70 protein-coding genes, 1 tRNA gene and 2 pseudogenes are annotated in these 81109 nt (G+C 67.2%); 43 read left to right on the top strand and 30 right to left on the bottom strand.

What is annotated here, in order from left to right; genetic code table 11:
* Positions 1 to 37 precede the first annotated feature (37 nt).
* Both U5805_RS23465 and U5805_RS23470 read right to left on the bottom strand, forming a co-directional pair.
* Positions 38 to 114, bottom strand: a tRNA-Met gene (locus tag U5805_RS23465).
* A gap of 148 nt (positions 115 to 262) precedes the next feature.
* Positions 263 to 1921, bottom strand: coding sequence for an MFS transporter (locus U5805_RS23470; protein WP_322105900.1), 1659 nt, complete (start codon positions 1919 to 1921; stop codon positions 263 to 265).
* Here U5805_RS23470 and U5805_RS23475 point away from each other — a divergent pair.
* A complete protein-coding gene (locus U5805_RS23475; protein WP_322105970.1) occupies positions 1839 to 2363 on the top strand; it encodes a hypothetical protein in 525 nt (174 codons plus the stop codon). The genes U5805_RS23470 and U5805_RS23475 overlap by 83 nt on opposite strands.
* Here U5805_RS23475 and U5805_RS23480 read toward each other — a convergent pair.
* Both U5805_RS23480 and U5805_RS23485 read right to left on the bottom strand, forming a co-directional pair.
* The gene (locus tag U5805_RS23480; protein ID WP_322105901.1) at positions 2297 to 3931 is read right to left on the bottom strand and encodes a sensor histidine kinase; all 1635 of its coding nucleotides are present in this window, start codon (positions 3929 to 3931) and stop codon (positions 2297 to 2299) included. The genes U5805_RS23475 and U5805_RS23480 overlap by 67 nt on opposite strands.
* A gap of 11 nt (positions 3932 to 3942) precedes the next feature.
* A complete protein-coding gene (locus U5805_RS23485) occupies positions 3943 to 4731 on the bottom strand; it encodes a response regulator transcription factor (RefSeq protein ID WP_322105902.1) in 789 nt (262 codons plus the stop codon).
* A 221-nt stretch (positions 4732 to 4952) separates the two neighbouring features.
* Between U5805_RS23485 and recA the strand changes: the two genes are divergently transcribed.
* The 8 genes from recA to U5805_RS23525 all read left to right on the top strand — a co-directional run bounded on the left by recA (position 4953) and on the right by U5805_RS23525 (position 13981).
* Positions 4953 to 6032 (top strand): recombinase RecA, encoded by a 1080-nt coding sequence (gene recA, locus U5805_RS23490; protein ID WP_322105903.1) that lies wholly within the window; start codon positions 4953 to 4955, stop codon positions 6030 to 6032.
* Positions 6033 to 6235: 203 nt separating this feature from the next.
* A complete protein-coding gene (gene recX, locus U5805_RS23495; RefSeq protein WP_322105904.1) occupies positions 6236 to 7180 on the top strand; it encodes a recombination regulator RecX in 945 nt (314 codons plus the stop codon).
* 152 nt (positions 7181 to 7332) lie between these two features.
* Positions 7333 to 8028, top strand: coding sequence for a DUF2889 domain-containing protein (locus tag U5805_RS23500; protein ID WP_322105905.1), 696 nt, complete (start codon positions 7333 to 7335; stop codon positions 8026 to 8028).
* 51 nt (positions 8029 to 8079) lie between these two features.
* Positions 8080 to 9246, top strand: a complete 1167-nt coding sequence (gene sucC / locus U5805_RS23505) for an ADP-forming succinate--CoA ligase subunit beta (RefSeq protein ID WP_322105906.1) — start codon at positions 8080 to 8082, stop codon at positions 9244 to 9246.
* Positions 9247 to 9341: 95 nt separating this feature from the next.
* A complete protein-coding gene (sucD, locus tag U5805_RS23510; RefSeq protein ID WP_322105907.1) occupies positions 9342 to 10223 on the top strand; it encodes a succinate--CoA ligase subunit alpha in 882 nt (293 codons plus the stop codon).
* Positions 10224 to 10401: 178 nt separating this feature from the next.
* On the top strand, positions 10402 to 11118 hold the full coding sequence (locus U5805_RS23515; protein WP_322105908.1) for a TerC family protein: 717 nt from the start codon (positions 10402 to 10404) through the stop codon (positions 11116 to 11118).
* A 203-nt stretch (positions 11119 to 11321) separates the two neighbouring features.
* Positions 11322 to 11930 carry a pilin gene (locus U5805_RS23520; RefSeq protein ID WP_322105968.1) on the top strand — a complete coding sequence of 203 codons (609 nt, stop codon included), beginning with the start codon at positions 11322 to 11324 and terminating at the stop codon, positions 11928 to 11930.
* Positions 11931 to 12175: 245 nt separating this feature from the next.
* Complete coding sequence (locus tag U5805_RS23525) at positions 12176 to 13981, top strand: PglL family O-oligosaccharyltransferase (RefSeq protein WP_322105909.1); 1806 nt, start codon at positions 12176 to 12178, stop codon at positions 13979 to 13981.
* Between the two features lie 116 nt (positions 13982 to 14097).
* Here the strand turns inward: U5805_RS23525 and moaC are convergent, their stop codons facing one another.
* Entirely contained in the window at positions 14098 to 14574 is a 477-nt protein-coding gene (gene moaC / locus U5805_RS23530; RefSeq protein WP_322105910.1) for a cyclic pyranopterin monophosphate synthase MoaC, read from the bottom strand.
* 129 nt (positions 14575 to 14703) lie between these two features.
* Positions 14704 to 14898, bottom strand: a pseudogene (locus U5805_RS23535) (hypothetical protein); the annotation flags it as partial.
* On the opposite strand from U5805_RS23535, the gene U5805_RS23540 reads away from it, so the two are divergent.
* Complete coding sequence (locus U5805_RS23540; RefSeq protein WP_415914650.1) at positions 14816 to 16648, top strand: M48 family metalloprotease; 1833 nt, start codon at positions 14816 to 14818, stop codon at positions 16646 to 16648. The pseudogene U5805_RS23535 and the gene U5805_RS23540 overlap by 83 nt on opposite strands.
* 15 nt (positions 16649 to 16663) lie before the next feature.
* On the opposite strand, the gene U5805_RS23545 is transcribed toward U5805_RS23540, so the two are convergent.
* The 6 genes from U5805_RS23545 to U5805_RS23570 form a co-directional block, all read right to left on the bottom strand.
* Complete coding sequence (locus U5805_RS23545; RefSeq protein ID WP_322105913.1) at positions 16664 to 17278, bottom strand: DUF2946 family protein; 615 nt, start codon at positions 17276 to 17278, stop codon at positions 16664 to 16666.
* Positions 17271 to 18359: a YheT family hydrolase gene (locus U5805_RS23550; protein WP_322105914.1), complete on the bottom strand. Its 1089-nt coding sequence runs from the start codon at positions 18357 to 18359 to the stop codon at positions 17271 to 17273. Before U5805_RS23550 ends, U5805_RS23545 begins: the two co-directional genes overlap by 8 nt.
* Before the next feature lie 19 nt (positions 18360 to 18378).
* On the bottom strand, positions 18379 to 18825 hold the full coding sequence (locus U5805_RS23555) for a nuclear transport factor 2 family protein (protein ID WP_322105915.1): 447 nt from the start codon (positions 18823 to 18825) through the stop codon (positions 18379 to 18381).
* Between the two features lie 382 nt (positions 18826 to 19207).
* On the bottom strand, positions 19208 to 20233 hold the full coding sequence (waaF, locus tag U5805_RS23560; protein ID WP_322105916.1) for a lipopolysaccharide heptosyltransferase II: 1026 nt from the start codon (positions 20231 to 20233) through the stop codon (positions 19208 to 19210).
* A gap of 352 nt (positions 20234 to 20585) precedes the next feature.
* The gene (locus U5805_RS23565; protein ID WP_322105917.1) at positions 20586 to 20780 is read right to left on the bottom strand and encodes a zinc-finger domain-containing protein; all 195 of its coding nucleotides are present in this window, start codon (positions 20778 to 20780) and stop codon (positions 20586 to 20588) included.
* Between the two features lie 62 nt (positions 20781 to 20842).
* Positions 20843 to 21763 carry a branched-chain amino acid transaminase gene (locus U5805_RS23570; RefSeq protein ID WP_322105918.1) on the bottom strand — a complete coding sequence of 307 codons (921 nt, stop codon included), beginning with the start codon at positions 21761 to 21763 and terminating at the stop codon, positions 20843 to 20845.
* Positions 21764 to 22292: 529 nt separating this feature from the next.
* Between U5805_RS23570 and U5805_RS23575 the strand changes: the two genes are divergently transcribed.
* From U5805_RS23575 to U5805_RS23605, 7 genes are all read left to right on the top strand, one after another.
* The gene (locus U5805_RS23575; RefSeq protein ID WP_322105919.1) at positions 22293 to 23492 is read left to right on the top strand and encodes a phosphoglycerate kinase; all 1200 of its coding nucleotides are present in this window, start codon (positions 22293 to 22295) and stop codon (positions 23490 to 23492) included.
* Between the two features lie 420 nt (positions 23493 to 23912).
* Complete coding sequence (gene pyk / locus U5805_RS23580; RefSeq protein WP_322105920.1) at positions 23913 to 25349, top strand: pyruvate kinase; 1437 nt, start codon at positions 23913 to 23915, stop codon at positions 25347 to 25349.
* A 451-nt stretch (positions 25350 to 25800) separates the two neighbouring features.
* Entirely contained in the window at positions 25801 to 26865 is a 1065-nt protein-coding gene (gene fba, locus U5805_RS23585) for a class II fructose-bisphosphate aldolase (protein ID WP_322105921.1), read from the top strand.
* Between the two features lie 219 nt (positions 26866 to 27084).
* Complete coding sequence (locus U5805_RS23590; RefSeq protein ID WP_322105922.1) at positions 27085 to 27975, top strand: phosphoribosylaminoimidazolesuccinocarboxamide synthase; 891 nt, start codon at positions 27085 to 27087, stop codon at positions 27973 to 27975.
* A 30-nt stretch (positions 27976 to 28005) separates the two neighbouring features.
* The gene (purE, locus tag U5805_RS23595) at positions 28006 to 28524 is read left to right on the top strand and encodes a 5-(carboxyamino)imidazole ribonucleotide mutase (RefSeq protein WP_322105923.1); all 519 of its coding nucleotides are present in this window, start codon (positions 28006 to 28008) and stop codon (positions 28522 to 28524) included.
* 213 nt (positions 28525 to 28737) lie between these two features.
* Positions 28738 to 29967 (top strand): 5-(carboxyamino)imidazole ribonucleotide synthase, encoded by a 1230-nt coding sequence (locus U5805_RS23600; RefSeq protein WP_322105924.1) that lies wholly within the window; start codon positions 28738 to 28740, stop codon positions 29965 to 29967.
* Positions 29968 to 29980: 13 nt separating this feature from the next.
* Positions 29981 to 31048 carry an L-threonylcarbamoyladenylate synthase gene (locus tag U5805_RS23605; RefSeq protein WP_322105925.1) on the top strand — a complete coding sequence of 356 codons (1068 nt, stop codon included), beginning with the start codon at positions 29981 to 29983 and terminating at the stop codon, positions 31046 to 31048.
* 138 nt (positions 31049 to 31186) lie between these two features.
* Here the strand turns inward: U5805_RS23605 and U5805_RS23610 are convergent, their stop codons facing one another.
* The 3 genes from U5805_RS23610 to dacB all read right to left on the bottom strand — a co-directional run bounded on the left by U5805_RS23610 (position 31187) and on the right by dacB (position 35787).
* On the bottom strand, positions 31187 to 32572 hold the full coding sequence (locus tag U5805_RS23610) for an SGNH/GDSL hydrolase family protein (protein WP_322105926.1): 1386 nt from the start codon (positions 32570 to 32572) through the stop codon (positions 31187 to 31189).
* A 196-nt stretch (positions 32573 to 32768) separates the two neighbouring features.
* Complete coding sequence (locus U5805_RS23615) at positions 32769 to 33800, bottom strand: sterol desaturase family protein (protein WP_322105927.1); 1032 nt, start codon at positions 33798 to 33800, stop codon at positions 32769 to 32771.
* Between the two features lie 280 nt (positions 33801 to 34080).
* Entirely contained in the window at positions 34081 to 35787 is a 1707-nt protein-coding gene (dacB, locus tag U5805_RS23620; protein ID WP_322105928.1) for a D-alanyl-D-alanine carboxypeptidase/D-alanyl-D-alanine-endopeptidase, read from the bottom strand.
* A 446-nt stretch (positions 35788 to 36233) separates the two neighbouring features.
* Here dacB and U5805_RS23625 point away from each other — a divergent pair, with 446 nt between their 5' ends.
* The 7 genes from U5805_RS23625 to U5805_RS23655 all read left to right on the top strand — a co-directional run bounded on the left by U5805_RS23625 (position 36234) and on the right by U5805_RS23655 (position 42920).
* The gene (locus U5805_RS23625; RefSeq protein ID WP_322105929.1) at positions 36234 to 36896 is read left to right on the top strand and encodes a response regulator; all 663 of its coding nucleotides are present in this window, start codon (positions 36234 to 36236) and stop codon (positions 36894 to 36896) included.
* Positions 36897 to 36933: 37 nt separating this feature from the next.
* Entirely contained in the window at positions 36934 to 38235 is a 1302-nt protein-coding gene (locus tag U5805_RS23630; protein ID WP_322105930.1) for an ATP-binding protein, read from the top strand.
* Positions 38236 to 38493: 258 nt separating this feature from the next.
* Entirely contained in the window at positions 38494 to 39990 is a 1497-nt protein-coding gene (locus U5805_RS23635) for a DegQ family serine endoprotease (RefSeq protein ID WP_322105931.1), read from the top strand.
* Positions 39991 to 40161: 171 nt separating this feature from the next.
* Positions 40162 to 40713, top strand: a complete 552-nt coding sequence (locus tag U5805_RS23640; protein ID WP_415914651.1) for a carboxypeptidase-like regulatory domain-containing protein — start codon at positions 40162 to 40164, stop codon at positions 40711 to 40713.
* 306 nt (positions 40714 to 41019) lie between these two features.
* Complete coding sequence (locus U5805_RS23645; protein WP_322105932.1) at positions 41020 to 41385, top strand: DUF427 domain-containing protein; 366 nt, start codon at positions 41020 to 41022, stop codon at positions 41383 to 41385.
* Between the two features lie 28 nt (positions 41386 to 41413).
* A complete protein-coding gene (locus tag U5805_RS23650; protein WP_322105933.1) occupies positions 41414 to 42145 on the top strand; it encodes a CoxG family protein in 732 nt (243 codons plus the stop codon).
* 151 nt (positions 42146 to 42296) lie between these two features.
* On the top strand, positions 42297 to 42920 hold the full coding sequence (locus U5805_RS23655) for a cysteine hydrolase family protein (protein WP_322105934.1): 624 nt from the start codon (positions 42297 to 42299) through the stop codon (positions 42918 to 42920).
* A gap of 268 nt (positions 42921 to 43188) precedes the next feature.
* Here U5805_RS23655 and U5805_RS23660 read toward each other — a convergent pair whose 3' ends face one another.
* The gene (locus U5805_RS23660) at positions 43189 to 43848 is read right to left on the bottom strand and encodes a TetR family transcriptional regulator (RefSeq protein WP_322105935.1); all 660 of its coding nucleotides are present in this window, start codon (positions 43846 to 43848) and stop codon (positions 43189 to 43191) included.
* 438 nt (positions 43849 to 44286) lie between these two features.
* Between U5805_RS23660 and U5805_RS23665 the strand changes: the two genes are divergently transcribed.
* The 3 genes from U5805_RS23665 to U5805_RS23675 are packed head-to-tail and all read left to right on the top strand — an operon-like array spanning position 44287 to position 50410.
* Positions 44287 to 45561 carry an efflux RND transporter periplasmic adaptor subunit gene (locus U5805_RS23665; protein ID WP_322105936.1) on the top strand — a complete coding sequence of 425 codons (1275 nt, stop codon included), beginning with the start codon at positions 44287 to 44289 and terminating at the stop codon, positions 45559 to 45561.
* A gap of 15 nt (positions 45562 to 45576) precedes the next feature.
* Entirely contained in the window at positions 45577 to 48831 is a 3255-nt protein-coding gene (locus U5805_RS23670) for an efflux RND transporter permease subunit (protein ID WP_322105937.1), read from the top strand.
* A 1-nt stretch (position 48832) separates the two neighbouring features.
* Complete coding sequence (locus U5805_RS23675) at positions 48833 to 50410, top strand: efflux transporter outer membrane subunit (protein WP_322105938.1); 1578 nt, start codon at positions 48833 to 48835, stop codon at positions 50408 to 50410.
* Between the two features lie 238 nt (positions 50411 to 50648).
* Here U5805_RS23675 and U5805_RS23680 read toward each other — a convergent pair whose 3' ends face one another.
* Positions 50649 to 52091, bottom strand: a complete 1443-nt coding sequence (locus U5805_RS23680; RefSeq protein WP_322105939.1) for a nucleobase:cation symporter-2 family protein — start codon at positions 52089 to 52091, stop codon at positions 50649 to 50651.
* Between the two features lie 83 nt (positions 52092 to 52174).
* On the opposite strand from U5805_RS23680, the gene U5805_RS23685 reads away from it, so the two are divergent.
* From U5805_RS23685 to fghA, 4 genes are all read left to right on the top strand, one after another.
* The gene (locus U5805_RS23685; RefSeq protein WP_322105940.1) at positions 52175 to 52474 is read left to right on the top strand and encodes a hypothetical protein; all 300 of its coding nucleotides are present in this window, start codon (positions 52175 to 52177) and stop codon (positions 52472 to 52474) included.
* Positions 52471 to 52923, top strand: a complete 453-nt coding sequence (locus U5805_RS23690) for a hypothetical protein (RefSeq protein WP_322105941.1) — start codon at positions 52471 to 52473, stop codon at positions 52921 to 52923. The genes U5805_RS23685 and U5805_RS23690 overlap by 4 nt, the downstream gene beginning before the upstream one ends.
* Positions 52920 to 54458 carry a xylulokinase gene (locus tag U5805_RS23695; RefSeq protein ID WP_322105942.1) on the top strand — a complete coding sequence of 513 codons (1539 nt, stop codon included), beginning with the start codon at positions 52920 to 52922 and terminating at the stop codon, positions 54456 to 54458. Before U5805_RS23690 ends, U5805_RS23695 begins: the two co-directional genes overlap by 4 nt.
* A 186-nt stretch (positions 54459 to 54644) precedes the next feature.
* The gene (gene fghA, locus U5805_RS23700) at positions 54645 to 55511 is read left to right on the top strand and encodes an S-formylglutathione hydrolase (RefSeq protein WP_322105943.1); all 867 of its coding nucleotides are present in this window, start codon (positions 54645 to 54647) and stop codon (positions 55509 to 55511) included.
* A gap of 110 nt (positions 55512 to 55621) precedes the next feature.
* Here fghA and U5805_RS23705 read toward each other — a convergent pair whose 3' ends face one another.
* The 3 genes from U5805_RS23705 to U5805_RS23715 all read right to left on the bottom strand — a co-directional run bounded on the left by U5805_RS23705 (position 55622) and on the right by U5805_RS23715 (position 58397).
* A complete protein-coding gene (locus U5805_RS23705) occupies positions 55622 to 56410 on the bottom strand; it encodes a metal ABC transporter permease (protein ID WP_322105944.1) in 789 nt (262 codons plus the stop codon).
* The gene (locus tag U5805_RS23710) at positions 56403 to 57368 is read right to left on the bottom strand and encodes an ABC transporter ATP-binding protein (RefSeq protein ID WP_322105945.1); all 966 of its coding nucleotides are present in this window, start codon (positions 57366 to 57368) and stop codon (positions 56403 to 56405) included. The genes U5805_RS23705 and U5805_RS23710 overlap by 8 nt, the downstream gene beginning before the upstream one ends.
* A gap of 90 nt (positions 57369 to 57458) precedes the next feature.
* Entirely contained in the window at positions 57459 to 58397 is a 939-nt protein-coding gene (locus U5805_RS23715; RefSeq protein WP_415914652.1) for a metal ABC transporter solute-binding protein, read from the bottom strand.
* A 350-nt stretch (positions 58398 to 58747) separates the two neighbouring features.
* On the opposite strand from U5805_RS23715, the gene U5805_RS23720 reads away from it, so the two are divergent.
* The 6 genes and pseudogenes from U5805_RS23720 (at position 58748) to U5805_RS23745 (ending at position 64845) form a co-directional block, all read left to right on the top strand.
* On the top strand, positions 58748 to 59548 hold the full coding sequence (locus tag U5805_RS23720; RefSeq protein WP_322105947.1) for an L-iditol 2-dehydrogenase: 801 nt from the start codon (positions 58748 to 58750) through the stop codon (positions 59546 to 59548).
* A 94-nt stretch (positions 59549 to 59642) separates the two neighbouring features.
* Positions 59643 to 60977, top strand: a complete 1335-nt coding sequence (locus U5805_RS23725) for a sugar ABC transporter substrate-binding protein (RefSeq protein WP_322105948.1) — start codon at positions 59643 to 59645, stop codon at positions 60975 to 60977.
* A gap of 184 nt (positions 60978 to 61161) precedes the next feature.
* Positions 61162 to 62076 (top strand): carbohydrate ABC transporter permease, encoded by a 915-nt coding sequence (locus U5805_RS23730; protein WP_415914653.1) that lies wholly within the window; start codon positions 61162 to 61164, stop codon positions 62074 to 62076.
* Between the two features lie 80 nt (positions 62077 to 62156).
* Positions 62157 to 62951, top strand: a pseudogene (locus U5805_RS23735) (carbohydrate ABC transporter permease); the annotation flags it as partial.
* Positions 62951 to 63667 carry an HAD family phosphatase gene (locus U5805_RS23740; protein WP_322105950.1) on the top strand — a complete coding sequence of 239 codons (717 nt, stop codon included), beginning with the start codon at positions 62951 to 62953 and terminating at the stop codon, positions 63665 to 63667. The pseudogene U5805_RS23735 and the gene U5805_RS23740, both read left to right, overlap by 1 nt.
* A 74-nt stretch (positions 63668 to 63741) precedes the next feature.
* A complete protein-coding gene (locus U5805_RS23745; protein WP_322105951.1) occupies positions 63742 to 64845 on the top strand; it encodes a sn-glycerol-3-phosphate ABC transporter ATP-binding protein UgpC in 1104 nt (367 codons plus the stop codon).
* 172 nt (positions 64846 to 65017) lie between these two features.
* Here the strand turns inward: U5805_RS23745 and U5805_RS23750 are convergent, their stop codons facing one another.
* The 5 genes from U5805_RS23750 to mutL all read right to left on the bottom strand — a co-directional run bounded on the left by U5805_RS23750 (position 65018) and on the right by mutL (position 72761).
* Positions 65018 to 65965 (bottom strand): sugar-binding transcriptional regulator, encoded by a 948-nt coding sequence (locus U5805_RS23750; protein ID WP_322105952.1) that lies wholly within the window; start codon positions 65963 to 65965, stop codon positions 65018 to 65020.
* An 80-nt stretch (positions 65966 to 66045) separates the two neighbouring features.
* On the bottom strand, positions 66046 to 67527 hold the full coding sequence (gene xylB / locus U5805_RS23755; RefSeq protein WP_322105953.1) for a xylulokinase: 1482 nt from the start codon (positions 67525 to 67527) through the stop codon (positions 66046 to 66048).
* A 135-nt stretch (positions 67528 to 67662) separates the two neighbouring features.
* A complete protein-coding gene (gene dalD, locus U5805_RS23760; RefSeq protein ID WP_322105954.1) occupies positions 67663 to 69069 on the bottom strand; it encodes a D-arabinitol 4-dehydrogenase in 1407 nt (468 codons plus the stop codon).
* Between the two features lie 522 nt (positions 69070 to 69591).
* Positions 69592 to 70587, bottom strand: coding sequence for a tRNA (adenosine(37)-N6)-dimethylallyltransferase MiaA (gene miaA / locus U5805_RS23765; protein WP_322105955.1), 996 nt, complete (start codon positions 70585 to 70587; stop codon positions 69592 to 69594).
* Positions 70584 to 72761 (bottom strand): DNA mismatch repair endonuclease MutL, encoded by a 2178-nt coding sequence (gene mutL / locus U5805_RS23770; RefSeq protein ID WP_322105956.1) that lies wholly within the window; start codon positions 72759 to 72761, stop codon positions 70584 to 70586. Before mutL ends, miaA begins: the two co-directional genes overlap by 4 nt.
* A gap of 243 nt (positions 72762 to 73004) precedes the next feature.
* Between mutL and U5805_RS23775 the strand changes: the two genes are divergently transcribed.
* Complete coding sequence (locus U5805_RS23775) at positions 73005 to 73688, top strand: DedA family protein (RefSeq protein WP_322105957.1); 684 nt, start codon at positions 73005 to 73007, stop codon at positions 73686 to 73688.
* 194 nt (positions 73689 to 73882) lie between these two features.
* Here the strand turns inward: U5805_RS23775 and U5805_RS23780 are convergent, their stop codons facing one another.
* Positions 73883 to 74698, bottom strand: a complete 816-nt coding sequence (locus U5805_RS23780; protein ID WP_322105958.1) for a mechanosensitive ion channel family protein — start codon at positions 74696 to 74698, stop codon at positions 73883 to 73885.
* A gap of 409 nt (positions 74699 to 75107) precedes the next feature.
* Between U5805_RS23780 and U5805_RS23785 the strand changes: the two genes are divergently transcribed.
* Positions 75108 to 75788: a ParB-like protein gene (locus tag U5805_RS23785; protein WP_322105959.1), complete on the top strand. Its 681-nt coding sequence runs from the start codon at positions 75108 to 75110 to the stop codon at positions 75786 to 75788.
* Positions 75789 to 75810: 22 nt separating this feature from the next.
* Here U5805_RS23785 and U5805_RS23790 read toward each other — a convergent pair whose 3' ends face one another.
* Positions 75811 to 76251: a hypothetical protein gene (locus U5805_RS23790; RefSeq protein ID WP_322105960.1), complete on the bottom strand. Its 441-nt coding sequence runs from the start codon at positions 76249 to 76251 to the stop codon at positions 75811 to 75813.
* Between the two features lie 203 nt (positions 76252 to 76454).
* On the bottom strand, positions 76455 to 77399 hold the full coding sequence (locus U5805_RS23795) for a LysR family transcriptional regulator (RefSeq protein WP_322105961.1): 945 nt from the start codon (positions 77397 to 77399) through the stop codon (positions 76455 to 76457).
* Between the two features lie 106 nt (positions 77400 to 77505).
* Between U5805_RS23795 and U5805_RS23800 the strand changes: the two genes are divergently transcribed.
* From U5805_RS23800 to U5805_RS23815, 4 genes are all read left to right on the top strand, one after another.
* Complete coding sequence (locus U5805_RS23800) at positions 77506 to 78069, top strand: cytochrome b (RefSeq protein WP_322105962.1); 564 nt, start codon at positions 77506 to 77508, stop codon at positions 78067 to 78069.
* 94 nt (positions 78070 to 78163) lie between these two features.
* Positions 78164 to 78736, top strand: a complete 573-nt coding sequence (locus U5805_RS23805; RefSeq protein ID WP_322105963.1) for a YceI family protein — start codon at positions 78164 to 78166, stop codon at positions 78734 to 78736.
* 80 nt (positions 78737 to 78816) lie between these two features.
* Positions 78817 to 79398 carry a YceI family protein gene (locus U5805_RS23810; RefSeq protein ID WP_322105964.1) on the top strand — a complete coding sequence of 194 codons (582 nt, stop codon included), beginning with the start codon at positions 78817 to 78819 and terminating at the stop codon, positions 79396 to 79398.
* A 223-nt stretch (positions 79399 to 79621) separates the two neighbouring features.
* Entirely contained in the window at positions 79622 to 80425 is an 804-nt protein-coding gene (locus tag U5805_RS23815; protein ID WP_322105965.1) for a hypothetical protein, read from the top strand.
* Positions 80426 to 80453: 28 nt separating this feature from the next.
* Here U5805_RS23815 and U5805_RS23820 read toward each other — a convergent pair whose 3' ends face one another.
* Together U5805_RS23820 and U5805_RS23825 are read right to left on the bottom strand one after the other, a co-directional pair.
* Positions 80454 to 80909 carry a BspC domain-containing protein gene (locus tag U5805_RS23820; RefSeq protein ID WP_322105966.1) on the bottom strand — a complete coding sequence of 152 codons (456 nt, stop codon included), beginning with the start codon at positions 80907 to 80909 and terminating at the stop codon, positions 80454 to 80456.
* Positions 80906 to 81109, bottom strand: a 204-nt coding sequence (locus tag U5805_RS23825) for a hypothetical protein (protein ID WP_322105967.1), incomplete at its 5' end; no start/stop codon positions are given. The genes U5805_RS23820 and U5805_RS23825, both read right to left, overlap by 4 nt.

Genomic DNA, 81109 nt, shown 5'->3' on the forward strand with positions numbered 1-81109 from the left:
GCCGCTGTTCTTTCGAACAGCGGCTTTTTCTTGAAGCTGGTGGCGAATCAGGGATTCGAACCCCGGACCTGCGGATTATGATTCCGTCGCTCTAACCGACTGAGCTAATTCGCCGAAGAAGGAAATTATGCCGATACTCACCGCGCCTGTCAACACCCGCTTCCATCTTTTTTAGATGCGCGCCCGGATCGGCGAAGCGGGCGGACGAACAGGCGCTTGGCCCAGCTTGCACCGGCGCGTACCCGTGCTTGGCCCGGCGCGCTCAGTCCTGCGAGTAAATATCGGAGTCCTTCGTCTCCTTCACGAACAGCATGCCGATCACGAAGGTGGCGAGCGCGATCACGATCGGATACCACAGCCCCGAGTAGATGTCGCCGCGCGCCGCCACGATCGCGAAAGCGGTCGCGGGCAGGAAGCCGCCGAACCATCCGTTGCCGATGTGATACGGCAGCGACATCGACGTATAGCGGATACGCGTCGGGAACATTTCCACCAGCATCGCCGCGATCGGCCCGTACACCATCGTCACGAAAATCACGAGAATCGCGAGGATCACGATCGTCATCGGCCAGTTGAGCTGCGCCGGATCGGCCTTGAGCGGATAGCCCGCGTTCTTCAGCGCGCCCGAGAGCGTCTCGTCGAACGCCGCGCCCGCTTCCTTCGCACCCGGCGCCTTGCCGTTATACGTGTCGATGGTCGTATCGCCCACCTTGATCTGCGCGAGCGTGCCGGCCGGCGCGGCCACGTTCTCGTAGTTCAGGCCCGCCTTCGAAAGCGCGCTCTTGGCGATGTCGCACGAACTCGTGAACTTCGAGGTGCCCACCGGGTTGAACTGGAACGAGCATTCGTCCGGGTTCGCGATCACGACGATCGGCGCGCGCGCCGTGGCCGCTTCGAGCGCCGGATTCGCGTAGTGCGTGAGCGCCTTGAACAGCGGGAAGTAGGCGAGCGCCGCGATCAGGCAGCCGGCCATGATGATCGGCTTGCGGCCGATCTTGTCCGAGAGCGAGCCCCAGAACAGGAAGAACGGCGTGCCGATCAGGAGCGCGACCGCGATCAGGATGTTGGCGCTCGCGCCGTCCACCTTGAGCGTCTGCGTGAGGAAGAACAGCGTGTAGAACTGGCCCGTGTACCAGACCACGGCCTGGCCCGCCGTCAGGCCGACCAGCGCGAGAATCACGACCTTGAGGTTCTTCCACTGGCCGAACGCCTCGGAAAGCGGCGCCTTCGACACCTTGCCCTCCGCCTTGATGCGCTTGAACGCCGGCGATTCGTCGAGTTGCAGGCGAATCCACACCGAAACCGCGAGCAGCAGGATCGACGCGATGAACGGAATGCGCCAGGCCCATGCGCCGAACTGCTCCTCGCCGACGAAGGTGCGAACGCCGAGAATCACGAGCAGCGAGAGGAACAGGCCGAGCGTGGCCGTCGTTTGAATCCACGCGGTATAGAAGCCGCGGCGTCCGGGCGGCGCGTGTTCGGCGACGTAGGTGGCCGCGCCGCCGTACTCGCCGCCCAGCGCGAGCCCTTGCAGCAGGCGCATGCAGATGAAGATCACGGGCGAAGCGATGCCGATGGACGCGTAGCCCGGCAGGAAGCCCACCACGAACGTCGAAAGACCCATGATCACGATCGTCATCAGGAACGTGTGCTTGCGGCCGACGAGGTCGCCCAGGCGCCCGAACACGATCGCGCCGAACGGGCGCACCGCGAAGCCGGCCGCGAAGCCGAGCAGCGTGAAGATGAAGCCCGCCGTGGGATTCACGCCCGAAAAGAAGCTCTTGCTGATGAAGGCCGCGAGCGAACCGGCCAGATAGAAGTCGTACCATTCGAACACCGTGCCGAGCGACGACGCGAAGATCACGCGTTTTTCGTCGCTCGTCATCGGCGCATGCGAAACTCGTCCGCCAACGGTTGCCATAGTTGTCTCCAGTATTGATATGCGTGTGGTCCGCGCCACGCCGCGGCGGCGGGCGGTCCTGCAACGCATTATTGAAATGGAAACTTACGGGCTTCTGACGGGGAAGGCGGTTTTAGGAGCACCGGCTGGAGATTTGAGAATTCGCGCTACGTCTGCTAAATGGTCGATATGTTTTTATATCGTCGCGCAAGTTTCCGCTAAATTTCTGCGCGATGTTGGCTTGGAGCGCGGCGCTAAGGGAAAGTCCCATCCCGCTTTTCTGACCCGCGCCGTCAGTTTCACGACGGAATCGGCAAGACAGCACCGCAAGACAACGCCGCGAGACAACGCCGCCAGCCGCGCCGCAAGGCGCCGCTGCGAAACCCGCTTCATGAATCAGGCGCGCGGGCGCAGCCGCAGCGTCACGCGCACGAGCGTGCCCGCGAGGCGCGGCGTCGCTTGATAAACGTGATCGTCGATCGCGAGCGTGCCGCCATGCATGGTGGCAATCTCGCGCACGATCGCGAGACCGAGACCGCTGCCTTCGCCGTCGCGCCCGAGAATGCGGTAAAAGCGCTCCAGCACGCGCTCGCGCTCGGCGGCCGGAATGCCGATGCCGGTGTCCTCCACCTCCAGATGCACCGCGCCGGCGGCCGGCTCCGGCAGCACGCGCACGGTAATGCGCCCGCCCGCGGGCGTGTAGCGAATCGCATTGTCGATCAGATTCGAGAGCATCTCGCGCAGCATCACGGGATTGCCGTCCACTTCGATGGCGCGCTCGCCGGTTTCGCCGCCGGCACTTTCCGGTCCCTCGTAGCCGAGATCCATGCGCTTGGCGAGCGCGGGCTGCACCCAGTCGCGCACGGCGTGACGCGCGACATCGGCGAGATCGACCGGCGTGAAGATTTGCCCCGACATGCGGTTTTCCGCGCGCGCGAGCGCGAGCAGTTGCGTGACGAGCCGCGCCGCGTGCTCGCTGCTGGTCGCGATCTGCTCGAGCGAGCGGTGTACCTCGGCGGGCGCGTCCTGGCGCAGCGCCAGTTCGGCCTGCGTGCGCAGGCCCGCGAGCGGCGTTTTCATCTGATGCGCGGCATCGGCGATAAAGCGCTTTTGCAGCTCCATGTTCTGTTCGAGCCGCGTGAGCAGGTCGTTGAACGACGTGACGAGCGGCTCGATCTCGGGCGGCGCGCGGCGCGCTTCGAGCGGCGAAAGATCGTCGGGGCGGCGCGTGCGCATGTTCGACTGCAATGCGTGCAGCGGCGCGAGGCCGCGCGACAACCCGAACCAGACGAGCAGGATCGCGAGCGGCAAGATCACGAACTGCGGCAGGATCACGCCCTTGATGATGTCGTTGGCGAGCTGGCGGCGCTTGTCGAGCGTCTCGGCGACCTGCACGAGCACGGGCTGCGCGCCGGCCGGCAGCGGCGCGGAATCGAACGTCGCGACAGTCGTATAGGCCACGCGGATGTCGATGCCGTGCAGCGTGTCGTCGCGAAACTCGACGAGGCCGGGCGGCGGGCGGTCGTCGTCGCGCGGCAGCGGCATGTCGCGGTCGCCTCCCACGAGTTCGCCGCGCGTGCCGAGCACCTGGTAATAAACGCTGTCGACGTTGTCGGCGCGCAGGAAGTCGCGCGTGGAGGCGGGCAGCGTGAGTTCGGCCACGCCGTTGACGGGATGGATCTGGCGTGCGAGCACGTAGGCGTCGGTTTCGAGCGCGCGGTCGAACGGGCCGTTGGCGATCGACTTCGCGACGAGGTACGTGACGGCGATGCTCATCGGCCAGAGCAGCAGCAGCGGCGCGAGCATCCAGTCGAGGATTTCGCCGAACAGCGAGCGCGGGCGCGCCTCGGCGACGGCTTCGCTCTCGTCCGGCGGCGCAAACGGATTGGCGTAGCGGGCGTCGCGCGCTTCGTCGTCGAGCGCGTGGGCGGAATCGGCGGAATCGGCAGGATCGGCAGGATCGGCGCGGCCTCGCGGGTCCGAAGCGCCGGTGCGGCGGCCGGCGAGCGCGGCGAAGGGACGCCCGGCCATCGTCGCCTCCGCTACTTGTAATAGTGGCTGGCGGGCATGCCAGGCGGCGCGCTTTGGCCTGGGCTTTGGCCGCTGCCCTGGCCTGCCGCGGCGGCGTCGTTCGGGCCGCCGTTCGCCGCGCCCGGCGCTTCCTTCGCTTCTTTTTCGAGGCAATAGCCGAGCCCGCGCACGGTCACGATGCGCACGCCGCCGGTTTCGAGCTTCTTGCGCAGCCGGTGTACGTAGACTTCGATCGCGTTGTTGCTGACTTCCTCGCCCCATTCGCAGAGGTGATCGACGAGCTGCTCCTTCGAGACGAGGCGCCCGAGCCGTTGCAGCAGCACTTCGAGCACGCCCAGCTCGCGCGCGGAAAGGTCGAGCACCTGATCGTGGATGCGCGCGACGCGCCCCACCTGGTCGAACGCGAGCGCGCCGTGGCGCACGACCGTCGGGCCGCCGCCCGCGCCGCGCCGCGTGAGCGCGCGCACCCGCGCTTCGAGTTCGTTGAGCGCGAACGGCTTGGCCATGTAGTCGTCGGCGCCGAGGTCGAGGCCCTTCACGCGTTCGTCGACGCTGTCGGCGGCGGTGAGGATCAGCACGGGCAGGTTGGAATTGCGCGCGCGCAAGCGGCGCAGCACTTCGAGGCCCGTCATTTTCGGCAGGCCGAGATCGAGGATCAGCAGGTCGAACGACTGCATCGACAAGGCCGTATCGGCGTCCACGCCGCTGCGCACGTGATCAACGGCATAGCCCGATTGGCGGAGTGATCGGACGAGACCGTCCGCGAGTATGCTGTCGTCTTCGGCAATGAGGATTCGCATGATGCGCCAGCGTGGCTTCCGGACCTGAACGGTCTCGCAGCGCCCGCGCCGTGACTCCTTCGGCCGGCGCGCGGCGGTCTCCCGAAATTCGAGGTTGTGACAAGCCAGAAAGACTTGCCAAAACCACTGTTTTTTTATACAGTGTCTGCGTTCATGCGTGTTCGCCCAACGAGGCCCGCGCATCGTCACGAGACGCCGTTCATCATAGCAAAGGACGATTCATGGAAGATAGCAAGAAAGGCTCGGCTGGGCTGACTGCTGAAAAGAGCAAGGCGCTGGCCGCCGCGCTCGCGCAGATCGAAAAGCAGTTCGGCAAAGGGTCGATCATGCGACTCGGCGACGGCGACGCGGTCGAAGACATCCAGGTGGTTTCCACGGGCTCGCTCGGCCTCGACATCGCGCTCGGCGTCGGCGGCCTGCCGCGCGGCCGCGTGGTCGAGATCTACGGGCCGGAATCGTCGGGCAAGACCACGCTCACGCTCCAGGTGATCGCCGAACTGCAAAAGATCGGCGGCACGGCGGCGTTCATCGACGCGGAACACGCGCTCGACGTGCAATACGCCTCCAAGCTCGGCGTGAACGTGCCCGAACTGCTCATCTCGCAGCCGGACACGGGCGAGCAGGCGCTCGAAATTGCCGACGCGCTGGTGCGCTCCGGCTCGATCGACATGATCGTGATCGACTCGGTCGCGGCGCTCGTGCCGAAGGCCGAAATCGAAGGCGAAATGGGCGACTCGCTGCCCGGCTTGCAGGCGCGTCTGATGTCGCAGGCGCTGCGCAAGCTCACCGGCACGATCAAGAAGACGAACTGCATGGTGATCTTCATCAACCAGATTCGCATGAAGATCGGCGTGATGTTCGGCAACCCGGAAACCACCACGGGCGGCAACGCGCTCAAGTTCTACGCGTCGGTGCGTCTGGACATTCGCCGTATTGGCTCGATCAAGAAGAACGACGAAGTCATCGGCAGCGAAACGCGCGTGAAGGTCGTGAAGAATAAGGTTTCGCCGCCGTTCCGCGAAGCCGTGTTCGACATCCTTTATGGTGAAGGCATTTCGCGTCAGGGCGAAGTCATCGACCTGGGCGTGCAGGCCAAGATCGTCGACAAGGCAGGTGCGTGGTACAGCTATAACGGCGAACGCATCGGCCAGGGCAAGGACAACGCGCGCGAATTCCTGCGCGAGAATCCCGACATCGCCCGCGAGATCGAAAACCGCATTCGCGAATCGCTTGGCGTGAGCGCCATGGCCGAAGGCGTGAAAAATACCGGCGAAGTCGAAGTCGCGGACGAAGGGGAATAAGCCCGGCGGTCGCAAGTTACGGGCATAAGTGACAAGGCAAGCCGATGCGCAAGGGCGGGTCTGCTTCGGTGCCGCCATCGGCGGCGCCTTCCACGTCTCCCACGTCTCCCACGTGTTCCTCCACGTCTGTGCCAGGCGAACAGGACGAATTGCGTGCGTCGACTGGCTCCGGCGCACCGCGTGCCGTGTCGCCTCGCTCTAGCTTGCGGCGTACTCAGCAAAGCCGCGAAGCCCGTTCGGGCGGTCGCGGCTTTGCGCATTCCGGGCCGGGCGATTCGCTTTCGGCCGATTACGCGGGGCACGCCGATTCGGCTCCGGCCGATCTCAGCGAAGACGGCGGCGTGGTGTTCGAAGTGCCGTTCGAAGCGTTCTTCGGCGCGGGCGATGAAAGCGGCGAAAGCCGTGAGAGTGGCGAAAGCAACGGAAGCGATGAATACGGCGAAAGCCGCGAAAGCGCCTCCGTGTACGAGGCTAACGCTGCTGCGTCGGCGTCGGAAAAGCGCTCGCGCCGCACATCGTCGTCGTTCAACGCCTTGCGCCGTGCTGCGCCGCAAGCGTATATCGCGAACGACGCGGAGCCCGACGTGGCACCCAGCGCGTCCGCCACTCCTCAAGCCGACCGTTATGAACGCAGCTCGGCCACACGCGCCGCTCGCCAGAGCGCGCGCGAGGCATCGGCTTCCACGCGGCAGCGCCCCGAGCGTTCCCTGAAAGGCCGCGCGCTCGGCTATCTCTCGCGGCGCGAATACAGCCGCGCGGAACTCTCGCGCAAGCTCATGCCCTACGTCGAAGACGCCGACGCGCTCGAAGTCATGCTCGACTCGCTCGAACGCGACGGCTGGCTTTCCGACGCGCGTTTCGCCGAAAGCATCGTTCACCGGCGCGCGGCGCGCGTGGGCGCGGGGCGCATCGTCAGCGAACTCAAGCGGCATGCGGTCGGCGAATCGCTGATCGCGGATGTGAGCACGCAATTGCGCGAAACCGAACTCGTGCGCGCCCGCGCCGTCTGGCGCAAGAAATACGGCGAACTGCCCGAAACGTCGGCCGAGCGCGCGCGCCAGGCGCGCTTTCTCGCGGCGCGCGGCTTTTCCATGTCCATCATCGGCAAGATTCTCAAAGGTATCGACGAAGACTGGCCTGGCGAATAACGCGATAGGCTCGGTGGAGCGGTGCGCCCCAGTGCGCAAGCATCGCCGAAGTCGCCGCTCGCCGGTCCCGGCGCCCGCTGTGTGTCCGCGGCTGTCTCGAATACCCGGTATGTTAAAATCAAGCGGTTTTCCAATCCGGTCTTACCTTTAGCATGCCGCTTTCCCCGCCCGTGCCCCGCCAGTTGCGCCATCAGCGCGCTATCCGGGCGGTCGCTTACGAGCGCGAAGACGGCCTGTGGGACATCGACGCGTGCCTGACCGACCACAAGCCACGCGACGTGCCGCTCGCCTCCGGTGTCCGGCCCAACGGTCTGCCGATCCATGAACTCTGGCTGCGTATTACGATCGATCGCAAACTCAACGTCGTCGACGCCGAAGCGTCGTCCGGCTGGGTGCCCTACGACGGTCAGTGCCAGAACGCTCATCCCGCCTATCGGGCCCTCATTGGGCTCAATCTCCTCCAGAATTTCCGCCGCGAAGCGGGCCGGTTGCTCGCCGGCACGGCCGGCTGCACGCATCTCACAGAAATGTTGGGCGTGTTGCCGACGGTCGCGATCCAGGCATTCGTCGGAGCGGTGTGGGATACATCGGATGACGCGTCGGGCGAAGCGCCCGGACCGGAACTCGGCAAGACCGCCGGCAGCCATGAAGCCGCCGGCGAAAAACCGCCTTTTCAGCTCGGCCGCTGCCATGCGCTGCGGTTCGACGGCGAAGCGGTCAAGCAGTTTTATCCGCGCTGGTATGGCCATGCGCCGCGTTCGAAAGAGCGTGGCGCGGACGTCGCCGGCGTGCGCGACAATCCCGGTTCGAGCCACGAGGGCTCGGCCGGCGCCGTCGCGCATGAATAACAACAGCGGAAACGAAGTTCACTCCAACTCTCAGACTGAAGGGAATCACGCATGAAGATTCACGAGTACCAGGGTAAGGAAATCCTGCGGAAATTCGGAGTCGCGGTACCGCGCGGCACGCCGGTGTTTTCGGTGGATGACGCGGTCAAGGCCGCTGAAGAGCTGGGCGGTCCGGTGTGGGTCGTGAAGGCCCAGATCCACGCGGGCGGTCGCGGCAAGGGCGGCGGCGTGAAGGTCGCGAAGACGCTGGATCAGGTCCGCGAATACGCCGGCCAGATCCTCGGCATGCAGCTCGTCACGCACCAGACCGGACCGGAAGGCCAGAAGGTCAACCGTCTGCTGATCGAAGAAGGCGCCGACATCAAGCAGGAACTGTATGTCAGCCTCGTCGTCGATCGCGTGACGCAGAAGATCGTTCTGATGGGTTCGAGCGAAGGCGGCATGGACATCGAAGAAGTCGCCGAAAAGCATCCGGAGCTGATCCACAAGGTCGTCGTCGACCCGAACACCGGTCTGCTCGACGCCCAGGCCGACGACCTCGCCGCGAAGATCGGCGTGCCGGCCGGTTCGATTGCGCAAGCGCGCGAAATCCTGAAGGGTCTCTACAAGGCTTTCTGGGAAACCGACGCGTCGCTGGCCGAAATCAACCCGCTGAACGTCTCGAGCAACGGCACCGTGACCGCGCTCGACGCCAAGTTCAACTTCGACTCGAACGCGCTGTTCCGCCACCCGGAAATCGTCGCGTACCGCGATCTGGACGAAGAAGATCCGGCTGAAATCGAAGCCTCGAAGTTCGACCTCGCGTACATCTCGCTCGACGGCAACATCGGCTGCCTCGTGAACGGCGCGGGTCTGGCCATGGCGACGATGGACACCATCAAGCTGTTCGGCGGCGAGCCGGCGAACTTCCTGGACGTGGGCGGCGGCGCGACGACCGAGAAGGTCACCGAAGCGTTCAAGCTCATGCTCAAGAACCCGGGCCTGAAGGCGATCCTCGTGAACATCTTCGGCGGCATCATGCGCTGCGACGTGATCGCGGAAGGCGTGATCGCGGCTTCGAAGGCCGTTGACCTGAAGGTGCCGCTCGTCGTGCGCATGAAGGGCACGAACGAGGACCTCGGCAAGAAGATGCTGGCCGATTCGGGCCTGCCGATCATCTCGGCGGACAGCATGGAAGAGGCCGCGCAGAAGGTTGTCGCGGCTGCCGAAGGCAAGTAATTCTCACCGGATACGAATGGCGCGGTGCCGGCGCGCAAGGCCGCTGAACACGCGGCCGACGCGACGCGCGGCGCCAGGCAAACAGAGGTCAATACATGTCGATTCTGATCAACAAAGACACCAAGGTCATCACGCAGGGCATCACCGGCAAGACCGGTCAGTTCCACACCCGCGCCTGCCGTGAGTATGCGAACGGCCGCGAAGCATTCGTCGCCGGCGTGAACCCGAAGAAGGCCGGCGAGGACTTCGAAGGCATTCCCATTTACGCGAACGTGCGTGAAGCCAAGGAAGCCACCGGCGCGACCGTTTCGGTCATCTACGTGCCGCCCGCGGGCGCCGCTGCCGCGATCTGGGAAGCGGTCGAAGCCGACCTCGATCTCGCGATCTGCATCACGGAAGGCATTCCGGTTCGCGACATGATCGAAGTAAAGGACCGTATGCGCCGCGAAGGCCGCAAGACGCTGCTCCTCGGCCCGAACTGCCCCGGCACGATCACGCCGGACGAGCTGAAGATCGGCATCATGCCGGGTCACATTCACAAGAAGGGCCGCATCGGCGTCGTGTCGCGTTCGGGCACGCTCACGTACGAAGCGGTCGGCCAACTGACGGCGCTCGGCCTCGGCCAGTCGTCGGCGGTCGGTATCGGCGGCGACCCGATCAACGGTCTGAAGCACATCGACGTCATGAAGATGTTCAACGACGATCCCGACACGGACGCCGTGATCATGATCGGCGAAATCGGCGGCCCGGACGAAGCCACGGCAGCCGAATGGATCAAGGGCAACATGAAGAAGCCGGTCGTCGGCTTCATCGCGGGCGTCACGGCGCCTCCGGGCAAGCGCATGGGCCACGCCGGCGCGCTGATCTCGGGCGGTGCGGACACGGCCGAAGCGAAGCTGGAAATCATGGACGCGTGCGGCATCAAGGTCACGCGCAACCCGTCGGAAATGGGCCGCCTGCTGAAGTCGATCCTGTAAATCCGCGTAAAACGCCGGGTTCCGCGTCACGCGCGCGGAGCCGGTGTTTTTGGTATGCTTGCGAAATCCTTTCACAAGGTTCCGCAAGTTACCGCAAAAGCGAGGGAGCCAGTCATGGCTGCCTCGCTTTTTTATTTGCCGACCGCATCACGCCACGCTCCGCCGCGTCCACGCCTTCATGCTCGAGTTTTTCGCCACGCTCCACTGGGGCGCCGTTCTCCAGATCATCGTCTTCGACATCCTGCTAGGCGGCGACAACGCCGTGGTGATCGCGCTCGCCTGCCGCGACCTGCCCGCGCAGCAGCGCACGCGCGGCATCGTCTGGGGCACCGTGGGCGCGATCGCGCTGCGCGTGATGCTGATCGCGTTCGCCGTGGTGCTGCTCAACGTGCCGCTGCTCAAGTTCGCCGGCGGCGTGCTGCTGCTCTGGATCGGCGTGCGCCTGCTCGCGCCCGCGCACGACGAGCATGCGAACGTGAAGCCTTCCGACAAGCTGCTCACGGCGATCAAGACGATCATCGTCGCCGATGCGGTGATGAGCCTCGACAACGTGGTGGCCATTGCGGGCGCGGCCGAAACCGCCGACCCGCAGCACCGCATCGCGCTCGTGATCTTCGGGCTGATGGTGAGCATTCCGCTGATCGTTTGGGGCAGCCAGCTCGTGCTGCGCCTGCTGGACCGCTATCCGCTGATCGTCACGCTGGGCGCGGCGCTGCTCGGCTGGATCGCGGGCGGCCTGATCGTCAACGATCCGGCGGGCGACCGCTGGCCGGTGCTCGACACGCCGGTGGCCGAATACGGCATGCATGCCGCGGGCGCGCTGTTCGTGGTCGCGCTCGGCCTGCTGCTCAAACGGCGCAACGAGCAACGCGCGCAAGCGCGAACAAGCGAATGACGCCGTTGTGCTGACGGCGTGATTCCTACGCCGTTCGGATGACTGCCCGCTCCGAAACGCCGTCGATACGATCAAAACGCCTGTTCACGCGTGTGAGCAGGCGTTTCTCGTTTCAGGAGCCTTCGATGATCGTATCTGCTTTTGCTTCCCGTGCTTTTGCCTCGGGATTGGCCGCGTGCGGCGGCCCGAGCGCCGCGCGCGCAATGTATGCCACCTCGCGCCGTGCGCGCTTTTCGCGTTTCGTGCGGTTGTCCCGGGCCGCGCGGTTTGCCCGGTTCGCGCAGTTCGCGCATCTGGCCGTGCGCGGTTTCACGCTGATCGAGCTGATGATCGTGCTTGCGATCGTCGGCGTGATTGCCGCTTACGCGATTCCCGCCTATCAGGACTATCTCGCGCGCAGCCGCGTGGGCGAGGGCTTGTCGCTCGCGGCGTCGGCGCGGCTTGCCGTGGCCGAGAACGCCGCGAGCGGCAACGCGTTCGGCGCGGGCTACACGGTGCCGCCCGGCACGCGCAACGTGCAGTCCGTGAGCGTTGACGACACCACCGGCCAGATCACCGTGGCCTTCACCGCGCGCGTCGCGCCCGAAGGCAGCAACACGCTCGTGCTTGTGCCTTCGGTGCCCGACAACGCCGATGCGCCCACCGCGCGCGTCGCGCTCACGCAAGGCAGCGTGCAGGGCGGCACGCTCACCTGGGAGTGCTTTGCGGGCGGCAAGACGGCTTCCTCGCTGGGCGCGCCCGGCGCGGGACCGTCGCCGACCGATGGCGCGACCTTGCCCGCCAATCTCGCGCCGCCCGAGTGCCGCGCATGACGCGGCGTGGATACGCGTCAAAGCGGCATGAGCCGGGTTGCGCCCGTTCGAGGCTGCTTTTTCGGGCCGCTTTTTAGGCTATTTGGGGCGGTTCGACGTTGACGAAGGCGCGCCGTCGGCATCGGTTCGATGAAGGCGGCGCGCTCGCTAAACGCGCGGGTCGGCAGGTCGTGTGGGGCCGCAACCCGCACAGCGACGGAAAAGTTTTGTATAGTGCGCCGGTTGCCGACGCCCCCGCCTGACTCATGCCTTCCAACTTTGCGCGTTATCTTACGTTCGTCTTGCTTTGCCTCGCGTTGACGCTGCCGTATGCCGTCGTCAACCACACGTATCCGATTCCCACGTTCTATGCGGAATTCGTCGCCCTGACGCTTTATGTGCTGCTCGGCGCCGCGGTGTTGCTGCTCGTGCGCTCCGAGCGCGCGGCGGACGCCTTCGGCTCGCCCGCGGTGGCGCTCGTGCCGCTCGCGTTCGGCCTGCTGCTGATCGTGCAGACCTTCGCGCTGCCGCTCGCGCAACCGTCGATGAACTGGCTCGGCGCGGGTTATCTGCTCGCCGCGTTCATGGTCACGCACGCGGGCTACGGCATCGCGCGCGCGCGGCTCATGCAAAGCGCGCTCGTGTGGGGCGCATTCGCCTTGCAGATCGGCGGGCTCTTTGCCGTGTTCTGCCAGGTGATCCAGTTGCTGCATCTGGAGACGAAGGTCACGCCGCTCGTCGTCGCGTACAACGTGACCGTCGACCGCCGTCCGTTCGGCAACATGGCGCAGGCGAATCACCTTGCCACCTACATCGCGTTCGCCATGGCGGGCGCGATGTATCTCGTGCAGACGCGCCGCTTGCCCGTGCTCGTGTGGGCGGTGCTGTCGGCCATCTATGCGGGCGGCCTCGCGCTCACGGTCTCGCGCGGGCCTTGGCTGCAAATGGGCGTGATCTTCGTCGCGGGTCTGTGGATCGCACTGATCGGCTGCCGAAGCGAGAACGGCGAGCGCGCCGAAGGCGCAGCGGCCCGCGCGCGCGCGTGGATCGTGCCGGTCGCGCTCGTCGTGGTTTTCTTTGCGATGAACGCGTTCGTGCGCTGGGCCAACGTCCACTATCAGCTCGATCTCGCGCAGTCGGCGGCGGAACGCTTCCAGGACAAGAGCCAGATCGCGCCGCGCCTCGCGCTGTGGCGCTACGGGTTCGCGATGTTCAAAGCGCATCCGCTGCTGGGCGTGGGTTGGGGCGACTTCCCGGTGCATCAGTTCGAACTCGTGCGAACGCTCGGCGCCGTCGAAATCGCCAACAATTCGCACGACATCTTTCTCGATCTGCTCGCGAAAACCGGCTTGATCGGCTGCGCGATCGTCGTGTTCGGGCTCGTGGCGTGGCTCGTGCGCGTCGTGCGCGCCCAGCACACGGCCGAGCGGGTGTTCGGCGTGATGCTGATCGGCGTGCTGGTCATGCACGCGCTCGTCGAATATCCGCAGCAGTACATGTTCTTCCTGCTGCCCGCGATGTTCGTGTTCGGGCTGCTCGAAACAAAACCGCTGCGCGCCGTCGCGCCGCGCGTATCGTTCGGCGTGTACGCGGCGATCGTGCTTGCCGGGATCGTCTCGCTGTATCCGGTGCTGCGCGATTACAACCGTTCCGAGGTGCTGTACTACGGCGCGCATCCGGCGCAGCAATACGCTGACGATCCTTCGCATCTTTTCACCGCGTGGGGCGATTACGGCATGGCCACGCTGATGCCGATGAACGCCGCGAGCCTCTCCACGAAGCTCTATGCGCATCGGCGCGCCATCGCGTTGCTGCCGGGCGAGACGGTGCTGCGCCGTTACGCCGTGCTTCAGGCGCTCAACGGCGACACGTCGGCGGCCGCCGACACCGTCGAGCGACTGCATATCTTCGCGACGGAACTGCACGACTGGCCCGCGCAGCTAGGCGCGCTGTACGGATTGCTCGACGCGCAGCCCACGCTCAGGGGTTTCAAGGCCGATTTGATGAAGCGCTACGGCGCCGCGCCGAAGTCGGCCGACGATGACGATGACGACGACGATTCGGACGATTGACCGAACCGACAGGCGATAAACGATAAACGATAGACGATAGGCGATAGGCGATAGACGAGAAAAAGGCGGGCCGTGGCGCCCGCCTGTGCGCTAAAGCCGAGGCGTGCCGGCGGCGCTCAGCTCGCCACCCAGTCCCCCGACTTTCCGCCATGCTTCTCCATCACCTTCACATCGGTGATGGTCATCCCGCGATCCACCGCCTTGCACATGTCGTAGACGGTCAGCAGGCCGACTTGCACGGCGGTCAGCGCTTCCATTTCCACGCCGGTGCGGCCGAACGTTTCCACCTGCGCCGTGCAGTGGACGCCCGGCAACGCTTCGTCGAGTTCGAAATCGACCTTCACGCGCGTGATGGCGAGCGGGTGGCACAGCGGAATCAGGTCCGAGGTACGTTTCGCGCCCTGGATCGCGGCGATGCGCGCGACGCCGATCACGTCGCCTTTTTTCGCGTGGCCGCCGCGGATCAGCGCGAACGTCTCGGGCAGCATGCGGATCGTGCCGCGCGCGACGGCAATGCGCCGGGTCTCGGCCTTGCCGCCGACGTCGACCATATGGGCGTCGCCGGCAGCGTCAAAGTGCGTGAGTTCTGGCATGGTGAGGCTCGCTGGATAAGGCGCCTATCTTAGCAGCGCCGCGCGCGCCGGTTTCGCGGCGGACGGCCACCGGGCTAAAATCCGTCGAATCGGCGCGTGCGAATCGAACCCTTTCGAGCCTCGGCGGGTTCAGGCGTTTTCGCGCGCCGCGCCCGTGTCCCGCTTTTCCGATCCCGACCCGATCCCGACATCGATGCGTCCGAAACGGCTGCTTGCTGCCTGGTTGTGTGCGTCGCTCGCGGTGCCGCCGCAAGCGTACGCGCAGGCGTCCGACGCAAGCGCCCCGACGAACGCCCCGACAAGCGCCCCGACGAACGCCCCGACGAACGCCCCGACAAGCGCCCCGACAAGCGCCCCGACAAGCGCCCCGACAAGCGCCACCGTGCTGAACCTCGGCGCGGCCGCGCCCGGAAACCGTTCCACCGGCGCTCCGTCCACGAACGCCGCGCTCGCCGCGAATGCGCCCGCGCTGGTCAGCGGCCCGCTCGACGACGCGGCCGATCCCGTCGTCCCGGCCTCGATTGCGCAAGGCGTGTTCGGCACCTACGGCGGCGCGCAAAGCCGCTTTTCCGGGCGTGCCGGCGCGATGGACGACGCCGGCGCCCGCACGCCTTCCTGGGTTCCGCAATTGCCCGATCTCGGCGACGGCTCGGGCGGCTCGCTCACGCCGCAGGCCGAGCGCCGCATCGGCGAGCGGGTGATGCGCGAGATTCGCCGCGATCCCGATTATGTCGACGACTGGCTCGTGCGCGATTACCTCAATGCGGTCGCGTCGCGGCTCGCCGCCGCCGCGAGCGCCCGGTTCATCGGCGGTTATCGGCCCGACTTCGACATCTTCGTGATGCGCGACGGCCAGATCAACGCGTTCTCGCTGCCGGGCGGCTTCATCGGCGTGAACACGGGGCTGATCGCCGCCACGCAAACCGAATCCGAGCTGGCTTCCGTGCTCGGCCACGAGATGGGCCACGTATTGCAGCGGCACATCGCGCGCATGCTCGCGCAGAACGAGCGCGACGGTTACGCGGCGCTCGTGGGCGTGCTGTTCGGCATTCTCGCGGGCGTGCTCGCGCACAGCGGCGACCTCGGCAGCGCGATCGCGGTCGGCAGCCAGGCGTATGCGATCGACAGCCAGTTGCGCTTTTCGCGCGCCGCCGAGCACGAAGCCGATCGCATCGGGTTTCAGTTGCTCGCGGGCGCGGGCTACGATCCGTGGGGCATGGTGGCGTTCTTCGAGCGGCTCGAGCGCGCGTCGATGGGCGACGCCGGCGTGCCGGCCTATGCGCGCACGCATCCGCTAACGGGCGAGCGCATCGCCGACATGCAGGACCGCGCGCGCCGCGCCGCTTATCGTCAGCCGCGCCAGGCGCCCGAATTCGGTTTCGTGCGCGCGCGCGTGCGCGTGCTGCAAGACCGCTCGCGCTTCGAATACGTCGACGAAATCGCGCGTCTGCGCTCCGAAATCGACGATCGCACCGCGCTCAACGTGGCCGCGAACTGGTACGGCATCGCCGTCGCGCAAACGCTGATCGAGCAATACGACGACGCGCGCACGTCGCTCGCCGCGGCGCGCGCGGCGTTCGCGCAATTCGAGGCCGCCGACGGCAGCAAGACGCGCAATTCGCCGAGCCTCGACGTGCTGCCGGCCGAGATCGCGCGTCGCGCGGGCCGCACCGACGAAGCCGTGCGGCTCGCGCAGGCCGCGCGCAAGGCGTGGCCCGCGTCGCACGCGGCCGCCGACACGTTGCTGCAAGCGCTGCTCGCGGCGCGCCGCTTCAATGAAGCGCAGGCGCTCGCGCGCGCCGAAACCGAGGCCGAGCCGCGCCAGGGCGCGTGGTGGTTCTATCTCGCGCAGGCGAGCCAGGGTCTGGGCGACACGCTCACGCAGCATCGCGCGCTCGCGGAAAAGCTCGCGCTGGACGGCGCGTGGCCTTCGGCGATCCGGCAACTGAAGGAAGCGCGCGACATGAAGTCGGTGGGCTACTACGATCTTTCGACGATCGACGCGCGTCTGCACGACTTCGAGTCTCGCTACAAGGAGGAACGCGAGGACGAGAAGGACCAGAACCGCGGCTGAGCGCGGCGTGCGGCGTCAGCCGCGTTGCGGCGCGGGCGATCCGGCGCGCTCGTCGGCGCGATGTTCCGCGTTGGCCGGGCTTGCCACGAAGTGAAAACGCGCGGGCACGTCGGCGCGAAGAATCGGCTGCAACGGCAACGCGACGCCGGCGCGCCAGTGGAACGTGCCGCTTTGCGCGTCGTCGCCGAGAGTCGCGTGTTCGGCGAAAAGATCGAGGTCGTGATCGTGCAGCAGCGCGACGCCGCGCGGACCGCGATCGGCGAACAGGATGCTGCCCGCTTCGTCCAGCCACGCCGCCGCCGGTTCGAACGTCGCGCCCGCCTGGTCGGTCAGCGCGAGCGTGCCGTCCGGCGCGGCCGCGAGGCGCACGATCCACGGCGTGTATTCGAGTTCCACGTACACGCGCTGCGGCCCGTTCTGGAAATACCACTGGCCGTGCTCGTCGCGTTCGTAATTGCGGTTGATGAAGCCGAGCAGCGCGTCGTGGCGAATCGGCGTGCCGGGCGCGTTCTGCGCCTGGGCGGCTTCGTCGCGCATGCGCCAGTTGCCGCGCGCGTCGAGCAGCAGCCAGCCCGTGCAATGCGGGACGTTGGGCCAGCGCGCGAGCGCCTGTTTAACGATGTCATCCATGAGAAGCGAAGGGCGAAATTGACTGCGACAGATACCCGAATACGCGCTCCGCGAGCCAGTGGCTGCGCCCCGGAAACGGTCCCGTCATGAAGCCGACATGACCGCCGTGCTCGGGCTGATCGAGTTCGACGGCGCGGCTCACTTCGTGGCGCGCGGGCAGCGCGTGGTCGGGCAGGAACGGATCGTTGCGCGCGTTGAGCACGAGCGTGGGCACGACGATCTCGCCGAGCAGCGGGCGGATCGTCGCCTGGGTCCAGTAATCGTGCGCGTTGCGAAAGCCGTGCAGCGGCGCGGTGACCACGTTGTCGAATTCGAACATCGTGCGGCTCGCGAGCACCGCGCGCGCGTCGAAGAGTCCCGGATACTGCTCGAGCTTCTGGAGCGCCTTGACCTTGAGCGTCTTGAGAAAGCTGCGCGTGTAGATCATGCCGAAGCCGCGCCCGAGCATTTCGCCGCCCGCATGCACGTCGAGCGGCGCCGAGATCGCGGCGGCGGCGGTGACGATCGAGGCGTCCTCGCGGCGCTGCGCGAGCCAATGCAGCAGCACGTTGCCGCCGAGCGAGACGCCCGCGACCACGAGCGGCCCGGCATGGCGCGCGGCGAGGCGGCGCAGCACCCAGTCGACTTCGGCGGAATCGGCGAGATGGTAGAAGCGCGGCAGCAGGTTCAGCGGCCCGCTGCAACTGCGAAAGTGCGGGATCACGGCGTGCCAGCCGCGCGCGTGCGCGGCGGCCGCGAAGGCGCGCGCGTAATGCGAGCCCGAGCCGCCTTCGAGACCGTGGAACAGCACGAAAAGCGGCGCCGTGGGGCCGGCGTTCATGCCGTCCACCCAGTCCACTTCGATGAAATCGCCGTCGGGCGTGTCCCAGCGCTCGCGCCGGTAGGCGGGCAGCGCAAGGCGCGAGAACAGCGCGGGGACGATGGTCTGGACGTGCGAGCCGGGCAGCCAGAACGGCGCGCGATAGCTCGAGCCGACAAAGCCCGAAGCGCCGGCTTTGCCCGACGCCGCCGAGGCGCCGCAGAGCCCGCCCGCGACGTGAATCACCTCGTTGTGTTCGCGGGTGTCGTCGGTCGTGCTCATGACTGCCTCCGTGCTCTCGTCAGTGCAGCGCGCCCTGGCCGTGACGCAGCTTCGCGGAGAACTGCGTCGCCGCCTCGTCGGGCATGCGGCTCGCGTGAATGTGCGCGATGCGCCATTCGCCGCGTTCGTGAACCATCACATAGGTCGTGAAGACCATCGCCGGGATGGCTGCCGGGTCGACCGGGCGGTGCGCCTCCACGATCGCGTAGACCACCGTGCCGAGACTGTCGTACACGCGGATGTCGAGCGGCTCGATCGACACGGGCGCCGCTTCGAGCTGCGCGGCGAGCCCCGCGCGAATGTTCGACAGGCCGTGCAGATGCGAGCCGTCCGCGCTGATGCAGCTCACGAACTCTTCATCGATCCACAGACCCATCAAGCTGTCGATGTTGACTTCCGCGACAGCCTGGTAGTACGCGTTGAGAGTGTCCGCGGCAGCTTCGAAGATGTGGGCAAAACGTGGCATGGCTCGTTGGTCTGATGCGTCCAGTGTCGTGGCGGATGCGGCCGGTGGCGGCTGGGCGCGGGTTGGCGATTCGTCGGTCGCGGCGCTCGCGGTTTCACGAGCTCGATGATCGGTTCGGCGGCTGCCGCGAGCATGCCGGCGCCGCGAGGCACGACTGTGACGGCAACACCGTCACGCGAAGGCTTCGAGGCACGCGGCCGGCGGTGCGGGCCGCGGCTTTCGCCACGATCTTCACCGCGCCGTCAGGATCGCTGTTCGCCTATTTGGCGCGCGGCCCAGGCACGCTGTCCGTGGCATGGCGCACATCCGCGCTGCGTTGTGCCGCGTTGTGCGTTTTGCGCGACGGCGTGGCAGCGCCGCGGCATGCGCCGGACTTCGCGCGTCAGCGCTGGCCGAGCAGCATGCCGCGCAAGTCGCCGAAAACCTGCTCCGGGCTTAGTTCGCGCAGGCAGTTGTGATGCCCGAGCGGACATTCGCGCGCAAAGCAGGGACTGCACTCGAGATGGAGCCATTGTACCTTTGCAAGCTCCGACAAGGGCGGCGTGTGGCGCGGATCAGTCGAACCGTAGAGCGCGACGAGCGGCCGGCGCAGTGCGGCCGCCACGTGCATCAAGCCCGAATCGTTGGTGACCACGGCGTTCGCGCGCGAGATCAGCGCGCACGCCTCGCCGAGCGCCGTCTGGCCGCACAGGTTGCGCACGTTCGAGGCGCGATCGGCGATCGCCTGCGCGAGCGGCGCGTCCTTGGGCGAACCGAGCGCGACGATCTGCGTGTACGGAAACGACTGGCCGACCATCTTCGCGAGCGCCGCGAAATGCTCGGGCGGCCAGCGCTTGGACGGCCCGTATTCGGCGCCGGGGCAGAACACTAGCAGCGGCACGCGCGTGTCCAGATTGAAGCGCGCCGAAACCCGCGACGCCTCGTTCGGGTCCGATTCGAGGCGCGGCATCGGCAGGTCGTCGGGCACCGTGGCGCCGGGCGCCCACGCGAGCGCGGCGTAGTGCTTCACCATCGGCGGACGCTCGTCTTTCGGCGGATTCGCGTGGCGCACGTTGAGCAGCCCGAAGCGATTTTCGCCCGTATAGCCGATGCGCAACGGAATGTTGGCGAGCCACGGGATCAGCGCGGACTTGAGCGAATTCGGCAGCACGTAGGCGGCGTCGTAGCGCTCGCTGCGCAAATCGCCCGCGAGCTGCCAGCGGCGCAGCAGTTGCAGCTTGCCGTGCGCGAGGTCGGTGGCGTAGACGTCGCGAATCTCGGGCATGCGCTCGAGCACGGGCGCGACCCAGGTGGGTGCGAGCGCATCGATTTCGATACGCGGATGCAGTTTCACGAGCCGCGAGAAAAGCGGCTGCGCCATCAGTGCGTCACCGATCCAGTTCGGTGCGATTACCAGCGCGCGGCGCATCGGGAGTCAGGGTCCGGGGTGGTCGAGGTTGCGCGCGGCCGGTGAGCGTGAGCCCAGCTTGAACCCTCTGCGGGGCTTCGGAACGCGCGAAACGCGGTGTTGGAAAAGGGCCGAAACAAAGCGTCGGGCCGGGGCGTGACGATAAACCAGGCGACATCGGGGCCACAGGCCGGGTGAGCCGGACCCGCCGCGCGCGCCTCGACGGCAGCGCCATGCGGCGGGCGACCGGCGCGGGCGACCGGCGAGGGCGACCGGGGCGCGTGACCGCGAGGGCGACAGGCGAGAACCGGCAGGGCAGCCGGGGGCGACGCGCTTTTGGCGCACGTGCGCCGCGCCCGCGCCCCGCGCGGCCTCAATGACCGTGTACGACCTCGCCCGCGCGCAGCGTGTAGCGCGTGCTGCAATACGGGCATTTGGCTTCGCCGTGCGTCACGTCGAGAAACACGCGCGGATGATTGCTCCAGCGCGGCATCGACGGGTTCGGGCAGTAAGCGGGCAGATCCTTGGCCGAAAGTTCGACCAGCGGCATTTCCTTGATTTCGCTCATGAGGACGATTCTCTGTATGGCTGTGAGGGCGGCGGGGCCGGGCGTGCGCGAACGTCGCGCGCTCAGACCTTCGCGAGCCAGTGCGCGTATTTGTCGTTCTTGCCCGCGACCACGTCGAAGAACGCCGATTGCAGCTTCTCCGTGATCGGGCCGCGCGCGCCGCTGCCGATCGTGCGATTGTCCAGTTCGCGGATCGGCGTGACTTCGGCGGCGGTGCCGGTGAAGAACGCTTCGTCGCAGGTGTAGACCTCGTCGCGCGTGATGCGTTTCTCGATCACGGGAATGCCCATGTCGCGCGCGAGCGTGATGACCGTGTCGCGCGTGATGCCGTCGAGGCACGAGGCGAGGTCCGGCGTATAGATCTTGCCGTTGTTCACGAGGAAGAAGTTTTCGCCCGAGCCTTCGGAAACGTAGCCGTCCACGTCGAGCAGCAGCGCTTCGTCGTAGCCGTCGGCCACCGCTTCCTGATTCGCGAGGATCGAGTTCACGTACCAGCCGGAAGCCTTCGCGCGCACCATCGACACGTTCACGTGATGGCGCGTGAACGACGACGTCTTCACGCGGATGCCCTTGGCGAGACCGTCTTCGCCCAGATACGCGCCCCACGGCCACGCGGCGATGGCCACGTGAATGGTGTTGCCCTTGGCCGACACGCCGAGCTTTTCCGAGCCGACCCAGATGATCGGGCGGATGTAGCACGATTCGAGCTGGTTCGCGCGCACGACTTCGAGCTGGGCGTCGGCGAGCGTTTTCGCGTCGAACGGCACGTCCATCTGGAATATCTTGGCCGAATTGAGCAGACGCTTGGTGTGCTCGGCGAGACGGAAGATGGCGGTGCCGTTGGTCGTCTTGTAGGCGCGCACGCCTTCGAAAACGCCCATGCCGTAGTGCAGCGTGTGGGTCAGCACGTGGATGTTGGCGTCGCGCCACTCGACGAGCTTGCCGTCCATCCAGATCTTGCCGTCGCGGTCGGCCATTGACATACGATTCTCCAGGCGAGTTGCGGAATACGGTGTGAGGACGCCGAGGCGCGGCACGCGGGCCACGGCTGGCAAAGACGGCTATTTTAGCGTCATTTGCCGCTCGATCGTGCATCCGCCGCGCGCCCGCGTGCCGTTGCGGGCGCTTGCAGCGGGCTTTTGCGGGGAATTTGCAACAGCCTGCGCCGGCCGGCAGCGGCGCGACCGCCCCGCGCGGCGCGCTCCCGCATGTTGCGCTGCAACACGGCCGCGGCGCGAGCAGGGCGGAACGCAGGCCGGCTCGCCCGGCGCCTCCCAAATACGGGACATTCGCCAGGCACATCTCAGATCGTCCTGGCTATCGGCTAAAATACCGGTCTCGCAATTCGATGCCGGCGCGCGCCAGCGACGGGCAGCGACCCGGAACCGCGCTTCGAGACACCGCGCTCCGGCTCCCGCGCCGTGCCGTTGAGCCGTCTTGCCGTGCAGGCCGCGCCCGCGCGGCGTCCGCATCGCCTTGCCACCGCCTTCCCACCATCAAGATGACATGCCCATGAACAAGGTTCTGCGTCTTTCCGATCTGATCTCCGAAGGCAAGCTCAAGGGCAAGCGCGTGTTTATCCGCGCCGACCTGAACGTGCCGCAGGACGACCACGGCAACATCACCGAAGACACCCGCGTGCGCGCTTCCGTGCCGGCCATCAAGGCCGCGCTGGATGCGGGCGCGGCCGTCATGGTCACCTCGCACCTGGGCCGCCCGACCGAAGGCGAGTTCAAGCCCGAAGACTCGCTCGCGCCGGTCGCGAAGCGTCTGGCCGAACTGCTCGGCCGCGACGTGCCGCTCGTCGCGAACTGGGTGGAGAACGGCGTGAACGTGGAGCCGGGCAACGTCGTGCTGCTCGAAAACTGCCGCGTGAACAAGGGCGAAAAGAAGAATTCGGACGAGCTTTCGCAGAAGATGGCGAAGCTTTGCGACATCTACGTCAACGACGCGTTCGGCACCGCGCACCGCGCCGAAGCCACGACCTACGGCATCGCGAAGTACGCGCCCGTTGCCTGCGCGGGCCCGCTGCTGGCCGCCGAACTGGACGCGCTCGGCAAGGCGCTCGGCGCGCCCAAGCGCCCGCTCGTGGCGATCGTCGCGGGTTCGAAGGTGTCGACCAAGCTCACGATCCTCAAGTCGCTCGCCGAGAAGGTGGACCAGTTGATCGTCGGCGGCGGCATTGCCAATACGTTCATGCTCGCGGCCGGCATGAAGATCGGAAAGTCGCTCGCGGAAGCCGATCTCGTGGACGAAGCGAAGGCGATCATCGAAGCGGCGCGCGCGCGCGGCGCTTCCGTGCCGATCCCGACCGACGTGGTCACGGCGAAGGAATTCTCGCCCACGGCCAAGGCCGAAACGAAGAACGTGGCCGACGTCGCCGACGACGACATGATTCTCGACATCGGCCCGGTCACGGCCAACGCGCTCGCCGCGCAGCTCGCGCAGGCGGGCACGGTCGTGTGGAACGGCCCGGTCGGCGTGTTCGAATTCGACCAGTTCGGCAACGGCACGAAGACGCTCGCGAGCGCCATCGCCAATTCGGGTGCGTTCTCGATCGCGGGCGGCGGCGACACGCTCGCGGCCATCGCCAAGTACAACATCCACGACAAGGTGAGCTACATCTCGACCGGCGGCGGCGCGTTCCTCGAGTTCCTCGAAGGCAAGAAGCTGCCGGCCGTGGAAGTGCTCGAAACGCGGGCGGCCGGTTAAGTGGCCCCGCGCGCCCCGGCCGCCAAGGCGGCGAAGCTGACGAACCGGGCAACGAATCGGGCAGCGAATCGTGCAACCCCGGCGGCGAAACCCGCGGGCGCCGCGCCTCCCCGAGCCGGCAGCCCCGCCGCCCGGCCCTCGGCAACGGCGGCGCGCGAGCAGCACGGCGAAGGCGTCGATGCCGTCACATCGGCGCCGCGCGAAACCCTGGAAGCCGGGCGCACGGCCGCGCCCGCATCGCCGCCCCGTAGCGCGAGCGCATCGAATATCAGCAACGCCGCGCCTTTCGCGGCGCCCTCCAAGAAAGCGACGCCGGGCACAACCGGTGCGCGCCCTGGCATGGCCGCAGCCGCGGTCCAGCCAGCCAGCTCTTCTCGCAGCAACGGTTATCCCAGCGATTCTTTCCAGACGAGGAGACTCATGCATCGCGCCACCAAGATTGTCGCCACCATCGGCCCGGCTTCCAGTTCGCCGGACGTCCTGCAGAACATGATCCGCGCGGGACTGGACGTGGTGCGCCTCAACTTTTCGCACGGCACCGCCGACGACCACCGTCAGCGCGCGGAAACCGTGCGGGAGTGCGCCCGTCAGGCCGGTCGCCAGGTCGCGCTCATGGCCGACCTGCAAGGCCCGAAAATCCGCGTCGGCAAATTCGAGAACGGCAAGGTCGCGCTCGAGCCGGGCCAGCCGTTCATCCTCGACGCCGCTTGCGAGCTGGGCAACGAGGAACGTGTCGGCCTCGACTACAAGGATCTGCCGCGCGACCTGAAGCCCGGCGACGTGCTGCTGCTCAACGACGGCCTGATCGTGCTGGACGTCGCGCGCGTGATCGGCAGCGAGATTCACACGGTCGTGCGCGTGGGCGGTGACCTGTCGAACAACAAGGGCATCAATCGCCAGGGCGGCGGCCTCACCGCGCCGGCGCTCACGGCGAAGGACATGGAGGACATCCGCACGGCGATGTCGCTCGGCGCGGACTTCGTGGCCGTATCGTTCCCGAAGAACGCCACCGACATGGAAATGGCGCGCCAGCTCGCCAACATCGCGGGCGCGCCCTACGGTATCAAGCCGAAGATGATCGCGAAGATCGAGCGCGCCGAGGCCATTCCGGCGTTGCAGGAAATTCTCGATTCGTCGGACGGCATCATGGTCGCGCGCGGCGACCTGGCCGTGGAAGTGGGCAACGCGGCCGTGCCGGCGCTACAAAAGCGCATGATCCGCATGGCGCGCGAGTCGAACAAGCTCGTCATCACGGCCACGCAGATGATGGAGTCGATGATCCACGCGCCGGTGCCCACGCGCGCCGAGGTGTCGGACGTCGCCAACGCCGTGCTCGACGGCACCGACGCGGTGATGCTTTCGGCCGAATCGGCGGCGGGCAAGTACCCGGTGCAGACGATCGAGGCGATGGCCGCGATCTGTCTCGAAGCCGAAAAGTCCGAGCAAAGCGAGCTGGACAAGGATTTCCTCGACCGCACGTTCACGCGCATCGACCAGTCGATCGCCATGGGCGCGCTGTTCACGGCATTCCATCTGGGCGCGAAAGCGATCGTGGCGCTCACCGAGTCGGGCTCGACGGCGCTCTGGATGTCGCGTCACTGGACCCATGTGCCGATCTTCGCGCTCACGCCGCGCGAAGGCAGCGAGCGGGCAATGTCGCTCTATCGCAACGTCACGCCGCTGCACCTCGACACGAGTTCGGACCGCGACACCGCGCTCCAGCAAGCCGTGGAAGTGGTGGTGAGCAAGGGTTACGCGGCGCGCGGCGACATGATCGTGCTGACCGTGGGCGAGCCCATGGGCCAGCCCGGCGGCACCAACACGCTCAAGATCGTGCGCGTGGGCGACGTGTTGTAAGCCCAGGCCGTCTTTCCCGCGCCGGCCCCGTCGTCTCTCGAGCCTTTCGAGTCTTTCGAGTCTTTGAGACGAACCGGGCCGGCGCGCGGCATCTGCTCCAGCTTCGCCGGTCCAACGCACCGGCGGAGATCCTCGCTGGTATCACATTGGTATCTAATTGGCTTCCGATACGTGCTAGTTGAGCCCGTTTTCGCCGCTGATAGCATGCCGATGCGGGGGCCTGCGTGCGCGCACTGTCAATCGGTTTTGCGTTTTTTCGCACTTTTGACGTTCCGACACGCCAATTTCATGCCAGTTACGCGATTGGGGCCGGGGAACGCCCGCGCTTCGCGATAAAATCGCGCCATTGAGCCCGCGACGAGCGGCGGGCGGCGGCTGCCAGGCCGCCTCGACCGGTTGCACAAGACAGCCGGCGGCACGAAGCATTTCGTTTCAAATCAAAGGAGTAACAATGCCTCTCGTTTCAATGCGTCAACTGCTCGACCATGCGGCTGAACACGGTTACGGCTTGCCGGCGTTCAACGTGAACAATCTGGAACAGGTTCAGGCGATCATGGAAGCGGCCAGCCAGGTCGGTTCGCCGGTCATCATGCAGGCTTCGGCCGGTGCGCGTAAATATGCGGGCGAAGCCTTCCTGCGTCATCTGATCGAAGCGGCAGTGGAAGCGTATCCGCATATTCCCGTCGTGATGCACCAGGATCACGGCCAGTCGCCGGCGGTGTGCATGGCCGCGATTCGCAGCGGTTTCACCAGCGTCATGATGGACGGCTCGCTCGAAGCCGACGGCAAGACGGTCGCTTCGTACGACTACAACGTGGCGGTCTCGAAGCAGGTGGTGGACTTCTCGCATTCGATCGGCGTGACGGTCGAAGCGGAACTGGGCGTGCTCGGTTCGCTGGAAACGATGAAGGGCGACAAGGAAGACGGTCACGGCGCCGAAGGCACGATGACGCGCGAGCAGCTTCTGACCGACCCGGAGCAGGCCGCCGACTTCGTGAAGGCCACGCAATGCGACGCGCTCGCGATCGCCATCGGCACCTCGCACGGCGCCTACAAGTTCTCGAAGAAGCCCACGGGCGACATTCTCTCCATCGCCCGCATCAAGGAAATCCACGCGCGCATTCCGAACACGCACCTCGTGATGCACGGTTCGTCGTCGGTGCCGCAGGAATTGCTTGCCGAAATTCGCGAATTCGGCGGCGACATGAAGGAAACCTACGGCGTGCCCGTGGAGGAAATCCAGGAAGGCATCCGTCACGGCGTGCGCAAGATCAATATCGACACCGATCTGCGCCTCGCGATCACCGGCGCGATCCGTCGCTATATGTACGAAAATCCGTCGAAGTTCGACCCGCGCGACTACCTGAAGCCGGCCCGCGAAGCCGCGAAAAAGGTCTGCGTCGACCGCTTCGTCGCGTTCGGCTGCGAAGGCCAGGCCGGCAAGATCAAGCCCGTCGCGCTCGACAAGATCGCGGAGAAGTACAAGTCGGGCGAACTCGCGCAGATCGTTCGCTGACCGGCGTGACGTAGGCGGGCGTTTGCGCGCTCCGCCTACGCAAATGCAGGAAAACGTCGCCGTTTCCGCCAGTTTTGGGGAAACGGCGATGAGCTTTTTGGCCTGTTTTGGTTTACCCTCGCAATACTTTCCGGGTTCGGGCCGTCCCAGAGCGGCGTTTTGCCTTCGGATCTGGTCCGTTTCGATAGTTCTCGATTGTCCTTTTAGCGAATCACGACGATGTCTACCCTCTACGAATCCACGCTCCGCTCGCTGCCGCTGCTCGGCCGCGGCAAGGTCCGCGACAACTACGCCGTGGGCGACGACAAGCTGCTGATCGTCACCACCGACCGTCTGTCGGCGTTCGACGTCATCATGGGCGAGCCGATTCCGCGCAAGGGCGAGGTGCTCAACCAGATGGCCGACTTCTGGTTCGAAAAGCTCAAGCACGTCGTGCCGAACCACCTCACGGGCGTCGCGCCCGAAACCGTGGTGGCCGCCGACGAAGCCGAACAGGTGAAGGGCCGCGCCGTGGTGGTGAAGCGCCTCGAGCCGATCCTCGTCGAAGCCGTGGTGCGCGGCTATCTGGCCGGCAGCGGCTGGAAGGACTATCAGGCGACGGGCGCCGTGTGCGGTGTGCAACTGCCGCCGGGCCTGCAAAACGCGCAAAAGCTGCCCGAGCCGATCTTCACGCCCGCCGCGAAGGCCGAAATGGGCCATCACGACGAGAACATCACGTACGACGAGATGGAGCGCCGCATCGGCACCGAACTCTCTCGCACGATCAAGGAAATCTCGATCAAGCTGTACAAGGAAGCCGCCGACTACGCGGCCACGCGCGGCATCATCATCGCCGATACGAAATTCGAATTCGGTCTCGACAACCACGGCAAGCTCTACCTGATGGACGAGGCGCTCACCGCCGATTCGTCGCGTTTCTGGCCCGCCGACCAGTACGCGGTGGGTTCGAACCCGCCGTCGTTCGACAAGCAGTTCGTGCGCGACTGGCTCGAAACCCAGGACTGGAAGAAGGAGCCGCCCGCGCCGAAGCTGCCGGAGGACGTGATCGCCAGAACGTCGGCGAAGTATCAGGAGGCGCTCGAGCGCCTCACGGGCCAGAAGCTGGCTTAATTCAGCGTAAAGAAGGACGAAGGAAGCACAATGAGCGAAGTTCAGACGGCCCATCAGCATGCGGCGCCGCTCGTCGGCGTTTTGATGGGCTCCAGCTCCGACTGGGACACGATGAAGAACGCGGTCGCGATCCTCCAGGAGTTCGGCGTGGCGTACGAGGCGCGCGTGGTGTCGGCGCACCGCATGCCCGACGAGATGTTCGAGTACGCCGAAAAGGCGCGCGAGCGCGGCCTGCGCGCGATCATCGCGGGCGCGGGCGGCGCGGCGCATCTGCCCGGCATGTTGGCGGCCAAGACCACGGTGCCCGTGCTGGGCGTGCCGGTGGCGAGCAAGTATCTGAAGGGCGTCGACTCGCTTCATTCGATCGTGCAAATGCCCAAGGGCGTGCCGGTCGCGACCTTCGCCATTGGCGAGGCGGGCGCGGCGAATGCGGCGCTTTTTGCGATTTCGATCCTCTCGACAACCGACGCCGGGTACGCGAATAAGCTGGCTTCGTTCCGCGTGCGCCAGAACGAAGCGGCGCACGCGATGTCGCTGCCCGCGCTTTGAGCGGCAGGCACTGGCGCCGTCGAGCGTAGACTCAGAGCAGTTTGGGCGCGCGTTAAATTGCGTTCGAGTGAATTTAGGCGATGAAGGCGGCCGATGCCGCCACAAAGCTTCACCGTCCCGGCATGGCCGCCTGCGGCCGCCGCGACGTTAAACCTCGGCCTGGTCCGCGCGACGTTCCCCACACGCCGCGGCCAGCCGCGACCGACCACGAAGATGACTCCTGACAATTCTCCGGTTTCACCCATCCTGCCCGGCGCCTGGCTGGGCATGGTGGGTGGCGGCCAGCTCGGCCGCATGTTCTGCTTCGCCGCCCAGGCGATGGGCTATCGCGTCGCGGTGCTCGATCCCGACGCCGCGAGCCCCGCGGGCACCGTCGCCGATCGCCATATTCACGCCGCCTACGACGACGAAGCCGCGCTCACCGAACTCGCGCGCCTGTGCGCCGCGATCTCGACGGAATTCGAGAACGTGCCCGCCGGGAGCCTCGACACGCTCGCCAAAACCACGTTCGTGAGCCCCGCCGGCCGCTGCGTGGCGGTCGCGCAGGACCGCATCGCCGAAAAGCGCTTCATCGCCGCGTCGGGCGTGCCGGTCGCGCCGCACGTGGTGATCGAGTCGTCGGAGGCGCTGGCCGCCATCGACGATAAAACGCTCGCCGACGTGCTGCCCGGCATTCTCAAGACCGCGCGCATGGGTTACGACGGCAAGGGCCAGGTGCGCGTGAGCAGCGCCGACGAAGTGCGCGCCGCGCACGCGACGCTCGCCGGCGTGCCGTGCGTGCTGGAAAAGCGCCTGCCGCTGAAGTTCGAAGTGAGCGCGCTGATCGCGCGCGGCGCGAACGGCGCGGCCGTGGTCTATCCGCTCGCGCAGAACACGCACCGCAACGGCGTGCTTTCGCACACGATCGTTCCCGCGCCCGACGCGAGCGAGGCGCTGGTGGCGCAGGCCCAGCAGGCCGCGCTGCAAATTGCCGCGAAGCTCGGCTATGTGGGCGTCTTGTGCGTCGAATTCTTCATTCTGGAAGACGGCTCGCTCGTGGCCAACGAAATGGCGCCGCGCCCGCACAACTCCGGCCACTACACGACCGACGCGTGCGCCACGAGCCAGTTCGAGCAGCAGGTGCGCGCGATGACGGGCATGCCGCTCGGCGACACGCGCCAGCATTCGCCCGCGGTGATGCTCAATATTCTCGGCGACGTGTGGTTCCCGGCCGGCGCGGGCGAGGCGAAGGCGCCGCAAGGCCCGGTGTCGAACGCCGCCGCCGTGACGCCGCCGTGGGATCAGGTCGCGGCGATGCCGGCTGCGCGACTGCATCTGTACGGCAAGGAAGAGGCGCGTCCGGGCCGCAAGATGGGCCACGTGAATTTCACCGCGCCGACGCTCGACGAAGCGCGCACGGCCGCGCGCGACTGCGCGCGACTGCTGCATATCGCGACGAGCTGAGTTGAGCCGCATCATGTCCGACCCGCACCACGCTTCACGCCCCGCGCACGCCACGGCGCATCTGACCGACGCCGACATCGAGCAAGCGGCCGCGCTGCTCGACGCCGGCGAGCTGGTCGCGTTCCCGACCGAGACCGTCTACGGCCTGGGCGGCGACGCGGCCAGCCCGGAAGCGGTCGCGCGCATCTACGCGGCGAAAGGGCGCCCGGCCAATCATCCGGTGATCGTGCATCTGCCGCCGGGCGGCGATCCGCAATACTGGGCCGCCGAATGGCCCGAAGCGGCGCAAAAGCTCGTCGCGGCGTTCTGGCCCGGCCCGCTCACGCTGATCGTCAAGCGTCACGCGCGCATTCCCGACGCCGTGAGCGGCGGCCAGGATTCGGTGGGCTTGCGCTGCCCGTCGCATCCGGTCGCGCAGAAGCTGCTCGCGGCATTTTCGGCGCGCCGCGGCGGGCATGGCGGCGTGGCCGCGCCTTCGGCGAACCGCTTCGGCCACGTGAGCCCGACCACGGCGCAGCACGTTCGCGACGAATTCGGCGCGGCGGTTCATGTGCTGGATGGCGGCGCGTGCGATGTGGGCATCGAATCGACGATTCTCGATCTCTCGCGCGGCTTTCCCGCGCTGCTGCGCCCCGGCCACGTGAGCCCGCACGACATCGCACGCGTGCTGGGCGAGGCGCCGCGCCTGCCCGACGGCGGCGACGCCACGGCGCCGCGCGCTTCCGGCACGCTCAAGGCGCATTACGCGCCGCGCACACCGCTCGCGCTGCTGCCGTTCGAGGCGCTCGAACCGCTGCTGGCCGCCGCGCGCGACGCGGGCGAAACCGTGGCGCTGGTGGCGCGCGCCTCGCGCGCGGGCGCGTGGGCGCAGGCGGCGAACGTGCATTTCGTCGGCGCGCCGGAGGCGCCGCCGCTTTACGCGCGCGAGCTGTACGGCTTGCTGCGCGCGCTCGACCGCGCGAACGTCTCGCGCATCCTCATCGAAAAGCTGCCCGAAACCATCGAATGGATCGCCGTGAACGACCGGCTGGGCCGCGCGGCGGCGGCGTTCGAGGCGCAGCAGGACGGCGCGTCCGACTAGCCGCGCGTCCGGGTCGCGTCGATAGCGTCGATGGAAAAACACCCCACGGACCGCAACGGTTCGTGGGGTGTTGCTTTTCGGGCGCGGCGCGGCGTTCGAGGAACGCCGCGCGCGTGCGCAGCGATGACGGCGGCAGCGTTACTGCGGCGCCTTGCCCACGCCGGCGGCGGCGAGTTGCGTTTCGACATATGCCGCGAACTGCGCGTGCAGCGCCGTGCCCGGATGCACCAGATCCGCGAACATGTAGGTGGTCGGCGCGTTGGCCGCCTTGAGCGTCTGCGGCGAGCAGAACAGCGAGCTGCCGAAGCTGCTGCCGTATGCGGCCGCGGCCGCCTGGAGCGTGGCGGCCGGTGCGGTGGACGGCAGGCCGAGCGTGGCCTGCGGGTTCGCGAGCGCGTAGTTGGCGGCGTTGGTTTCCATCTGCTGAAGGTTGCAGGCGGTGTCCGTGTTCGTCACCGTGAAGCCGAGGCTCGCGGCGTTCGTGATCGACGAGTCGATCCACGAGAACGTGTCGACCGGAATCACCTTCTTCGCGGCGATCGACGGCGCGAGACCCTGAAGCAGCGCGAGGTTGTAGGCGGCCGAGATCAGCGAAAGCGCCTGGTCGGGCGCGTTGGCCGCGCCTGGCGTAACGCCCAGCGCGCTGTCGGCGGCGAGCGCGGCCGGCGTCTTGCCGATGTCGGGCACCGTGACGACGACGACGACCTTCGGCGCGCCCGCGATCTGGGTATTCACGAGCGTCGAAAGCGTGCCGGCGGCCGTGACGACGGGCAGGAACGAAGCGAAGTCGGTGGCGGCGTTGGAATCGCTCTTGACGATCTGGAGCAGGATCGCGGCCGGCACGAGCGCGACGGCCTGCGCCTGCGTGAAGCCGCCTTGCATCAGCGTCTGCACGGTTTGCGCCTGGGTGGCCGGGTCGTTCACGAGCGTCGAGAACGGCGTGGCCGCGAGCGCGGCGGCGAACGCCTTCAGACCCGCCGCCGAATTGAGCGTCACCATGTCGAGAATTTCGTTCGCGCCGCCTTCGACGAGCACGATCTGGTTCGCGTTGAAGCTGCCGTGCTGCGCGAGGTATTGCTGAAGCTGCCAGGTGACGGGCTGCTCGCTCGCCGCCGGGATCGGCTGGGTGATGTCGGCCACGCCGCCCGCGGAAACCAGCGCGCCGCCCTGCGCGTAGTCGAGGCCGCCGGTGGCGGTAAGCGGCAGGCCGAAGCCGCCTTCGAACGCCGGCGTCAACGGGCTGCCGAAGTATTCCGAGACCTTCTGCGACCAGACTTCGCCGGGGTTGGTCGTGAAGCGGCCGCCGCCGAAGCCGGGCAGGATCTGCTCGGAGTAGGTGCCCGCGTCGGTCAGGCTCGTGCCGAACGCCACGACCTGCATCTTGACGCCCGAGGGCGGCGCGGCGCTCGCATTGTTGTCGCTGCCGCCGCCGCCACAGGCGGCGAGCAGGGCGAACGCCGCGCTCGCGGCGGCGATCTGGGTGGCGCGCAACAGCGTACGGTGTCCCGGTCCTTGATGCTTCATGTTCACTTCATCTCCTCTGTGTGTGGCCGCCATGCGGCCCGTGATGCCATGTCTTGATGCTGCGGCGTCGGGCGCGCGCGCCGTTTCGCCGATCGTGTTGTTGTGGATGCGCGGCGCGGCGCGCGACGCACCGCCGCCGCAACTGGCTTGCCCGGCGCACGTGCCGGGGGCCAAGGCCGTCAGACTACGCAAGCTCTCAGGTTCCAGGCGATTTCCACTGACCCTCGGTGTTGTTTTCCGGCACGATTGTAAGTCCTCGTTCAAGCGGTGAATCGAGCGTCGATTCGAGCGTGGATCGGAGCGTCGATGCGGGCGTGGATTCGCGGAGCGACGCAGGCGTCGTTCGAGCGGATTTCGCGTCGTGCCGCTCGCACCAGTCGGGCGGCGCGAACAGCGCCGCAAGGCGCGCGCCGGCGCCGCGCATACGCAGGAAGTCACGCGCCATCGCGCGCCATTCGTGGAACGTCGCCTCGAGCGGATTGTTCGATCGCAGCGGCTTGACGATGCCGTAGCGCGGCGGATCGCCGGCGTCCTCCTCGACGAAGCTGCCGAGCAGCCGGTCCCACACGGACAGCACGCCCGCGTAGTTGCGGTCGATGTAACGCGCGTTGCGCGCGTGATGCACCCGATGCATCGACGGCGTGTTGATCACGTATTCGAGCCAGCCGAGCTTCGGCACGGCCTGCGTATGCACGAAGAACTGGAATGCGAGATTGACGAGCACGATCGCGACGATCTGCGCGGGCGGGAAGCCGAGCAGCGCGAGCGGAATCCAGAAAAGCCACATGCCCGCGACCGGATACATGAGGCTTTGGCGGAACGCCGTGGAAAGATTGAGCCGCTCGGACGAGTGATGCACCCCATGCGCGGCCCACAGCCAGCGCACGCGATGGCTCGCGCGATGAAACACGTAATAGAGCAGGTCCTGCGCAACGAAAAGGGCGAGCCACGCGCCCACGCCAGGCCGCCATGCAATCAGCCGGTAATGATCGTAGACATAGGCGTAGACCGGCACGGCCACGAGCCACGCGAGCTTGTCGGCGCCTTGGTGCATGAGCGCGAGCGCGGCGTTGCAGAGCGTGTCGGGCCAGTGGTAGCGGGCGTTGTCGGGCGTGCCGTCGGCGTTCGTGCGCGCGCGGGTGCGCGCCAGATGCCACGCTTCCCAGCCGATGCAGGCGAGAAACACGGGAGCGAGGGCGAGCAGCAGCCATTGCGCGTCGAACTGCACGAACGTCGTCCTCCTTGTCCCGTAGGCGGCGCTGGGCGGCCAGCGCGGCGGTGTTGTCTCGTCGGTATCGTCTTGTCGGTCGTACGCGCGTATCGGATTTTTATGACACGCGTTCGCCCTTTGCCCGTGAGAGTACACGCGCAAGCCGTGCGGCGGGCACGGCTTCGCTAGAGGAAAGCTTCGAGCCGCGGCGCCGGTGCGGCGCGCGGGCTCGAAGTGCGTTCGGGGGTCGAAGTCCGGGCGCCAAGCCCGGCATCGACGGGGTCGGCGCGCAGGCGGGTCAATGCGCGCCGCGGTGCTTCGCGGCCTTGCGCGCGGTGGCCGGCGCACGCGACGCGCGGGTTTCGCGCGCTTCCTGCCCGGGCTGCGCTTCGCGCGAGACCCGCGATGCCTTCGTCGCGCGCTTCGGGTGCGGCTCGACGTACACGGGCTGTTCTTCGGGCATGCCCTTGTAGACCCATTCGAGCAGCGCGTCGTGGGCGGCGCGCGCGGCTTCGGCGCGCGGGTCGTTGATGAGGCTCACGACGATCCAGCTCTCGCCGTTTTCGGCGGCCACGTAACCCGCGATCGCGCGCACGTCGCGCAGCGTGCCCGTCTTGATGTGCGCGTTGCCGCCCACGCCCGCGTCGGTGAGACGGTTGCGCATCGTGCCGTCGACGCCCACGATCGGCAGCGAGTCGACGAACGGCTGCGCCACCGGGCTCGCGTTCGCCGCTTGCAGCAGGTTCGCGAGCGAGAGCGCGCTCACGTGTTCTTCGCGCGAGAGGCCGCAGCCGTTGTCGAGCACGAGTTCGGGCATGTAGAGACCGCTCCTGCGCAAGAAGGCCTGGACGGCGCCCGCCGCCTTCGCGGGCGTGGCGGGCGGCTTGGCCTCGACGGCGCCGAGCGTGAGGAACAGGTTGCGCGCCATCACGTTGTTGCTGAACTTGTTGATGTCGCGAACCACGTCGGCGAGCGGCGGGCTTTGATGCACGGCGAGCAGCTTCGCGCGCGGCGGCACGACGCCTTCGCGCACCGCGCCGTTCGGGCCCGCGAAGAGGCTCGCGCCGCCTTGCTGCCAGAGCGCGAGAAAGCCGTCGGCGAAAAAGGTGCTGTGATCGACGGGCGCGGCCATGTTGAGCGTGCGCTCGCCGCAGCGCAGCGCGTAGCTGCCCTCGAAGCTCGCGCTGACCGCGCCGTTCGCTCCCGCCGCGACCTGCGGGCTCGGCAGCATGCCGCCGCACGCGCCGCCGCGCGCGTGCAACTGATTGTCGATCTGCCATTGCGCGACGGGCGGCACCACGTCGATCGCCACGCCGTCGCGCGAAGGCGAGAACGTGAACGACACCGACTTGAACGCGTACATCAGCGGGTCGGGGCCGACGTTGTAGGGCGCGCTGTCGTCGCCGTCGAACGAGGGCAGATCGCGCGTGGAAGCGTCGAACTCGCTCTTGTCGAGCACGAGCGCGCCGTCGATGCGCGCGATGCCCTGTGCGCGAATCTTCTGCACGAGGTCGATCAGTTCCTCGGGCACGAGCTTGGGGTCGCCCGTGCCCTTGATGTAGAGATTGCCGTGCAGGGTGCCGGCCGAATCCACTTCGCCGTCGGTGTAGGCGTAGGTTTTCCAGCGATAGTCGGCGCCCAGCATCGAGAGGCCGCTCCAGGTCGTGACGAGCTTCATCGTCGAGGCGGGCATCATCGGCTGACCGGCGTTGACGGCCACGCTCGGCTGGCGGTCGCCGACCTTTTCGATCACCACGCTGACCGAGGAAAGCGGCACGTGCGCGCGTTCGAGGCCCGCCATCACGGTGGGCGGCAACACGGTCGTCACGTTGACGGCGGGCACGCGCGCGCCTTCGGGCTGCGCGTAGGCGGCGGGCGCGGCGGCGAGGCCCGCGGCGAGCGCCGCGCAGGCGAGCGCGACGGCAAGCGGCTTCGGCGCGCGCGGCGCGGCAAGAGCGGGAATCCGGAACAGGGAGCGAAGACGTGACAGCGAAGCGGAGAGCATGAAATGCATTCGGGCGAGAGCGGGCAGTGCAGGGGCCGGGCACGGCGCGTCGCAGGGCGGACGCGCGCGGCGCGCGGACGATCGAAACATCGGTGAAGCAGGCTGAAGCGGAGTCGAGACCGGTCCAGGCCGACTTCAAACCGGGCTAAACGGGCTAAAGCCGATACCGCCGGAGGGTGCCGGCGGCGTAGCCGGGCGGCGCGTGCGATCCACCCGCCGCCGCAAAAGCGCCCATTGTAAAGACCTCGCGCGGCGCGCGCGCATCGCGGGCGAGGAAAATGGCGCGCTTACGCCACAATGACGCGGCGAACGCGGCAGATGAAGGGTGTTCGTCAGATAAACGCGGCGCGCGACAAGCCGTCGCGCGCGGCGCGAGGCGCTAGAATGCCCGCATCGTCCATTTCATTTTTGCGGGCCCGGCGCGCGCCGCCGGCCGGCTCCCTACGATGCGCATACTGCTAGTCGAAGATGACCGCATGATCGCCGAAGGCGTGCGCAAGGCGCTGCGCGGCGACGGCTTCGCGGTCGACTGGGTCGAAGACGGCGAAGCCGCGCTTTCGGCCGCGAGCGGCGAAAGCTACGACCTCATGCTGCTCGACCTCGGGCTGCCGCGCCGCGACGGCCTCGACGTGCTGCGCACCTTGCGCGCGCGCGGCGCGGCGCTGCCCGTGCTGATCCTCACCGCGCGCGACGCCGTGGCCGACCGCGTGAAAGGGCTCGACGCGGGCGCCGACGACTACCTCATCAAGCCGTTCGATCTCGACGAACTCGGCGCGCGCATGCGCGCGCTGATCCGCCGCCAGTCGGGCCGCAGCGACTCCACCATTCGCCACGGCGCGATCACGCTCGACCCGGCTTCGCATCAGGTCACTCAGGACGGCGCGCCCGTCGCGCTTTCGGCGCGCGAATTCGCACTGCTCGAAGCGCTGCTCGCGCGCCCCGGCGCCGTGCTGTCCAAAACCCAGCTCGAGGAGAAGATGTACGGCTGGGGCGAGGAAATCGGCAGCAACACCGTGGAGGTCTACATCCACGCGCTGCGCAAGAAGCTGGGCGCCGACCTGATCCGCAACGTGCGCGGCCTTGGCTACATGATCGCGAAGGACGCCTGATCCGCATGAAACGACGCATGAAATCACGACGCGCCGCATGAGTTCGATCCGACGACAACTGCTGTTCTGGCTGCTCGCGATCGTGGTCGCGGGCGTGGGGCTCGCGGGCTGGCTCATCTATCGCCAGGCGCTCGCCGAAGCCAACGAGCTGTTCGATTACCAGTTGCAGGAAATCGCCGAAGCGCTGCCCTCCGAGCCGTTCAACGAAATCCTCAGTTCGCGCGACACGGGCGACGAAGGCATCGTGCTGCAAATCTGGAATCGCAACGGCGTGCTCATGTACTACTCGCACCCGCGCGCGCCGCTCGCGCCGCGCGCGGAACTCGGCTTTTCGACGGAACGGACCGATCGCGGCGACTGGCGCGTGTACGGCGCGATCGTGGGCGACAACGTGGTGCAGCTCGCGCAGCCGGTTTCCGTGCGCAACCGGCTCGCGGCGAACGTCGCGCTGCGCACGCTCTGGCCGCTCATCGTGGTGCTGCCGTTTCTGGGCCTTGCCGTGTGGATGGTGGTGGGGCGCGGGCTCAAACCGCTCTCGCGCGTGGCGCGCGCGCTCGACACGCGCCATCCCGAGGCGCTCGATCCGCTGCCCGAGGAGCGCTTGCCGCGCGAGGTCACGCCGCTCGTGCATGCGTTGAACGCGCTGCTCGAACGTCTCGCGCAAGCGCTCGACATCCAAAAGGCCTTTGTCGCCGACGCCGCGCACGAACTGCGCACGCCGCTCGCGGCGGTGCAGATCCAGGCCCAACTGGTTGCGCGCGCAAGGGACGACGAAACGCGCCGCGAGGCGCTCGCCGACCTGCAAGCGGGCGTCACGCGCGCCACGCGTCTTGCCGAGCAACTGCTCGCGCTCGCGCGCTCCGAACCCGACGGCCACGCGCGCGCGCAAAGCGTCGATCTTCACGCGCTGCTCGACGATTGCGTGCTCAACCATGCGCCGCTCGCGCAGCAACGCGGCGTCGATCTCGGCATCGAGGAGAGCGTGGACGCGAGCGTGCATGGCGACGCCGACGCGTTGCGCGTGATGTTCAACAATCTGCTCGACAACGCCACGAAGTACACGCCCGCGGGCGGCCGCGTGGACGTGAGCCTCGCCGTCGACGAAGGCCATCCGTGCGTGCGGATCGCCGACAGCGGCCCCGGCATTCCGAAGGAAGAACGCGCGCGCGTGTTCGACCGTTTCTATCGCGTGGGCGCGGGCGCCAATCGCGCGCGCACCGACGTCGCGGGCACGGGCCTCGGGCTGGCCATCGTGCGGCGCATCGCCGACCAGCACGATGCCACGATATCGCTCGGCGACTCGCCTTCGGGCGGTTTGCTCGTCGACGTGCGTTTTTGATTGCGCTTTCGATTGCATTTTCGATCGCGTGCTCGATTGCGTTTTCGATCGCGTTTTCGGTCGCGCTGCCGGCACGCCGTTTTTGCCCGGCTACGCCGCTTCGAAGCGTTCGTCCGGACTCCGGCGCAATTCGCGCAAACCCCTGTCGCAAGGGCGTTTGCGCCTCCTAAACGCAATTCGCGTAATTAAGATTCCTTTAAGCGACAGCGCTTACGCTTCGGTACGTCGAGATCAGCATCGAAGCGCAAGGAGTCCGTAATGAATACCAAAGTCTTTACCCGCAGTGCCGTGGCCGTCGCCGTGGCGGTTGCCCTGTCGGCAGGCTATGTCGCCGGCAAGCGCGACGTGCCCGCGCCGCAGGTCATCACGCCCGCTCAGGCCGCGATGATGCCGGCCGAAGCGGCCGCCAAGACCGGCATTCCCGACTTCTCGGGCCTCGTCGAAACCTACGGGCCCGCGGTCGTCAACATCAGCGCGAAACACGTCGTGAAGCAGGCGGCGCTGCGCGGCGGCGGCGGCCCGCAACAGTTGCCGATCGATCCGCAGGACCCGTTCTACCAGTTCTTCAAGCACTTCTACGGCGCGCCCGGCATGGGCGGCGGCGACGGCGGCGGCCAGACCGACGCGCCGAGCACGAGCCTCGGCTCGGGCTTCATCGTGAGCAGCGACGGCTACATTCTCACCAACGCGCACGTCGTGGACGGCGCGAACGTCGTGACGGTCAAGCTCACCGACAAGCGCGAATTCAAGGCGAAGGTCGTGGGCGCCGACAAGCAATCGGACGTGGCCGTGCTCAAGATCGACGCGAGCAATCTGCCCACCGTGAAGATCGGCGACCCGCGCGCGAGCAAGGTCGGCCAGTGGGTCGTCGCGATCGGCTCGCCGTACGGCTTCGACAACACGGTGACCTCGGGCATCATCAGCGCGAAGTCGCGTTCGCTGCCCGACGAGAACTACACGCCGTTCATCCAGACCGACGTGCCGGTGAATCCGGGTAATTCGGGCGGCCCGCTTTTCAATCTGCAAGGCGAAGTGATCGGCATCAACTCGATGATCTATTCGCAGACGGGCGGCTTCCAGGGCCTTTCGTTCGCCATTCCGATCAACGAGGCGATCAAGGTCAAGGACGAACTCGTCAAGACCGGCCACGTGAGCCGCGGGCGCCTGGGCGTCGCGGTGCAGGGCATGAACCAGACGCTCGCCAACTCGTTCGGCATGGACAAGCCGCGCGGCGCGCTCGTGAGTTCCGTCGACGCCAACGGCCCGGCCGCGAAGGCGGGCCTGAAGCCCGGCGACGTGATTCTGGCCGTGAACGGCCAGGCCGTCGACGAATCGTCGGATCTGCCTTCGCTGATCGCGGGCATGAAGCCGGGCACGAAGGCCGACGTCCAGGTCTGGCGCGACAAGGGCACGAAGGACCTCGCGGCCACCATCGGCGCGCTTTCGGACAGCAAGGTCGCGTCGAACGACAGCCAGCAGTCGCAGATGCAAGGACGCCTTGGCGTGGCGGTGCGCCCGCTCACGCCCGACGAAAAGAGCAACAGCTCGCTCGATCACGGGCTGCTCGTCGAGCAGTCGGGAGGCGCCGCGGAGAACGCCGGCATTCAGCCCGGCGACGTGATCCTCGCCGTGAACGGCCGCCCCGTCACGAGCGCCGATCAGCTCAAGCAAATGATCGCGCAGGCTGGCAACAGCATCGCGCTCCTGATCCAGCGTGACGACGCGCAGATTTTCGTGCCCGTCGATCTCGGCTGATCCTTGCGGCCGCGAGTCCGGCTCCGTGCGCCGGCTCGCGGCACTCCGCAAGTTTGCCGTCCTTCGTTGTTCCACGCTGCCGCCGCGGGCCTCCGTCCCCGGCGGCAGCGCCGTTTTGGGCACAGGCTTTGCTGCATCGTTGGGCCGGAGTCAACCTCTAAGGAGTGATCGATGGAGAAGTCCCAACACGCGCGTCGCGCTCACTCGGCCGCCTTCGCAACGGTTCTCGCGGCCACCCTGGCGTTCGGCTACGCGGGCAATGCGGCGGCGCAGCAAGGCATGCCGCCGGGCGGCAACGCCGGCGCGGCCACCATGAAAGGCGCAACCGATAACGCCACGGTAGGCGGCTCGTCCACCGACGACACGAGCGCCGGCAACACCAACGGCGGCGGCATGCCGCAAGTGCAGCAGCAAGGCGACGTCTCGTTCGTCTCGGGCGGCGTGGGCCTCGACGAATCGAAGGCGCTGCAAAGCGCGGCGCACCGCTGGCCCCTCGCGCTGCGCTTCACGGGCCGCAAGGGCGAATTCCTTGCCGACGTCCATGTGCAGCTCACCGACTCGCACGGCTCGACCGTACTCGACACCACCTCGCGCGGGCCGTACATGCTCGTGAAGGTGCGCCCGGGCCGCTACACGGTGAACGTGAGCCACGCGGGCGTCGACAAGAAGAGCGCCGTGACGGTGGGCGCGAACGGCAGCGCGCGCGCTTCCTTCGTCTGGTAAGTTCGCCGGCCGATCGAAGCACGCCGAAAGGCGTTCGTGCGCGCGCCAACCGAAGGTGACGGGCGGTGACGCGTGCGCGCATCACCGCACACGCGTCCTGCATAAGATTCGCGCACGGCGCCGAACTTTGGCCGATAATGAAGCACGGGCCGGTCCGAAACAGCGTTCGCGAACGTTGCCGGCCGGCCCGTTCAAATTAGGGCGCGCGAATTCGGACGATCGTCCGGGAGACGCGCCTTCGTGCCGGCGCCGCACCGCCGGCGGGGCGTCGGGGCGCCCAGTCTGCCCATCATCAGGGAGCCGAGCATGGCGGTCGAACCGGATGCATCGCATCGCATCGACATCGTCGCGAACCGTCATCGCGTGCGCGTGATTCACGGCGGCATCACCGTCGCCGACACGCTCGCCGCGCTCACGCTTTCCGAAACCGGTTATCCCGACGTTTTCTATTTCCCGCGCGCCGACGTGAACATGGCGCGGCTCGAACGCTCCGCGAACGTTTCGCATTGTCCGCACAAAGGCGATGCCGCGTATTTCCATCTGCGTACCGAAGACGGGCGCGTCGAGGACGCTGCCTGGAGCTACGAAAAGCCGTTCGACACCGTGCGCGGCATCGAAGGCTATCTCGCGTTTTACGCCTCGCGCGTGGACCGCATCGATCAGACGTCCTGACCGGCCGGTCGAGCCACGGAGAGCCGCCATGGAACTGAACGATGCGTTGAGGATTCTGCTCGAACCGTCCGCCGTCTGGACCGCGTTGCAGGACACCGCGCTCGTGCGCGCGAGCATGGAGCACTGCGAGGCGTTCCGGCGCCTCGGCGCGGGCGAATACGCGATTACGCTTACCGTGCCGCTCGGCCCGTTGCGCGCGCGTTACGAAGTGCGCGCTCACATTGCCAGCGACGTCGCCCAGGTGCCGCTCACGCCGCGCCGCGTATTGAGCTTTCGCGCGCGCGCCGACGGCATCGGCTCGCTGCGCGGCCAGATCGACGTGGCGCTGCGCCCCGACGCGAACGGCGTCGAGCCGGCGGCGCCGGGCACGCGCATCGACTATTCGGTGTGGGCGACGACGAGCGGGCCGCTTGCCGAACTTCCCGCGCGCCAGATCGAGAAAGCGCTGCACGATCTCGCCGACGACTTTTTCACCGAGTTCTGCGCCACCGTCGCGGCCAAGCACGGCCAGGCGCCCAACCGTGCGGCGGGCCGCGAGACGCGCCGTCAGCATGTATTTTTGCGGCCGTTCCCGCTTTCGGGGCTGGCGCGCCGCGCGCATCTGCTGCCGCATCAAGGCGGCGGCACGATCTCGGGGCGTGCCGCGAGCACGCTGCATCCCGAACCCGCGCCGCATGCCATGCCGAACTGGGTGTGGGCCGCGATGATCGTGTTCGTCGCGCTGCTGCTCTACGTAGCGCGCTGGTTCACTGCGAGTTAGTTAGCGCTCGCTTACTCCCAAACCGTGGCTTTCTGCCGGACACGAACGCGGCGCAACCCGCGAGCATTCGGCGGTTGAACCGCGCGCGCCGCCGCGCCACAATCCCGCATCCTTTTTTCGATTTCTTATCCTCTTGACTGGAGACTTCGCCATGTCCGCGAATCCGCGCCGCGCGCTCGTCGTGATCGACGTGCAAAACGAATATGTGAGCGGCGAGCTGCCGATCGAATTTCCGCCCGTCGAAACGTCGCTTGCCAATATCGGCCGGGCGATGGACGCCGCGCGCGCGGCGGGCGTACCCGTCGTCGTCGTGCAGAATTTCGCGCCGGCCGGCTCGCCGCTGTTCGCGCGCGGCAGCGCGGGCGCGCAACTGCACGAGGCGGTCGCCTCGCGCGAACACGATCATTACGTCGAAAAGGCGCTGCCGAGCGCGTTCGCGGGCACCGATCTAGCCGCGTGGCTGGCAGCGCACGGCATCGACACGCTGACGATCGCCGGCTACATGACGCACAACTGCGACGCGTCGACGGTATTCGAGGCGACGCATGCCGGGCTTGCCGTGGAATTTCTCGCCGATGCGACTGGCTCGGTGCCGTATGCGAACGAGGCGGGCGCGGCGAGCGCCGAGGAAATCCATCGCGCGTTCAGCGTGGTGATGCACACGCGTTTCGCGGCCGTCGTCAGCACCGAGGCGTGGCTGGCGGCGGTGAAGGCGAACGCGCCGCTCGCGCGCGACAACATCTACGCGTCGAACCAGCGGGCGCGCAAGGGTTGAGCGGGGATTCGGCGGGCAGGGCGCCTTAATGCTCGCTCAGGCGCACTAATGCTCACTAACGCGCACTAAGGCGCACTAAGGCGCATCAAGGCGCATCAAGGCGCATCAAGGCGCATCAAGGCGCATCAAGGCGCATCAAGGCGCATCAAGGCGCATCAAGGCGCATCGGGCGCACCAAGGCGCATCAAGGCGCATCAAGGCGCGCCGCGCCGGCCAATCGCGCCGCGCTCGAAAACGTCGACGAGAAAAGCCCGCGCCGACCGCGCGGTCAAGCCGCCCCGGCCGCCCTCGATGCGCCGAGCCGCAGCGAAGGGCTCAGGCGCAGCGCGTCGAGCATCGCGGCGACGTGGAGTTCGGCGTTGCTCGCGATGTCGAACACGTCGGGCAGCGCCGCCATGTCGCGCAGCGCGCCCGTGATGAACGAATGCAGCACGCGCGAGGCGCGCACCGCGTCGAGATCGGCGGGAAGCTGATTTTTTGAAATGGCGTTGCGCAGCCCTTGCTCGATGCCCGCCAGCCCTTCGCGCATGTTGGTTTGATGGCGCTCCATCACCGGGCCCATCTCCTCGACGAATTCGCACTTCAGAAACAGGATCTCGAACACGCGGCGGCGCTGCACGTCAGTGGCCGTGTTGCGCAGGCAGAGGATGCAGAGATCGCGGATGCGGCCCAGCGGATCGGGCTCGCCGGGATCGGTGGAGGCGATTTTCAGCTCGTCGAGCGGCAGCAGCACACGGTCGAACATGGCCGTGAACAGGTCGCCCTTGTTTTCGAAATGCCAGTAGATCGCGCCGCGCGTGACGCCCGCGGCCTGCGCGATGTCGGCCAGCGAGGAGCGCGACACGCCCTTTTCGTAAAAGACGTGTTCGGCGGCATCGAGGATGCGATTGCGCGTCTCCAGCGCTTCCTCTTTCGTGCGTCGTGCCATGGGCGAAGTAATGTATTGCGTCGGTTTGTCGGCCGAAAGATTATTTCAGGGTGCGAACCGTAATGTATTGATTTGTAATATAGATGTGATGCGTAAATCGCACCGGACAGAGGGTCCGCGCAGCTTGCATCGTTCTTTTACATTCATTCGCGAATGTATCTATAATAGCACCCCACCACCTGGGTGCCCCAAGTGGTGATGTCCGGTTAATATCCGTCACTGGCCAAGCGGTCGTAGAAACCCCAATGCGCGACGCTACTCGCGGTGGCGCGCAGCAGTCGCGCCGGGACGGATCGCTCATGACCGGAATCGCGCCTTTCTAACAAGAAGTACCGGGCTTATCCGTCAGGTATTTGCCAGATGCTGGCGTGCGTCGCCGTCCTCCTCGTTGCAGGACGCCGCACGCTTTTATTGTCAGTTATAGACAGAGGTCGCTCCATGCGCGTCGAACGGGTTCCATTCCGCCTAATCAGTGTCGCGACGGCTGCCATCGCGCTTGCCGCGTGCGGTGAAAAGCAGTCGGCGCCGCCGCCGCAAACGCCCCAAGTGGGGATCGTTACCGTCCAGCCGACCAGCGTGCCGGTTGTTTCCGAACTGCCGGGCCGCACCAACGCCTTCCTCGTCGCGCAAGTGCGCGCACGGGTCGACGGCATCGTGCTGCGCCGCGAATTCACCGAAGGCTCGCAAGTGAAGGCGGGCCAGCGGCTTTACAAGATCGACCCGGCTCCGTATATCGCGTCGTTGAACAACGCCAAGGCAACGCTCGCGAAGGCGCAGGCGAACCTCGTCACGCAGAACGCGCTCGTCGCGCGCTACAAGGTGCTCGTCGCGGCGAACGCGGTCAGCAAGCAGGACTACGACAACGCCGTTTCGGCGCAAGGCCAGGCCGCCGCCGACGTCGCGGCAGGCAAGGCTGCCGTCGACACCGCGCAGATCAACCTCGGTTACACGGACGTCGTCTCGCCCGTGTCGGGCCAGGTCGGCATCTCGCAGGTCACGCCGGGCGCCTACGTGCAGGCGAGCGCGGCCACGCTCATGTCCACCGTGCAGCAGCTCGACCCGATGTACGTCGACCTCACGCAATCGAGCCTCGACGGCCTGAAGCTGCGCCGCGAAATCCAGGAAGGGCGTCTCCAGACCAACGGCCCGAACGCCGCCAAGGTCACGCTCATTCTGGAAGACGGCCGCTCGTACACGCAGCCGGGCAAGCTCCAGTTCTCCGACGTCACGGTCGACCAGACCACGGGCTCGGTCACGGTTCGCGCGCTGTTCCCGAACCCCGACCGCGTGCTGCTGCCGGGCATGTTCGTGCGCGCGCGCATCGAGGAAGGCACCAACGACCACGCGTTCCTCGTGCCGCAAGTGGGCGTCCAGCACGACCAGAAGGGCCAGGCCACGGTGATGGTCGTCAACAAGGACAACAAGGTGGAGCTGCATCCGATCGTCACGTCGGGCTCGCAGGGTCAGGACTGGATCGTGGAGAGCGGCATCAACGCGGGCGACCGCGTGATCGTGCAGGGCACGGAAAAGGTCAAGCCGGGCGCCGAAGTCAAGGCGATCGACGCGCAACTGCCGCCGCCGCCGCCGCCGGGTTCGCCTTCGGCCGACGAGGCCACCGCTTCGGGCTACGCGAATGCGTCGGGCGCCGCTTCGGGCGCCTCGGCTGCCTCGGGCGCGGCATCGGCCGCACCCGCCGCCTCCGCGGCGCAATAAACGGGAGCGTGCTTCATGGCAAAGTTCTTTATCGACCGCCCGATTTTCGCGTGGGTGGTCGCCATCATCCTGATGCTGGCCGGTATAGCGTCGGTGTTCACGCTGCCGGTCGCGCAGTATCCGACCATCGCGCCGCCGTCCATCCAGATCAGCGCGACCTACCCGGGCGCCTCGGCGAAAACGGTGGAAAACACCGTCACGCAGGTGATCGAGCAGCAGATGAGCGGTCTCGACCACCTGCTGTATCTTTCGTCCACCAGTGACGACTCGGGCACGGCCACGATCACGCTGACGTTCGCCGCCGGCACCAATGCGGACATCGCGCAGGTGCAGGTGCAGAACAAGCTTCAGCTCGCCACGCCTATTCTGCCGCAGGTCGTGCAGCAGCTCGGCATCAAGGTCACGAAGTCCAGCAACAGCTTCCTGCTGGTGATGGCGTTCGTGTCCGAAGACGGCAGCATGACGAAGTACGACCTCGCGAACTACGTGGCGTCGAACGTGGAAGACCCGGTCAGCCGTATCGACGGCGTGGGCACGGTCACGCTGTTCGGCTCGCAGTACGCGATGCGCGTCTGGCTCGATCCGAACAAGCTCACGAACTACAGTCTCACGCCATCCGACGTCACGGCGGCCATCACGGCGCAGAACGTGCAGATCGCGGGCGGCCAGCTCGGCGGCACGCCGTCGGTCGCGGGGCAGTCGTTCCAGGCGACCATCACGGAATCGACGCTGCTGCATACGCCCGACGACTTCGGCAACATCCTGCTGAAGGTGAATCAGGACGGCTCGCAGGTGCGCCTGAAGGACGTGGCGCGCATCAGCCTCGGCGGCGAAAACTACAACTTCGACACGAAGTACAACGGCGCGCCCACGGCGGGTCTGGGCATTCAGCTCGCGACCGGCGCGAACGCGCTGCAAACCGCGAAGCTCGTGCGCCAGAAGATCGACGACCTCTCGAAGTACTTCCCGCACGGTCTCGTCGTGAAGTACCCGTACGACACCACGCCGTTCGTGCGTCTGTCGATCGAGGAAGTGATCAAGACGCTGCTCGAAGGCATCGTGCTCGTGTTCCTCGTGATGTACCTGTTCCTTCAGAACCTGCGCGCGACGCTGATCCCGACGATCGCGGTGCCGGTGGTGCTGCTGGGCACGTTCGCGATCATGGCGGCGGTGGGCTTCTCCATCAATACGCTCTCCATGTTCGGTCTCGTGCTCGCCATCGGCCTGCTGGTGGACGACGCCATCGTGGTGGTGGAGAACGTCGAGCGGGTGATGGCGGAGGAAGGGCTGGGGCCGAAGGAAGCCACCCGCAAGGCAATGGGCCAGATCACCGGCGCGCTGGTGGGCGTGGCGCTCGTGCTCTCCGCCGTGTTCGTGCCGGTGGCGTTCTCGGGCGGTTCGGTGGGCGCCATCTATCGCCAGTTCTCGCTCACGATCGTGGCGGCGATGGTGCTGTCCGTGCTCGTCGCGCTGATTCTCACGCCGGCGCTCTGTGCGACCATCCTCAAGCCCATCCCGCAGGGCCATCACGAAGAGAAGAAGGGTTTCTTCGGCTGGTTCAACCGTACGTTCGAAAAGAGCCGCGACAAGTACCACAGCGGCGTCTATCACGTCATCAAGCGCTCGGGCCGCTGGCTCATCATCTATCTCGCGGTGATCGTCGCGGTCGGCCTGCTGTTCGTGCGCCTGCCGAAGTCGTTCCTGCCCGACGAGGACCAGGGCACGATGTTCGTGATCGTGCAGACGCCTTCGGGCTCGACGCAGGAAACCACGGCGCGCACGCTGGCCAACATCCAGAACTATCTGCTCAACGACGAGAAGTCGATCGTCGAGTCGACGTTCACGGTGAACGGCTTCAGCTTCGCGGGCCGCGGCCAGAACTCGGGTCTCGTGTTCGTGCGGATGAAGGACTACAAGGAGCGCCAGCACGCCGACCAGAAGGTGCAGGCGCTGGTGCGCCGCATGTTCGGCCGTTACGCGGGCTACAAGGACGCGATGGTGATTCCGGTGAATCCGCCGTCGATTCCCGAACTGGGCACGGCGTCGGGCTTCGACTTCGAACTCCAGGATCGCGGCGGCGTCGGCCACGACAAGCTCATGGATGCGCGCAACATGCTGCTCGGCATGGCGGCGAAGGACCCGAGCCTCGCGCTGGTGCGCCCGAACGGCCTGAACGACACGCCGCAGTACCAGATCGACATCGACCGCGAGAAGGCCGAAGCGCTCGGCGTGACGGCGGCGGCGGTGGACCAGACCTTCTCGATCGCGTGGGCGTCGTCGTACGTGAACAACTTCCTCGACGTCGACGGCCGGATCAAGAAGGTGTACGTGATGGCCGACGCGCCGTTCCGCATGACGCCCAACGACCTGAACGTCTGGTACGTGCGCAACGGCGCGGGCGGGATGGTGCCGTTCGGCTCGTTCGCGACCGGCCACTGGACCTACGGTTCGCCGAAGCTCGAGCGTTACAACGGCATCTCGGCGGTGGAAATCCAGGGTCAGGCCGGCGAAGGCAAGTCGACCGGCCAGGCGATGACGGCCATGGAAGCGATCGCGGCGAAGCTGCCCGCGGGGATCGGCTACGAGTGGACCGGCCTGTCGTTCCAGGAACGCCAGTCGGGCTCGCAGGCGCCTATCCTCTACGGCATCTCGATCCTCGTCGTGTTCCTGTGTCTCGCGGCGCTGTACGAAAGCTGGTCGATTCCGTTCGCGGTCATCATGGTGGTGCCGCTCGGCGTGCTCGGCGCGCTGCTGGCGGTCACCTTGCGCGGCCTCGAAAACGACGTGTTCTTCCAGGTGGGGCTGTTGACCACCGTGGGCCTGTCGGCGAAGAACGCGATCCTGATCGTGGAATTCGCGCGCGACCTCCAGGCGGAAGGCAAGATGGGACCGGTCGAGGCGGCGCTCGAAGCCTCGCGTCTGCGGCTGCGCCCGATCCTGATGACGTCGATGGCGTTCATTCTCGGCGTGCTGCCGCTCGCGATCTCGAACGGCGCGGGCTCGGCCAGCCAGCACGCGATCGGCACGGGCGTGATCGGCGGCATGGTTACGGCAACCTTCCTCGCGATCTTCATGATCCCGATGTTCTTCGTGGTGATTCGCGCGAAGTTCGCCGGCGAGAAGGAGAACCCGGACGTCGCGCTTCAGCATTACGAAGAGCACCACGCGCACGACCACGACGACGACCACACGCCGAACGGCGGTGCGGGCGGCAACGACGGCGGCAACAATGGTGGCAACAACCGCGGCCCGGGCAACGAAGGACACTGAGATGCATAAACTATCCGTAATTGCGGCGGCCACCGCGCTCCTCGCGGGTTGCACGATGGCGCCGTGGTATCACCGGCCCGAGGCGCCGGTTTCGCAGACGTTCCCGCAAGGCGGCGTCTACGACGCGCAGCCGGGCGCCACGTCCAACCCCGGCCAGACCGGCGCGAGCGACGCGATGGAAGCCGGCGCGCCCAACGGCGCCGAGCAGAACGCGCGCAGCGCCAACAACGCCCCGGCCACCGACATCGGCTGGCGCGACTTCTTCGTCGATCCGCGCTTGCAGCAGCTCGTCGAGATCGCGCTGAAGAACAACCGCGACCTGCGCGTGTCGGTGCTGAACGTGGAGGCGGCGCGCGCGCAGTATCAGATCACGCGCGCCGACCTGTTCCCGACCATCGACGGCGTGGGCACGGACTCGCGCTCGCGCGTGCCGAGGGCGTTGCAGACGGCGCCCGAGAACCCGTACAGCGTGTACAACGTGGGCTTGCAGGCGTCGTGGGAAATCGACTTCTGGGGTCGCGTGCGCAGCCTGAAGGATCAGGCGCTCGCGCAGTATCTGTCGACGGCGCAGGCGCGCAAGGCCGCGGAAATCACGCTGGTCTCGCAAGTCGCCGACCAGTATCTGACGATGCTCTCCGACGACGATCTGCTGAAGGTCACGCAGGACACGCTCAAGACGGCGCAGGAGTCGTATCGCATCACCAAGGCGCAGTTCGACAACGGCACCGGCACCGAACTCGATCTGCGCCAGGCGCAGACCGTGGTCGAAACGGCGCAGGCCAACTTGCAGGCGCAACTGCGCGCCCGCGCGCAGGCCGAGAACGCGCTCGTGCTGCTGATCGGCGAGCCGCTGCCGGCCGACCTGCCGCAAGGCTTGCCGCTCGACGGTCAGAACCTGCTCTCGGACGTTCCGGCGGGCTTGCCTTCGGACCTGCTCACGCGTCGTCCCGACATCATGGAAGCCGAGGAAAGCCTGCTTGCGGCCAACGCCAATATCGGCGCGGCGCGGGCGGCGTTCTTCCCGAAGATCTCGCTCACGGCGGCGTTCGGCACCGAAAGCCTTTCGCTCGGCGGTCTCTTCAAGGCGGGCACGGCGGCGTGGAGTTTCGTGCCGCAGATTTCGCTGCCGATTTTCGCCGGCGGCTCGAACATCGCGAACCTGGAACTCGCGAACGTCGAGAAGCGCATCGAAATCGCGAGCTACGAAAAGGCGATCCAGTCGGCGTTCCGCGAAGTGGCCGACGGGCTCGCCGCGCGCGGCACCTACGATCAGCAGATCCTGGCGCTCGAGCGCAGCACCTTCGCGAACCAGCGTGGCCTCGATCTTTCGGAGCTGCGCTACAAGAACGGCGTGGACAGCTATCTGCCCGTGCTGACGGCGCAAACGAACCTGTATTCGGCGCAGCAGTCGCTCATCACGGCGCGTCTCGCGCGGCTCACCAATCTCGTCGATCTGTATCGCGCGCTGGGCGGCGGCTGGATCGAGCACGCGGGCGAAACGCCGCGTCCGGCCGATGCGCCGGTCGATTACGGCGCGGCCAGCGCGCCGGCGGCGGCTTCGGCGGCCACGGCGGGGTAGCGGGAGCGGGCAGGCTTGCGTATCGCGCTGTCCGGCGATATGCCGATACGAAAACGCCACGGGGAACCGTGGCGTTTTTTATTGGGCCGGCGCGCCGCGCGAACGAAGCGGACGAAGCGAACGAAGCAGCAGGCAACCAGGCGAGCAAAAAAAACGCCACGGTTTCCCGTGGCGCCAAACCAGCAAAAGACCCCGGCCCCGCGCCAACGCGCCGTAGCCGGGAACCTCTCGCGTCAACTCAGTGCGCCGCCGTGCGCGGCATTTCATGGCCCGTGTCCGACGGCTGCGCGCTGTCGTGCGCGGGGTCGAGATCGTGGCCGGCGCGGCGAATCGCGCGCTCGGCGGCGCGCTCGCTGCGTGCGCCGTTGAAGATCAGGTTCAGCACCACCGCCGAAACCGAAGCCAGCAGAATTCCGCTGTGCAGCAGCGGTGAAAGCGCGGGCGGCAGCTTCGCGAAGAAGTGCGGCGAGACGACCGGCACGAGCCCGAAGCCCACGCTCACGGCCACGATGAACAGGTTGTGCTGGTTCTTCACGAAGTCCACGCGCGAGAGCACCTTGATGCCGTTCGCGGCCACCATGCCGAACATCACGATGCCCGCGCCGCCCAGCACGAACGCGGGCACCGAGGCGACCATCTGCGCCATTTTCGGAAAGAGGCCGAGCAGCACGAGAATCACGCCGCCCATCGCGCACACGTAGCGGCTCTTTACGCCCGTCACGCCGATCAAGCCCACGTTCTGCGAAAACGACGTATGCGGAAACGAGTTGAAGATGCCGCCGATCATCGTGCCCAGGCCGTCCACCCGCAGGCCGCGCACGAGCGTCGCCTGATCGACGGGGCGCTCGACCATGTCGCCCACGGCGAGGAACATGCCCGTCGATTCGATGAAGGTCACGAACATCACGATCACCATCGTCGCGATCGGCAAAATGTGGAACCTCGGCATGCCGAAGTGAAACGGCATCACGAAGCCGACCCACGGCGCGCTCGCCATGCCGGCGAGGTTCACGCGGCCGAGCGCGAGCGCGATGGCGAAACCCGCGACAATGCCGAGCAGCACCGAGATGTTGGCGACGAAGCCGCGCCCGAACTTGTTGATGAGCAGGATCAGCATCAGCACCATCAGCGAAAGGCCGAGGTAGACGGGGTTGCCGTACTCGGGGTTGCCCACGCCGCCCGCCGCCCAGTTGATGCCCACTTCCATGAGCGACAAACCGATCACGGCGATCACCGTGCCCACCACCACGGGCGGGAAAAAGCGCAGCAGCTTGCCGATCATCGGCGAAATGAGAATGCCGATGGCGCCCGCCGCGATCGTCGAGCCGAAGATGTCGAGAATGCCGAGCGCCGGATTCGTGCCGATGGCGATCATCGGGCCGACCGAGGCGAACGTGCAGCCCATGATGACGGGCAGCCGAATGCCGAAGATCCACAGGCCGAGCGTCTGGATGAGCGTGGCGATGCCGCACGCGAACAGGTCGGCGCTGATGAGGAAGGCGACTTGATCCTTGGGCAGCCCGATCGCGCCGCCGATGATGAGCGGCACGGCCACCGCGCCCGCGTACATCACGAGCACGTGCTGGATGCCGAGCGTGAGCAACTGACCGAACGGCAGCCGCTCGTCGCAGGGGTGGACCTGGCTTGCGCGCGTCTGGTCCTTGATGCCCTTGGCTTGCATGTCGTCTCTCTCCGTCTCTGTTGGAATATGCCTCCAAGGTATGCGGCAGAAAAAGCGCCAACAAGACCGCTGGGGACTATTCCGTGCTTTCCGGCGACGATATGCGCGCGCGGGGAAATGGCCTCGCCGACGAGGGGCGGACCGCGCACGGCCGCAGCGAAAAGCCGCTTATCGGCGCTGAGGCGGCGGCTGCGGGCCTCGCGCGCGGTTCCGGTGCCCGCACGCGGCGCGCGGCGGCGGACGCGGCGCATGGCGGCGCCGTTATGATCTGTATTCGCCGCGCGCCATGTGAGCCGTTTTGCATGTCGGGCGAGCGCGGCGGGTTAACCCGCGAACCGGCGCGGACCGCGCGGGGATTCGCGGCGAATTCGCTGCGGTTTTGACGGCGGAGCGACGCCGGGATCGCGCGGGATTTGCGGCGGATTCGCGACAAAATCGTATTGAGGCCGCAGCGAGTCCCCGGGCGAAATCGCTGCAAATCCGCAGCCCGATTGCGGCGGATTTGCAGCCAAACCGCAGCCGATTCGCAACCAATCCGCAGCCGATTCGTGGCGGAGTTCGTAGCCGATTTGCGGCGGATTTGCAGCCGATCCGCAGCCGATTCGCGGCTGCGATCGCAGGGTCATCGCGGCCGATCCGCATCGGCATCGCGACGAAATGGCGGAGCGGCATCGCAAAGCCGATGCAACCAAAAGCACCGCGGGCGCGGGTTCTCCGCTCGCTTTCCCGCGTCGTCTCGGGCGTCGTCCCGCCGCGCGCCGGTATCATGAGCGCACTTTTTCCCGCCGTTTTTCTCCCGCTTCTCACCACGCTGTTTTTTCGACATTTATGAGCCACTCGCACACGCGTTTTCTCGGCATTGATCTCGGCACCGGTTCGCTCAAGCTCGCTATCGTCGACGGCGACGGCAACGAGCGCGCCGCCGCAAGCGTCGCCTACGCGCTGGAGACGCCGCAGTCCGGCTGGGCCGAAATCGACGTCGAACGCTGGTGGGAGGCGCTCGTGCAGACCTGCGCGCGGTTGCCCGAGGCCGAACGCGCGGCGGTGCGCGCGATTGGCTTTTCCGGGCAGATGCACGGCGTCGTGCTGACCGACGAAGCGGGCCGCGCCTTGCGCCGCGCCATGCTCTGGCCCGACACGCGCGCGCAAGCGCTGCTCGACGCTTGGCCCGACGAAGCGGCGCACGCGCAGCCCAACCCCGTCGCGCCCGGCATGGCAGGGCCGCTGCTGCGCTGGGTCGCGCGTCACGAGCCGGAAGTCGCGCAGGCCGCGCGCTGGGCCTTGCAGCCGAAGGACTGGCTGCGCGTCGCGCTCGGCGGAACGGTGGCCGCCGATCCCTCCGACGCGTGCGCGACCGCGCTCGCCGCGCCCGACGGCGCATGGGACTTCGCGCTGATCGAGCGCCTGGGCTTGCCGGCTCGCTGGTTCGCGCCGCTCGCGGCGTCGGGCGAGGCGTGCGGCGCGTTGAGCGACGCGGCCGCGCGCGCGCTCGGCCTGCCGGCCGGCATCGTGCTCGCCACCGGCGCGGGCGACACGCCGTGCGCCGTGCTGGGCAGCGGCCTCGCGGAACACGGCGACGCGCTGCTCACCACGGGCACGGGCGGACAGATCGTCGTCACGTCGCGCGTCGAGCCGCCCGCGCGGCGCGGCCTGCATCGTTACCGGTCGGCCACGGGCGGCTGGTATGCGATGGCGGCGATGCAGAACGTGGGCGTGGCGCTCGAAGCGGTGCGCGGCTGGCTCGCCTACGACTGGCCGCAGGCTTACGCGGAATCGTTCGCCGCCGCGCCTTCCGCGACGCTCGCGTTTCTGCCGTATCTGAGCGGCGAGCGTTCGCCGTGGCTCGATCCGGCGGCGCGCGGCGGCTGGCTCGGCGCGGCGCTCGGCGACACGCGCGGCACGCTGATGCGCGCGGCGTTCGAAGGCGTGGCGTTCGCGCTGCGCGCGGGCCTCGACGCGCTGCGCGAGGCCGGCGAGGACCACGCGGGCGCGCCAGCGAGCGCAACACCGGCCGCAGCACCGGCCGCAACACCGGCCGCAAAACCGCCCGCCGATGCGGGCGCGCGCAATGCGCACCTCGTGCCGATGCTCAAGCTCGCGGGAGGCGGTTCCGTCGATGCGCGCTGGCGCCAGTTGCTCGCCGACGCGCTCGACGCCGACCTGCACGCGATCGACTGCCCGAACGCGGCCGCGCGCGGCGCGGCGATGCTGGGCGGTCTCGCGTGCGGCCACTGGCGCCCCGGCGACCTCGCGGCGCTCGCGCCCACGGCAACGCGGGTGGCCTCGCCGCGCGGCGACGCGGAGCTGGCGCGCCGCTACGCGCGCTTCATCGACCTGTATGGCCGCGTGCGGACGTGGTTCGCCTGACACGCTGCGCGCGGCCGTGTTCGCCAAGGCGAGCGTACGGCTGCCGCGCACACGGCGGTTGCTTCGCGCGCGGTCGGCGCGGTCGACATCGAAGGCCCGCGCACGCGCAGTTCGACGCGCTTCGCGCCGTCATGCTTTACTAGCGGTTTTTCCTGCGCGTCCTGCGCGTATTCAACGAGGCACGCCATGCTTGAACTTATCGAGGAGCACGCCTGTTATGGCGGTGTGCAGCGCATCTACCGGCACGCGTCGTCGGCGATCGGCTTGCCGATGCGCTTTTCCGTGTACCTGCCGCCGCAGGCACTGAACCAGGCGTCGACGAGCGCCGCGCCGACGGTCCCCGCGCTGTTCTATCTCGCGGGCCTGACCTGCACCGAGGAAACCTTCCCGATCAAGGCGGGCGCGCAGCGCTTCGCCGCGCAGCACGGCATCGCGCTGATCGCTCCCGACACCAGCCCGCGCGGCGCGAACGTGCCCGGCGAAACCGATGCGTGGGACTTCGGCGTGGGCGCGGGTTTTTATGTCGATGCCACCCAGGAGCCGTGGTCGAAGCATTGGCGCATGTACACCTACGTGCGCGACGAATTGCGCGAAACGGTGCTGCGCGAATTGCCCATCGACGGCGAAAGGCTCGGCATTTTCGGGCATTCGATGGGCGGTCACGGCGCGCTCGTGCTGGCGCTGCGCAATCCGCGGATTTATCGCTCGGTGTCGGCGTTCGCGCCCATTGCCGCGCCCACGCGCTGCCCGTGGGGCGAGAAGGCGTTCTCGGGCTATCTCGGCGACGACCGCGAAGCGTGGAAGCAATACGACGCGAGCGAACTCGTGGCGAAGGCGTCGCACAAGTTCGCGCAAGGCCTGCTCGTCGATCAGGGTCTCGCCGATACGTTCCTCGAGAATCAACTGAACCCGGACGTGTTCGAAGCCGCCTGCAAGGCCGCGGGCCAGCCGCTCACGCTGCGCCGCCACGCAGGCTACGACCACGGCTACTTCTTCATCCAGAGCTTTATCGAGGACCATCTCGCGCATCATGCGCGCGCGCTGTGCAACTGAATTCTCGCGTCGAGCGGGCGGCATGAAAAAAGGCGTTGCACCGCGAGGGGCAACGCCTTTTTCGCCGGCGCGCATCGCACCGGCCAGGACGGCGAAACACGGCGGCGAACCTACGTCTGACGCCGCCCGAGCAGGCTCGCGCCGTACACGAGCGCGGCGAGCGCCGTGATCCAGAAGCTCGTCGGCCAGTCGGTGTAGAACGCGAGCGTCACGCCCAGCCACGCCTGCGCGAGCGCGAGCAGCGCGGCGAGCACGAGGCCGGCGGAAAGCCGCGTGGTGAGGTTTTGCGCGGCGGCCGCGGGGCCCACCATCAGCGTGAACACGAGCAGCACGCCCACGATCTGCGTGCAGGCGGCCACGGCGAGCGCGGCGATGGCGAGAAACAGCATCGACACGAGACGCAGCGAGACGCCTTTCGCCTCGGCCAGTTCCGGCTGGAGCGAGGCGAACAGGAGCGGCCGCATGATCGCCGCGAGCGCCGCGAGGCTTGCCGCGGCGAGCGCCGCGAGCACGCCGAGCGTGTCGTGGTTCACGCCGAGCACGTTGCCGAACAGCAGCGCCGTGACTTGCGTGGCATACGAGGTGAAGAAGTGCAGGAACAGGAGGCCGAAGCCGAGCGCGAGCGAGAGAATCACGCCGATGGCGACGTCGCGGCCCGCGAGCTTTTCGCCGAGCGCGCCCATCGCCACGCCCGCGGCGAGCGTGAAGCCGACCATGCCCCAGATCGGCGAGACGCCCAGCAGCACGGCGCCCGTCGCGCCCGTGAAGCCCACGTGCGAGAGCGCATGGCCCGCGAAGGTCTGGCCGCGCATCACGAGAAAGTAGCCCACCACGCCCGCGAGCACCGCGACGATGCCCGACGCCGCGAAGGCGTTCACCATGAAATCGTAGTCAAACATCGTGCGTGTGGCCGTGTGCGTTGTTGTCGTTGCCGTGGCGGTGGCCGTGCGAATTACCGTGCGAGTGGCCGTGACCATGATCGTGCGCATGGTCGTGCTCGTGTTCGTGATCGTGCTTTTCCACTTCCACGTCGCCCGACATCACGAAAATGCGGCCCTTCATGCGCATCACCTCGATCGGCGAACCGTAGAGCCGCGAGAGCACGGGCGCGGTGATGACTTCGTCGACGCTGCCGAGCGCCGCCACGCCGTTGCCGAGATACAGCACGCGGTCGAGCGCGTTGAGGAGCGGATTGAGTTCGTGCGCCGAAAACAGCACGGCGATGCCGAGTTCGCGCTGCACGCGCCGCACGAGTTCGACCACGCCGCGCTGATGATGCGGGTCGAGGCTGATGAGCGGCTCGTCGAGCAGCAGCAGCCTGGGTTCGCCGAGCAGGCATTGCGCGAGCAACAGGCGCTGGCGCTCGCCGCCGGAAAGCTCGGAAAGCGGCCGGTCGGCGAGCGCGCTCGCGCCCACCAGATCGAGCACGCGCGCGACGTCGGCGCGCGTGGCGGCGTCGGCGCGGGGCAGGCCCCAGCGGTGGCCGTCCGCGGCCATCGCCACGAAATCGCGCCCGCGCACGCGGCGGCTCGCGAGCGCGGTGCGCGTTTGCGGCATGTAGCCGATCTTCGCGTTGCCGCGCGCCACCGGCTCGCCCAGCACGCGAATCGCGCCGCGCGAGGCCGGCACGAGGCCGAGAATGGCGCGCATCAACGTGGTCTTGCCCGCGCCGTTAGGCCCGAGCACGCCGATGAATTCGCCCTGGTTCACGGCGAAATTCGCCTCGCGCAGGATCGTGCGTTCGCCGAGTTCCAGCGTGACGCCCGCGACCGTGAGCACGGGCGTCGCCGCGCGATGCGCCGTGCGGGGGGCGCCGCCGCCGGCCGCATCGGCGGGCGAGGGACCGGCCGCTGTCATGACTGCTTTCCTTGCTTCAATTCGATCTCGTTAGGGTTGCCGTTCAGCGCGCTCGATGCACGATCCAATGTGACGACTCAATGCGACGACTCAATGCGCGCTCAGCGCGAGCGCCTTGTCGAGCGCGTCGAGCTGCGCGAGCATCCACTGCTGGAAGTTCGTGCCGGCCGGTTCCGTTTCCGTCACGCTCATCGAAGGCACCTTCGACTGCTGCGCGAGCGCGAGCATGCGGCGCGTGAGCGCTTCGGTCGCCTGGCTGTTATAGATCAGCACGCGCACCTTACGCTCGCGCAGATCGCGCTCGAACGCGGCGATATCCGTCGCGCTCGCCTCGGTGTCGTTCATCGTGGCGAGCTGGAAGCGCAGGTTGCGCATATCGAGGCCGATCGCATCCGACATGTAGCCGAACACCGGTTCCGTCGCCGTGACCGGCTGCCCCCGATAGCGCGCGCGCAGCGAGGCAACCTTGGCGTCGATGGGTTCCAGCGACTTCAGAAACGCCGCAAGGTTCGCATCGTACACGCTCTTGTGCGCCGGGTCCGCACTGCCGAGCGCGGCGCTCACCGCGCGCGCGACCGCCGGCATGGTTTTCGGGTCGTACCAGAGGTGCGGATTGTCGCCCGCCTTTTTGCCGACGAGGTCCGCCGCCACGATCGTCGCGCGCGTGTCGCCGCCGGCTTTCGTCGCGCCGAGCAGCTTGGCCATCCACGGGTCGTAGTCGGCGCCGTTGTAGACCACCACGCGCGCGTGCTGGAGCGCGCGCGCCGTTTTCGGGCTGGCTTCGAAGAGGTGCGGGTCCTGGTCGGGATTGCTGAGAATGCTGGTCACGTCCACATAACTGCCGCCGATCTGCTTGACGACGTCGCCGTAAAAATTTTCGGCGGCGACCACGGGGATCGCGGCGGATGCGGGTGCGGACTGAGCGGCCTGTGCGGCTTGGGCGGCGCTCGCGCCCCCGAGCGCCGCGCCCAGCGCGAACGCGAGCGTGGCGGCGCGGCGTGCGAGTGCGGCGCCAAGGCCCGCGAGCATGGTGTGGCGCGCCGCGCGGGCCGCACGGGAGATCGTCGTCATGGTTCTATCCTTGTTCTGGCGAAAGCAAAACGTGAAGAAGCAGCGCCGGCGGCGCAGCGCCCCAATGGGGCGAAGGCGAGATGATATAACGTATCACTCAGTTGTGCGTGAATGCGCCGACATTCTTTCTCGAACGCATGCCGAACGCGGGCTTGCGCGCCGCACCATCGAAATCTTGAGCAATCGCGTTTGCCCGCCTTGACATGCCTCGACGCGTGTCCGATCATTCGATCACCAATCGAGCAAATGCTCGCATGTTGGCCCCGGAACTCCCGTGGCCCGCACGAAACGAATCGGAGACAAACCTCGTGGCACATCCCGCGCCCCCGGCAGGACGTTTGCAGGACAAGGTGGCCGTGCTGACCGGCGCGGCTAGCGGTATCGGCGAAGCGGTGGCGCAGCGCTATCTGGACGAAGGCGCGCGCCTCGTGCTCGTCGACGTGAAGCCGGCCGACGCCATCGCGCCCGTGCTGGCCGCCGCCCACCCGGAGCGCGTGCTGGCCGTCACCGCCGACGTCACGCGCCGCGAGGACATCGAGCGCATCGTGCTTTCGGCCGTCGAACGCTTCGGCCGCATCGACATTCTCTTCAACAACGCGGCGCTGTTCGACATGCGCCCGATCCTCGACGAATCCTGGGACGTCTACGACCGCCTCTTCAACGTGAACGTGAAGGGCATGTTCTTTCTCATGCAGGCCGTCGCGCGCCGCATGGTGGAGCAGGGCGAGGGCGGCAAGATCATCAATATGTCGTCGCAGGCGGGCCGGCGCGGCGAGGCGCTCGTTTCGCACTACTGCGCGACCAAGGCCGCCGTGCTGAGCTACACGCAATCGGCCGCGCTCGCGCTTGCGCCGCACCGGATCAACGTGAACGGCATCGCGCCGGGCGTGGTGGACACGCCGATGTGGGAGCAGGTGGACGCTCTCTTCGCGCGCTACGAGCACCGCCCCCTCGGCGAGAAGAAGCGCCTCGTGGGCGAGGCCGTGCCGCTCGGGCGCATGGGCTTGCCCGCGGATTTGACGGGCGCGGCGCTCTTTCTCGCTTCCGCCGACGCCGATTACATCACCGCGCAGACGCTCAACGTCGACGGCGGCAACTGGATGAGCTGAGCCTTAACCGTACGCTGTGCAACCCTTGCAACCACTGCCGGACGCCCAACGACAGGCCCGGCACGAATAACGTAGCCAACAAGGAGACAACGCAATGAAACCAGCCTTCAAGACCGCCGCCACGCGCATCGCCCGTGCGGTCGGCGCGGGCGCCCTGGTGGCCGCGGCCGGCGTGGCCCACGCGCAGACCGTGACGATCGCCATGTTGAACAACCCCGACATGATCGAGCTGAAAAAGCTCTCGCCGGCTTTCGAGAAGGCCAATCCGGGCATCAAGCTGAACTGGGTGATCCTCGAGGAAAACGTGCTGCGCCAGCGCGCCACGACCGACATCACGACCAATAGCGGCCAGTTCGACGTGATGATGATCGGCACGTACGAAGCGCCGCAGTGGGGCAAGCGCGGCTGGCTCGCGCCCATGACGAACCTGCCCGCCGACTACGATCTCAATGACGTGGTGAAGTCGGCGCGCGACGGTCTCTCGTACAACGGCACGCTCTACGCGCTGCCGTTCTACGTCGAAAGCTCGATGACGTATTACCGCAAGGACCTGTTCGCGGCGAAGGGCCTGAAGATGCCCGACCAGCCGACCTACGACCAGATCAAGGAGTTCGCCGACAAGCTCACCGACAAGTCGAGCGGCACCTACGGCATCTGCCTGCGCGGCAAGGCCGGCTGGGGCGAGAACATGGCGTACGTGACGACGGTGGTGAACACCTTCGGCGGCCGCTGGTTCGACGAGAAGTGGCACGCGCAACTGACCACGCCGGAATGGAAGAAGGCGGTGGGCTTCTACGTCGATCTGCTGAAGAAGGACGGCCCGCCGGGAGCCAGCTCGAACGGCTTCAACGAAAACCTCACGCTGATGTCCTCGGGCAAGTGCGCGATGTGGATCGACGCGACGGTGGCCGCGGGCATTCTGTACAACAAGCAGCAGTCGCAGGTGGCCGACAAGATCGGCTTCGCGGCCGCGCCCACGGCGGTCACGCCGAACGGCGCGCACTGGCTGTGGTCGTGGGCGCTGGCGGTGCCGAAGTCGTCGAAGTCGCAGGACGCCGCGAAGAAGTTCATCGAATGGGCGACCTCGAAGCAGTACATCGAGGCCGTGGCGAAGGACGAAGGCTGGGCGTCGGTGCCGTCGGGCACGCGCGTTTCGACCTATCAGCGTCCTGAGTACAAGCAGGCCGCGCCGTTCTCCGACTTCGTGCTGAAGGCGATCACGACCGCCGACCCGAACCATCCGACCGCGAAGCCGGTGCCGTACACGGGCGTGCAGTTCGTCGGCATTCCCGAGTTCCAGTCGTTCGGCACCGTGGTCGGGCAGAGCATCTCGGGCGCCGTGGCCGGTCAGATGAGCGTCGATCAGGCGCTGGCCGCCGGTAACGCCGCCGCCGACCGCGCCGTCGCGCAAGCCGGGTATCAGAAGTAGTCCGAAGCAAGTTGAAGGACTGAAGCAACCGTCAGCCACTGAAGCAGGCAGTCGTAGTGACGCGAGCGAGCGCCGGGCCGCCCCGGCGCTCGCGTTCCTCGCGACGCATATGCGGCGCCGGTCCCCCGCCGGCGCCCAACCGAGAAAGGTGGTCCTCATGCGTCATCTCAATCTCCCCATGCCCATGTTCAATCGAGCGCGCGCCAAAAATTCCCAGCAAGTCGAGCAGCGCCGCTCGGCGTCGCGCTGGCTGGTTTCGCCTTCCGTAGCGGTGTTGCTGCTGTGGATGACGATCCCGCTCGCCATGACGATCTGGTATTCGTTCACGCGATACAACCTGCTGAATCCCGACCTCAAGGGTTTCGCGGGCATCGACAACTATCACTATCTCGCCACCGATCCCTCGTTCCTGCCGTCGATCGTGCATACCCTCGAGCTGATCGTGTCGGTGCTGCTCATCACCGTGATCGGCGGCGTGCTGATGGCCGTGCTGTTCGACCGCAAGTTCGTCGGCCAGGGCGTCGCGCGCCTCTTCGCGATCGCGCCGTTCTTCGTCATGCCGACGGTTTCCGCGCTGATCTGGAAGAACATGATCCTGCATCCGGTGTACGGACTCGTGGCCATCGCGATGCGCTCAATGGGCATGACGCCGATCGACTGGTTCGCCGAATATCCGCTGTTCGCGGTCATCCTGATCGTGGCGTGGCAATGGCTGCCGTTCGCGTTCCTGATTCTCTTCACGGCGATCCAGTCGCTCGACCAGGAGCAGAAGGAAGCCGCGAAGATCGACGGCGCCGGCCCGGTCTCGCTGTTCTTCTACATCACGCTGCCGCACCTGCGGCGCGCGATTGCCGTTGTCGTGATGATGGAGTCCATTTTCCTGCTGTCGATCTTCGCCGAGATTTACACGACCACGGGCGGCGGTCCCGGCAACGCGACCACCAACCTCACTTACCTGATCTACTCGATGGGCCTCCAGCAGTTCGACGTGGGCATCGCTTCGGCCGGCGGCATTCTCGCCGTCGTGCTGGCGAACATCGTGTCGTTCTTCCTCGTGCGCATGCTCGCGCGCAACCTCAAAGGGGAGTACGAAAAATGAGCCAAGTCACCGCAACGAGCGCGCGCGCGCCTCAATCGAAATACGCGGTCAACCGTTCGTCGCCGTTGCAGTTCATCGGCCGCGTGGTGCCGGGACTGCTCGCGTGGCTGATCGCCATCGCGCTGTTTTTCCCGATCTTCTGGATGACGATTACGGCGTTCAAGACCGAGCAGCAGGCCTACGTCCCGACGATCTTCTTCGCGCCGACGCTCGACAGCTTCCGCGAAGTGTTCGCGCGCAGCAACTACTTCGCGTTCGCGTGGAATTCGGTGCTGATTTCGGCCGGCGTCACCATCGTCTGCCTGATCTTCGCCGTGCCCGCCGCCTACGCGATGGCGTTCTTCCCGAACCATCGCACGCAGAAAATCCTGCTGTGGATGCTCTCGACGAAGATGATGCCGTCCGTGGGCGTGCTCGTGCCGATCTATCTGCTGTGGAAGAACAGCGGGCTGCTCGACACGGTGAGCGGCCTCGTCATCGTGTACACGCTCATCAATCTGCCCATAGCCGTGTGGATGGCGTACACGTATTTCAACGAGATTCCGCGCGACATTCTCGAAGCGGGCCGCATGGACGGCGCGGCTACGTGGCAGGAAATCGTCTACCTGCTGCTGCCGATGGCGGTGCCGGGCCTCGCGTCCACGGCGCTCCTGCTCATCATTCTTTCGTGGAACGAAGCATTCTGGAGCATCAATCTCTCCAGTTCGAACGCGGCGCCGCTCACGGTGTTCATCGCGTCCTATTCGAGCCCCGAAGGTCTGTTCTGGGCGAAGCTTTCGGCCGCGTCGCTGCTCGCGGTGGCGCCGGTGCTGATCGTCGGCTGGCTCTCGCAGAAGCAGCTCGTGCGCGGTCTCACGTTCGGAGCGGTCAAGTAATGGCGACGGCGAGCGAAACAGGAACGATCGAAGCGCTCATCTGCGACTGCGACGGCGTGCTGATCGACAGCGAAGCGGTGGCCGCGCGCGTGCTCGTGCGCGAACTCGAAGCGCGCTGGCCCGGCACGAACGTGGCGCCCGTGGTGATGCCGCTGCTCGGGCAGCGCATCGAACGCGTGCTGGCAGGCGCGGGCGAGGCGCTCGGGCGCACGCTCACGGCCGCCGACGTGGACGCGATCCGTCACGTGGCCGAAGCCGAAGCGCGCCAGGCGCCGCTCTTTCCGGGCGTGCTCGCGGCGCTCGAAGGCGTGACGCTGCCCAAGGCGTGCGCGAGCAACAGCTACACGGAAGTGGTGCGCGAAGTGCTTGCGCGCAACGGACTCGAACGATTTTTCGGCGCGCGCGTGTATTGCGCCGATATCGTCGCGAAACCCAAGCCCGCGCCCGACGTGTACCTCGCCGCGGCGCAGGGTCTGGGCGTCGCACCCGGCGCATGCCTCGTGGTCGAGGACAGCGTGACGGGCGTGAGCGCGGCGCGCGCGGCGGGCATGACGGTGCTGGGCTTCGTCGGCGGCACGCACGTGGGCGGCGAGGCGCATGCGCGCGCGTTGCTCGAAGCGGGCGCGAGCGAGATTTTCGACGACATGACGACGCTGCCCGCGCGCGTGGCGCGGCGGCTCAACACGATGAACAAGGCGGAAGCGGGCTCGCACTGAGCCCCTTGCGGCGCGGATTCAACAGCAGTGACACGGCGGCGCGCGCGACGCGCCGCCCGCAACGGAGACAGATCATGGCAAGCGTGATTCTCAGAGACGTACACAAGCGTTACGACGAAGTCGAAGTGCTGCGCAACGTGAACCTCGATATCGGCGACGGCGAGTTCGTCGTGTTCGTGGGCCCGAGCGGCTGCGGCAAGACCACGCTCATGCGCATGATCGCGGGCCTCGAAGACATCAGCGGCGGCGACCTCACGATCGACGGCGCGCGCATGAACGACGTGCCGCCCGCCAAGCGCGGCATCGCGATGGTGTTCCAGTCGTATGCGCTTTATCCGCACATGACGCTGTACGACAACATGGCGTTCGGTCTCAAGCTCGCGGGCGCGAAGAAGCCCGAGATCGACGCGGCCGTGAAGAACGCCGCGAAGATCCTGCACATCGACCATCTGCTCGATCGCAAGCCCAAGCAGCTTTCGGGCGGCCAGCGCCAGCGCGTGGCGATCGGCCGCGCGATCACGCGCAAGCCCAAGGTGTTCCTGTTCGACGAGCCGCTCTCGAACCTCGACGCCGCGCTGCGCGTGAAGATGCGCCTCGAATTCGCGCGCCTGCACGACGAACTCAAGACCACGATGATCTACGTGACGCACGATCAGGTCGAAGCGATGACGCTCGCCGACAAGATCGTCGTGCTCTCGGCGGGCAACGTCGAACAGGTTGGCAGTCCGAACCGTCTTTATCATGCGCCGGCCAACCGCTTCGTCGCGGGTTTCATCGGCTCGCCGAAAATGAACTTTCTCGACGGCACGATTTCGCAGATCGCGAGCGACGGCGTCGTGGTGCGCTATCAGACCGGCGAAACGCAGAAGGTAGCGGTCGTGCCGGGCAACGCGCGCGAAGGCGACAGCGTGACCGTGGGCATTCGCCCCGAGCATCTGCACGTGGGCACGGAAGGCGTGAGCGCGAAGGCGATGACGGTGGAATCGCTCGGCGACGCCGCCTATCTTTACGCCGAATGCCCGGTGGCGCCGGACGGCCTGATCGCGCGCATTCCGCCGCTCGAAAGGCACGAGCGCGGCGCGCCGCTCAAGCTCGGCGCACCCGCCGATCATTGCCACCTGTTCGACGCGCAAGGGCTGGCGTTCGAACGCCGCTTCGCGCAGGAACTGGCGGCGTGAGCCGGTAGCAGCGAGCGCCGCCTTCTCCCCTGTGGGCGGCGCGTGAGGCGGGTGTCGTACCGAGGTTGTCTGCGAAGTTGTCTACGAGTTTGTCTGCGAAGTTGTCTGCGAGTTTGTCTGATGAGGTGGTCTCGCGCCCGCGCCATGCGGGCGTTTTTTTTGCGCGCCGGCGTTAGTTTTCGAGCGCCGCGCGCGCCGACAACTCGTCGGTGACGAGTCCCGAGAGCCAGCCGCCGTTGAGCGCCGCGATCACCGCGCGGCGCTTGCGCTCGCCGCCCGCGAAACCGATCGTCGGGCGTTTGGGCGGCGAGTCGAGATACACGCTCGTCACGCGCCGGCCCGTGGCCGAGCTCACGCGCTTGCCCGCCGCGTCGATCGGCAGGCCGAGCATTTCGGCCACGGCGCCGAGCCCCATCAGTTCGCGCACTTCGTCGGCGGTGATAAAGCCGTCCTCGTGCAGCGGGCAATGCTCGCCGATATTGCCGATGCCGACGAACGCGACATCGGCTTCGCCCGAGAGCGACTCGACGATGCGATAGAGCCGGTGATTGCACCATTGCGCGCGTTCGGCCTCGTTGTCGGCGATGAGCGGCGCGGGCAGCAGAAAGTGCTTGCCGCCGGTTTTTTCGGAGATGTGCAGCGCGACGTCGTAGCGGTTCGACGAGCCGTCCTGCGCGATCGCGCCCACCATCGACACGAGCCGGTGCTGCGGCCGCTCCAGTTGCGCGATCTGGTCGACGGCGGCCTTGAGCGTGCGCCCGCTGCTCACGGCAACCACCATCGGCCGCTCCTCCGCGAGATAGCGCTCCATGACCTGCGCGCCCGCCACGGCGAGCTTGCGGTCGACTTCTTCGGGCGTGTCGTTGTCGACGGGCACGACTTCGCACGCCGAAAGACCGTAGCGCTTCGAGAGCCGGTCCGCGAGCGCGAGGCAGTCGGCGAGACGATGATCGACGCGCACGCGAATCAGGTTCTTCTCGACCGCGAAGGCGACGAGGCGCTGCGCGACGGGACGCGACACCTGGAGTTTTTCGGCGATCTCGTTCTGGGTGTTGCCGGCCACGTAGTAGAGCCAGGCGGCGCGGGTCGCGAGATCGAGTTTTTCGGTGGACTTGGGCACGGTGTGAGTCTTGGCTTGGCTCGCGTGGCGACGAAAGTGGGGGCCGCGGTGGGCGCGCGCGAAAACGGGCTCACGCCGCGTCAGGCAAGGCGCTCGCGCGACGGCTCGAACAGCGGGCGCACATGCCGGTACAGCGCGCGATAGGCGTCGAGCCGCTCGCGCAGCGCCGCGTGGCGCGCGGCGTTCGGCGTGTATTGCGCGACGACGGGCGGCTTCGTGAGCACTTCCTGCGCGCTGCCGCCGGCCGCGAGCCAGCCGAGCCGCGCCGCGCCGAGCGCCGCGCCCGTTTCGCCGCCGCCGTGCTGGCGCGTGGGCGTATCGAACGCATCGGCCACGAGCTGCGCCCAGTAGCCGCTGCGCGCGCCGCCGCCGAGCATCGAAAGCGGGCCGACTTCCGTGCCCGCAGCCGCGAGCGCGTCGAGACCGTCGGTGAGCGCGAGCGTCACGCCTTCGAGCACGGCGTAGCCGAGCAGCGCGCGGTCGGTGGCGTGCGTCATGCCGAAGAACACGCCCTGCGCGTACGGGTCGTTGTGCGGCGTGCGCTCGCCCGAGAGATACGGCAGGAAGATCGGCGCCTGGCCGAGCGTCTGCGCGCCGAGCTGTTCGATTTCGGCGAGCAGCGTGGGCTCGTTCGTGCCCGTGAGCTTGCAGACCCAGCGCAGGCAGCTTGCCGCCGAGAGCACCACGCTCATCTGATGCCAGCGGTCGGGAATCGCATGGCAGAACGCGTGCACGGCCGAAGCGGGATTCGGGCGGAAGCGGTCGCCGACCACGCACAGCACGCCCGAGGTGCCGAGCGACACGAAGCCGTCGCCGGGCTGGGTCGCGCCGATGCCGATCGCGCTCGTGGCGTTGTCGCCGCCGCCGGCCGCCACGACCACGTCGTCGCGCAGGCCGAATTCGCGCGCGAGCGCGGGCAGCAGCGTGCCCGAAGGCGCGCTGCCTTCGGCGAGCGAGGGCATTTGCGCGCGCGACAGGTTGCAGGCGTCGAGCAGCGCGTCGGACCAGTCGCGCCGCGCGACGTCGAGCCAGAGCGTGCCCGCCGCGTCGGAGGGATCGGAGACCTTGCCGCCGGTGAGGCACAGGCGCAGATAGTCCTTCGGCAGCAGCACGCAGGCGGTTCTCGCGAAGATGTCGGGCTCGTGACGCGCGACCCACAGCAGCTTGGGCGCGGTGAAGCCCGGCATGGCGAGGTTGCCGGCGATGCGGTGAAGCTGCGGCGCGCGCGCCGTCAGCTCCTCGCATTCGTCCACGGAACGCATGTCGTTCCAGAGGATCGCGGGGCGCAGCACGCGGTCTTGCGCGTCGAGCAGCACGGCGCCGTGCATTTGCCCGGAGAGGCCGATGCCGCGAATCTGCGCGAATTCCTGCGGATGCGCGTCGCGCAGAGCGGCCAGCGCGCGGCGCGTGCCGTCCCACCAGTCGGCGGGATTCTGCTCGGACCAGCGCGGATGCGGGCGCGACACGACAAAAGGCGTGCCGGCGGTGCCGATCACGCGGCCGTCGGGCGCGAGCAGCAGAACTTTCACTTCGGAGGTGCCGAGGTCGATGCCGAGATACATGAGCGCGCGGAAAAACGTGAAGGAGTTGGCGCTACTTTAGCCGCGCGCGGCCCGCGGCGCCATGCGCGCCGACCCCAAGGGCGCGCGCGGCGCTCGTAGCCGAAACAAGCGGGAGAGCGACGTCGAACGCCAACGTCAGGCGCCGAAGCCGCGCGAGGCGAGCCATTGGTCGACGCGCGCGAGCGCGTCGCGAACCGCGCCGCCGAGCGCCGGGTTATCGGCAAGACCGCCCCACAGCAATTTGTCGGCGAGAAACACGGCGAGCGGATCGGCGCTTTCGAACATGCGATGCACGGCCGCTTCGTCCATCACGCCGTCCTGATAGCGGTACGGCAGCGTGCCCTTGTGCCAGCGTTCGAGAAAGCGGAAGAACAGCGCGGGCAGCATGGCCGTGGCCGCCGGCGTCGCGCCCTTGGCGATGCGCTGCGCGAGCGTGGGCGCGATGAAGCCGGGAATCTTCGAGAAGCCGTCGGCGGCCACGCGCTGGTTGGTGTCCTGGATGTACGGATTGCTGAAGCGCTCGAGCACGACGTCGCGATATTTTTCCAGATCGAGCGGGCTCGGCGCGAGGCAGGGAATCACGTCCTCGCTCACGTATTCGCGCGCGAAGGCGCGGATATCGGCGTCGTTCGTGCCTTCGTGAATGTAGTCGAGGCCGACGAGCGTGCCCGCCCAGGCGATGCAGCTATGCGTCGCGTTGAGAATGCGGATCTTCGCTTCCTCGTAAGGCATCACCGATTCGACGAGTTCCGCGCCCGCGCGCTCCCACGCGGGGCGGCCCGCGCAGAAGTGATCTTCGATCACCCACTGGATGAACGCCTCGCCCATCACGGGGCAGCGGTCGTCGGAGCCGGTGGCGGCTTTCACGCGCTCGGCCACGTCGGGCGTGGGGCGCGGCGTGATGCGGTCGACCATCGAATCGGGGCAAGCCGTGTTGGCGTCGAACCAGTCGCGCAGTTCGGTCGCGCCGCGCAGCGCGAGGAATTCGCGCATGCCCGCGTGAAAGCGTTTGCCGTTGCTGCGCAGGTTGTCGCAGGTTTGCAGCGTGACGGGGCTGTCGCCGCGCGCCTTGCGCGCTTCGAGAATCGCGGCGAGCGCGCCGTAAATGGTGGTGCGCGCGCCCGCGAGATCGGCGGCGAGATCGGGGTTGGCGGTGTCGAGGCGGTCGTGCTCGTCGAGGTAATAGCCGCCTTCGGTCACGGTGAACGAAATGATCTTGCAGGCGTCGTCCGCGCCCGCTTCGAGCAGGCCCGCGAGGTCGGCGGACCACGGCAGCACGCGCTGGATCGAGCGGATCGTTTCGTAGGCGCGCTCGCCTTGCGGCGTGACGGTTTCGAGCGTGTAGACGCCGTGCTGCGCGGCGAGCGCGTCGAGCACGGCGTTCATGTCGGCGCGGATATTGCCGACGGTGAGCGACCATTCGGGCTCGCCGGGCTGGCGCGCCTCGTTCACGCGTTGCAGATACCACGCCTGATGCGCGCGATGAAACGATCCGGCGCCGATGTGCAGGATCACGTTGGCGCCGCTGCGGTCATTGCTCATGAGTGTCTCCATGGTTCGCCGCACCGCGCGCCGACGCGCTGACCGCGGTCCACGCGGGTACGGTCCGATATCAGTTCGGATAAGGCGGTTTTTCGTGGCCGCGCGCGACGCAACGGCGGCGCGCGGCTGAGTATCGAGCAAATGCTCGATTGATGAACGAATGATCGTATCGGGGCGATCGAAAGTCAAGCGAGGGGCGGCGGGTTTCCGTGGCGCGCTGCGATGAGAACGGCGGCCGTTGAACGTGCCGGCGATGCGCGCACCGGCGTGGAGCGGGGCGCGGTGGCAATGCTGTGGCGCACAACGGCACGCGGAAAGCGAGGCGTGCGCGCCGTGCGGCCGGTGTGCAATGCGCGGGAATCGCGACGACGTGGCGAAGCGAAGCGCGCGCCGCGCGGTTATGAGCTAAATGGGCGAGGGCAGGCGGCGCGGGCGAGCGGTAAGCAGCAAGCGGCAAGCAGTCCGGGCTGCGCGGCACGCACAACGGCAAGCGGGAGTCGGCAAGCGAAGCACGCGCGTTGCCTAGCCGGCCACGCGCTCCATGGCCGCGACCGCTTGCGACGCGGCATCGCTTTCGCAACAGTCGATCACGATGCGCTCCGGCATCGCGCGCAGCCACGTGAGCTGGCGCTTGCAGAGCTGGCGCGTCGCGAACACGCCTTTGTCGCGCATGGTGTCGTAGTCGGTCTCGCCATCGAGGTATTCCCACGCCTGGCGGTAGCCCACGCAGCGCATCGACGGCAAATCGGGCGTGAGGTCGCCGCGCGCGCGAAGCGTTTTCACTTCGTCGAGAAAGCCGTGCGCGAGCATCGCGTCGAAGCGTGCGGCGATGCGCGCGTGCAGCACCGCGCGATCCGACGGTTCGAGCGCGATCGGCACGAAACGGTAGCGCGCGGCGGCGTCCTCGCGCGTGGAAGGCGCGGCGAGCAGCACCGACATCGGCTGCCCGGAAAGCATGAAGATTTCGAGCGCGCGCTGGATGCGCTGCGAATCGTTGGGCGCGAGACGCGCGGCGGTGGCGGCGTCGACCTCAGCGAGGCGCGCGTGCAGCGCGGGCCAGCCTTCGCGCGCGGCGTCGGCGTCGAGTTGCGCGCGCACGGCGGCGTCCGCGCGAGGCAAATCGTTCAAGCCTTGCGTGAGCGCCTTGTAGTAGAGCATCGTGCCGCCCACCAGCAGCGGAACGTGGCCGCGCGCGACGATCTCGCCGGTCACGCGCAGCGCGTCGGCGTGAAAGTTGGCGGCCGAATACGCGTGGGCGGGATCGACAATGTCAATGAGGTGATGCGCGGCCGCCGCGCGTTCCGCCGCGCTCGGCTTCGCGGTGCCGATATCCATCTCGCGATAGACGAGCGCCGAATCCACGCTGACGATTTCCACCGTGCGCCCGCGCGCCGCCTCGCGTTCGGCGTAGGCGAGCGCGGCGGCGGTCTTGCCCGAGGCCGTGGGTCCGAGCAGGCAGGCCACGGGCAGCGCCCCGCGTGCCGCGCCGTCTTGTTCGTGTTGCGTGGAAGGCGTCATTGACCGCGCATGAAAAGCCGGTCGAGATCGGCGAGCGTGAGCTGATACCAGGTCGGGCGGCCGTGGTTGCACTGGTCGGCGCGTTCGGTCGCTTCCATCTGGCGCAAGAGCGCGTTCATTTCGTCGAGCGTGAGACGCCGGTTCGCGCGCACGGCGTGATGGCACGCGAGCGTGCCGAGCATTTCGTGCTGGCGCTCGGTGAGCACGCGCGAGCCGCCGTATTCGTGCAGATCGGCGAGCACGGCGCGCGCGAGCGCCTGGAGATCGGCGTCCTTGAGCAGCGCGGGCACGGCGCGAATCGCGATCGAAGTCGGCGAAAGCACGGCGAGGTCGAAGCCGAGCGCTTCGAGCGTGGCCTTTTCTTCTTCGACGGTGCCGGTTTCCACGGGATCGGCCGGCATCGAAACGGGAATCAGCAAGGGCTGCACGGCCAGCGAGCGTTCGGCGAGCGCCTCTTTGAACTGCTCGTAGAGAATGCGCTCGTGCGCGGCGTGCATGTCGACGATCACGAGGCCGCGCGTGTTTTGCGCGAGCACGTAAATGCCGTGTACCTGGCCGAGCGCGAAGCCGAGCGGGTGATCGTCGCCGGCCGCGTAATGGTGCGGCGCGCGCGCAGTGGCGGCGGCGGCGCCGTCCGAAGCGCCGGGGTCTTCGGCGTGCAGCACCGTCGCGCCTTGCGGCGTGCCCGCGCCGACGTCCTTGCGGCCGAACAGCGCGTCGTAGAGCGCGAGCGGTTGCGCGACGGGCAAATTGCCCTGCGTCATGCGCGACTGGCGCAGCCAGGTATTGCCGCCGCCGCTGCTGCCGCCGCCGCCCGCGCCTTGCGGCGCGCCGGAACCCGAGCCGCCGAAGCTGCCCGCGACGCTGGCCGTGCCGAACTTGCCGCCGGCGCCGAAACCGTCCGGCGCGCGCGCGCCCGCGAATCCCGTGCCGCCCGCCGAAGGCGAGGCTCCCGCAGTCGAAGGCGACGCTGCCGACGCGAGGCCGATCGAATTGCCCTGCGAACCCAGCACGCCCGCGCCCGCAATCGCGCGCGGCTCGATCAGCGCGGCGTGGCCGCCCGAGGTGGTTTCCGGCGACGCGCCCGCGTGGCGCGCCAGCGCGCGCTGCACGGCGTGGAACACGAACTGGTGGATCGAGCGCGAGTCGCGGAACCGCACCTCGATCTTCGAAGGATGCACGTTGACGTCGACGGCCTCGGGCGGCAAGTCGAGGAACAGCACGTACGACGGGTAGCGGTCGCCGTGCAGCACGTCCTCGTAAGCCGCGCGCACCGCGTGCGTGAGCAGCTTGTCGCGCACGTAGCGCCCGTTCACGAAGAAATATTGCTGATCGGCGCGATTGCGGCTCGCCGTGGGCAGACCCGCGCAGCCATACACGGCGAGCGGCCCGGCGCGCTCGTCGAGCGGCAGATGCGCGGTGGCGAACACCTCGCCGAGAATCTTCGAGACGCGCGTGGCCGGGTCGCTCGCGTTCCAGTGCTCGACGGCGCGGCCGTTGTGCAGCACCGAGATCGCCACGTCGGGGCGCGCGAGCGCGCTGCGGCGAATCATTTCGAGGCAATGCCCGAGTTCGGTCTGCTCGCTCTTGAGGAACTTGCGGCGCGCGGGCGTGTTGAAGTAAAGCTCGCGCACTTCGATGGTGGTGCCCTGGCCGCCCGCGGCGGGCGAAATCGCACCCGTGCTCGCGTCGATCTTCACGGCATGCGCGGCGTCGGCGCAGCGGCTCGTGATCGACATATCGGCGACGGAGGCGATCGACGCCAGCGCTTCGCCGCGAAACCCGAGCGTCGCCACGCTTTCGAGTTCGGAAAGCGAGCGGATCTTGCTGGTGGCGTGGCGCAACAGCGCGAGCGGCAATTCGGCTTCGGGAATGCCGCAGCCGTCGTCGGCGATGGAAATGCGTTTGACGCCGCCTTCGTCGAGCAGGATGCGCAGCGTGCTCGCGCCCGCATCGAGCGCGTTCTCGAGCAGTTCCTTGACGACGGAGGCGGGCCGCTCGACCACCTCGCCCGCGGCGATCTGGCTGATGAGCTGGTCGGGCAGCGCCTGGATTGCGCGCAAAGGCTGCGCGGCATGGCCGTTAGCGCGGCCCGCGCTCTCGGGCGCGGCGGCGGCCGGGGCGCTGGCGTCGATCGCGGCGCTCGCGTCGGGAAAGTCGGAATTCGAGGACATGCGCGCAATTATAACGATTCGGCGCGACCTGCCCGCGCGTGCGCCGAGCGGCGCCTTGCGGGACGCTTTCGTGTCACATCGCGCGCTTTGCACGCCGTTTGACGCAACTTGACGGGAATTTTTCGTGACGCCGGGGCACTTTCGGTATCATGGCGCGGTCAATTCGGCTTCTCGCTAACGTACGGGCGCCCGCGCTTTTCGCCGCGTGGAAGGCGCGCGGCCCACGATCAAAAGGAATATTTTTTGGATACGCTGCTACAGTTCGTCAATCTTGTCTTGCACATCGACAAGTTTCTCGGAGTTTTCATCCAGCAGTACGGCGCATGGGTCTACGCGGTGCTGTTCCTGATCGTGTTCTGCGAAACGGGGCTCGTCGTGCTGCCGTTCCTGCCCGGCGACTCGCTGCTCTTTATCGGCGGCGCTTTCGCGGCCACGCACGAGATGAGTTTGAGCCTGCTGCTCACGCTGCTGATCGTGGCGGCGGTCACGGGCAACACCGTGAATTATCTGATCGGCCGCGCCATCGGGCCGAAGGTGTTCAATACGCGCATACGCGGGCTCGACCGGTTCCTCGACCGCGCGGCGCTCGAAAAAACCCATAACTTCTACGAACGCCACGGCGGCAAGACCATCGTGCTCGCGCGCTTCATTCCGGTCGTGCGCACCTTCGCGCCGTTCGTGGCCGGCGTCTCGCAAATGAGCATGCGGCGCTTCCAGCTTTTCAATATCGCCGGCGCGCTGTTCTGGGTGCTGCTGCTCGTGCTGCTCGGCTATTTCTTCGGCAACATTCCGTTCATCCGCCAGTATCTCAACGTGATCGTGCTGGTCGGCATCGGCGCGGCGATCGTACCGGTGCTGATCGGCGGCGTCTGGAAGATGATGCGCAAGTCCGGCGGCGGCGCGGTGCGCAAACCGAACGGCGGCTGAGCGCGGCTTTTTCTCTTCGCGCGGGACGCAGAAAAACGGCATCGTCCGCGAGGGCGATGCCGTTTTGCTTGATGCGCGTCGATGTGCGCGTCGATGTGTGCGTCGATGCGCGGGTTGATGCGTGCGTCGATGTGCGCGCAATGCCTCGCGGTAGGTCGCGCGGTAGATCGCGCGCCGCCGCGGCGCGGCGCGAATCAACCCGCTACGCGCCGGATGATCGAAGGCGTTTCGGGTGTGGGATAACCGGCGCCCCTGAACGTCTCGACGATCGCGCGATTGGTGTCGAAGTAGACCTGCCAGTACGAGTTGTTGCTCGTGTACGGGCGCACGGCGAGCAGCGGTCCTTCGGGCGTGAACGAGAGAATCTCGACGTCGGGCGCGGGCTCTTGCGCGACGTTCGGAATGTTCGCGATGGCCGCGCGCAAGCGGTTGGCCGCATCGACGGGATCGACGCCGTTGGCGATCTTCGCCGTGAGTTCGACGCGTCGCACGGGAGTGGCGCTGTAGTTCGAGATGGTGTCCGAGAAGATCTTGTTGTTGCCGACGATGTTCACCACGTTGTCGGGCGAGATGATGGTCGTGCCGAAGATGCCCAGCTCCTTGACCGTGCCCGTCACGCCGCCCGCCGTCACGAAGTCGCCCACCTTGAACGGTCGCAGCACCTGCATGAACACGCCCGCCGCGAAGTGCGCGAGCAGGCCGCCCCACGCCGTGCCGATGGCGAGACCCAGGCCCGCGAGCAGCGCCGCGAACGACGTCGTTTGCACGCCGAACACCTGAAGGATCGCGAGCACCAGCAGCAGGTTCAGGATCGCCGCGAGAATCGAGCCGAGGTAATGCGCGAGCGTGCGGTCGACGCGTTCGTTGCGCGCGAGCACCTTGCGCAACAGGCCCGCGATCAGCGTGATCGCCCAGCGGCCGATGATCCACAGCACGATCGCCGCCACGATCCTGGTCCCGAAGTCGATGCCCCGGGTCATGATGAACACGCGTATGGTTTCGAGATCCACGATGCCCTCGCTGTTGTCGTCGGTTGAGCCTGCAAAGACGTACCACTGACTTGCGAATGACTGGCGGCGATGCGCGACGGCCCGCGCGTCCATCGTGGATTTATAGGCGAAGAGATGAGCGCGCGCAACGATCGTGCCGGTTCGACGGCTCGCGCCGCGGAATGTGCGCGTTTTCGTAAGCAACGCGCGTTATTGTTACGCGCTGCGTGCCGCGGTTAGGCATTTCGCGATTGCCCTGCGGGGCAGGTAAGCAAACGGACAGGCGAACGCCCCGGCAAGCGAAACAAGCAGGCGAAACGAGCAGGCGAAACAAGCAAGCAACGAGCAAGCAAAACAAGCAGGCGAACACAGCGCGAACGAGCAGCGCACAAGCCGGCGAATCGCCAGTCGAAGCCCAAAGGACCGTCACATGAATTTGCAGAACACCGATCTTCATCTCGTGAGCGTGAAGCTCGACGCGTTGCGCCCCACGCAGATCACCGTCGGCTACCGCGAGGTGAGCGCGAAGCGCGCGCACTGGAATGCGCTCGACCGCAAAGGGCGCGACGCCGCCATCGACACGCACTGGTTTCCGGCCGTGCTCGGACCGAAGTCGCGCTACTACGTGGTCGATCATCACCATCTCGGGCGCGCGTGGCTCGAAGAAGGCGTGGCGAGCGTGCGCGTGACGGTGCTCAAGGATCTGTCGTGGCTCGAACCCGACATCTTCTGGCGCATGATGGAGCACAACCAGTGGGTGCATCCGTTCGACGCGGCGGGCGAGCGCTGCGAGTTCGGCGCGTTGCCGAAGCAGCTTTCCGGTCTCGCCGACGACCCGTATCGCAGTCTTGCCGGCGAATTGCGCACGGCGGGCGGCTATGCGAAAGACACCACGCCATTCAGCGAATTTCTCTGGGCCGACTATCTGCGCAACAAGGTGCCCGCCGCGCGTTTGCGCAAGGACTTCGACGCCGCGCTCGCTGACGCGCTCGCGCATGCGCACGACGCCGACGCGCGCTATCTGCCGGGCTGGTCGGGCGTGGTGCCCGGCGCCGCCGCCGCCGCGGCCGGGAACGACGCAAAACCGCGCAGCAAGCGCAAGAAAGCGTGAGCGCCGCGCGACGCGCCTCGCGTCACATCGGCAGCGTCGACTTGCTGTAGGGCGAGGTTTTGATTTCGAGCGCGCCTTGCGCCGGTTTGTGCAGCTTGCGCGCTTCGCGCCGTTTCATCTGGCGCGCGATGAGAAGCGCGAGCAGCGCCGCGAGCACGTAGGAGGCGGCGCGTTCGCCATACGTCTCGCTCGGATTGTGTACGCGCCACGGGCCGCCCGCGCCGGCGAACACGAGGAAGGTGACGGCCGTGTCGAAGGCGAGCGCGATCGCCATCAAGCCGAGAAAGACGCGCGTGCCGTGCAGCGAGAGATCGGGGCGCGCGCAGCAGATCAGCCAGCAGCCGAGCCGCACGGCGGCGAGCAACGCGAGGTTCCAGAGCAGAAAAGAAAGAAAGTCGAGCATGATGCAGAGCGAAAAGCCACGTTCGCCCGGAGCGCGTGAGGCCGCGCGGTGAGCGAACAATGCGCGATCCTGACACGGCGCTGCATCTCGATAAATGGCGGCGCGCGCCAGGATTCAGCGCGCATACGCGTGCGTTCCCGCCCGCGCCACGTACGGCGCGGCTCGCGCGGGTTTGTTAAGGTTTGTCAGGCCGTGCCGGAGCGCCGGCGTTTTTGCGTCGGCGTGTCCCAGGCTGCGCCGGCGCCGGTTTTTATCGGCGGGCCTCAGCGCGCGTCGGGCAGCAGCGCGTCGGGCGGCGTGCCGCGCGTGAGGTAATGCGTGAGCCAGAGGCTGGCCGGGCCGCGCACGGCGTCGGTGCGATGAATCAGCGAAACGTTGTAGCTGACCGAGCGCCGGTCCGAAAGCGCGATGCGCACGAGCCGCCCGGCTTCGAGATCGGCTTCCACGAGATGGAGCGGCATCGACCCCCAGCCGAGTCCCGCGAGCAGCAGCCGGTGCTTCGCGCCAAGATCGCCGAGCTTCCACGCGCGGTTGCTGTAGACGCCGAAGGTCTGGCCTTCGGTGAGGCGGCTGCGGTCGGTGAGCACGAGCTGCGTATGCTCGCGCGCGTCGGAAATGCGCACGGGCGCTTCGGCTTGCGCAAGCGGGTGGCAGGGCGCCGCGACCAGCACGAGTTCGACGGTGCCGATGGACTGCGCCTCGATCACGTGCGGCCAGTTGTGATTCGGCCCGCTGATGCCGAACGCGCAGTCGCCGTCCAGCACGAGCTTGAGCACGCCGCCGAGCGCTTCCATCGTCAGGTTGAGCACCACGGTGGGAAACGCCAGCGCGAACGCCTGAAGCGCTTCCACGAGCCGCTGCGAGGGAAACATCACGTCGACGGCCAGCGACACCTCGCCTTCGAGTCCGCGCTGCAAGCCGGCCGCCTTGGCGTTGAGCTGACCCATCAGCAGGTCGAGGCGGCGCGCGTCGGCGAGAATCGCGCGGCCCGCGGCCGTGAGTTCGGGCTTGCGCTTGCCGCGCGCGAACAGCGCCACGCCGAGCAGCGCCTCCAGATTGGCGATGGTGTAGCTCACCACCGACTGCGCGCGGTCGAGCTTGAGCGCCGCGGCCGAGAAGCTGCCGGTTTCCGCCACGGCGATCAGCGCGCGCAATTGTTCGAGGCTGGGCGCACGATCGGTGCGATCTTTGTCGGAATGGCGATCCATCAATGAACTATCGACAAAATAGATAAGAACGATCCATTCTAGACGATTGTTTGAATAGGTTTGGCCGGTTAAAGTGCTCGTCCAATCTATTCGAATTCTTCCGCCGATGAATCCTTCCGCCAGGCCCGCCGGCCGCTACAGCGGCGTCGCGATGCTGCTGCACTGGCTGATCGCCACGCTGATCGTCTGGGGCTTCGCGCTCGGCTGGATCATGACCGACATTCCCGGCATCACGCCCACGAAGCTGCGCTACTTCTCGTGGCACAAGTGGATTGGCGTGACGGTGCTCGCGTTCGTGCTCGTGCGCATCGTGTGGCGCCTGACGCACGCGGCGCCCGCGCTGCCGCGCTCCATGCACGGCTGGGAAAAGCTCGCCGCGCACGCGGGCCACTTCGTGCTCTACGTGCTGATGGTGGCGATTCCCGTGACCGGTTATCTGTACAGCTCGGCTGCCGGGATCCAGGTCGTCTATCTCGGCATCTGGCCGCTGCCCACGCTGATCGGCCCGGATACCGCGCTCAAGGGCGTGCTGCGCACGGTGCATGTCGCGCTCAATTACACCTTGCTGGTCGTGGTCGTGCTGCACGTGCTGGCGGTCATCAAGCATCAGTTCGTCGACCGGCAGAACATCGTCGCGCGCATGCTGCCGTTCGGCACGCCGCGCGATTGAAGTTGCAGGCTCGGGTTGCGTTTTCGCGCCGCTTGCCCGTTTTCCGTCATTGCCCGGTCGTTTTCCTTTTCGACGCTCAACCCACCGAACGCTCATGATCCAACGTTTCGCTCGCTCCGTTTCCGTTGTCGCGCTCGGCGCGGCGCTTGCCGCCGGCGCGGCTTTCGCCGGCAGCGCTTATGCCGCCGACGCGGCGAAAAGCTCCGTCTCGGCCGTTTTCAAGCAGATGAACGTGCCCGTGGAAGGCCACTTCACGCGCTTCACCGCCGACGTGAAGTTCGATCCCGCCAACGTGGCCGCGTCGAGCGCGAAGCTCGATGTCGATGTCGCGAGCTTCGACATCGGCGCGCCCGAGTACAACAAGGAAGTCGCCGGCGACGAGTGGTTCGACGCCGCGAAATTCCCGCACGCCACCTTCGTCTCGTCGCAGATCAAGGCCGGTGCGAACGGCGCGTACACGGTCGCGGGCAAGCTCACGATCAAGGGCAGGACGACCGACGTCGTCGTGCCCGTGCAGTACCACAAGGACGGCGCGAACCAGGTGTTCGACGGCACGCTGCCCATCAAGCGCCTCGCCTACAACATCGGCACGGGCGACTGGAAGGACACCTCGATCGTCGCCGACGACGTGCAGATCAAGTTTCATGTCGTGAACGCCGCCCATTAGGCGCGTTGGCGATTGCAGTCCGTTTTGCCTACTCGCAGTCATTCTCGAACCCGAACATCGAACCCGAACAGGAACGCTTCATGAAGACCACGCTTTTCGCCGCCGCGGTGCTCGCCGCTGCCGTCGCCACGCCCGCGCTCGCGGCTGCCACCACCTATAACCTCGATCCGTCGCACACGTACCCGAGCTTCGAAGCCGATCACTTCGGCGGCGTTTCGGTGTGGCGCGGCAAGTTCACGAAGAGCAAGGGCGTGGTGACGCTCGACCGCGCGGCGAAGACGGGCACGGTCGACGTGACGGTCGACGCGTCGTCGATCGACACGGGCAACGCGCTGCTCGACAAGCACGTGAGCGGCACCGAATTCCTCGACGCGGCCAAGTTCCCGACGGCCGTCTACAAGGGCACGTCGATCCGCTTCGACGGCGACACGCCCGTGGAAGTGATCGGCGAATTCACGCTGCATGGCGTGACCAAGCCGCTGAATCTCAAGATCAACACGTTCAAGTGCTTCCAGAATCCGATGCTCAAGCGCGAAGTGTGCGGCGCCGACGCGTCGGCGGAATTCGACCGCGCTGACTATGGCGTGAACTGGGGCCAGTCGTACGGCTTCAAGACGCTCACGAAGCTGCAAATCCAGGTTGAAGGCGTGAAGGCCGACTAAGGCCGACTAAGGCCGACTAAGGCCGACCAAGGCCGACCAAGGCCGACCAAGGCCGACCAAGGCCGACCAAGGCCGCGCGCGGGTTGCTCCGCGCCGCTCGCTTCTTCGACATAAGCCCGCGTGCCCGATGGCGCGCGGGCTTTTTTGTCGGCGCGCGTTTCAGGATAGCGATTCGCCGATATGCGCGAGAATGCCGGCGATCGAAACGACGAGGAGACGCGGGATGTCGCGTTGGCGCAGGATGGTAACGGGCGCGCGAAGCGCCGCGAGCGTGATCGCGGCAGCCGCCGCACTGGCGATAGCCGGCATGGGCGGCGCGACGCGCGCGCTGGCGGTCGAGCCGGGCGCGTATCTCTACGTCGAAGGAGGACACTCGCACGGCATGCTCGTCGTGAAGGGCGGCCGGTTCGAGATCGAAACGATAGGCGGCAATTGCCATACGTGTTCCGTCTCGGGCACGCTGAAGGGCGGCACGGCCGTGGCGACCGACGGCGGCGAAACCTGCCGCCTCTCGATGACCGGAAGCCAGGGCGCGCTGAACGTGGATTCGCGCGGCAGCGAAGGGTGCCGCGCGTATTGCGGTATGCGCGCGGTGCTCGACGGCCAATACCGGCGGCCGCCCGCCGCCTGCGAGGACGGCGCGCGCGCGAAGCGGCATGCGCAGGCGCGCGCGCTTTATGCGAAGAAGGACTATGCGGCGGCCGCAACGGGGTTTTCTTCGCTGATCGGCGAGTGCTCGACGTTCATGGACTGGATCGAAGTCGATAGCGTGCGCAGCGATCTCGCGCTTACGCAGTATCACCTCGGCGACAACGCGCGATGCCTCGCGACGCTCGCGCCGACCGTCGCGATGCAAAACGGCGGCGGTGACGATTCAGCGGATCGAGCGGATCAAGCGGATCAAGCCGGTCAATCTGCGCAGGACGCCGATTTCGGCTTGCCGCCGTGCGACGCCGATAACTATCGCGCGACGGGCAAGGCGATCCGGTACAACGCGGCGCTATGCAAGGCGCCGCGCGAGAAGTAAGGGCGCAGCCGCTTGACGGATCGCGGCCTTAGTGGATAGGCGTGGTGACGGTGTGCGTGCTGCGCGGCGCGAGCGCAACGCCCACGACGTGCGAATGCCAGATGTTGCAGGTCGCGCGCACGGGCACCCACGCGTACTTGCCGCGCAGCTTGGCGAAGGCGCGCAGGTGGATCAGCGAATCGACCGGCGAGATTTCCTCGACGATGCCCGAGGCGGGCGCGGGCGACGCGGATGCCGCCGCGGACTGAGCGGGCTGCTCGATCTGCGCCGAAAGCGCGCGCCGGTCGGGCACGAGCAGCGAGTCGTAGCGTTGGGCCTTGCGCACCCATTGATCGAGCGCGGAGACGCAATTGACGACGGCGTCGGGCACGCGAATGCGGCGCAGGTATTCGTAGTCTTCGGGTTGAGGCTGCATTTGCGCCTGGACCTGAAGGCTGATCCAGAAAAGCGCGAGCAGGGCGCAGGCGAGGGTCGTGAACTTCATGTGACGTGAGCGGCGAACAGCGCGGAAACGGCGCGAAAACAAGCGGCGGCGAAGGCGAAAGTATACACGCTGAAAGAATGCGTCACAGTTTGGAGCGTTGGCTTTGCGGTGTTCACCGCGATGACGGGCGCATTTCGCCGCGATTTATTGGCGTGCCGCAGACGGACGCGCAAAGCAAAAAGCCCAGTCCGAAGACTGGG

This window comes from Paraburkholderia sp. J41 (genome assembly GCF_905220235.1).
Classification (GTDB): Bacteria; Pseudomonadota; Gammaproteobacteria; order Burkholderiales; family Burkholderiaceae; genus Paraburkholderia.

Coding starts and splice junctions, on each gene's coding strand:
- U5805_RS23635 (WP_322105931.1), top strand. CDS start 38,494: ATGAATACCAAAGTCTTTACCCGCAGTGCCGTGGCCGTCGCCGTGGCG.
- dacB (WP_322105928.1), bottom strand. CDS start 35,787: ATGCTCTCCGCTTCGCTGTCACGTCTTCGCTCCCTGTTCCGGATTCCC.
- U5805_RS23500 (WP_322105905.1), top strand. CDS start 7,333: ATGCCGCTTTCCCCGCCCGTGCCCCGCCAGTTGCGCCATCAGCGCGCT.
- U5805_RS23705 (WP_322105944.1), bottom strand. CDS start 56,410: ATGTTTGACTACGATTTCATGGTGAACGCCTTCGCGGCGTCGGGCATC.
- xylB (WP_322105953.1), bottom strand. CDS start 67,527: ATGTATCTCGGCATCGACCTCGGCACCTCCGAAGTGAAAGTTCTGCTG.
- fba (WP_322105921.1), top strand. CDS start 25,801: ATGCCTCTCGTTTCAATGCGTCAACTGCTCGACCATGCGGCTGAACAC.
- U5805_RS23590 (WP_322105922.1), top strand. CDS start 27,085: ATGTCTACCCTCTACGAATCCACGCTCCGCTCGCTGCCGCTGCTCGGC.
- U5805_RS23655 (WP_322105934.1), top strand. CDS start 42,297: ATGTCCGCGAATCCGCGCCGCGCGCTCGTCGTGATCGACGTGCAAAAC.
- U5805_RS23675 (WP_322105938.1), top strand. CDS start 48,833: ATGCATAAACTATCCGTAATTGCGGCGGCCACCGCGCTCCTCGCGGGT.
- U5805_RS23785 (WP_322105959.1), top strand. CDS start 75,108: ATGAATTTGCAGAACACCGATCTTCATCTCGTGAGCGTGAAGCTCGAC.
- miaA (WP_322105955.1), bottom strand. CDS start 70,587: ATGACGCCTTCCACGCAACACGAACAAGACGGCGCGGCACGCGGGGCG.
- U5805_RS23795 (WP_322105961.1), bottom strand. CDS start 77,399: ATGGATCGCCATTCCGACAAAGATCGCACCGATCGTGCGCCCAGCCTC.
- U5805_RS23600 (WP_322105924.1), top strand. CDS start 28,738: ATGACTCCTGACAATTCTCCGGTTTCACCCATCCTGCCCGGCGCCTGG.
- U5805_RS23550 (WP_322105914.1), bottom strand. CDS start 18,359: ATGAGCACGACCGACGACACCCGCGAACACAACGAGGTGATTCACGTC.
- U5805_RS23805 (WP_322105963.1), top strand. CDS start 78,164: ATGATCCAACGTTTCGCTCGCTCCGTTTCCGTTGTCGCGCTCGGCGCG.
- sucC (WP_322105906.1), top strand. CDS start 8,080: ATGAAGATTCACGAGTACCAGGGTAAGGAAATCCTGCGGAAATTCGGA.
- U5805_RS23730 (WP_415914653.1), top strand. CDS start 61,162: ATGTTCAATCGAGCGCGCGCCAAAAATTCCCAGCAAGTCGAGCAGCGC.
- U5805_RS23660 (WP_322105935.1), bottom strand. CDS start 43,848: ATGGCACGACGCACGAAAGAGGAAGCGCTGGAGACGCGCAATCGCATC.
- U5805_RS23650 (WP_322105933.1), top strand. CDS start 41,414: ATGGAACTGAACGATGCGTTGAGGATTCTGCTCGAACCGTCCGCCGTC.
- U5805_RS23545 (WP_322105913.1), bottom strand. CDS start 17,278: ATGGATGACATCGTTAAACAGGCGCTCGCGCGCTGGCCCAACGTCCCG.
- dalD (WP_322105954.1), bottom strand. CDS start 69,069: ATGAGCAATGACCGCAGCGGCGCCAACGTGATCCTGCACATCGGCGCC.
- U5805_RS23815 (WP_322105965.1), top strand. CDS start 79,622: ATGTCGCGTTGGCGCAGGATGGTAACGGGCGCGCGAAGCGCCGCGAGC.
- pyk (WP_322105920.1), top strand. CDS start 23,913: ATGCATCGCGCCACCAAGATTGTCGCCACCATCGGCCCGGCTTCCAGT.
- U5805_RS23480 (WP_322105901.1), bottom strand. CDS start 3,931: ATGGCCGGGCGTCCCTTCGCCGCGCTCGCCGGCCGCCGCACCGGCGCT.
- sucD (WP_322105907.1), top strand. CDS start 9,342: ATGTCGATTCTGATCAACAAAGACACCAAGGTCATCACGCAGGGCATC.
- U5805_RS23645 (WP_322105932.1), top strand. CDS start 41,020: ATGGCGGTCGAACCGGATGCATCGCATCGCATCGACATCGTCGCGAAC.
- U5805_RS23525 (WP_322105909.1), top strand. CDS start 12,176: ATGCCTTCCAACTTTGCGCGTTATCTTACGTTCGTCTTGCTTTGCCTC.
- U5805_RS23665 (WP_322105936.1), top strand. CDS start 44,287: ATGCGCGTCGAACGGGTTCCATTCCGCCTAATCAGTGTCGCGACGGCT.
- U5805_RS23710 (WP_322105945.1), bottom strand. CDS start 57,368: ATGACAGCGGCCGGTCCCTCGCCCGCCGATGCGGCCGGCGGCGGCGCC.
- U5805_RS23695 (WP_322105942.1), top strand. CDS start 52,920: ATGAGCCACTCGCACACGCGTTTTCTCGGCATTGATCTCGGCACCGGT.
- U5805_RS23820 (WP_322105966.1), bottom strand. CDS start 80,909: ATGAAGTTCACGACCCTCGCCTGCGCCCTGCTCGCGCTTTTCTGGATC.
- waaF (WP_322105916.1), bottom strand. CDS start 20,233: ATGCGCCGCGCGCTGGTAATCGCACCGAACTGGATCGGTGACGCACTG.
- U5805_RS23565 (WP_322105917.1), bottom strand. CDS start 20,780: ATGAGCGAAATCAAGGAAATGCCGCTGGTCGAACTTTCGGCCAAGGAT.
- U5805_RS23640 (WP_415914651.1), top strand. CDS start 40,162: ATGGAGAAGTCCCAACACGCGCGTCGCGCTCACTCGGCCGCCTTCGCA.
- U5805_RS23605 (WP_322105925.1), top strand. CDS start 29,981: ATGTCCGACCCGCACCACGCTTCACGCCCCGCGCACGCCACGGCGCAT.
- moaC (WP_322105910.1), bottom strand. CDS start 14,574: ATGCCAGAACTCACGCACTTTGACGCTGCCGGCGACGCCCATATGGTC.
- U5805_RS23725 (WP_322105948.1), top strand. CDS start 59,643: ATGAAACCAGCCTTCAAGACCGCCGCCACGCGCATCGCCCGTGCGGTC.
- purE (WP_322105923.1), top strand. CDS start 28,006: ATGAGCGAAGTTCAGACGGCCCATCAGCATGCGGCGCCGCTCGTCGGC.
- U5805_RS23515 (WP_322105908.1), top strand. CDS start 10,402: ATGCTCGAGTTTTTCGCCACGCTCCACTGGGGCGCCGTTCTCCAGATC.
- U5805_RS23470 (WP_322105900.1), bottom strand. CDS start 1,921: ATGGCAACCGTTGGCGGACGAGTTTCGCATGCGCCGATGACGAGCGAC.
- U5805_RS23670 (WP_322105937.1), top strand. CDS start 45,577: ATGGCAAAGTTCTTTATCGACCGCCCGATTTTCGCGTGGGTGGTCGCC.
- U5805_RS23740 (WP_322105950.1), top strand. CDS start 62,951: ATGGCGACGGCGAGCGAAACAGGAACGATCGAAGCGCTCATCTGCGAC.
- U5805_RS23575 (WP_322105919.1), top strand. CDS start 22,293: ATGAACAAGGTTCTGCGTCTTTCCGATCTGATCTCCGAAGGCAAGCTC.
- U5805_RS23485 (WP_322105902.1), bottom strand. CDS start 4,731: ATGCGAATCCTCATTGCCGAAGACGACAGCATACTCGCGGACGGTCTC.
- recA (WP_322105903.1), top strand. CDS start 4,953: ATGGAAGATAGCAAGAAAGGCTCGGCTGGGCTGACTGCTGAAAAGAGC.
- U5805_RS23610 (WP_322105926.1), bottom strand. CDS start 32,572: ATGAAGCATCAAGGACCGGGACACCGTACGCTGTTGCGCGCCACCCAG.
- U5805_RS23810 (WP_322105964.1), top strand. CDS start 78,817: ATGAAGACCACGCTTTTCGCCGCCGCGGTGCTCGCCGCTGCCGTCGCC.
- U5805_RS23680 (WP_322105939.1), bottom strand. CDS start 52,091: ATGCAAGCCAAGGGCATCAAGGACCAGACGCGCGCAAGCCAGGTCCAC.
- U5805_RS23630 (WP_322105930.1), top strand. CDS start 36,934: ATGAGTTCGATCCGACGACAACTGCTGTTCTGGCTGCTCGCGATCGTG.
- U5805_RS23745 (WP_322105951.1), top strand. CDS start 63,742: ATGGCAAGCGTGATTCTCAGAGACGTACACAAGCGTTACGACGAAGTC.
- U5805_RS23570 (WP_322105918.1), bottom strand. CDS start 21,763: ATGTCAATGGCCGACCGCGACGGCAAGATCTGGATGGACGGCAAGCTC.
- U5805_RS23520 (WP_322105968.1), top strand. CDS start 11,322: ATGTATGCCACCTCGCGCCGTGCGCGCTTTTCGCGTTTCGTGCGGTTG.
- mutL (WP_322105956.1), bottom strand. CDS start 72,761: ATGTCCTCGAATTCCGACTTTCCCGACGCGAGCGCCGCGATCGACGCC.
- fghA (WP_322105943.1), top strand. CDS start 54,645: ATGCTTGAACTTATCGAGGAGCACGCCTGTTATGGCGGTGTGCAGCGC.
- U5805_RS23555 (WP_322105915.1), bottom strand. CDS start 18,825: ATGCCACGTTTTGCCCACATCTTCGAAGCTGCCGCGGACACTCTCAAC.
- U5805_RS23800 (WP_322105962.1), top strand. CDS start 77,506: ATGAATCCTTCCGCCAGGCCCGCCGGCCGCTACAGCGGCGTCGCGATG.
- U5805_RS23715 (WP_415914652.1), bottom strand. CDS start 58,397: ATGCTCGCGGGCCTTGGCGCCGCACTCGCACGCCGCGCCGCCACGCTC.
- U5805_RS23625 (WP_322105929.1), top strand. CDS start 36,234: ATGCGCATACTGCTAGTCGAAGATGACCGCATGATCGCCGAAGGCGTG.